The sequence below is a fragment of the Pseudomonas sp. zjy_15 genome (assembly GCF_043101865.1).
Classification (GTDB): domain Bacteria; phylum Pseudomonadota; class Gammaproteobacteria; order Pseudomonadales; family Pseudomonadaceae; genus Aquipseudomonas; species Aquipseudomonas putida_Y.
In genome coordinates this window covers 1-115,343 of the sequence record NZ_JBICII010000095.1, presented here as the reverse complement: position 1 = coordinate 115,343, position 115,343 = coordinate 1, and the positions used below count along the sequence as shown (strand labels likewise).

General features: G+C 58.2%; 97 protein-coding genes, 2 tRNA genes, 1 other RNA gene and 4 pseudogenes (1 of these 104 running past the window's edge). 43 read left to right on the top strand and 61 right to left on the bottom strand.

Going from position 1 to position 115,343, the window contains the following annotated elements:
- From rimP to rlmE, 9 genes are all read right to left on the bottom strand, one after another.
- Positions 1–185, bottom strand: the 5' portion of a protein-coding gene (gene rimP, locus ACF8EF_RS17370; RefSeq protein WP_003249960.1) for a ribosome maturation factor RimP. It extends 274 nt beyond the left edge of the window; the window shows 185 of its 459 coding nt (coding positions 1–185); its start codon is at positions 183–185; the stop codon falls past the left edge of the window.
- Positions 186–314: 129 nt separating this feature from the next.
- A tRNA-Met gene (locus ACF8EF_RS17365) sits at positions 315–391 on the bottom strand.
- Between the two features lie 100 nt (positions 392–491).
- Positions 492–577, bottom strand: a tRNA-Leu gene (locus tag ACF8EF_RS17360).
- 21 nt (positions 578–598) lie between these two features.
- Positions 599–997 (bottom strand): preprotein translocase subunit SecG, encoded by a 399-nt coding sequence (secG, locus tag ACF8EF_RS17355; RefSeq protein ID WP_176685376.1) that lies wholly within the window; start codon positions 995–997, stop codon positions 599–601.
- Positions 998–1,001: 4 nt separating this feature from the next.
- Positions 1,002–1,757 carry a triose-phosphate isomerase gene (gene tpiA, locus ACF8EF_RS17350; RefSeq protein ID WP_176685377.1) on the bottom strand — a complete coding sequence of 252 codons (756 nt, stop codon included), beginning with the start codon at positions 1,755–1,757 and terminating at the stop codon, positions 1,002–1,004.
- Between the two features lie 65 nt (positions 1,758–1,822).
- Positions 1,823–3,163 carry a phosphoglucosamine mutase gene (gene glmM, locus ACF8EF_RS17345; protein WP_176685378.1) on the bottom strand — a complete coding sequence of 447 codons (1,341 nt, stop codon included), beginning with the start codon at positions 3,161–3,163 and terminating at the stop codon, positions 1,823–1,825.
- 16 nt (positions 3,164–3,179) lie between these two features.
- Positions 3,180–4,031, bottom strand: coding sequence for a dihydropteroate synthase (folP, locus tag ACF8EF_RS17340; protein WP_003249952.1), 852 nt, complete (start codon positions 4,029–4,031; stop codon positions 3,180–3,182).
- An 8-nt stretch (positions 4,032–4,039) separates the two neighbouring features.
- Positions 4,040–5,944 carry an ATP-dependent zinc metalloprotease FtsH gene (gene ftsH, locus ACF8EF_RS17335; protein WP_021784330.1) on the bottom strand — a complete coding sequence of 635 codons (1,905 nt, stop codon included), beginning with the start codon at positions 5,942–5,944 and terminating at the stop codon, positions 4,040–4,042.
- Positions 5,945–6,150: 206 nt separating this feature from the next.
- The gene (rlmE, locus tag ACF8EF_RS17330) at positions 6,151–6,774 is read right to left on the bottom strand and encodes a 23S rRNA (uridine(2552)-2'-O)-methyltransferase RlmE (RefSeq protein ID WP_176685379.1); all 624 of its coding nucleotides are present in this window, start codon (positions 6,772–6,774) and stop codon (positions 6,151–6,153) included.
- Positions 6,775–6,876: 102 nt separating this feature from the next.
- Between rlmE and yhbY the strand changes: the two genes are divergently transcribed.
- Positions 6,877–7,185 (top strand): ribosome assembly RNA-binding protein YhbY, encoded by a 309-nt coding sequence (gene yhbY / locus ACF8EF_RS17325; RefSeq protein WP_003249945.1) that lies wholly within the window; start codon positions 6,877–6,879, stop codon positions 7,183–7,185.
- Between the two features lie 12 nt (positions 7,186–7,197).
- Here yhbY and ACF8EF_RS17320 read toward each other — a convergent pair whose 3' ends face one another.
- From ACF8EF_RS17320 to grpE, 8 genes are all read right to left on the bottom strand, one after another.
- On the bottom strand, positions 7,198–7,647 hold the full coding sequence (locus ACF8EF_RS17320) for an MFS transporter (RefSeq protein WP_176685380.1): 450 nt from the start codon (positions 7,645–7,647) through the stop codon (positions 7,198–7,200).
- Positions 7,625–8,107 carry a transcription elongation factor GreA gene (greA, locus tag ACF8EF_RS17315; RefSeq protein ID WP_082056730.1) on the bottom strand — a complete coding sequence of 161 codons (483 nt, stop codon included), beginning with the start codon at positions 8,105–8,107 and terminating at the stop codon, positions 7,625–7,627. Before greA ends, ACF8EF_RS17320 begins: the two co-directional genes overlap by 23 nt.
- Positions 8,104–11,325: a carbamoyl-phosphate synthase large subunit gene (gene carB, locus ACF8EF_RS17310; RefSeq protein ID WP_392461265.1), complete on the bottom strand. Its 3,222-nt coding sequence runs from the start codon at positions 11,323–11,325 to the stop codon at positions 8,104–8,106. The genes greA and carB overlap by 4 nt, the downstream gene beginning before the upstream one ends.
- Positions 11,326–11,430: 105 nt before the next feature.
- Positions 11,431–12,567 carry a glutamine-hydrolyzing carbamoyl-phosphate synthase small subunit gene (gene carA, locus ACF8EF_RS17305; protein WP_016391781.1) on the bottom strand — a complete coding sequence of 379 codons (1,137 nt, stop codon included), beginning with the start codon at positions 12,565–12,567 and terminating at the stop codon, positions 11,431–11,433.
- 327 nt (positions 12,568–12,894) lie between these two features.
- On the bottom strand, positions 12,895–13,698 hold the full coding sequence (gene dapB, locus ACF8EF_RS17300) for a 4-hydroxy-tetrahydrodipicolinate reductase (protein ID WP_392461266.1): 804 nt from the start codon (positions 13,696–13,698) through the stop codon (positions 12,895–12,897).
- A gap of 13 nt (positions 13,699–13,711) precedes the next feature.
- On the bottom strand, positions 13,712–14,839 hold the full coding sequence (gene dnaJ, locus ACF8EF_RS17295; protein WP_176685382.1) for a molecular chaperone DnaJ: 1,128 nt from the start codon (positions 14,837–14,839) through the stop codon (positions 13,712–13,714).
- Positions 14,840–15,036: 197 nt separating this feature from the next.
- The gene (dnaK, locus tag ACF8EF_RS17290) at positions 15,037–16,962 is read right to left on the bottom strand and encodes a molecular chaperone DnaK (protein ID WP_010955366.1); all 1,926 of its coding nucleotides are present in this window, start codon (positions 16,960–16,962) and stop codon (positions 15,037–15,039) included.
- Between the two features lie 101 nt (positions 16,963–17,063).
- Positions 17,064–17,621, bottom strand: a complete 558-nt coding sequence (gene grpE / locus ACF8EF_RS17285; protein ID WP_012053755.1) for a nucleotide exchange factor GrpE — start codon at positions 17,619–17,621, stop codon at positions 17,064–17,066.
- A gap of 192 nt (positions 17,622–17,813) precedes the next feature.
- On the opposite strand from grpE, the gene recN reads away from it, so the two are divergent.
- The gene (gene recN / locus ACF8EF_RS17280; protein WP_339443694.1) at positions 17,814–19,487 is read left to right on the top strand and encodes a DNA repair protein RecN; all 1,674 of its coding nucleotides are present in this window, start codon (positions 17,814–17,816) and stop codon (positions 19,485–19,487) included.
- Positions 19,488–19,676: 189 nt separating this feature from the next.
- Here the strand turns inward: recN and fur are convergent, their stop codons facing one another.
- Positions 19,677–20,081: a ferric iron uptake transcriptional regulator gene (gene fur, locus ACF8EF_RS17275; RefSeq protein ID WP_003249922.1), complete on the bottom strand. Its 405-nt coding sequence runs from the start codon at positions 20,079–20,081 to the stop codon at positions 19,677–19,679.
- Positions 20,082–20,178: 97 nt separating this feature from the next.
- On the opposite strand from fur, the gene ACF8EF_RS17270 reads away from it, so the two are divergent.
- Positions 20,179–20,715, top strand: coding sequence for an outer membrane protein assembly factor BamE (locus ACF8EF_RS17270; protein WP_176685384.1), 537 nt, complete (start codon positions 20,179–20,181; stop codon positions 20,713–20,715).
- A gap of 61 nt (positions 20,716–20,776) precedes the next feature.
- On the opposite strand, the gene ACF8EF_RS17265 is transcribed toward ACF8EF_RS17270, so the two are convergent.
- Positions 20,777–21,211: a type II toxin-antitoxin system RatA family toxin gene (locus ACF8EF_RS17265; RefSeq protein ID WP_003249916.1), complete on the bottom strand. Its 435-nt coding sequence runs from the start codon at positions 21,209–21,211 to the stop codon at positions 20,777–20,779.
- Between the two features lie 163 nt (positions 21,212–21,374).
- Here ACF8EF_RS17265 and smpB point away from each other — a divergent pair, with 163 nt between their 5' ends.
- Complete coding sequence (smpB, locus tag ACF8EF_RS17260) at positions 21,375–21,857, top strand: SsrA-binding protein SmpB (protein ID WP_014592415.1); 483 nt, start codon at positions 21,375–21,377, stop codon at positions 21,855–21,857.
- Positions 21,858–22,349: 492 nt separating this feature from the next.
- Here smpB and ACF8EF_RS17255 read toward each other — a convergent pair whose 3' ends face one another.
- Positions 22,350–23,117: an FCD domain-containing protein gene (locus tag ACF8EF_RS17255; RefSeq protein ID WP_021784338.1), complete on the bottom strand. Its 768-nt coding sequence runs from the start codon at positions 23,115–23,117 to the stop codon at positions 22,350–22,352.
- Between the two features lie 256 nt (positions 23,118–23,373).
- On the opposite strand from ACF8EF_RS17255, the gene ACF8EF_RS17250 reads away from it, so the two are divergent.
- The 14 genes from ACF8EF_RS17250 to ACF8EF_RS17185 all read left to right on the top strand — a co-directional run bounded on the left by ACF8EF_RS17250 (position 23,374) and on the right by ACF8EF_RS17185 (position 43,382).
- The gene (locus ACF8EF_RS17250) at positions 23,374–25,044 is read left to right on the top strand and encodes a lactate permease LctP family transporter (RefSeq protein WP_084850164.1); all 1,671 of its coding nucleotides are present in this window, start codon (positions 23,374–23,376) and stop codon (positions 25,042–25,044) included.
- Between the two features lie 62 nt (positions 25,045–25,106).
- Entirely contained in the window at positions 25,107–26,252 is a 1,146-nt protein-coding gene (lldD, locus tag ACF8EF_RS17245; protein WP_339534277.1) for an FMN-dependent L-lactate dehydrogenase LldD, read from the top strand.
- Positions 26,253–26,327: 75 nt separating this feature from the next.
- Positions 26,328–29,138 carry an FAD-binding and (Fe-S)-binding domain-containing protein gene (locus ACF8EF_RS17240; RefSeq protein WP_209963384.1) on the top strand — a complete coding sequence of 937 codons (2,811 nt, stop codon included), beginning with the start codon at positions 26,328–26,330 and terminating at the stop codon, positions 29,136–29,138.
- A 305-nt stretch (positions 29,139–29,443) separates the two neighbouring features.
- Positions 29,444–29,734, top strand: a complete 291-nt coding sequence (locus ACF8EF_RS17235; protein WP_103469000.1) for a hypothetical protein — start codon at positions 29,444–29,446, stop codon at positions 29,732–29,734.
- Between the two features lie 99 nt (positions 29,735–29,833).
- Positions 29,834–30,232: a transfer-messenger RNA gene (gene ssrA, locus ACF8EF_RS17230) on the top strand.
- A 187-nt stretch (positions 30,233–30,419) separates the two neighbouring features.
- Positions 30,420–31,676 carry an integrase domain-containing protein gene (locus tag ACF8EF_RS17225; RefSeq protein WP_392529271.1) on the top strand — a complete coding sequence of 419 codons (1,257 nt, stop codon included), beginning with the start codon at positions 30,420–30,422 and terminating at the stop codon, positions 31,674–31,676.
- A gap of 945 nt (positions 31,677–32,621) precedes the next feature.
- The gene (locus ACF8EF_RS17220) at positions 32,622–33,602 is read left to right on the top strand and encodes an integrase domain-containing protein (protein WP_392529270.1); all 981 of its coding nucleotides are present in this window, start codon (positions 32,622–32,624) and stop codon (positions 33,600–33,602) included.
- Complete coding sequence (locus tag ACF8EF_RS17215; protein WP_392529268.1) at positions 33,599–34,459, top strand: hypothetical protein; 861 nt, start codon at positions 33,599–33,601, stop codon at positions 34,457–34,459. Before ACF8EF_RS17220 ends, ACF8EF_RS17215 begins: the two co-directional genes overlap by 4 nt.
- A 146-nt stretch (positions 34,460–34,605) precedes the next feature.
- Entirely contained in the window at positions 34,606–38,082 is a 3,477-nt protein-coding gene (hsdR, locus tag ACF8EF_RS17210; protein WP_392529266.1) for a type I restriction-modification system endonuclease, read from the top strand.
- A 340-nt stretch (positions 38,083–38,422) separates the two neighbouring features.
- Positions 38,423–39,967, top strand: a complete 1,545-nt coding sequence (locus tag ACF8EF_RS17205) for an N-6 DNA methylase (protein WP_392529264.1) — start codon at positions 38,423–38,425, stop codon at positions 39,965–39,967.
- On the top strand, positions 39,960–41,321 hold the full coding sequence (locus tag ACF8EF_RS17200) for a restriction endonuclease subunit S (protein ID WP_392529262.1): 1,362 nt from the start codon (positions 39,960–39,962) through the stop codon (positions 41,319–41,321). The genes ACF8EF_RS17205 and ACF8EF_RS17200 overlap by 8 nt, the downstream gene beginning before the upstream one ends.
- A 25-nt stretch (positions 41,322–41,346) precedes the next feature.
- Positions 41,347–42,282 carry a restriction endonuclease gene (locus ACF8EF_RS17195; RefSeq protein ID WP_392529261.1) on the top strand — a complete coding sequence of 312 codons (936 nt, stop codon included), beginning with the start codon at positions 41,347–41,349 and terminating at the stop codon, positions 42,280–42,282.
- 521 nt (positions 42,283–42,803) lie between these two features.
- On the top strand, positions 42,804–43,046 hold the full coding sequence (locus tag ACF8EF_RS17190) for a hypothetical protein (RefSeq protein WP_003249899.1): 243 nt from the start codon (positions 42,804–42,806) through the stop codon (positions 43,044–43,046).
- Between the two features lie 72 nt (positions 43,047–43,118).
- Positions 43,119–43,382: a DUF3077 domain-containing protein gene (locus ACF8EF_RS17185; protein WP_003249898.1), complete on the top strand. Its 264-nt coding sequence runs from the start codon at positions 43,119–43,121 to the stop codon at positions 43,380–43,382.
- Positions 43,383–43,421: 39 nt separating this feature from the next.
- On the opposite strand, the pseudogene ACF8EF_RS17180 reads toward ACF8EF_RS17185, so the two are convergent.
- Positions 43,422–43,928, bottom strand: a pseudogene (locus ACF8EF_RS17180) (nuclease); the annotation flags it as partial.
- A 5-nt stretch (positions 43,929–43,933) separates the two neighbouring features.
- Between ACF8EF_RS17180 and ACF8EF_RS17175 the strand changes: the two are divergent.
- Positions 43,934–44,566: pseudogene (locus ACF8EF_RS17175) on the top strand (WYL domain-containing protein); the annotation flags it as partial.
- 353 nt (positions 44,567–44,919) lie between these two features.
- Here ACF8EF_RS17175 and ACF8EF_RS17170 read toward each other — a convergent pair.
- From ACF8EF_RS17170 to ACF8EF_RS17150, 5 genes are all read right to left on the bottom strand, one after another.
- Entirely contained in the window at positions 44,920–47,313 is a 2,394-nt protein-coding gene (locus ACF8EF_RS17170) for a TonB-dependent siderophore receptor (protein WP_392529259.1), read from the bottom strand.
- Between the two features lie 1,114 nt (positions 47,314–48,427).
- Entirely contained in the window at positions 48,428–48,880 is a 453-nt protein-coding gene (locus tag ACF8EF_RS17165) for a hypothetical protein (RefSeq protein WP_392518794.1), read from the bottom strand.
- Between the two features lie 361 nt (positions 48,881–49,241).
- Positions 49,242–50,633, bottom strand: coding sequence for a GABA permease (gene gabP, locus ACF8EF_RS17160; protein WP_209963304.1), 1,392 nt, complete (start codon positions 50,631–50,633; stop codon positions 49,242–49,244).
- 748 nt (positions 50,634–51,381) lie between these two features.
- Positions 51,382–52,728, bottom strand: coding sequence for a glucarate dehydratase (gudD, locus tag ACF8EF_RS17155; RefSeq protein WP_209963300.1), 1,347 nt, complete (start codon positions 52,726–52,728; stop codon positions 51,382–51,384).
- Between the two features lie 19 nt (positions 52,729–52,747).
- Positions 52,748–54,100, bottom strand: a complete 1,353-nt coding sequence (locus ACF8EF_RS17150; protein WP_392461690.1) for an MFS transporter — start codon at positions 54,098–54,100, stop codon at positions 52,748–52,750.
- A 258-nt stretch (positions 54,101–54,358) separates the two neighbouring features.
- Between ACF8EF_RS17150 and ACF8EF_RS17145 the strand changes: the two genes are divergently transcribed.
- Entirely contained in the window at positions 54,359–55,060 is a 702-nt protein-coding gene (locus ACF8EF_RS17145; protein ID WP_392461692.1) for a FadR/GntR family transcriptional regulator, read from the top strand.
- Between the two features lie 71 nt (positions 55,061–55,131).
- On the opposite strand, the gene ACF8EF_RS17140 is transcribed toward ACF8EF_RS17145, so the two are convergent.
- From ACF8EF_RS17140 to ACF8EF_RS17125, 4 genes are all read right to left on the bottom strand, one after another.
- On the bottom strand, positions 55,132–56,142 hold the full coding sequence (locus ACF8EF_RS17140) for an NAD(P)-dependent alcohol dehydrogenase (protein ID WP_392461694.1): 1,011 nt from the start codon (positions 56,140–56,142) through the stop codon (positions 55,132–55,134).
- A 164-nt stretch (positions 56,143–56,306) separates the two neighbouring features.
- Complete coding sequence (locus ACF8EF_RS17135) at positions 56,307–56,897, bottom strand: HAD family hydrolase (RefSeq protein WP_021784364.1); 591 nt, start codon at positions 56,895–56,897, stop codon at positions 56,307–56,309.
- Complete coding sequence (tesB, locus tag ACF8EF_RS17130; RefSeq protein WP_003249851.1) at positions 56,894–57,763, bottom strand: acyl-CoA thioesterase II; 870 nt, start codon at positions 57,761–57,763, stop codon at positions 56,894–56,896. Before tesB ends, ACF8EF_RS17135 begins: the two co-directional genes overlap by 4 nt.
- 149 nt (positions 57,764–57,912) lie before the next feature.
- On the bottom strand, positions 57,913–58,482 hold the full coding sequence (locus ACF8EF_RS17125; protein ID WP_084851515.1) for a GNAT family N-acetyltransferase: 570 nt from the start codon (positions 58,480–58,482) through the stop codon (positions 57,913–57,915).
- Positions 58,483–58,661: 179 nt separating this feature from the next.
- On the opposite strand from ACF8EF_RS17125, the gene ACF8EF_RS17120 reads away from it, so the two are divergent.
- From ACF8EF_RS17120 to ACF8EF_RS17110, 3 genes are all read left to right on the top strand, one after another.
- Positions 58,662–59,348, top strand: a complete 687-nt coding sequence (locus tag ACF8EF_RS17120) for a histidine phosphatase family protein (protein ID WP_392461696.1) — start codon at positions 58,662–58,664, stop codon at positions 59,346–59,348.
- Between the two features lie 217 nt (positions 59,349–59,565).
- The gene (locus ACF8EF_RS17115) at positions 59,566–60,480 is read left to right on the top strand and encodes a histone deacetylase (protein WP_021784367.1); all 915 of its coding nucleotides are present in this window, start codon (positions 59,566–59,568) and stop codon (positions 60,478–60,480) included.
- Between the two features lie 148 nt (positions 60,481–60,628).
- Positions 60,629–61,867, top strand: a complete 1,239-nt coding sequence (locus ACF8EF_RS17110) for a TIGR03862 family flavoprotein (protein ID WP_392461697.1) — start codon at positions 60,629–60,631, stop codon at positions 61,865–61,867.
- Between the two features lie 151 nt (positions 61,868–62,018).
- Here ACF8EF_RS17110 and ACF8EF_RS17105 read toward each other — a convergent pair whose 3' ends face one another.
- The 5 genes from ACF8EF_RS17105 to ACF8EF_RS17085 all read right to left on the bottom strand — a co-directional run bounded on the left by ACF8EF_RS17105 (position 62,019) and on the right by ACF8EF_RS17085 (position 66,482).
- Complete coding sequence (locus ACF8EF_RS17105) at positions 62,019–63,350, bottom strand: DEAD/DEAH box helicase (RefSeq protein WP_392461699.1); 1,332 nt, start codon at positions 63,348–63,350, stop codon at positions 62,019–62,021.
- A gap of 55 nt (positions 63,351–63,405) precedes the next feature.
- Entirely contained in the window at positions 63,406–64,326 is a 921-nt protein-coding gene (gene yedA / locus ACF8EF_RS17100; RefSeq protein WP_176683232.1) for a drug/metabolite exporter YedA, read from the bottom strand.
- A 136-nt stretch (positions 64,327–64,462) separates the two neighbouring features.
- Positions 64,463–65,074, bottom strand: coding sequence for a PolC-type DNA polymerase III (locus tag ACF8EF_RS17095; protein ID WP_176683231.1), 612 nt, complete (start codon positions 65,072–65,074; stop codon positions 64,463–64,465).
- A gap of 9 nt (positions 65,075–65,083) precedes the next feature.
- Positions 65,084–65,563 carry an NYN domain-containing protein gene (locus ACF8EF_RS17090; RefSeq protein WP_004576858.1) on the bottom strand — a complete coding sequence of 160 codons (480 nt, stop codon included), beginning with the start codon at positions 65,561–65,563 and terminating at the stop codon, positions 65,084–65,086.
- A 160-nt stretch (positions 65,564–65,723) separates the two neighbouring features.
- Positions 65,724–66,482: a DUF2076 domain-containing protein gene (locus ACF8EF_RS17085; RefSeq protein ID WP_176683230.1), complete on the bottom strand. Its 759-nt coding sequence runs from the start codon at positions 66,480–66,482 to the stop codon at positions 65,724–65,726.
- Positions 66,483–66,649: 167 nt separating this feature from the next.
- Here ACF8EF_RS17085 and ACF8EF_RS17080 point away from each other — a divergent pair, with 167 nt between their 5' ends.
- The gene (locus ACF8EF_RS17080; RefSeq protein WP_010955396.1) at positions 66,650–67,306 is read left to right on the top strand and encodes a YciC family protein; all 657 of its coding nucleotides are present in this window, start codon (positions 66,650–66,652) and stop codon (positions 67,304–67,306) included.
- Between the two features lie 85 nt (positions 67,307–67,391).
- The gene (locus ACF8EF_RS17075) at positions 67,392–67,910 is read left to right on the top strand and encodes a hypothetical protein (protein WP_176683228.1); all 519 of its coding nucleotides are present in this window, start codon (positions 67,392–67,394) and stop codon (positions 67,908–67,910) included.
- A gap of 70 nt (positions 67,911–67,980) precedes the next feature.
- On the opposite strand, the pseudogene hrpB (ACF8EF_RS17070) reads toward ACF8EF_RS17075, so the two are convergent.
- Positions 67,981–70,140 (bottom strand): annotated as a pseudogene (gene hrpB, locus ACF8EF_RS17070) (ATP-dependent helicase HrpB); the annotation flags it as partial.
- Positions 70,141–70,208: 68 nt separating this feature from the next.
- On the opposite strand from hrpB (ACF8EF_RS17070), the gene ACF8EF_RS17065 reads away from it, so the two are divergent.
- The 5 genes from ACF8EF_RS17065 to ACF8EF_RS17045 all read left to right on the top strand — a co-directional run bounded on the left by ACF8EF_RS17065 (position 70,209) and on the right by ACF8EF_RS17045 (position 77,806).
- On the top strand, positions 70,209–72,569 hold the full coding sequence (locus ACF8EF_RS17065; protein WP_392529257.1) for a hypothetical protein: 2,361 nt from the start codon (positions 70,209–70,211) through the stop codon (positions 72,567–72,569).
- The gene (locus ACF8EF_RS17060; RefSeq protein WP_392529255.1) at positions 72,553–74,655 is read left to right on the top strand and encodes an integrase; all 2,103 of its coding nucleotides are present in this window, start codon (positions 72,553–72,555) and stop codon (positions 74,653–74,655) included. Before ACF8EF_RS17065 ends, ACF8EF_RS17060 begins: the two co-directional genes overlap by 17 nt.
- Positions 74,652–75,278 carry a hypothetical protein gene (locus tag ACF8EF_RS17055; RefSeq protein WP_392529253.1) on the top strand — a complete coding sequence of 209 codons (627 nt, stop codon included), beginning with the start codon at positions 74,652–74,654 and terminating at the stop codon, positions 75,276–75,278. Before ACF8EF_RS17060 ends, ACF8EF_RS17055 begins: the two co-directional genes overlap by 4 nt.
- Entirely contained in the window at positions 75,256–76,719 is a 1,464-nt protein-coding gene (locus tag ACF8EF_RS17050; protein ID WP_392529251.1) for a tyrosine-type recombinase/integrase, read from the top strand. The genes ACF8EF_RS17055 and ACF8EF_RS17050 overlap by 23 nt, the downstream gene beginning before the upstream one ends.
- 259 nt (positions 76,720–76,978) lie before the next feature.
- The gene (locus ACF8EF_RS17045) at positions 76,979–77,806 is read left to right on the top strand and encodes a hypothetical protein (protein WP_392529249.1); all 828 of its coding nucleotides are present in this window, start codon (positions 76,979–76,981) and stop codon (positions 77,804–77,806) included.
- 178 nt (positions 77,807–77,984) lie between these two features.
- On the opposite strand, the gene ACF8EF_RS17040 is transcribed toward ACF8EF_RS17045, so the two are convergent.
- Complete coding sequence (locus tag ACF8EF_RS17040) at positions 77,985–78,839, bottom strand: hypothetical protein (RefSeq protein WP_392529248.1); 855 nt, start codon at positions 78,837–78,839, stop codon at positions 77,985–77,987.
- Positions 78,840–79,107: 268 nt separating this feature from the next.
- Positions 79,108–79,470: a hypothetical protein gene (locus ACF8EF_RS17035; RefSeq protein WP_392529246.1), complete on the bottom strand. Its 363-nt coding sequence runs from the start codon at positions 79,468–79,470 to the stop codon at positions 79,108–79,110.
- 329 nt (positions 79,471–79,799) lie between these two features.
- Here ACF8EF_RS17035 and ACF8EF_RS17030 point away from each other — a divergent pair, with 329 nt between their 5' ends.
- A complete protein-coding gene (locus tag ACF8EF_RS17030; RefSeq protein ID WP_392529245.1) occupies positions 79,800–80,615 on the top strand; it encodes a hypothetical protein in 816 nt (271 codons plus the stop codon).
- A 67-nt stretch (positions 80,616–80,682) separates the two neighbouring features.
- Positions 80,683–81,726, top strand: a complete 1,044-nt coding sequence (locus tag ACF8EF_RS17025) for a hypothetical protein (RefSeq protein WP_392529243.1) — start codon at positions 80,683–80,685, stop codon at positions 81,724–81,726.
- Between the two features lie 185 nt (positions 81,727–81,911).
- On the opposite strand, the gene ACF8EF_RS17020 is transcribed toward ACF8EF_RS17025, so the two are convergent.
- The 9 genes from ACF8EF_RS17020 to ACF8EF_RS16980 form a co-directional block, all read right to left on the bottom strand.
- Positions 81,912–82,538 carry a hypothetical protein gene (locus ACF8EF_RS17020; protein ID WP_340623404.1) on the bottom strand — a complete coding sequence of 209 codons (627 nt, stop codon included), beginning with the start codon at positions 82,536–82,538 and terminating at the stop codon, positions 81,912–81,914.
- 768 nt (positions 82,539–83,306) lie between these two features.
- Positions 83,307–83,507, bottom strand: coding sequence for a hypothetical protein (locus tag ACF8EF_RS17015; protein ID WP_392529241.1), 201 nt, complete (start codon positions 83,505–83,507; stop codon positions 83,307–83,309).
- 214 nt (positions 83,508–83,721) lie between these two features.
- Positions 83,722–83,973 carry a hypothetical protein gene (locus tag ACF8EF_RS17010; protein WP_340623406.1) on the bottom strand — a complete coding sequence of 84 codons (252 nt, stop codon included), beginning with the start codon at positions 83,971–83,973 and terminating at the stop codon, positions 83,722–83,724.
- A gap of 27 nt (positions 83,974–84,000) precedes the next feature.
- On the bottom strand, positions 84,001–85,218 hold the full coding sequence (locus tag ACF8EF_RS17005) for a radical SAM protein (protein WP_392529239.1): 1,218 nt from the start codon (positions 85,216–85,218) through the stop codon (positions 84,001–84,003).
- Positions 85,219–85,666: 448 nt separating this feature from the next.
- Positions 85,667–86,350, bottom strand: a complete 684-nt coding sequence (locus tag ACF8EF_RS17000; protein ID WP_340623408.1) for a metallophosphoesterase — start codon at positions 86,348–86,350, stop codon at positions 85,667–85,669.
- Positions 86,351–86,567: 217 nt separating this feature from the next.
- Complete coding sequence (locus ACF8EF_RS16995; RefSeq protein ID WP_340623409.1) at positions 86,568–87,209, bottom strand: GIY-YIG nuclease family protein; 642 nt, start codon at positions 87,207–87,209, stop codon at positions 86,568–86,570.
- A gap of 206 nt (positions 87,210–87,415) precedes the next feature.
- Entirely contained in the window at positions 87,416–87,622 is a 207-nt protein-coding gene (locus ACF8EF_RS16990) for a hypothetical protein (RefSeq protein WP_392529236.1), read from the bottom strand.
- Positions 87,623–87,716: 94 nt separating this feature from the next.
- Positions 87,717–87,986 carry an antirestriction protein ArdR gene (locus ACF8EF_RS16985; RefSeq protein WP_392529235.1) on the bottom strand — a complete coding sequence of 90 codons (270 nt, stop codon included), beginning with the start codon at positions 87,984–87,986 and terminating at the stop codon, positions 87,717–87,719.
- A gap of 91 nt (positions 87,987–88,077) precedes the next feature.
- Positions 88,078–88,134 (bottom strand): hypothetical protein, encoded by a 57-nt coding sequence (locus ACF8EF_RS16980; RefSeq protein WP_392529275.1) that lies wholly within the window; start codon positions 88,132–88,134, stop codon positions 88,078–88,080.
- Positions 88,135–88,522: 388 nt separating this feature from the next.
- Here ACF8EF_RS16980 and ACF8EF_RS16975 point away from each other — a divergent pair, with 388 nt between their 5' ends.
- The 3 genes from ACF8EF_RS16975 (at position 88,523) to ACF8EF_RS16965 (ending at position 90,217) form a co-directional block, all read left to right on the top strand.
- Positions 88,523–89,047, top strand: coding sequence for a hypothetical protein (locus ACF8EF_RS16975; RefSeq protein WP_340623412.1), 525 nt, complete (start codon positions 88,523–88,525; stop codon positions 89,045–89,047).
- Positions 89,048–89,358: 311 nt separating this feature from the next.
- Entirely contained in the window at positions 89,359–89,508 is a 150-nt protein-coding gene (locus tag ACF8EF_RS16970) for a hypothetical protein (protein WP_340623413.1), read from the top strand.
- Positions 89,509–89,524: 16 nt separating this feature from the next.
- The gene (locus ACF8EF_RS16965; RefSeq protein ID WP_340623414.1) at positions 89,525–90,217 is read left to right on the top strand and encodes a hypothetical protein; all 693 of its coding nucleotides are present in this window, start codon (positions 89,525–89,527) and stop codon (positions 90,215–90,217) included.
- A 137-nt stretch (positions 90,218–90,354) separates the two neighbouring features.
- On the opposite strand, the gene ACF8EF_RS16960 is transcribed toward ACF8EF_RS16965, so the two are convergent.
- The 3 genes from ACF8EF_RS16960 to ACF8EF_RS16950 are packed head-to-tail and all read right to left on the bottom strand — an operon-like array spanning position 90,355 to position 93,972.
- Positions 90,355–92,349, bottom strand: a complete 1,995-nt coding sequence (locus ACF8EF_RS16960; RefSeq protein WP_340623415.1) for a DUF3732 domain-containing protein — start codon at positions 92,347–92,349, stop codon at positions 90,355–90,357.
- Positions 92,346–92,807: a three component ABC system middle component gene (locus ACF8EF_RS16955; protein ID WP_340623416.1), complete on the bottom strand. Its 462-nt coding sequence runs from the start codon at positions 92,805–92,807 to the stop codon at positions 92,346–92,348. The genes ACF8EF_RS16960 and ACF8EF_RS16955 overlap by 4 nt, the downstream gene beginning before the upstream one ends.
- Complete coding sequence (locus ACF8EF_RS16950; RefSeq protein WP_392529232.1) at positions 92,800–93,972, bottom strand: hypothetical protein; 1,173 nt, start codon at positions 93,970–93,972, stop codon at positions 92,800–92,802. The genes ACF8EF_RS16955 and ACF8EF_RS16950 overlap by 8 nt, the downstream gene beginning before the upstream one ends.
- Positions 93,973–94,654: 682 nt before the next feature.
- Between ACF8EF_RS16950 and ACF8EF_RS16945 the strand changes: the two genes are divergently transcribed.
- Positions 94,655–96,205, top strand: a complete 1,551-nt coding sequence (locus ACF8EF_RS16945) for an SH3 domain-containing protein (protein ID WP_392529231.1) — start codon at positions 94,655–94,657, stop codon at positions 96,203–96,205.
- A gap of 3 nt (positions 96,206–96,208) precedes the next feature.
- Here ACF8EF_RS16945 and ACF8EF_RS16940 read toward each other — a convergent pair whose 3' ends face one another.
- Positions 96,209–96,760, bottom strand: a complete 552-nt coding sequence (locus ACF8EF_RS16940; RefSeq protein WP_392529229.1) for an ATP-binding cassette domain-containing protein — start codon at positions 96,758–96,760, stop codon at positions 96,209–96,211.
- A gap of 546 nt (positions 96,761–97,306) precedes the next feature.
- Here ACF8EF_RS16940 and ACF8EF_RS16935 point away from each other — a divergent pair.
- Positions 97,307–97,666: a putative quinol monooxygenase gene (locus ACF8EF_RS16935; protein ID WP_392529227.1), complete on the top strand. Its 360-nt coding sequence runs from the start codon at positions 97,307–97,309 to the stop codon at positions 97,664–97,666.
- Between the two features lie 313 nt (positions 97,667–97,979).
- Positions 97,980–98,978: an NAD(P)H-dependent flavin oxidoreductase gene (locus ACF8EF_RS16930; protein ID WP_392529226.1), complete on the top strand. Its 999-nt coding sequence runs from the start codon at positions 97,980–97,982 to the stop codon at positions 98,976–98,978.
- A 601-nt stretch (positions 98,979–99,579) separates the two neighbouring features.
- On the opposite strand, the gene ACF8EF_RS16925 is transcribed toward ACF8EF_RS16930, so the two are convergent.
- The 4 genes from ACF8EF_RS16925 to ACF8EF_RS16910 all read right to left on the bottom strand — a co-directional run bounded on the left by ACF8EF_RS16925 (position 99,580) and on the right by ACF8EF_RS16910 (position 102,379).
- Positions 99,580–99,900 (bottom strand): hypothetical protein, encoded by a 321-nt coding sequence (locus ACF8EF_RS16925; RefSeq protein WP_392529224.1) that lies wholly within the window; start codon positions 99,898–99,900, stop codon positions 99,580–99,582.
- Between the two features lie 935 nt (positions 99,901–100,835).
- Positions 100,836–101,564 carry a metallophosphoesterase family protein gene (locus ACF8EF_RS16920; RefSeq protein WP_392529223.1) on the bottom strand — a complete coding sequence of 243 codons (729 nt, stop codon included), beginning with the start codon at positions 101,562–101,564 and terminating at the stop codon, positions 100,836–100,838.
- A 74-nt stretch (positions 101,565–101,638) separates the two neighbouring features.
- Complete coding sequence (locus ACF8EF_RS16915) at positions 101,639–102,034, bottom strand: DUF6957 family protein (RefSeq protein ID WP_392529221.1); 396 nt, start codon at positions 102,032–102,034, stop codon at positions 101,639–101,641.
- 3 nt (positions 102,035–102,037) lie between these two features.
- Positions 102,038–102,379 (bottom strand): hypothetical protein, encoded by a 342-nt coding sequence (locus ACF8EF_RS16910; RefSeq protein ID WP_392529219.1) that lies wholly within the window; start codon positions 102,377–102,379, stop codon positions 102,038–102,040.
- A 400-nt stretch (positions 102,380–102,779) separates the two neighbouring features.
- Between ACF8EF_RS16910 and ACF8EF_RS16905 the strand changes: the two genes are divergently transcribed.
- Complete coding sequence (locus tag ACF8EF_RS16905; RefSeq protein WP_392529273.1) at positions 102,780–103,124, top strand: sigma-70 family RNA polymerase sigma factor; 345 nt, start codon at positions 102,780–102,782, stop codon at positions 103,122–103,124.
- Between the two features lie 133 nt (positions 103,125–103,257).
- On the opposite strand, the gene ACF8EF_RS16900 is transcribed toward ACF8EF_RS16905, so the two are convergent.
- From ACF8EF_RS16900 to ACF8EF_RS16885, 4 genes are all read right to left on the bottom strand, one after another.
- Positions 103,258–104,412, bottom strand: a complete 1,155-nt coding sequence (locus ACF8EF_RS16900; protein ID WP_392529218.1) for a YiiX/YebB-like N1pC/P60 family cysteine hydrolase — start codon at positions 104,410–104,412, stop codon at positions 103,258–103,260.
- A gap of 207 nt (positions 104,413–104,619) precedes the next feature.
- Positions 104,620–107,154 (bottom strand): ATP-dependent helicase HrpB, encoded by a 2,535-nt coding sequence (gene hrpB, locus ACF8EF_RS16895; protein ID WP_392529216.1) that lies wholly within the window; start codon positions 107,152–107,154, stop codon positions 104,620–104,622.
- Between the two features lie 599 nt (positions 107,155–107,753).
- Positions 107,754–108,782, bottom strand: a complete 1,029-nt coding sequence (locus tag ACF8EF_RS16890; RefSeq protein ID WP_392529214.1) for a serine/threonine-protein kinase — start codon at positions 108,780–108,782, stop codon at positions 107,754–107,756.
- Complete coding sequence (locus ACF8EF_RS16885) at positions 108,779–109,252, bottom strand: hypothetical protein (protein WP_028697841.1); 474 nt, start codon at positions 109,250–109,252, stop codon at positions 108,779–108,781. The genes ACF8EF_RS16890 and ACF8EF_RS16885 overlap by 4 nt, the downstream gene beginning before the upstream one ends.
- 343 nt (positions 109,253–109,595) lie before the next feature.
- Here ACF8EF_RS16885 and ACF8EF_RS16880 point away from each other — a divergent pair, with 343 nt between their 5' ends.
- Positions 109,596–110,789 carry a hypothetical protein gene (locus tag ACF8EF_RS16880; protein WP_392529213.1) on the top strand — a complete coding sequence of 398 codons (1,194 nt, stop codon included), beginning with the start codon at positions 109,596–109,598 and terminating at the stop codon, positions 110,787–110,789.
- A gap of 1 nt (position 110,790) precedes the next feature.
- A complete protein-coding gene (locus tag ACF8EF_RS16875; protein ID WP_028697843.1) occupies positions 110,791–111,006 on the top strand; it encodes a hypothetical protein in 216 nt (71 codons plus the stop codon).
- Positions 111,007–111,318: 312 nt separating this feature from the next.
- On the opposite strand, the gene ACF8EF_RS16870 is transcribed toward ACF8EF_RS16875, so the two are convergent.
- Together ACF8EF_RS16870 and ACF8EF_RS16865 are read right to left on the bottom strand one after the other, a co-directional pair.
- Positions 111,319–113,007, bottom strand: coding sequence for a hypothetical protein (locus ACF8EF_RS16870; RefSeq protein ID WP_392529211.1), 1,689 nt, complete (start codon positions 113,005–113,007; stop codon positions 111,319–111,321).
- 312 nt (positions 113,008–113,319) lie between these two features.
- A pseudogene (locus tag ACF8EF_RS16865) lies at positions 113,320–113,712 on the bottom strand (DEAD/DEAH box helicase); the annotation flags it as partial.
- Positions 113,713–113,828: 116 nt separating this feature from the next.
- Between ACF8EF_RS16865 and ACF8EF_RS16860 the strand changes: the two are divergent.
- Both ACF8EF_RS16860 and ACF8EF_RS16855 read left to right on the top strand, forming a co-directional pair.
- A complete protein-coding gene (locus ACF8EF_RS16860) occupies positions 113,829–114,248 on the top strand; it encodes a hypothetical protein (RefSeq protein ID WP_014592516.1) in 420 nt (139 codons plus the stop codon).
- 22 nt (positions 114,249–114,270) lie between these two features.
- Entirely contained in the window at positions 114,271–115,143 is an 873-nt protein-coding gene (locus tag ACF8EF_RS16855; protein WP_392461703.1) for a cation diffusion facilitator family transporter, read from the top strand.
- The last annotated feature ends 200 nt before the right edge of the window (positions 115,144–115,343 follow it).

Below are 115,343 nucleotides of genomic sequence, written 5' to 3'. Positions count from 1 at the left end.
ATTGCGCTGGCCTGACGGCTGACCGCTTCGCAGTCGTCCACCAGAATACCGCCTTCCTTGTCGATGTAGATGCGCAGTACCGAATGCTTACCCTGGGAAACGTATTCGATCCCCCAGCACTGATAGCCCAGACCCTCGACAACCGGGGCCAACAAGGCCTGCAACTGTTCTAGCTTGCTCGACACCTGAACCCCCTCGTGCATGCTGTGCAAATAAAAAATGGGCGAAGCGCCCATCCCTGAAAGCGCCGTAGGACAACGACGCCGAAACTGTTCGGTTAGCAAAAAGCCCCTGAAAAGGGGCTCCGCTGAAGCTGGTTGCGGGGGCTGGATTTGAACCAACGACCTTCGGGTTATGAGCCCGACGAGCTACCAAGCTGCTCCACCCCGCGACAAAGCTGGGGCAAAAGTATAAGACCGAACCCTGTTGAGGGTCAAATCCAAACATTCACCTACAAGAAAGCCCGCTAAAGCGGGCTCTCAAGCTTTAATTGGTACCGAGAAGGGGACTCGAACCCCTACACCCTATGGGCACAACCACCTCAAGGTTGCGTGTCTACCAATTCCACCACCTCGGCAATACTACTACTTGAAACCCGTTACTTCTGCTCTTGAGCCGGAGGAGGTACATCACCGGTATTATGGGTGGTTTCGCTCTTCTGCTGCTGGAGCACCGGTACATCATCATTAACTGCCGGTTTCTGCGGCTCTTTCACTTCTAGCACTGCTGGATCTGGAAGACCTGCTTGGCTAAGCTGGTGAGCTTGTTGCTTCGCGAAGTATCCTAACCCAAGTGCTGTCAAAAAGAAAGTGGCAGCGAGTATAGCAGTTAATTTACTTAGGAACGTTGCAGAGCCTTGGCTCCCGAACACGGTGTTTGAGGCACCCGCGCCGAAAGATGCACCTGCTTCAGCACCTTTACCCTGTTGCAACAGAACCAGCACTACAAGCGACAGCGCTGCCAACAGATGAAAAACAACGATGACTGTTTCCAGCATTTGTTCAGTTTCCTGCGGCGCGACAAATTGCACCGAATTCGTCTGCGTTCAGGGAAGCCCCACCAATGAGCCCCCCATCGATATCCGGCATGCCGAACAGTTCGGCCGCATTGGCCGCCTTCACGCTGCCGCCGTATAGCAACTGCACCTTCGCAGCCACTTCAGCATCTTCTGCCGCCAGCTGGCCGCGGATGGCGGCGTGCACATCCTGGGCCTGCTGTGGCGTGGCCGTAAGGCCTGTACCGATGGCCCATACAGGCTCATAGGCAATTACTGCATCGGCAAAAGCCTTAACACCGAATGCTTCGATGATACTGCTTAGTTGACGCCCGACAACTTCGAGCGTTTTGCCAGCCTCGCGCTCTTCAAGGGTTTCCCCTATGCAAAGCACTGGCTTCAAGCCTTTGGCCTGAGCTGCTGCAAACTTGCGATTGAGTACTTCGTCGGTTTCACCAATAATCTGGCGACGCTCCGAATGACCAATCAACACCAACTTGCAACCTGCTTCAACCAGCTGCTCGGGAGCAACTTCCCCAGTCAGCGCACCCTGTTCGGGTTGTACAGCAGAATTCTGTGCGCCGATAGTAATTTCTTTACCTGCCAGGCCATCGATCACTTGATTGATGAACAAGGCCGGTGGAAATACGGCGACTTCCACTCCGCTCGGCAAGGCGAGATTACTCAAGCCTTTGGTCAGCTCAGCGACGCTAGCGCGGGTACCGTGCATTTTCCAGTTACCAGCTACCATAGGGCGACGCATGCTTTACCTCGTCGGTCAAAGTGGGCGCAGATCTTACCCAACCAGATCTGCGCTGGCAAGCGCCTTCAGACACAAACTTCGCCGACCAGTTTGGCCAGTGCTTCAGCATGGGCCCGCACCTGGGTTTCGTCTTCGCCCTCAACCATGACCCGGACCAACGGTTCGGTACCGGACTTGCGCAACAGCACACGACCACGCCCCGCCAGCGCTTCGGTAACCTTGGCACTGGCTTCCTTGACGGCCGGGTGCTCCAGCGGGTCGACCTTGCTGGCACCAAAGCGCACATTGATCAGCACCTGCGGACACTTGCGCAGGGCCTGGCGGGCCTGGGCCAGGGTTTCGCCACGGCGTTTGAGCGCCATCAGCACCTGCAGCGCGGCAATGATCGCATCGCCGGTGGTAGTGTGGTTGCAGCACACGACGTGACCGGAGTTTTCACCGCCGACCAGCCATTGACGCTCCAACAGCTCGGCCATGACGTAACGGTCGCCGACCTTGGCCCGCACGAACGGGATGTCCAGGTCCTTGAGCGCCAGCTCCAGGCCCAGGTTACTCATCAGCGTGCCGACCACCCCGCCTTGCAGCTTGCCATGCTCCTGCAGGTCGCGCGCAATGATGAACAGCAGTTCGTCACCGTCGACGATGGCACCCGTGTGGTCGACCATCAGCACGCGATCGCCGTCACCGTCAAAGGCAATGCCGAGATCGGCATGCCCGACCAGTACAGCGGCCTGTAGCGATTCGATGTGTGTCGAGCCGCAACCTTCGTTGATGTTCAGGCCATCCGGTTGTGCATGCAGCACGGTCACGTCGGCACCCAGCTCACGGAATACGCTGGGCGCAACCTTGTAGGTAGCACCATGGGCGCAGTCGACCACCAGCTTGAGGCCCTCGAAGCTGGTGCTGCTCGGCACGCTGCTTTTGCAGAATTCGATGTAGCGGCCGGCGGCATCATTGATACGCGAAACCTTGCCCAGCTTGCCCGACTCGACAACGGTCATCGGTTGGTCGAGCAGCTCTTCGATCATCAGCTCGACCTCGTCCGGCAGCTTGGTGCCCTGGCCCGAGAAGAACTTGATGCCGTTGTCGTCGTGCGGGTTGTGCGAGGCACTGATGACGATGCCGGCTTCGGCGTGGAAGGTACGCGTGAGGTAAGCGATGGCCGGGGTCGGCATCGGCCCGAGCAGCATCACATCGGCACCTGCTGCGGACAGGCCGGCTTCAAGTGCGGACTCGAACATGTACCCGGAGATACGGGTGTCCTTGCCCACCAGCACGCGGCAATGGCCTTGCTTGCGGAAGGCCATGCCGGCCGCCCAGCCGAGCTTCAGCATGAAGTCAGGCGTGATCGGGTATTCGCCGACGCGGCCACGAATGCCGTCGGTACCAAAGTATTTTCTGCTCATAGGGACTCCAATGTTCTTATTCGGCGTTTTGCACCGCAGCGATCATGCGCACCACATCAACGGTTTCGGCCACGTCATGTACACGAAGGATGCTCGCCCCTTTGGTCATGGCCAACGCCGCCAGCGCAAGGCTGCCGTACAAGCGCTCGCCGACCGGACGTTCCAGCGTCAGGCCGATCATGCTCTTTCGTGAAACGCCCACCAGCAGTGGGCGCCCAAGGCGATAGAGCGCTTCCATGTGCTTGAACAGGCTCAGATTGTGCGCCAGTGTCTTGGCGAAACCGAAGCCCGGGTCAAGGATGATTCTGTCAGCGTCGATGCCCGCAGCTGCGCAGGCGGCCATCCGCTGTTCAAGATAACGCGTGACGTCGGCAGTCACGTCCTGGTAATGCGGATCGTCCTGCATGTTGCCTGGCTCGCCACGCATGTGCATGAGGCACACCGGCAGACCGGTATCCGCCGCAGCGTCCAGGGCGCCATCGCGCTCCAGGGCCCGCACGTCGTTGATCAGCCCGGCACCAAGGCGTGCAGCTTCGCGCATGACGGCAGGTGTGGAGGTATCGACCGAAATGACCACGTCGAGGCGGCTGTTGATGGCCTCGACCATTGGCGCCACACGTTCCAGCTCCTCGGTCACCGACACTGCACGCGCACCCGGGCGCGTGGACTCGCCACCAATATCGATCAGCGTTGCGCCAGCGGCAACCATCGCTTCGGCATGGCGCAGGGCTTCGTCGCGCTGACTGAAGCGACCGCCATCGGAGAAGGAATCGGGGGTGATATTGAGAATACCCATCACATGGGTATGCGACAAATCAAGAACCCGGCTGCCGCAAGGCAACCGGGTCGGGTACTGCACTGAGCTCATAGATGCCCTTAGTGTTCAGCCGCTGGGCCGCCGATTGGCGATTCCGGACGATCATCCTGGGCCGCAGGCGTGCCCGAGTGCTTGTCGTCGTCCCAATCACGCGGTTCACGTGGTGTGCGCCCAGCCATGATGTCGTCAATCTGATCGGCATCGATGGTCTCGTACTTCATCAGCGCTTCAGTCATCGCCTCGAGCTTGTCACGGTTGTCGATCAGCAACTGCTTGGCAGTGGCATAGCACTGATCGATGATGCTGCGCACCTCGGAGTCGATCAGTTTGGCAGTCTCGCCGGACACACTGGCATGCTGGCTGCCGGCACTACGGCCGAGGAACACTTCGCCCTCTTCCTCTGCATACATCAGCGGGCCGAGCTTCTCGGACAGGCCCCATTTGGTGACCATGTTACGAGCGAGCTGGCTGGCCCGCATGATGTCGTTGGACGCGCCGGTGGTCACGCCATCGAAGCCCAAGGTCATCTCCTCGGCGATACGGCCGCCATACAGCGAGCAGATCTGGCTGATCAGCGCACGCTTGGACAGGCTGTAGCGGTCTTCTTCCGGCAGGAACATGGTCACACCCAAGGCACGACCACGCGGGATGATCGAAACCTTGTAGACCGGGTCGTGCTCAGGCACCAGGCGACCGACAATGGCGTGGCCGGCCTCGTGATAGGCGGTGTTTCTCTTTTCTTTTTCGGACATGACCATGGTCTTGCGCTCGGCGCCCATCATGATCTTGTCCTTGGCCAGCTCGAACTCTTTCATTTCGACCAGGCGCTTGTTGGAACGCGCGGCAAACAGCGAAGCCTCGTTGACCAGGTTGGCCAGGTCGGCGCCGGAGAAGCCTGGGGTACCACGCGCGATGACCGCCGGATTGACGTTCTCGCCGATCGGTACCTTGCGCATGTGCACCTTGAGGATCTGCTCGCGGCCACGAATGTCCGGCAGGCCAACCACCACCTGGCGGTCGAAGCGGCCCGGGCGCAGCAGCGCCGGGTCGAGCACATCCGGACGGTTGGTGGCGGCGATGACGATGATGCCATCGTTCATCTCGAAGCCGTCCATCTCCACCAGCAACTGGTTGAGGGTTTGTTCACGCTCGTCGTGACCGCCACCCATGCCGGCGCCACGGTGGCGACCAACGGCGTCGATCTCGTCGATGAAGATGATGCACGGGGCGTGCTTCTTGGCCTGCTCGAACATGTCGCGCACACGGCTGGCACCGACACCCACGAACATTTCCACGAAGTCCGAACCGGAAATGGTGAAGAACGGTACTTTCGCTTCGCCCGCAATGGCCTTGGCCAGCAGGGTCTTACCGGTACCGGGCGGGCCAACCATCAGCACACCGCGCGGGATACGGCCACCCAGGCGCTGGAACTTGCCCGGATCGCGCAGGAACTCGACCAGCTCGCCAACCTCTTCCTTGGCCTCGTCGCAGCCGGCAACGTCAGCCAGCGTGGTCTTGACCTGGTCTTCGGACAGCAGGCGGGCCTTGCTCTTGCCGAAGCTCATCGGCCCGCCCTTGCCGCCCGCACCACCTTGCATCTGGCGCATGAAGAACATGAACACGGCAATGATCACCAGGATCGGGAAGCTCGCCACCAGCAACTGTGTCCAGATGCTCTGTTGCTCAGGCTGCTTGCCTTCGACGACCACATGGTTGTCGACCAGATCGCCGATCAGGCCATTGTCGGTGATGGCCGGGCGCACAGTCTTGAAGTTGTCGCCATCGGTGCGCTTGCCAGTAATGATGTAGCCATCGACGGTCACACGCTCGACCTTGCCATCCTTGACCTGCTGGATGAAGTCGGAGTAGTTGAGGGTCTGCGGCTCGTTAGGGCTGGAGAAGTTGTTCATCACTGTCACCAGGACAGCTGCGATGATCAACCACAGGATCAGATTCTTTGCCATGTCGTTCAATTAGCTACCCTCTGAGGCCGGCGCACGACGCAGCCGTGCCTCGCATGATATTCATCGCCCTAACTTACTACATTACCTACGCAGCCGCAGGCACCGTCTGTAACCCTTTGTGAAAGCTAGACTACACGAAGTTCGGACGATCCTGACGCAGCGGCCGATTGGAATTAACTATCGACCACCCCGCTTCACACCTTTCATTACCCTTTGAAGCCCCTGCCCAACAGGTATTGCTCCCGGGAACGGTCCCGCGACGACGACGGCTTGCGCATTTGCACCTTGTCGAACTTGCTGCGCACGTCCTTCAGGTACACGTCAAAACCTTCGCCCTGGAAAATCTTGATCAGGAAGTCGCCCCCGGGCTTGAGTACACGGGTTGCCAGATCGAGGGCCAACTCGCAGAGGAACATGGCACGCGGAATGTCTACCGCGGGCGTACCACTCATATTGGGGGCCATGTCGGAAATCACAAGGTCTACATGCGAATCGCCGACCGCTTCGAGAATGCGCTGCAGCACTTCGTCCTGGGTGAAGTCCCCCTGAATGAAGGTCACGTCGGCGATCGCGTCCATTTCCAGAATGTCCGAAGCGATCAGGCGACCTTGGCCACCAATCAGACGACTGGTCACCTGGGACCAGCCACCAGGGGCCGCGCCGAGATCGATCACGCTCATGCCTGGGCGGATAATGCGGTCCTTCTCCTGGATCTCCAGCAGCTTGTAGCTCGCACGCGAGCGATACCCATCCTTCTGCGCCTGCTTCACAAAAGGGTCGTTGAAATGCTCTCGCAGCCAGTTTGCGCTGCTTTTGGAACGTTGTACCACGGGGCACCTCGATGATATGCGTCGTGATTGACTGGGCGGAGCCGGTGGCCCTCGGGTAAAATGCCGGTCAATTTTACAGAATCAGACGGAAAGGGTCAGATTATGCCGCTCAATAACGAGCAGAAGAAGCAATACAAGTCCATTGGTCATGACCTGAAGCCGGTCCTGATCGTTGCTGGCAACGGTTTGAATGAAGGCGTCATCGCCGAACTGGAGCGCGCGCTGGTCGACCATGAGCTGATCAAGGTCGAGATTCGCTCGGAAGACCGCGAGGAGCGCGCCGAAACCATCGCCGAGCTGTGCAAGGCCGGCCGTGCCGAGCTGGTGCAGACCATCGGCAAGAAAGCCCTGATCTACCGCAAGAACCCACAGCCGAACAAGCAGCTGTCCAACATCCACCGTTACAAGTAACGGTAGCGCCGATCAGTGGCGCGGTGAACGCGCCCTGACCGGTACCGGCTGGGCCACCAGCACGATGCCGGAAAAACCCAGCACCAGGAAGCAGAACATCTGCCAGCGCTCGCCCACGGAAATACCGTAGCGCAAGGTGTAATACCCCACGCAGGCACCGAAGCCGAGCAACAGCATCTGGCCGCGGAACTGCCGCCACCAGGCCGCCAGGCCATCCACCCTCGCCAGCACTGCCAGCTGAGTCAACAAGCCAAGCAACGCCACGCCGATCAACCAGCGGTCGATCTGCCCGGCAACATCCTGCACCAGCAGCGGCGCCAGGCCACTGACCTTGAGCGCAGGCACCAGCCCAACATGGAACACCCACAGGCCACCGACCCAGAAAACCTGGGCCAGTTGCCAGAGGATCCCCTCGAGGGACGGCGCCCGCAGGCGCCGGTCAGATGTGCTTGACTTCGACAATCTCGTACTCGACCGTGCCGCTAGGCGTCTTGACGACGACAATATCACCTTCTTCCTTGCCGATGATGGCACGGGCGATTGGCGCACTGGCCGAGAGCTTGCCCTTCTTGATGTCGGCTTCGTCCTCGCCAACGATCTGGTAGGTCACCTGATCACCGGTCTCGGTGTTTTCCAGGTCTACAGTGGTACCGAAAATGACCTTGCCGGTGTGGGCAATGGTAGTCACGTCGATCACCACCGAGTTCTGCAGGCGGCCTTCGATATCGCGGATACGCGCTTCGACCATGCCCTGCTCCTCGCGGGCTGCATGGTATTCAGCGTTTTCCTTGAGGTCGCCCAGCTCACGTGCCTCACCAATGGCCTGACTCAGGCGCGGGCGCTCGGTCTTGCTCAGGAACAGGTGTTCCTCTTCCAGGGCGCGAGCGCCCTGGACGGTCATCGGGTATTTGGTAATGCTCATGCTTTCAGTCCTGCATGCAGATCTTGCAAGCGACGAACGGTCTTTTCCGGACCGAATTTCAGCGCTTCGCAGATGGCTTCACCAGCCGCAATGGTAGTGGTGCAGTAAATCTTGTGCTGCAACGCATTGCGACGAATCGAATAGGAGTCGGCGATCGACTGGCGACCTTCGGTGGTGTTGATGATCAGCGACACTTCGTCGTTCTTGATCATGTCGACCACGTGTGGGCGACCTTCGGTCACTTTGTTCACACGGCGCACTTTCAGACCGGCCGCCTCGATAACCTTGGCGGTGCCTGCAGTGGCAACCACTTCAAAGCCCAGGGCGATCAGGTCGCGGGCAACGCCAGCCACTTGTGGCTTGTCGTCGTCACGCACGCTGATGAACGCAGTACCACCGGTCGGCAGCACTTCGCTTGCACCCATCTGAGCCTTGGCGAAGGCTTCACCGAAGCTGTCACCGACACCCATGACTTCACCGGTCGATTTCATCTCAGGGCCGAGGATCGGGTCAACCCCTGGGAACTTGGCGAACGGGAAGACGGCTTCCTTGACGCTGTAGAAATTCGGGATGATTTCCTGGGTGAAGCCCAGCTCTTTCAGGGTTTTACCCGCCATGACACGGGCTGCGATCATCGCCAGGGACGTGCCGATGCACTTGGAAACGAATGGCACGGTCCGCGAAGCGCGCGGGTTGACTTCGATCACGTAGATCTTGTCGCCCTGCAGGGCCAGCTGCACGTTCATCAGGCCGACCACGCCCAGCTCCAGGGCCATTTTCTTGACCTGAACGCGGACTTCGTCCTGCACTTCCTTGCTCAGCGAGTAAGGTGGCAGCGAGCACGCCGAGTCACCGGAGTGAACACCGGCCTGTTCGATGTGCTGCATGATTGCGCCGATGACCACGTCGGTGCCGTCGCACACCGCATCCACGTCCATCTCGATGGCGCAGTTGAGGAAGTGGTCGAGCAGTACCGGGCTGTCGTTCGACACTTGTACCGCTTCACGCAGGTAGCGCTTGAGCTCGTCCAGCTCGTAGACGATCTCCATGGCACGGCCGCCCAGTACGTAGGACGGACGCACGACCAGCGGGTAGCCGATGCTGCCCGCAGCACGGATGGCTTCTTCCTCGCTGCGCACGGTAGCGTTTGGCGGCTGCAGCAGGCTCAGGCGCTGAACCATCTGCTGGAAGCGCTCACGGTCTTCGGCGCGGTCGATGGCGTCAGGGCTGGTACCGATGATCGGCACGCCAGCTTCTTCCAGAGCGCGGGCCAGCTTCAGCGGGGTCTGGCCGCCGTAGTGAACGATCACGCCCTTCGGCTTCTCGACGCGGCAGACTTCCAGCACGTCTTCCAGGGTCAGCGGCTCGAAGTACAGGCGGTCGGACGTGTCGTAGTCGGTGGAGACGGTTTCCGGGTTGCAGTTGACCATGATGGTCTCGTAACCGTCTTCACGCAGCGCCAGGGCTGCGTGCACGCAGCAGTAGTCGAACTCGATACCCTGGCCGATACGGTTAGGGCCGCCACCCAGGATCATGATCTTGTCGCGGGTCGACGGGTTGGCCTCGCACTCTTCCTCGTAGGTGGAGTACAGGTAGGCGGTATCGGTGGCGAACTCGGCGGCGCAGGTGTCGACGCGCTTGTAAACCGGGAACACTTCCAGCTTGTGACGGTGGCGGCGCAGGTTCTTGTCGGTGATACCCAACAGCACTGCCAGGCGCTGGTCCGAGAAGCCCTTGCGCTTGAGGCGCAGCATGTAGTCCTTGTCGATCGACGACAAAGCCAGGGTCTTGACCTTCTCTTCTTCCTTGATCAGGTCTTCCATCTGCACCAGGAACCACATGTCGATGCCGGTCAGATTGAAGATTTCTTCGCAGGTCATGCCCGAACGCATGGCGTCAGCCACGTACCAGATACGCTCGGCACCCGGCACGGTCAGCTCGCGCTTGAGGATGCTGGTGGCTTCCGGGCTGGCCAGGTCGACTTTCGGGTCGAGGCCGCAGGCGCCGACTTCCAGGCCGCGCAGGGCTTTCTGCAGGGATTCCTGGAAAGTACGGCCGATGGCCATGACTTCACCCACGGATTTCATCTGGGTGGTCAGACGGGCGTCGGCTTTCGGGAATTTCTCGAAAGCGAAGCGTGGCAGCTTGGTGACGACGTAGTCGATCGACGGCTCGAAGGACGCCGGGGTGCGACCGCCAGTGATGTCGTTCTGCAGCTCGTCGAGGGTGTAACCAATGGCCAGCTTGGCGGCGATCTTGGCGATCGGAAAGCCGGTGGCCTTGGAAGCCAGGGCGGACGAACGCGATACGCGCGGGTTCATCTCGATGACGACCATGCGGCCGGTGTTCGGGCAAATGCCGAACTGGACGTTGGAACCACCGGTTTCCACACCGATTTCACGCAGCACCGCCAGCGAGGCGTTGCGCATGATCTGGTATTCCTTGTCGGTCAGGGTCTGTGCCGGGGCAACAGTGATCGAGTCTCCGGTGTGCACACCCATCGGGTCGAAGTTCTCGATCGAGCAGACGATGATGCAGTTGTCCTTTTTGTCGCGGACCACTTCCATCTCGTACTCTTTCCAGCCGATCAGCGATTCGTCGATCAGCAGCTCTTTGGTCGGCGACAGGTCCAGACCGCGGGTGCAGATTTCCTCGAACTCTTCACGGTTGTAAGCGATACCACCACCGGTGCCGCCCATGGTGAACGATGGGCGAATGATGCACGGGAAGCCAAGCTTCTCGAGGACCGCATTGGCCTCTTCCATGCTGTGGGCGATACCGGAGCGCGGGCACTCCAGGCCGATGTCCTTCATCGCCTTGTCGAAGCGCGAACGGTCTTCAGCCTTGTCGATGGTGTCAGCGTTGGCACCGATCATCTCTACGCCGAACTTCTCCAGAACGCCGTGGCGCTCCAGGTCCAGGGCGCAGTTCAGTGCGGTCTGGCCACCCATGGTCGGCAAAACGGCGTCCGGGCGCTCTTTTTCGATGATCTTGGCGACCGATTGCCACTTGATCGGCTCGATGTAGGTGGCGTCGGCCATGGCCGGGTCGGTCATGATGGTGGCTGGGTTGGAGTTCACCAGGATGACGCGGAAACCTTCCTCGCGCAGGGCTTTACAGGCCTGGGCGCCGGAGTAGTCGAATTCGCAGGCCTGGCCGATCACGATCGGGCCAGCGCCGAGAATCAGGATGCTTTTGATGTCTGTACGTTTTGGCATGGTGGTCACTCAAATCCGGGGTCAGTCGGCAAGCCGCTTTGAACAATCTGGGTCAGGCGCTTCCGGGCACGGCAGGTGCCGGCCCGGGGCCTTGAAGCAGGATGCTCAGCGGCGCTTGGCCATGGCATCGGTGAAACGATCGAACAGAGGCGCGACGTCGGTCGGGCCTGGGCTCGCTTCAGGGTGGCCCTGGAAGCTGAACGCGCTCTTGTCGGTACGCTCGATACCCTGCAGGGTGCCGTCGAACAGCGACTTGTGAATGGCGCGAACGTTACCCGGCAGGGTCGCTTCGTCAACGGCAAAGCCGTGGTTCTGGCTGGTGATCATGACCACGCCGGTATCCAGGTCCTGGACCGGGTGGTTGGCACCGTGGTGGCCGTGGCCCATTTTCACGGTCTTGGCACCGGAGGCCAGGGCCAGCAGCTGGTGGCCGAGGCAGATGCCGAATACCGGAATCTCGGTTTCGAGGATTTCCTTGATCGCCTGGATCGCGTAGTCGCACGGCTCGGGGTCACCAGGGCCGTTGGACAGGAACACGCCGTCCGGGTTGAGTGCCAGCACTTCGCTGGCCGGGGTCTGGGCTGGCACCACGGTCACGCGGCAGCCACGGGCTACCAGCATGCGCAGAATGTTCAGTTTGACGCCGTAGTCGAAGGCAACCACGTGGTACGGCAGGTCGGCAGCCTCGATGGTCGGGTGGCTGTCGGTTTTCAGCTCCCACACACTGGAGCGCCACTCGTAACGTTCCTTGGTGGAGACGACCTTGGCCAGGTCCATGCCCTTCAGGCCCGGGAAGCCGCGGGCAGCAGCGATGGCGGCTTCTTCGCTGATGTTGTCACCCGCCAGAATGCAGCCGTTCTGGGCGCCCTTTTCACGCAGGATACGGGTCAGGCGACGAGTGTCGATGCCGGCGATGGCAACGACGTTGTTGGCCTTGAGGTACTCAGGCAGCGACTGGGTGTTGCGCCAGTTGCTGGCCAGCAGCGGCAGGTCACGGATGACCAGGCCAGCGGACCAGACGCGGTTCGACTCGGCGTCTTCCGGGGTAGTACCGGTGTTGCCGATGTGCGGGTAGGTCAGGGTAACGATTTGCTGCGCGTAGGAAGGGTCTGTAAGGATTTCCTGGTAGCCGGTCATAGCGGTGTTGAATACCACCTCACCAACGGTCTGACCGTCGGCACCGATGGCTTCACCGCGGAAAATACTGCCGTCGGCAAGGGCGAGTATGGCTGGCTTTGTCAAGAAGACCTCCCGTAAATCAAGCATGAAAGGGCGATCGCAGGTTGCAAAAAAGCGGAGTGACGTATGGACACGTCACCCCGCTTTCATGTGCTGAATTCAATTCGCTGCGCGCTTTTAGTGGACACACTAAAGCTGTAGCTTACAGAAAAGTGTGTTTTCGGTCTACCGCGGATGTGCCTCTAAAACACATCAATGCGACAGACTGACATCTGTGTTGGCTTCTTCGCGGGCTCGCCCGCTCCCACAGGCCCACCACAAGCCACAAGACCCGCGCAATACCTGTGGGAGCGGGCAAGCCCGCGAAGCAGCCAGCACCGCCAGAACGGCTTAACGCAGCTCGAGCACATCCTGCATGTCGTACAGCCCCGGCTCACGCCCATCCAGCCACAGCGCCGCACGTACGGCACCCTTGGCGAAGGTCATGCGACTGGAGGCCTTGTGGGTGATTTCCAGGCGCTCGCCTTCGGCAGCGAACAACACAGTGTGATCGCCCACCACATCGCCGGCACGCACGGTGGCGAAACCGATGGTTTTGCGATCCCGCGCGCCAGTCTGCCCTTCACGGCCATACACGGCCACTTCCTGCAGGTCACGGCCCAGCGCATTGGCAACCACTTCACCCATGCGCAGTGCAGTACCCGACGGGGCATCGACCTTGTGCCGGTGGTGCGCCTCAATGATTTCGATATCGACATCATCGCCCAGCACCCGCGCAGCCATATCCAGCAGCTTCAGGCTAAGGTTGACACCCACGCTGAAGTTGGCGGCGAACACGACAGGAATGTCCTTGCCAGCCTCAGCCAACAACTGCTTCTCTTCGACTGTAAAACCGGTCGTGCCGATGATCATCGCCTTGCCGTGCTTGCGGCAGAACGCCAGGTTTTTCAGGGTCACCGAGGGGTGAGTGAAATCGATCAGCACATCGAACTCGTCGGCAACCTTGGCCAGGTCGTCGGACAACAGCACGCCAATTCGGCCAAGTGCCGCCAGCTCTCCGGCATCAGCCCCGACCAACGAGCTGTCAGGGCGATCAATTGCCGCAGTCAGCCCTGCACCTGAGGTTTGTTGCACGGCTTCGATGAGGGTTTTACCCATCCGCCCCGCCGCGCCCATCACTGCAATACGTCGCATAACCTGTTCCTTGTCAGAGATCGCCGAAGAAGCGCTTCACACCATCGAACCAGCCGCTGGCCTTGGGCGAGTGGGAACTGTCGCCTTCCAGCGAATCACGCAGCTCTTCGAGCAACTCGCGCTGGCGACGGCTGAGGTTGACCGGGGTTTCTACGGCCACACGGCACAGCAGGTCGCCCGCGCCACCGCCACGCACCGGGGCAACACCCTTGCCACGCAGACGGAACTGCTTACCGGTCTGGGTACCTTCCGGAATCCTCAGCTTCACACGACCATCCAGGGTCGGCACTTCCAGCTCGCCGCCCAGGGCAGCATCGGTGTAGCTGATCGGTACTTCACAGTACAGGTGCTTGCCATCACGCTGGAAGATTTCGTGCTCACGCACGCTGATCACCACGTACAGGTCGCCAGTCGGGCCACCATGAGTACCCGCCTCGCCCTCACCCGACAGACGGATGCGGTCGCCGGTATCAACACCTGCCGGCACCTTGACCGACAGCGTCTTGTATTCCTCGACACGCCCCTCACCGTGGCACGAAGTGCACGGGTCGGTAATGATCTTGCCTTGGCCATGGCAGCGCGGGCAGGTCTGCTGCACCGAGAAGAAGCCTTGCTGCATGCGCACCTGGCCGATGCCGCCGCAGGTCGGGCAGGTCGACGGGGTCGAGCCCTTCTTGGCACCGGAACCGTCGCAAGGCTGGCAGTTGACCAGGGTGGGCACGCGGATGCTGACCGTAGTGCCACGCACCGCTTCTTCCAGGTTCAGTTCCAGGGTGTAGCGCAGGTCGCTGCCGCGCTGGGCACCGCCTCGACCACCACCGCGGCCGCCGCCACCGAAGAAGTCGCTGAACACATCACCGAAGATGTCGGAGAAGTTGGCACCACCAAAGCCGGCACCACCGCCACCCATGCTTGGGTCGACACCCGCATGGCCATACTGGTCGAAGGCCGCACGCTTGCTCGCGTCCGACAGCACTTCGTAGGCCTCGTTGGCCTCCTTGAACTTGTCTTCCGATTCTTTATCGCCCGGATTGCGGTCCGGGTGATACTTCATCGCCAAACGGCGGTAAGCCTTCTTGAGGTCCGCTTCAGTGGCGCCGCGCTCGACACCCAGGACCTCATAATAATCACGCTTGGACATAGGTCATTTGCACCTTGTTGGGCGTCTGGCATCTGCGCCACGCCATCAGCACCCGCCCGCTACCCATAAGAGCCACTGACAGATGCTGTAAAAATTCTCGAATTCCAGATACGCCAACGCGGGAGCAAGCCCCCGCGCGGCGACATCCTACCAGCTCACCGGCAAACGACGGTGAACTGGCCGACAACATGCAGGGATTACTGCTTGTTGTTGTCTTTCACTTCTTCGAACTCGGCGTCAACCACGTCATCGTGCTTGGCTTCCGGCTCGGCCTGCTGCGCGCCACCCTGAGGCTGTTCAGCCGACTGCTCGGCGTACATCTTCTGGGCAACCGGGGCAGAGACCTTGGACAGCTCTTCAACCTTGGCGTCGATGGCAGCCTTGTCGTCGCCTTTGACAGCGGCTTCCAGGGCAACAACGGCGGCCTCGATGGCGGTTTTCTCTTCAGCGGTAACCTTGTCACCTGCGTCAGCGACCATCTTGCGGGTCGAGTGCACCAGCGCGTCACCCTGGTTACGGGCAGCGGCCAGCTCTTCAAACTTGCGGTCTTCCTCGGCGTTGGCCTCGGCGTCACGCACCATGCGCTCGATCTCTTCGTCCGACAGGCCGGAGTTGGCCTTGATCACGATCGACTGAGTCTTGCCGGTAGCCTTGTCTTTCGCGCCTACGTGCAGGATGCCGTTGGCGTCGATGTCGAAGGTCACTTCGATTTGCGGCACGCCACGCGGTGCTGGCGGAATGTCAGCCAGGTCGAACTTGCCCAGCGACTTGTTCTGCGCAGCCTGCTTACGCTCACCCTGCAGCACGTGAATGGTCACGGCGCTCTGGTTGTCGTCGGCAGTCGAGAACACCTGCGACTTCTTGGTCGGGATGGTGGTGTTCTTCTCGATCAGCGCGGTCATCACGCCGCCCATGGTTTCGATACCCAGGGTCAGCGGGCTGACGTCCAGCAGCAGTACGTCTTTCACGTCACCGGCCAGTACCGCACCCTGGATGGCAGCACCCATGGCAACCGCTTCGTCCGGGTTCACGTCCTTGCGCGCTTCCTTACCGAAGAAGTCGGCCACTTCTTTCTGCACCAGCGGCATGCGGGTCTGACCGCCGACCAGGATCACGTCGTCGATCTTGCTGGCGTCGATGCCGGCGTCTTTCAGGGCGATGCGGCAAGGCTCGATGGTACGTTTGACCAGGTCTTCGACCAGCGACTCCAGCTTGGCGCGGGAGATCTTCACGTTCAGGTGCTTAGGACCGGTGGCATCTGCAGTGATGTACGGCAGGTTGACGTCGGTCGACTGAGCGGACGACAGCTCGATCTTGGCCTTTTCTGCGGCTTCTTTCAGGCGCTGCAGGGCCAGAGGATCGTTCTTCAGGTCCATGCCCGACTCTTTCTTGAACTCGTCGACAAGGTAGTCGATCAGGCGCATGTCGAAGTCTTCGCCACCCAGGAAGGTGTCGCCGTTGGTAGCCAGTACTTCGAACTGGTGCTCACCGTCGACTTCGGCGATTTCGATGACCGAAACGTCGAAGGTACCACCACCCAGGTCATAAACGATGACAGTGTGGTCGCCCTTGGCCTTGTCCATACCGTAGGCCAGCGCAGCGGCAGTCGGCTCGTTGATGATGCGTTTTACGTCCAGGCCAGCGATGCGGCCGGCGTCTTTGGTCGCCTGACGCTGGCTGTCGTTGAAGTAGGCCGGAACGGTGATGACCGCTTCGGTGACTGGCTCGCCGAGGTAGTCTTCGGCGGTCTTCTTCATTTTCTTCAGGACTTCGGCGCTGATCTGCGGCGGAGCCATTTCCTTGCCAGCAGCCTCGACCCAGGCGTCACCGTTGTTCGCCTTGACGATCTTGTACGGCACCAGCTTGATGTCTTTCTGCACGACATCTTCTTCGAAGCGGCGGCCAATCAGGCGCTTCACTGCGAACAGGGTGTTGTGCGGGTTGGTGACGGCCTGGCGCTTGGCCGACTGGCCAACCAGGATTTCGCCATCGTTGGCGTAGGCCACGATCGAAGGGGTAGTACGCGCACCTTCGGCGTTTTCGATGACTTTGACGTTACCGTTTTCCAGAATGGAGACGCACGAGTTGGTGGTCCCCAGGTCGATACCGATGATTTTGCCCATGTTAACTCTCCCGAAACTTGAATTTGGTAGCAGCGACTACTTTGGCCAACTGCGGTAATACTTGAAGGCTTGACACCTAGATGGGGATGCCCGGAAGGATTTCAAGCCTTTTCATTGATCGAGGGTTGCGCCGCGCTCGGCGCCTTGCTGACCACCACCATGGCGGGGCGCAGCAGGCGGCCGTTCAGCAGGTAACCCTTCTGGAACACGTTCAGCACGCTGTTTGGCTCGACCTCGGCGTTTTCCTGCATGGCCATGGCCTGGTGGTGCTCAGGGTTGAACGGCTGGCCGTGCGGGTCGACCGCTTCAAGGTTGTAGCGCTTGAGGGTGTCCTGGAACATCTTCAGGGTCAGCTCGACACCTTCGCGGATCTGCTTGACGTGCTCATCCTCGGCACTGGAGTGAGCCAGGGCCAGCTCCAGGCTGTCGATCACCGGCAGCAAGTCGCTGGAGAACTTCTCCAGGGCGAACTTGTGGGCTTTTTCCACGTCCTGCTCGGCACGACGGCGTACGTTCTGCAGGTCGGCAACGGCGCGCAGCGCCTGGTCCTTGGCTGCGGCCAGCTGTTCCTCGAGCTCCAGAACACGGGTATCAGCTGCATTGCCTGCACCGGTTTCTTCCACGTTAAGGTCTTTCTCGTTCAGCTGCTCATCAGCCATGGGGTCTCTCCTGCGCAATTTTGTGGACTGCGAGCCAGGCTCGCCTTGGATGACGGCTATATGGGGCCGGAAAAACCAGGTTCAAGGGGCAAGGTGGTTTTCAAGGCTGCAACAGAATCTGCGAAGGGGCATTGGCAGGCCTGAAAAAAGTACTGTATAAATAACCAGACCTGACTTTCGGGAGCCGCCCCCATGCTGGTGCACCTGTCCATTCACAACTACGCCATCGTCGAGCACCTCGACCTCGAAATCGCCCGTGGCATGTCCGTCATCACCGGCGAGACCGGTGCCGGCAAATCGATCATGCTCGACGCCCTCGGCCTGGCCCTGGGCGACCGTGCCGACAGCGGCGTGGTGCGCCCCGGCACCGACAAGGCAGACATCCTGGCCACCTTCGACCTGGTGGACATTCCCGAAGCGCATACCTGGCTGGCCGAGCGCGACCTGAACAACGAAGGCCTGTGCATCTTGCGCCGGGTGATCACCGCCGAAGGCCGCAGCCGCGGCTACATCAACGGCACGCCCTGCCCGCTCGGCGACCTCAAGGCGCTGGGCGAACTGCTGATCGATATCCACAGCCAGCACGAGCACCAGTCCCTGCTCAAGACCGACACCCATCGTCGCCTGCTTGACGAGTATGCCGGTGCCGTCGACCTGGCACGCCAGGTACAGCTTGCAGCCAAGCGCTGGAACCAGACCCGCCTGGAGCTGGAGCGCCTGTCCAACTCGGGCGACGAGCAGCGCGCCCGCCACCAGTTGCTCAGTTACCAGCTGGAAGAACTGGACAACCTCGGCCTGGGCGAGCACGAACTGGAGCAGCTGGAACAGGAACACAAGAACCTGACCAGCGCCGAAGCCCTGTTCGGCATCTGCCGCCAGGTCATCGACCAGTGCAGCGAGAGCGATTCGGGCAATGTGCTCAGCGCCCTCACCTCCAGCCTCAACCGCCTGGGTGCCGCCACCAACTCGCCCAAGGCACTGAGCGAAGCGGCCAACCTGATCGCCAGCGCACAGATCCAGGTCGAAGAAGCCGTGGGCGAGCTCAACCGCTTCCTCGACAACTTCGACGCCGACCCGATGCGCCTGCAAGCCCTGGAAGAGCGCCTGGACACCATCTATACCCTGGCGCGCAAACACCGGGTGCACCCCACCGAACTGCCCCACCTGCAACAGCAATTGATGGAAGAGCTGGAAGGCCTTAACGCCAGCGACGAGTCGATCGAGCGGCTGGGCGAAGAGCTTGCCGCCTTTGCCCAGCACTATAAAGAGAAGGCGCGCGAACTCAGCGGCCTGCGCCAGCAAGCGGCGCAGCAACTGGCAGGCGCGGTAGAGCAGGAAATCCAGCGCCTGGGCATGCCTGGCGGGCGCTTCTGCATAGAGCTGACACCCAACGAAGGCACAGACCTGTCACCCCATGGCCTGGAGCAGATCGAACTGCTGGTCAGCGCCAACCCTGGCCAGCCACTCAAGGGCCTGGCGAAGGTGGCGTCGGGCGGTGAACTGTCACGTATCAGCCTGGCGATCCAGGTGATCACGGCGCAGACCTCGCGCATTCCCACCCTGGTGTTCGACGAAGTCGACGTGGGTATTGGCGGGCCAACGGCAGAAATCGTCGGCCAATTGCTGCGGCGCCTGGGCGAGCGCGGCCAGGTACTGACGGTGACCCACCTGCCGCAGGTGGCAGCGCAGGGGCATCACCATTTGTTCGTGCACAAGGTGCGCAACAGCGACACCACCCACACCGCCGTGGCTAGCCTTGGCAAGCGTGAGCGCGTGGAAGAAGTGGCGCGGATGCTCGGCGGCATCGACCTGACCAAGGAATCTTTGGCGCATGCGCGGAAGATGGTGGTGAGCGGCAAGGCCTGACCCCTTCTTTTCCAGGACGATTCGCGGGCACGCCCGCTCCCACAGGGTGATCACAGGATCTGAAACCTGAGGTGTACCTGTGGGAGCGGGCGTGCCCGCGAAGAGGCCGGCACGGACAACAAATCTTTTAGCCCCAGAATGCACAAAGGCGACCCGAAGGTCGCCTTTGCCATCCATAACGAAAAATCGTTACTTCTTCTTACGCACATACAGGACCAGATTGTGGTCCACCAGCTCGAAGCCATGCTCGGCCACGATTTCGCGCTGGCGCTTCTCGATTTCAGCATCCATGAATTCGATGACTTCACTGGTATCCACGTTCACCATGTGGTCGTGGTGACCGCCGTCGGCCAGCTCGAACACTGCATGACCGCCGTCGAAGTTGTGGCGAACCACCAGACCCGCCGCCTCGAACTGGGTCAGCACGCGATAGACGGTGGCCAGGCCTACATCCTCGCCAGCCTCCATCAGCGCCTTGTAGACATCCTCTGCACTCATGTGACGCTGCTCGGTAGAGTCGAGCATCTGAAGGATCTTGACTCGAGGCAGGGTCACCTTGAGACCGGCTTTGCGCAATTCGCTATTTTCAACCATGGTCAGCTTTCTCGCCGATGCTGCTTCGCAGCTTCTCTTAATACGGGTATGATCGGGGTTTACGTTGTCCAGCCAAGATAGTGGAAGTCGCCCACCGATGCAAAACACCAAGCTCTTGCTAACCAGCCTCACCCTAGTGGGACTGCTCGCACTCGCCGGTTGCTCGTTTCCCGGGGTTTACAAAATCGACATCCAGCAGGGCAATGTCGTCACGCAAGACATGATAGACCAATTACGCCCGGGAATGACCCGCCGGCAAGTAAGGTTTATCATGGGCAACCCGCTGATTCAGGATACCTTCAACACCAATCGCTGGGATTACCTCTACAGCCTGCAGCCTGGTGGCGGTAAGCGCCAGCAAGAACGCATGAGTGTATTTTTCAACGAAAGCGATCAACTGGTCAGCCTGTCTGGCGACTTCATGCCAGGCGTCAGCCGCGATCAGGAAATCCTCGGTGGCAGCAGCGACACCACCATCAGCCCGGCCACCGAGCCAGGCCAGACCGAGCAGCCGGCAGCGCAGCCTGAAGAAAAACCGGCCAAGCCAGGTTCGACCGAAGAGGCCATCCAGCGCGAGATCGACACCATCGAGACCACCCCGGTCCCGACCCCCGCACCGCTGGAAACCCGGTAGCCGGGAAGCAGGTGCAAAAAAGCCCGGACGTGTTCCGGGCTTTTTATTGCCGCCCGTTCAGTCAGGCATTCAGTTGCTTGGCACGCTGGCAGAACGCATCGACCAGCGTGTTGGCCGCCTGATTGAATAGCGGGCCCAACGTGGCACGCACAATCGGCCCGGCGTAATCGAAGGACAGGTCCAGGCTGATCTTGCAGGCCTTTTCACCCAGTGGCTTGAACACCCAAACACCATGCAGCTGGGTGAATGGCCCTTCTTCGAGATTCATCTCGATGGACTGCCCCGGCACCAGCACGTTACGCGTAACGAAGTGCTGGCTCATGCCACCCTTGGCCACTTCGAGCTTGGCACGCATGTGTGTATCGCTGGTTTCGATCACCGTCGAGGCCGAGCACCACGGCAAAAACTCAGGGTAGCTGGCTACATCGTTGACCAGATCGTAAAGCGCCTGGGCGGGGTATGGCAGCAGGGCGGAGCGTTGAATATGGGTAGTCATCCAGGCGTCACTTCCAAGGCTGGGTGGCGACGCTTCGCAGCGTGCCGAAAACAGGTTCTGTGCGTATGACAGGGTTTGTATTGTCCGGTATTCATTCCAGTGGCTCAAGCACACCGAAATCCCATAGCGGACGACGCGCGGACTTGCCTATAATGCCGCCCCTATGGCTAAGCAAAAAAAACATCCGACCGGGACCATCGCGCAAAACAAGAAAGCGCGACACGATTACTTCATCGAACACAAGTTCGAGGCCGGGCTGGTCCTGTCCGGCTGGGAAGTAAAAAGCCTGCGAGCCGGCAAGGCGCACCTGACTGACAGCTACGTGCTGCTCAAGGACGGTGAGGCCTGGCTGTTCGGCAGCCACATCACCCCGCTGACCACGGCCAGCACCCACGTCATCGCCGACCCTACACGCACCCGCAAGCTGCTGCTGAACAAGCGCGAGCTAGAGCGCGTGGAAGCGGCTGTGGCGCAAAAAGGCTACACCTGCGTGGCTTTGGCGCTGTACTGGAGCAAGCACCTGATCAAGTGCGAAATCGCACTGGGCAAGGGCAAGAAGGAATTCGACAAGCGCGACACCATGCGCGAGCGCGATTCCAACCGCGAGCTGCAGCGGGCTGTGCGGAACAAGGGCAAGGAAGACTAATCGGTCTTTAGCCTGTTCCGGCCTCTTCGCGGGTAAACCCGCTCCCACAGGAAGGGCACCAGATTCAAACCCGGCGCCTATCCTGTGGAGCAGCCTCTTCGCGGGCACGCCCGCTCCCACAGGAAGAGCACCAGATTCAAGCCCGGTGCCCATCCTGTGAGAGCAGCCTCTTCGCGGGCACGCCCGTCCCCACAGGAAGGGCACCAGACTCAAGCCAGGCGCTTATCCTGTGTGCGGCCTCTTCGCGGGCACGCCCGCTCCCACAGGAAGGGCACCAGATTCAAGCCCGGCGCCTATCCTGTGGGAGCGGCCTCTTCGCGGGCACGCCCGTCCCCACAGGAAGGGCACCAGACTCAAGCCAGGCGCTTATCCTGTGTGCAGCCTCTTCGCGGGCACGCCCGCTCCCACAGGAAGGGCACCAGATTCAAGCCCGGCACCTATCCTGTGGGAGCGGGCTTGCCCGCGAAGAGGCAGGTACTGCCCATAAAAGTCTCAGCGCCCGCTGCGCCGCTCCGCCCGCGCCACCCGCTGAGCTTCCTCGTGCGCCTCTTCCAGCACCTCCTGCACATACAAAATGTGCCGGCTGGACACCTCCCGCGCATCCTCCGCCCTGCCCTCGACAATCGCCAGGTACAGTTCCCGGTGCTGACTGATCAGCATGTCCCGGGTTTCGGTGCGCTGCTGGTACATGCCGCCGATGTTGGTCACCACGTTGCGCTTGAGCAGGTCGAACAACCCCCGGATGGTGTGCAGCAACACCGCGTTATGGCTGGCCTCGGCGATCGCCAGATGGAAGCGCGCATCAGCCGCGCCCTCCTCCGCACGGGTTACCTCGTCGAACCTGGCATAGCAGTCCTGCAACGTATCGAAGGCCGCCTTCAAGCGCGCCCGGTCCGGCTCGGTGGCACGCTGGGCAGCGTAATAGGCGCAGGACGCCTCCAGGGTATGGCGGAACTCGAGCAGGTCACGCTGCGCTTCGGCACTGTGCTCGAGCAACTGCAGCAACGGGTCGCTGAAGGTGGACCCCAACGACTCCGCCACAAAATTGCCCCCGCCCTGACGGCTGACCAACAGCCCCTTGGCCACCAGCTTCTGGATCGCCTCACGCAGTGACGGGCGGGACACACCAAACTGCTCGGCCAGGACGCGCTCGGCCGGCAGCCGCTGCCCCGAGGTCAGCGTGCCTTCCAGAATCATCCCCTCCAGCCGATCGACAATGTCGTCGGACAGGCGCCGCTGGCGTACCTGATCAAAAACCATCACATGCTCTCCACAAACCCCCGGCAAATTTCAGGGGGTGTCTATTCTCGCCGATCCAGGCCACGCAAACACCCATCAAGCCGCGATTTTCCCACCACATCAGATGCCCGCTCATCGGTACGCGACCAAAGTTTTGCACAGGACAAATTGACACACCCACGACAGCGCTTTTAACCTAGCGTCCAGCCATTGTAAATTGGTCTTACCAATTATCCAATGCCAGTGCCTGACCAACAACAATTAGGGGCCACCCCATATGCAAACCTGGCAACAACTCTATACCCCGCTTGGTAGTCTCGGCCTGTCCGCACTGGCGGCGGTCATCCCTATCGTGTTCTTCTTCCTGGCCCTCGCCGTGTTCCGCCTCAAGGGCCACGTAGCGGGCAGCATCACCCTCGCGCTGTCGATCCTGGTGGCGATCTTCGCCTTCCAGATGCCTGTCGACATGGCCCTCGCCGCCGCGGGTTACGGCTTCCTCTACGGCCTCTGGCCAATTGCCTGGATCATCGTTGCCGCGGTGTTCCTGTACAAACTCACGGTCAAGAGCGGCCAGTTCGAAGTGATCCGCAGCTCGGTGCTGTCGATTACCGACGACCAGCGCCTGCAAGTGCTGTTGATCGGCTTCTGCTTCGGCGCCTTCCTCGAAGGTGCGGCGGGCTTTGGCGCACCGGTGGCCATCACTGCCGCACTGCTGGTGGGCCTGGGCTTCAACCCGCTGTACGCTGCCGGCCTGTGCCTGATCGCCAACACCGCGCCAGTGGCCTTCGGCGCCCTGGGCATCCCGATCATCGTGGCCGGCCAGGTCACCGGTATCGACGCCTTCCACATCGGCGCCATGACCGGCCGCCAGTTGCCGCTGCTGTCGCTGTTCGTGCCGTTCTGGCTGGTGTTCATGATGGACGGCCTGCGTGGCGTGAAGGAAACCTGGCCTGCCGCCCTGGTCGCCGGCCTGAGCTTTGCCGTCACCCAGTACTTCACCTCGAACTTCATCGGCCCGGAACTGCCAGACATCACCTCGGCCCTGGCCAGCCTGATCTGCCTTACCCTGTTCCTGAAAGTCTGGCAGCCCAAGCGTGCGTTCAGCGAGGCCAAAGGCAGTGTCGGCGCAGCCGTTGTGCAGCCAAGCGGCAGCCAGCCTAGCCCGTACAGCTTTGGCGAGATCTTCAAGGCCTGGTCGCCGTTCCTGATCCTCACCGTGCTGGTCACCATCTGGACCCTGAAGCCGTTCAAGGCGGCTTTCGCGCCGGGCGGTGCGATGTACAACTTCGTCTTCAACTTCGCCATCCCGCACCTCGACCAGCTGGTGATCAAGACCGCACCGATCGTTGCCGCGCCGACCGCCATGCCAGCGGTGTTCAAGCTCGACCCGATCTCCGCCACCGGCACCGCGATCTTCCTCTCGGCGCTGATCTCGATGGCAGTGCTGAAGATCAACTTCAAAACTGGTCTTACCACTTTCAAAGAAACCTTCTGGGAACTGCGCTGGCCGATTCTGTCGATCGGCATGGTGTTGGCCTTCGCCTTCGTCACCAACTACTCGGGCATGTCCTCGACCATGGCCCTGGTGCTGGCCGGTACCGGCGCCGCGTTCCCGTTCTTCTCGCCGTTCCTCGGCTGGCTGGGCGTGTTCCTGACCGGCTCGGACACCTCGTCCAACGCCCTGTTCAGCTCGCTGCAGGCCACCACCGCGCACCAGATCGGGGTCAACGACACCCTGCTGGTGGCGGCCAACACCAGCGGTGGCGTAACCGGCAAGATGATCTCGCCGCAATCGATCGCCGTGGCCTGCGCCGCTACCGGCCTGGTCGGCAAGGAATCCGACCTGTTCCGCTTCACCGTCAAGCACAGCCTGTTCTTCGCCACCATCGTCGGCCTGATCACCCTGGTCCAGGCTTACTGGCTGACCGGCATGCTGGTTCATCACTAAAGTGAAAGGGGCCGGGCGCCGTCGTGCGCCCGGCACACCCACAAGCAACGCTGCGAGAATCCATGATCATTTCTGCCTCTACCGACTATCGCGCCGCGGCCCAACGCAAGCTGCCCCCCTTCCTGTTCCACTACGCTGACGGCGGCGCCTACGCCGAACACACCCTGCGCCACAACGTGTCGGACCTGGCCGGCATCGCCCTGCGCCAGCGCGTGTTGAACAACATGTCCGAGCTCAGCCTGGAAACCAAGCTGTTCGACGAAACCCTGAGCATGCCGGTGGCCCTGGCCCCGGTCGGCCTCACCGGCATGTACGCCCGCCGCGGCGAAGTGCAGGCGGCGCGCGCGGCAGCCGCCCATGGCATCCCGTTCACCATGTCTACCGTGTCGGTGTGCCCGATCGAAGAAGTGGCGCCCGCCATCGACCGGCCGATGTGGTTCCAGCTGTATGTACTCAAGGACCGCGGCTTCATGCGCAATGCCCTGGAGCGCGCCAAGGCCGCTGGCGTCAAGACGCTGGTATTCACCGTCGACATGCCCGTACCCGGTGCCCGCTACCGCGACGCCCACTCTGGCATGAGCGGCAGGAACGGCCCGCTGCGCCGCGTGCTGCAAGCCATGACCCACCCCGAGTGGGCATGGGATGTGGGCGTGATGGGCCGCCCGCATGACCTGGGCAACATCTCCAAATACCGTGGCAACCCCACCGGCCTTGCCGACTACATCGGCTGGCTGGGCAACAACTTCGACCCGTCCATTTCCTGGAAGGACCTGGAGTGGATCCGCGAGTTTTGGGACGGCCCGATGATCATCAAGGGCATCCTCGATGCCGATGACGCCCGCGATGCGGTCAAGTTCGGTGCCGACGGTATCGTGGTGTCCAACCACGGCGGCCGCCAGCTCGACGGCGTGCTGTCCAGCGCCCGTGCCCTGCCGGCAATTGCCGACGCGGTCAAAGGCGACCTGAAGATCCTGGCCGACTCGGGCATTCGCAGTGGCCTGGATGTGGTGCGCATGATCGCCCTGGGTGCCGACACCGTACTGATCGGCCGCGCCTTCCTCTACGCCCTTGCCGTGCATGGCCAGGCCGGCGTGAAAAACCTGCTCGAGCTGTTCGAAAAGGAAATGCGCGTGGCCATGGTGCTGACCGGTGCCAAGTCGATCAGCGAGATCACCCGCGACTCGCTGGTACGCGAACTGGGCGCCTGAACGCCTGCAAGAACCACCGCCTGAATGACCCGGGGCATGTAGCGCACAGACGCCACAGCCCCGCGAGGAGACTGCATGAGCCTGCCCGCCGCGTTCCTGCGTGATGCCGAGCGCCTGATCCCCGCCGAACGCCGCTTCGACGACCCCACCTCCACCCTGGCCTTCGGCACCGACGCCAGCTTCTACCGCCTGATCCCCAAGCTGGTGGTGCGCGTCGAGTCCGAGGACGAAGTGGTCGGCCTGATCAAACTGGCCCAGCGCGAGCGGGTGCCGGTCACCTTCCGCGCTGCCGGCACCAGCCTGTCTGGCCAGGCCATCAGCGATTCGGTGCTGATCGTGCTCGGCGATAACTGGAACGGCCGCGAAATCCGACGCCAGGGCGAGCAGATTCGCCTGCAACCCGGCGTGATCGGCGCCCAGGCCAACGCCTGGCTGGCCCCCTTCGGGCGCAAGATCGGCCCCGACCCGGCCTCGATCAACGCCTGCAAGATCGGCGGCATCGTCGCCAACAACGCCAGTGGCATGTGCTGCGGCACCGCGCAGAACACCTACCACACCCTGGCGGGCCTGCGCCTGGTGCTGGCCGACGGCACCCGCCTGGACAGCGAAGACCCGGCCAGCGTCGCCGCCTTCGAGAGCAGCCACGCCGAGCTGCTGGAAGCACTGGCCCGCCTGGGCCGCGAAACCCGCGCCAACACCGCGCTGGCCGAACGCATCCGGCACAAATACCGGCTGAAGAACACCACCGGCCTGTCACTGAACGCACTGGTGGACTACGACCAGCCGCTGGACATCCTGCAGCACCTGCTGGTCGGCTCGGAAGGCACCCTGGGCTTCATCAGCGCCGTCACCTACGACACCGTGCCCGACCACCCGCACAAGGCCAGCGCCCTGCTGGTGTTCCCCAGCGTCGAAAGCTGCTGCCGCGCGGTACCCGTGCTCAAGCAGCAGCCGGTCTCGGCCGTGGAACTGCTCGACCGCCGCAGCCTGCGCTCGGTGCAGAACATGCCCGGCATGCCGCTGTGGGTAAAAGGCCTGTCGGACAATGCCTGCGCCCTGCTGATCGAATCCCGCGCCGCCAGCCAGAGCCTGCTGCACGAGCAACTGCAGCAGATCATGGCCTCGATCGCCGACTTCCCGCTGGAACAGCAAGTGGACTTCAGCGAAGACCCGGCCGTGTACAACCAGCTGTGGAAAATCCGCAAGGACACCTTCCCCGCCGTAGGTGCCGTGCGCCAGACCGGCACCACGGTCATCATCGAAGACGTGACCTTCCCCGTCGAGCAACTGGCCGAAGGCGTCAACCGCCTGATCCAGCTGTTCGACAAGCATCACTATGACGAAGCGATCATTTTCGGCCACGCGCTGGAAGGCAACCTGCACTTCGTCTTTACCCAGGGGTTCAACAGCGCCGAAGAAGTCGCCCGATACCAGGCGTTCATGGACGACGTGGCGCAGCTGGTGGCGGTGGAGTTTGGCGGCTCGCTCAAGGCCGAGCACGGCACCGGGCGCAACATGGCGCCTTTCGTGGAGCTGGAGTGGGGGCACGACGCCTACCAGCTGATGTGGAAGCTCAAGCGCCTGCTCGACCCCAACGGCATCCTCAACCCCGACGTGGTGTTGAGCGACGACCCGGATATCCACCTGAAAAACCTCAAGCCGCTGCCTGCCGCCGACGAAATCGTCGACAAGTGCATCGAGTGCGGCTTCTGCGAACCGGTGTGCCCGTCCAAGGGCCTGACCCTCAGCCCGCGCCAGCGCATCGTCATGTGGCGTGACATCCAGGCCAAGCAGCGCGCCGGCATCGATACCCGTGAACTGATGCAAAGCTACCAGTACCAGGGCATCGACACCTGCGCCGCTACCGGCCTGTGCGCCCAGCGCTGCCCGGTCGGCATCAACACCGGCGAGCTGGTGAAGAAACTGCGCAGCCAGGCCGCCGACCACGCTAAAACCGCCGACTGGCTGGCCGAGCATTTCCACACCGCCCTAAGCGGTGCACGCCTGACCCTGACCGCCGCCAACACCGCACGCAAGCTGCTAGGCGCCCCACGCCTGGGCCGCCTGAGCGCCTCGCTGAGCAAAGCCAGCAAAGGCCGCCTGCCCCAATGGACCCCGGCCATGCCGCAACCGCTGCGCCCCCTGGCCTTCGGCGCGCCCAGCAATGACGCCCGCCCCCGCGTGGTGTACCTGGCCGCCTGCGTCTCCCGGGTAATGGGCCCGGCCTATGCCGACCGCGAGCAAAGCTCGCTGCTGGACAAAACCCGCGCCCTGCTGGAAAAAGCCGGTTACCAGGTGGTGTTCCCCGACAACGCCGACAGCCTGTGCTGCGGCCAGCCGTTCGCCTCCAAGGGCTACCCCGAGCAGGCCGAACACAAGCGCCAGGAGCTGATCACCGCCCTGCTGCACGCCAGCCGCGGTGGCCTCGACCCGATCTATTGCGACACCAGCCCCTGCACCCTGCGCCTGGTGCAGGACCTGGGCGAAACCCGGCTGGACCTGTACGACCCCGTGCGCTTCATCCGCACCCACCTGCTCGACCGACTGGAGTTTACCCCCCAGGACGAACCGGTAGCCGTGCACGTGACCTGCAGCACCCAGCACCTGGGCGAAAGCCAGGCCTTGATCGACCTGGCGCGGCGCTGCAGCAAACAGGTGGTGATCCCGGAAGGCATCCATTGCTGCGGGTTTGCCGGTGACAAAGGCTTTACCACCCCCGAGTTGAACGCCCACTCGCTGCGCAGCCTGAAGGACGCCGTGCAATATTGCAGCGAAGGCATTTCCACCAGCCGCACCTGCGAGATAGGCCTGTCGAGCCACAGCGGCATCGACTACCACGGCCTGGTCTACCTGGTAGACCGAGTCACCCGGCCACGCAGCCTCTAACGCGTTGATATAGGTGGGGAACGCTGTAGGATCTGTGTAGGAGCGGGTTCACCCGCGAAAGGGCCGGCCCTGCTGGCCAATCCCCACCCGCCGTCCACCGTCGCAGCCGCCTACACAGATCGGTGGTGGACACACATCGGGCGCCAGACACAGCCCCCCGTAGGAGCGGGTTCACCCGCGAACACCGGCAACGCCGGTGCCATCCCCACCTCAATATCGCCCGCCACCATCCCGATTGAACCCCCGCCAATCCCCCACAGTCCACCTTACAGGCCCACCTTCCAGAGGCCCCAGAGGAGACACCCATGAAAGGTACCGCACTTTCGGCCCTGTTCGCGGCCGCCACCCTGCTGGCTTCGCCGGTGTTCGCCGCCGATGACCTCTGCACCACCAATCTGCAAAAAATCGACAACAGCATGGCCACCGCCGGCGCCACCTCCGAGGGCCTGGACAAGGCCATCACCGAGCACGTCGACAAAGCCAAGGCCGCCCAGGCCTCGGGCGACACCAAGGAGTGCATCGCCATTACCAGCAAAGTGCTGGAGCGCCTGGAAAAAACCGAGAAAGGCAGCAGTAGCGGCAACGGCGGCGCATAAGCCCCAAAGCGGGCGACTGGACCGGCTGTCGACGTCGCCCGCGCAATGGCGTATACTACGTCTCACGTACCGTAAGGTGCGGTAGCGTAACGCTAGCGTGGGGCCGATTAGGATTCGACGCCGGTAGCGAAACTCTAGGTGCATGCCGAGTTGGTAACAGAACTCGTAAATCCACTGTTGCAACTTTTATAGTTGCCAATGACGAAAACTACGGCGCGGAGTACAAGCTGGCTGCGTAAGCAGTCCTCTTGACCCGTTGCTTCTGGTAGCTTCGGCTCCAGCAATCACTAGGGGATGCCTGTAAACCCGAACTGATTGTCATACAGAACAGGATCGTCGCGTAGCACGTTGTGGGCGAAGTGACTAAAACTTACACAACTCATCCAAAGCACCCTGCCCGTCGGGCGGCTGCGGATTAAATCAGTAGACACGGCTAAGCATGTAGTACCGACAGCGGAGTACTGGCGGACGGGGGTTCAAATCCCCCCGGCTCCACCAAATGATCAATCAAAGACGTCCACGGACGTCTTTTTTTGTGCCTGCGATCCAGTAAATACGCGGCCTCCAGCGCTTTTGCGGTCTTTCAAGAGTTTTTGAGTTCCAGCCATTCGGGTATTCCAGGCGGTATTCCAGCTCACCCGGTGCTAATCTTTGGAATACCGAATCAGTGCCTGAGGACAATCTCATGCCTGCTCAAAACCTCCGCCTCTCCGATCGACAGCTTAAGGGAGTCAAACCCGCGTCCAAGGATTATGTCCTCACGGACGGTGACGGTTTGCAGCTCCGAGTACGCAGCAACGGCTCGTTGCTGTGGAATTTCAACTACCGCGAACCGGTGACCAAGAAGCGCATCAACATCGGCTTCGGGACCTATCCCGAACTGTCGCTGGCGAATGCACGAAAGATGGCAGTCGATGCACGCGAGCTGCTCGCACAGGGCATTGATCCGAAGGTGCAGCGCAACACGCTGAATGAGGCCAAGCGCGCAGAAACTGAACACACCTTCGAGAACGTGGCCACCGCCTGGTTCGAGCTCAAGAAAGACTCGGTGACCCCGGCCTACGCCGAGGACATTTGGCGGTCGCTCACGCTGCACGTGTTCCCCGATTTGAAGACGACACCACTCACCAAAATCACCGCGCCGATGGTGATCGGATTGCTTCGTCCAATTGAAGCGAAGGGCAGCTTGGAGACGGTCAAGCGTCTAAGCCAGCGGCTAAACGAGATCATGACCTACGGCGTAAACTCCGGGCTGATCTTCGCCAATCCGCTCACCGGCATCAGGGCAGTATTCAAGAAGCCCAAGAAAGAGAACATGGCTGCGCTTCCGCCCGAAGAACTCCCCGAGCTCATGCTGGAGATCGCGAACGCCAGCATCAAACGCACGACCCGTTGCCTGATCGAATGGCAGTTGCACACGATGACTCGCCCCGCCGAGGCGGCAACTACTCGCTGGGCAGACATCGACTTTGAAAGGCGCGTTTGGACTATCCCTGCGGAGCGGATGAAGAAGCGCCGCCCACACAGCATTCCTTTGAGTGATCACGCTGTCGCGTTGCTGGAGTCACTGAAGACTCACAGCGGCCATCGCGAATACGTCTTCCCGGCTGACAGAAACCCGCGCACTCACGCCAATAGCCAGACCGCCAACATGGCGTTGAAACGCATGGGGTTCCAAGATCGGTTGGTGAGCCACGGCATGCGCTCAATGGCCAGCACCATCTTGAATGAGCATGGGTGGGACCCGGAGCTCATTGAGGTCGCACTGGCGCATGTCGACAAGGATGAGGTGCGCAGCGCCTACAACCGAGCCGATTACATCGAGCGCCGGCGCCCGATGATGGCCTGGTGGAGTGAGTACATCCAGAAGGCCGCCACCGGCAGCCTGCTCGCCTCTGCTTACGGCCAAATCAGAGACAAGAATGTGGTGCCGATCCGCTAGGGCTATACGGGCGCAATAACGGCGGCGACAGCAACTGAGCGCTTAAGATTCAGGGAAAACAGCCTCGTTTATCCGCTTGTCAGCGCGGGTCCATCCAAACAGGGCTGCAAAGCCGCCCTGTTTGGATGGACCTCACTTTGAAGAGCTAAAAGCCACGACGTTGTCCGGGATTTACCACGGAATTCCACAGATGGATAACCGCTTTTCACGTCCTCAAGGGCGCTTAATTTCGGCCCTTGACCGGGTTTATCCACAGGCGTAGAACTGGCCGTGCAAAGGCTGTCGATGACAGCACCCCAGGTGACCCGAACCTTAAAGGTCACGCCGCTCCCGCGGCGGTTCTCCCCAAGTACGATTCGCATCCGGCAGCTCGTACGGTCACTACCCATGTGATGGATGCTCTTACACATATGGTGCTCGTGCGCCAGACACACCGTACCTCACTGCCCTGCAGCAACCTATCCGCTTGGCCGACTACTGCGCCAACCTGTGCCCGTCTCTTTCTTCTGGAAAGAGACGGGCACTTCTACCACTGCTGCAGCCCTGATCGCACAAGGCTTTGCGGCATTCCCCCTCGTGACAATCGGCGTGACAAACGCCGATGTCACCAGCAACAGCGCTGTAGATGATGGTGCCGCAGACCAAGGAATGGACTGCACCTGACTGACAGTCAGGCATGCCCCGGTCATCGCATTGCTGCTTGCACATGGCTCAGGATCTTCAGGCGCAGGTCTCGTCAGCCAGCGCTGCCTCCACCCGCCCACCGGTAACGGTGCTCAGGAGGCCAGATCATGAGATGCCCTTGCTCCCGGACGTAAGGAGCCGCCAGTCCCGCGCTAGAGGACATTCCCACAGGTCGCAGGGGCCTTGATCCCTGATAACACTCAACATTCTTGGCGGGATGACGTGGGGCGAGGATCAGACCAGGCGATGAGGTGATTCGACATGGCATTGGTGGGTAGACGCGATGGCCGTAATTTCGGCTACGGCAGGCAACTGAGCTACGCAGGGCCGCAGGCGTTGAAAGACATGTTCGGCGGCGGCCACTACGGCACGGTGAAGGCACACTGTGATCGGTGGCAGGCATTCGTCAGATGGTGCCGCTCCGAACAAGGGCCCGGTATCAATGATGCGCGGCACATTGATCGAAAGGTGTTGGCCGACTATGCGGCCTATCTGCGTGACCTGGTTGAGCGCGGTGATCTCGCCGTCAGCACCGCACAAAACCGGCTGTCCAGCGTCAACAGAACCATGGCGGCGCTTCGCGGTGATCAGCATGTGAAATTGCCAAGTCCGAGCAAGGCGTTGAGTATGCAGCGCAGCGGGGTTCGACAGTCAGTGCCTCAGGGCCAAGACCGCCAACAGATTAAGCAGATCGTCGATGCGCTTTGCCGCCATCATCAGCTACGAACTGCTGCGATCGTTCTGTTGGCGAGAGCCACCGGCATGCGCTTGCGTGAGGCTATCTTGGCTGACCTGCCACGGCTAAGCCGTGAGGCTAACGACCTAGGCAGGATCAACATCCAGGACGGCACCAAAGGTGGCCGCGCCGGCGCCTCGGCGCCACGTTGGATTACGGTGGACGACCATGTTCAAGGTGCACTTGGGTTTGCACGGCAGGTGTCGCCTGCGGGTAGCCGCAACCTCATTGCGCCTCACGAGAGCTATCTGAACCTTCTGCAAAAAATCATCCGCCCTGCGCGGGAAATTCTGCATGCACACAACCTCAAAGGCTTTCATGAGCTGCGAGCGGCATACGCATGTGAGCGCTATGAACAAATCACCCAACACCGCGCCCCTATCAACAGTGGTCAGTGTTGCCAGGTAGGCAAGAACCTTGATCGTGAGGCCCGAAGGCAAATCAGCTATGAGCTGGGGCACGGTCGGTTAGATGTAGCCGCTGCCTACGTAGGAGTACGCAGATGAATAAGGTATTCGATATGGAGCTGTTCTTGGCTGGGGTGCTGACGGGCTGGGAAGCAAGGAGAGTGATTGCTGAAATAAAAAAGCACTGGCCGGACTACATGAATGCTCCTCACGGGATATACCCGTTTCCGGACCCTGATACCATTTTCGTGCCAGATCAGGCTGAACTTAGCGAGCATTTCCAACCCTTTTTCGGTATCGATCTCAACTTGGTAAACCCGGATTGGCATGGATATTTGACCATGCTAGGGCCACTGGAGCCGACAGAGCATGAGAGGGTTGGCGAAGCGACCGAGGATACTGATTACCACTCCATTCTTTTGCACACCAACTGGATTGGCTTCAAGGTAGAGGACGGGCGATACCGCCTGATGGGTGACCCACGCTATTTTTTCCTTCATAGGGACAATGAGCATCTGGAAGACCCATATGTAGAGGCTCGCGAGCGCCTAGAATCGCTATATGCGGATCAAAAAGCTGCTTACGCGGCAGCCAAAAAAATGTATCAAGAGACGGGGCGGCTTTTCTCACCATCAGAAGTGGCAGAGAATTACCCCCAGTACGACCTTGAGCGAATCGCGTTTGTCGAGCAGATCGGTGGCGTGGCGGATTTCTCGAAATTCCCCATTTCCAGCCTTATGCTTGGCTATGCGCCGATCGAAAACGGCGGTATCACTGCCGGATACCCTATCAGCCCCGCTGGCCGTCCGTTTCATCATGTAGCCAGTGTACCTGCACACCATTACCAGTACTGGGGCGCAGATCTGATCATGATGTTTTACGAGCCGGAGGAACAGCTCGTGTTGTTTACGTTTTACAGCGAGCGCCGTGAGGGCGATGGAGACGACTTCTATTAGCGGGAGTGGCGGTACGCAGGTTGCGGGCTCAACGAGTGGCCTTCTGCCATGGTCAAAACCGCCTCACCTTGGTTAAGCTACCGCCACCGACGCATCCGCAGAGCGAGATGTGCGCACAGAGTGGCCACGCAAACGAAGGAACGATCATGGCAGCCCGCAGCAACTTCGCCTTTCTTCAGGAACACGACCCTGTTTTCCTTCAGCTTGCGCTCACGGCCGAGCAAGCATTCGCGAGCGACCCAAACACCACTCTGATCAAGTTGCGCCAATTCGGCGAAGCGCTGGCCCAGGATCTAGCCAGCCGCGCGGGTGTCGAATTTGATGCCCGCACCTCCCAGTCCGACTTGCTGTACAAGCTGAGCCGTGAGATTGAGCTGGATCAAAATATTCGCAGCCTATTCCATACCCTGCGAGTGGAAGGAAACAAAGCTACTCACGAGTTTCATACGCAGCATCGTGAGGCCATGGATGGACTGAAAGTGGGACGTGCCCTAGCCATCTGGTACCACCAATCGTTTGGAACAGACAGCCTTACCTTCAAACCGGGCCCTTTCGTCACACCCAGTGACCCAAGCACTTCGCTTCGCGACCTGCAAGGCCAGATTGAACAGTTAAAGGCACAACTCAGCGAGTCTAGCCAGCAACTGGAAACCAATCAGCAACTGGCCACATTGCTCAAACGCGAAGCAGAGGAATACGCAGTCCTCGCCGAGCAGATGGATGCCGAGTCGCGAAACCACAAGCAGTTGGCGGCAGAGCACGAAGCAGCTTTGATCAAACTCCGCGCAGAACATGAGCAAAGTCTTAAGACACTGCAGCAGCAACTCGTCGCGCAGCCACAGGCCAGCAAAGAGGTTACCCAGAAAACCAAGAGGGCCAGCAGCAAGTTCCAACTGTCGGAAGACCTGACGCGGATTCTCATTGACCAACTGTTGAACGATGCAGGATGGGAAGCAGACTCCTTGGAGCTTACCTACAGCAAAGGTGCGCGCCCTGAAAAGGGAAAAAACAAGGCTATCTCTGAATGGCCTACGAGTAGCCCGAAAGCCTGCGCCGACTACATTTTGTTCGCCGGCCTAGTACCCGTCGCGATCGTCGAAGCAAAACGGGAAAGCATAGATGTTGCCGACCGAATAACCCAAGCAGAGCGGTACGCCCGTGACTTCCGGCTTGACGTCGAACATCTGCAACCCTGGCCGCTGGATGGCCAAAACCAGCCATGGAATGATGGAAACGGCAGCCACTTCCAGGTGCCCTTTGCCTTCGCCTGCAATAGCCGCCCTTATATCAAGCAACTAGAAGAAAAGTCCGGCACTTGGTTCCGCGATTTGCGCAGCCCTGCCAACACCCGCCGGGCGCTGCACAACATCCACGCACCAGGCGATCTCCTCGACCTGCTCAAACGCAGCAAGGCAGAAGCCGAGGAAAAGCTGGCAAAGGAAGGTTTTGGCTACCTGAAATTGCGCGGCTACCAAGAGCAAGCCATCATGGCCGTTGAGCAGGCGCTGGCTCGCAATCAACGCAGCTGTCTGCTGGCAATGGCGACAGGCACAGGTAAAACCCGCACCATTATTGGCCTGATGTACCGCTTTCTCAAGGCCGAGCGTTTTAAACGGATTCTCTTTCTGGTCGACCGCAGCGCCTTGGGCCAGCAGGCGATTGACTCATTCAACGACGCTAAGCTGGAGCAGAATCACACACTGGCGCAGATCTACGATATCAACGGGTTGGCCGATATGGCTGCCGCAGCGGAAACCCGCATCCAGGTAGCAACCGTCCAGGCCATGGTTAGCCGGATCTTCCGCTCGGATAACCCACCACCCGTAGGGGAGTTTGACTGCATCATCGTCGACGAGGCCCACCGAGGGTATACGCTCGACCAAGAGATGACCGAGGGAGAATTGGCCATACGTGATGCTAGCCAATATCTTTCGCAGTACCGTCGCGTACTTGACTATTTCGACGCGTGCCGCATCGGCCTTACTGCCACACCGGCAAAACAGACCAGCGAAATTTTTGGCAAACCGGTATTCACTTACAGCTACCGGGAGGCCGTGGCCGACGACTGGCTGATAGACCACGAGCCACCGATTCGCTACGAAACCCAGCTTACTGAAAATGGCATTCATTTTGAAAAAGGTGATTCGGTCAGTGTCATCAACACCCAGACGGGGGAAGTCGATACTGCGGAACTGGAAGATGAGCTCAACTTCAGGACCGAATCCTTCAACCGCAGCGTCATTACACCGGCCTTCGACAAGGTCATCTGCGATGAGCTGGTCAAAGAGCTATATCCCTTCGGCGAAGAAAAGACCATGATCTTTTGCGTCAACCAAGCTCACGCCGTGCGGGTGAAGAATCTGCTGGATGATGCTTTCAAGGACGCATACGGACAGCAATATAATGAAACGTCAGTGCGTATCATTACCGGCCAGAGCGACAACGTTGAACAATTGATTAGCCGTTACAAGAACGAAAAATACCCCAACATCGCTATTACCGTTGACCTGCTGACAACCGGCATCGACGTACCTACTATCTGCAATCTGGTATTCATGCGTCGTGTACGCTCGCGGATCCTCTATGAGCAGATGAAGGGCCGAGCCACCCGGCGCTGTGACGAGATAGGTAAAACAGTATTCCGCATCTATGACCCCGTCGACCTCTATGCCAGCCTTGAAGAGGTCGACACCATGAAGCCATTGGTGAAGAACCCGAATATCTCCCTGGAGCAACTGGTAGGTGAGCTAACCGACGATGCCAGCCACAGCGCCCCGGGCAACCAGGAAGACACCAGCCACGCACATGATGTGCTTGACCAATTGAGCCAAAAGGTCATGCGCATTCTTCGCAAAGCCGAGCACAAAGCCGAGAGCAATCCGGCTATCAGGCAGAAACTCGAGGAGTTGCAGGATGCCTGGGGAGTCGAACCTGGCAAGCTGCATACCCATTTACACGGGCTCGGGCCACAACAGGCTGCTGGCTTCGTTCGTCAACACAGTCAACTGATCGACCAACTGGCGGCTGTCAGCGCCCTACTCGGATCGGAGAGATTCCCGATCATTTCTACGCACGATGACAAACTCACCTTGCGCGAGCAAAGCTATGGCAAGAACCAGAAACCTGCCGACTTTCTGGAAAGCTTCAACGAGTTCATTCACAAGCAACTGAACCAGTCAGTTGCGCTGAGCGTCGTGGTCAACCGCCCCAAGGATTTGACTCGCGAACACTTACGCGAAGTGCGGTTGCTGCTCGATCAGAACGGTTTCAGCGAAGCCAACCTGAAAAGTGCCTGGCGCAACCAGACCAACTACGAAATAGCAGCCAGCATCCTTGGGTACATTCGGCAAGCCGCGATCGGTGAGGCATTACTGCCGTTCGATCAACGCGTGGGAGATGCCATGAGACGAATTTACGCTATGCAGGCCTGGACACATGCGCAACGGAGCTGGCTGGACCGCCTTGCCAGGCAATTGGTGCATGAGGTTGTGCTCGACGCACAGCAAGTCAATGACGCCTTCCGCGAGGACGGCGGTATGAAAGGTCTGGACCGTAACCTTGGTGGCAACCTGGATGTAGTGCTGGAAGCTTTGAACGATAATCTTTGGTCGGCGGCTGGATGATATGATCACTCTGGGCTCGTTCTACGAGCCCTGGCCCCAATCCTCGAGCGTGATAAAAATCCGGGCAGTTCGCTTTCTGCGCCCGCTCCCGATTCGGCCCGCGCAATCGCCTCCCGGCACCTCCATGCAACGCGAGGAAACTTGCTAATCGGTTCAGCCGTGCATATCCTCCCAAGCAATACACCCGCCATGCCTATGGTTGCTTCGGCAGCTACAGGCATATTGAGCGGTTTTTTTTTGCCCGGTAGTTTTTGAGCCCTAAGGTGTCAGTACGCCTGCTCTCAACTTTCCTTCGCATCTGGCGCTCCTCAACGCCCCCCAAAATTTTTTGAGAGTTACCATGACCAATTCCGACATCGTCCAGAAACTCTGGAACCTGTGCGACGTACTGCGCGACGACGGTATCAACTACAGCGATTACGTTACCGAACTGGTGTTGCTGCTGTTCATCAAGATGGAATACGAGCAGGTTCAGAACAACGACAACTTCAGCCACAAGCTACCTGAAGGCGCTCGCTGGCCGGACCTTGCAGGTAAATCCGGGCTAACTCTGCTCAACCATTACCGGCAAATGCTGCTGGACCTGGGCAAGAACAGTGATCCACTGATCGCCGCCATCTATGCCGATGCCCAGACCCGGCTCAAGGAGCCGCGCCATCTGGAGCAACTCATCAGAAGCCTGGATGGCATCGACTGGTTCAGCGCCCGCAAGGACGGCCTTGGCGACCTTTACGAGGGTCTGCTGGAAAAGAATGCCAGTGAAACAAAATCCGGGGCTGGCCAGTACTTCACGCCACGCCCGTTGATCGATAGCATCATTCGCTGCATCCAACCGCAGCCTGGTGAGACCATACAGGACCCGGCCGCCGGGACTGCGGGCTTTTTGATTGCTGCTGACGCCTACATAAAAAGCAAGACTGATCAGCACTACAACCTCGACGCCAAGGCCAGGGCCTTCCAGCGTAACCGTGCCTTTGTTGGTGTAGAACTCGTCCCAGGCACCCGTCGTCTGGCGCTCATGAATACGCTACTGCATGGCATGGAAGGCGACGAAGAGGGTGTGGTGCACCTGGGTAATGCCCTAGGTCAGACAGGTGCTAGCCTGCCCAAGGTTGACGTCATCCTCTCCAACCCGCCGTTCGGCACTGCCAAGGGCGGCGGCGGGCCCACCCGCGACGACCTTACCTACCGAACCAGTAACAAGCAGTTGGCTTTCCTGCAACACATCTACCGTGGCCTCAAGCCTGGTGGTCGCGCCGCCGTGGTGCTGCCGGACAACGTGCTGTTCGAGGCCGGCGTCGGCACCGACGTGCGCCGCGACCTGATGGATAAGTGCAACCTGCATACCATCCTGCGCTTGCCTACTGGCATCTTCTACGCCCAAGGTGTGAAGACCAACGTGCTGTTTTTTCAGAAGGGCACCGTAGAGAACCCGCGCCAGGAAGAAGGCTGCACGAAACGCGTGTGGATCTATGACCTGCGCAGCAATATGCCCAGCTTCGGTAAGCGCACCCCCTTCGGCCCTACCCACCTCAGGCCGTTTGAGGATGCCTATGGCATCGATCCTAACGGCGATAGCCCGCGCGCTGAGAACGTCGAGGGCATTAGCGAGGCCAGCCGCTTCCGCTGCTTTACGCGCGATTACATCCGCAACGAACGTGGTGACTCACTGGACCTCAGTTGGCTAAAGGACAACAGCAGCCTGGATGCCGCCGACATGCCCGCTCCGGAAGTGCTGGCGGGTGAGGCCATGGCTGAACTGACCGAGGCGCTGCATGAGTTGGAAGAACTGATGAAGGCGCTGGGTGCGGGAGATGAGGTGGTGGCGCAGAAGCAGTTGATGGCGCAAGTGATGGGGTTGGAAATAGGTACTGATAATGAGTGAACTGCCAAACAATTGGACAACAGCGCGGCTCGGCGACTTAGCCGAAGATATTAGCTACGGATACACGGCCCCGTCCACAAGAGAGAGGATCGGCCCGCATCTGCTGCGAATCACAGATATTCAAGACAACGAGGTAGTATGGAGCTCCGTTCCATATTGCGAGATAGATTCCGAGCAGGCGAAGAAATATTTACTCAAAGAAAACGACCTTGTGTTTGCGAGAACAGGAGCAACTGTCGGGAAGAGTTTTCTGATTACTGGAGAAATTCCAGATGCAGTTTTTGCTTCTTACTTAATCCGTGTGCGCTGCATTCGACCAGAGGCTGCTTGCTATCTTTCACTTTACTTCCGATCCCAAGATTACTGGCGGCAAATTACGGGGTTCAGCGCAGGAATCGGTCAGCCAAACGTAAACGGTTCAAAGCTCAAAGAGCTAGTCATTCCTCTGCCTCCACTCGCCGAACAAACCCGCATTGCCGCCAAGCTCGACGAACTACTGGCCCAGGTCGATACCCTGAAGGCCCGTATCGACGGCATCCCCGCGCTGCTAAACCGTTTCCGCCAGTCCGTTCTCACCGCCGCTGTTTCTGGGCAACTGACCGAAGAGTGGCGTCAACATGCTGAGAATAAGAGTACGTCTAGCACTGCTCAACTTGGAGCGCTAATTACCGAAATGCGGAATGGAATGTCAGCTAAACCAAACGAAGATGGAAAAGGCCTTCCTATTCTTCGAATCAGCTCAGTTCGGGCCGGCTCAATAGATCAAACAGAAATTCGCTTTCTAGAATGCGACAACAATGAGAGAGAGCGTTACACACTAAAAGTTGGCGACCTTCTCTTCACTCGCTACAACGGGAGTCTCGAACTGGTCGGCGTTTGCGGCCTTGTTCGACAGCTATCTCATAGAGCCCTAATATACCCAGACAAACTTATTCGCGTCCGATGCGACACCAATCTTATTCTGCCCGAGTATTTGGAATTATTTTTTTCGGAAACCTCCACACGTCACCGGGTTATGGACCTTGTTAAGTCAACGTCGGGACAAAAAGGAATATCTGGACAAGATCTCAAGGCAATGGTTGTCACTTACCCTAGCCTGCTTGAGCAAACCGAAATAGCCAGCCGCGTCGAGCAACTGTTCACCATTGCCGATCAGCTAGAAGCCAAGGTCGTCTCGGCAAAAAGCCGCATTGACCACCTAACGCAGGGGATCTTGGCCAAAGCTTTCCGCGGCGAACTGGTGCCGCAAAATCCCAACGACGAGCCGGCCAGCGTTTTACTAGAGCGTATCAAAGCCCAACGCGCCGCCACTCCCAAGGCAAAGCGCGGTCACCGATCCGCTACGTTGAGCTAAGCCTTCATCAGGAATTGAAAGAGCCATGTCCGTCCCCACTTACGACCAGTTCATCGAGCCCATCCTGCGTTTTCTCGCTGACTACCCAGAAGGGGTCACTGCGGGGGAGGCCCACGAAGCAGCCGCCGTGACGCTTGGCCTAAGCGAGGCGCAGCGACAGGAGACCATCGCCAGCGGCCAAGCCACCTACAAGAACCGCTCCGGCTGGGCGCATGATCGGCTGAAACGCGCCGGCTATTCCAGCAGCGCCAAGCGTGGCTATTGGCAACTGACTGACACTGGCCGGGCCTTCGTCCAAGCCAACCCGGCTCCGTTAAGTCCAGAACAGGTCGAGCATTTAGCTGTGAACTTCATGAGCGTGAAATTGAAGACAGCACCGGATGCCGCCTCGCTGGATGAAAGCAACGACACATTAGCGCCTATTACCAAGACAGACCTCGCCACTAGCAGCCCGCAGGAGCGCCTGAACCAAGCCATCTTCGAGCTGCGTACCAGCGTCGCAGGCGACCTGCTGGACAGCCTGCTGCAAGCGAGCCCGACGCGCTTTGAGCGCATCGTACTCGACGTCCTGCACAGCCTCGGCTACGGAGCAAACCGTCAGGCGCTGCAGCAAGTCGGCGGTAGTGGCGACGGCGGCATCGACGGCGTGATCTCGCTGGACGCACTGGGGCTTGAAAAGGTCTATGTGCAAGCCAAGCGCTGGCAGAACACTGTAGGCCGCCCCGATTTGCAGGCGTTCTATGGCGCCTTGGCAGGGCAGAAAGCCAAACGCGGTGTATTCATCACCACCTCCGGCTTCACTGCCCAAGCAGTCGAGTTCGCGCTATCGGTCGAAGGGCTGGTACTGGTCGACGGTAAACGCTTGGTCAATCTGATGTTGGATCACGAGGTTGGTGTCAGCTCGCAGCTTTACAAGGTGGCGAGGCTCGACAGTGATTACTTTGATGAGTCGCTTGGCTGAGCTCAACAGCCACCGCCCATCGGAATCCAGCTCACGCAGCATTCCAGCTGGTATTCCACGCAATTTATATGACCATTAATTAGCCATTATAAACAAGTGCCTATAGAGTTATTTCAGCTCCCCCCGGCTCCACCAAATCCAAAGAAGAAGACGCCCTCGGGCGTCTTTTTTTGTGCCTGGTATTTGGGCGCTGCGGGTCGAAAAAATCGGATTTAACCCCTTTCTTGTAGGGCGTTTCCCAAAGATACTGCCTGCGCCTGTTTTCCGTTGCACACGTTAAATACGGTCTCTAGTCTCGACGTGTCGTTGGCATTCAACGACCGGGTTTAGCCGCCCGCTATCGTCAGACAACACAGCCGTGCAATTCCGAGCAATCGGCATTGGCGCTTTATGGCGGCTGTGCGTGGGGCACCTTCGGGTGCGCCGGGTGCCTGACGTCCCGGTCGGCTAACCCGCGTACAGTTGCCACCTTACTGTTTAGCCGCGGTGGGTGGTTGCTTCACTACGACAGGAGCCACGCCATGCTGAAGATAGTCCCCGACCCACCCCATCACCTCCACTCCCTGGAAGACACGATCATGATGGCCTCGGACTACGCGCTCTGTGCAGAAGCCGTAGCCCAGCAGGCAATACTGATGCAGCCCAAGTCACCCGCATCGGTTTTGATCATGGCCTCGATGCACGAGCTTGAAACCCTGCGGCGGCTACTCGAATCCGCGCTGACGCAAATACAGCAGACAGCCAACCCGCAACCGATGCATTGATTCGCATACCGAGCGGAAAAACTGTGGAAGCCCAGCTTACCGGCGCATCAGCAGAACCAGGGAGATTGAACAATGACAACCGAAGACACCCAATGCACAGTTGGTAAAACCATCTTCTTTCAAGGCGAAAACCAGACCCACCCACTGTTCCGCATCGAAGCCGGCATTCCTTGCCAGAACGCCCGCGAACAGGCCTCGGAACTGATGGGCTACGCGCGGGACCTGACCATCGACGGGCTGATGGAAGACAAGCCCAAGCTGATCTGGGCGGCGCACTACCTCTGTGCTTTGGGCAAAGCGCTACTGGATGATGCAGAACTCGGCATGATGCGTTAAGGCCTGCGTCATCCATTTACGTGGCCGCGATCACACGACCTAGGTGGCGGCCATATCATCGAAATGTGGGAAGCGCTCCTTCAAACGCTCAATCGTAGATCTCCATTTCGGTGTTTTTGGCCGACACACCGTATTCTGATTGCCGAACATCCCAATTTCTCGGACTGCCTGACTGATCGGCACGGTTTGCAACCATTGCACCGGAACGAAGTACTCGCACTGCTCTGGGTCGTCGATGAATGCTGCGTGGTAGCTAGCACGGGATGCCACCTCCAGAACTGGACGCTCCTGGCCATCTTTCATCACTGTAAATTCATTTGCAGGTGCTGCCCCTCCGAGAACCCGGCCAACCCCCACATAACCCTGCTGCGGAATATTTATCCACACACGGTCCCCAGCAGATAGCTGCTGGAGAGTCTTACTGTACCAGGAGCCCCCGCCACCGGAGATAAAGCCGAACTCCACAGCATCCGCCCATGAGCGCGAAACGGAGTCACCGAATGAGCAGTAAAACTCACCATTCCAAGGCTCGCTTTGACCGTAGCTCGCGGTTCATCGACAACAGCGCCAGCGCCTATCTGCACCTGCTGTACCAGAACAATGAGCGCGCCCCGCACATCGACGGGCTGGCACTGGCTTATGCACACACCCGGGTGCTGGAAGTACCCGATCGCCCAATTCGGCCAGAGGTGCTGCGCCCCTTGCTCAAGGCCTGCCGTGAGGGCCTGCGCCTGGAAACCGAATACGTGTCCTTCAACACCCCCAACGTCGAGGTACGCCTGATCGCCCCGCACACGCTGGTGTACACCGGCATGCGCTGGCACGTGCGGGCGTACTGCGAAAAGAACGGCCAGTATCGCGACTTCGTGCTGAGCCGCTTGCGCGGGCAGCCGGACTTGCTCGACGCATCGCCGAACACGCGTGAGCAGGATGAAGACTGGAATGTGGAAGTGCCCGTCATCTTCGAGCCTGATGGGCGGTTGAACGCGGCGCAGAAGGCAATCATCGAAACCGACTTCGGCATGACGGATGGGCAATTGGTGGTACCCAGCCGCAGGGCGTTAGTGAAGTATGTGTTGCAGCGGTATCAGATCGACCACCGCAACATGGCGATACTGCCCGAGGCCCAGCAACTGGTGGTAAGCAACCTCCAGGAACTGCAGCCGTGGTTGATGAAGTACTGACACTTAGCTCTTCGCAGTGTCAACCGAGATAAGCAGCGGGGCTGCGCCAACCTGCTCGGCAAGCTGGCTCCGATCATTATTCTGCTGATGCTGGATGATCCGGAACCAGGCATTACACGCTAGCCCCTGAAAGCCTTGCCCGGGACGAACCTTGGGAGCTGGCCTTCCCGCAAAGAACGCGACCCGGTGTTTGGCACCGGCTGTGCCGGTGTTCGCGGGCACGCCCGCTCCCACAGTGATCGCGCAAACTTTCAGACTTTGAGCAAGGCAAGTTGTCCCTCAGATTTGGCACAACTGTGGGGGCTAACTTACTCGCGAACACCGCCGAAGCCCGTGCCCCCCCCCTACCCGCCTTACCAGCTATAACTCAACTTCGCCGTCACCTCACGCCCCGGGTTGTAGTAATTCGCCGTCCCCGACCCCACCACATGCTGCTCATCGAACAGGTTGCTCACATTCAGCGCCAGGTCGGTCCCTTTGGCGATCTTGTAGTTCAGCGCCGCATCGAACAACGTGGTCCCATCGCTCTTCTTGGTATTGGCAGCATCCATGTAGTACGCCCCCACATACCGCGCGCCCAGGCCGACGCTCACGTCAGTGCCCGGTATGTCGTAGTAGCTCCACAACGATGCGGTGTGTTTGGGCGCAGTGGTGAATTCATTGCCCTTCAAGGAAGAGCCGTCATACAGCGACCCGCGCAGCACTTCGGACTCCATGTAGGAGTAAGCACCAATCACGCTGATGTCTTGCGTGACTTGTGCCTTGGCCTCCAGGTCAAGGCCACGCACGCGTGACTCGCCCACCGTCTGCTGCTCGATGATGCCGCTTGGCAACACCACGGCAATGGTGACGTTCTCCTGGGTCAGGTCATAAACAGCGGCGGAGAAGAGTGCGTCCATGCCCATGGGCGAGTACTTGATGCCCACTTCGTATTGCTTGCCGGTCTGCGGGGTAACGCCCACTTGCGGGGGCGAGACGGACTCCACCATGCTCACGTAGGTAGACACTTCATCGTTGACGATATAGGTCAGTGCCGCGCGGTAGGAGGTTTCGGAGAAGTTGTCCTTTTCCGTCTGCTCGCCACCGATGTATTCCTTGCTCGACAGGTCCATCGAGTCGTTACGCAAGCCTGCGGTCGCAATGACGCGGTCAAAGAACGACAGGTTCTGCTGCAGGAAAACCGCCTTGGTGGTGGCGTCATTCTTTTTGCGGGTATAGGGCGTGATGCCGCCAGGCACGCCGGTGAATACCGGGTTGGCGATGTCGATGGAGGGCGCCAGGCCGTAGACCGAGCTCTGTTTGGTCGTCGAGTCGAGGTACTCGACGCCCACCAGCGTGCTGCTGTCGATGTGCTCGAACTGGGCATCGTACTGCAGCATCAAGTTGCCATTGAGCTGATCGGCATCGCTGTCGGTGCCGAAGACGTAGCGTGGAATGGTGGTGCCAACACGCGAGGCATTGTCGCTCAGGTAAGCGTAGCCAAAGTCATCGGTCAGCTCGCTGTAGCGCAGGTTGCTGCGCAGCACGAAGCCGTTGTCGAAGTCGTGGGTGATGTTGCCGCTGAGGCTGGTGCGCTCGACATCGTGGAAGTTGTAGCTGGGCTCGCCGTAGAAGTCGCTGCGGTCGTATTCCTTGTCCAGCGGGTAGCCACCGCTGTTCGGCGAGCTGTTAGTCTTCAGGTAATCCAGCACCACCGTGGCCGAGGTGAAGTCGGTCGGCGCCCAGGTCAGGCCGCCCATCACGAAGCGGTTGTCGTCCTGGGAGTGGTCGTACTCGCGGTCGCTGTTCTGCATCTTGGCCGTGAAGCGGCCGGCCAGGGTTTGTTCGTCGTTCAGCGCATCGCCTACATCGATCCCGGTTTCGGCATGGTCATAGGAGCCGTAGGTCACGTAGCCTTGGCCAAACTTCTCGAAGCGCGGTTGCTTGGTCACAAAGTTGACCGAGCCACCCGGGTCTGCCGGGCCGAACAGGGTGGAGTTGGCACCCCGCAGAATTTCGATACGCTCGTAGGCGTAAGGGTCTTCGCGCACACCGCGCATCGAGCTGAGGGTCAGGCCGTCTCGGTAGGTGGTGGCCTGGAAGCCTCGGATCAGGAAGTAGTCGTTGCGGTCGTCCGAACCGTAGTAGTCGCTGACCACGCCGGGGGTGTACTGCAGCGCCTCTTCGGTGGTGCTGACGCTGCGCTGCTGCATTTCCTTGTTGGTCACCACAGACACGGACGCGGGCGTGTTGAGGATGCTGGTCGCCACCTTGCCACCTACCCACAGCTCCTTGGCAACCACCGAGTTGGCGTCATCGTCGGCGCTGGCCTTGACCTTGGCATTGATGATGACAGGCGCCAGGCGGTAGTCCTCGGTCGCGCCCAGCTCCAGCGGGCCGGCAGGCTTTGGTTGTGGTATTACCAGGTACGCATTGGGGCCCTGCGGCTCAAACTGCAACTCGGTTCCGCGCAGCAGCGACGACAGTGCCGAGCGTGTATCCAGCGCGCCCTGCACCCCGTTGGTATTGCGGTTGGCCACGTTCTGCGCATCGAACGAAAGGCTGATGCCCGCCTCGCGTGCAAAGCGGTCCAGTGCCGGCGCCAGCGGGCCCGCAGGAATGCTCCATTGCTTGAGCGGGTTGTTGTGATCAGCGCTCAAAGGCTGTGCAAGCGACGGCAGTGCGTAGGTGCTGACTGCCAGCCCCAACAGTGCAGCATGCAGGGCACGACTCAAGGGGTGGCGCTGTGGAACCGGGGTAAAACTCATTCTCTCGCTCCGTGTCGGTGGTCGGCGGGCTGGCCTGTAATCCGGCCTTCTCTACATGCCGAACGAGAATGAGAAAACACCTCATTTATTTTTACACTGGGCATCTTGCGCGAACCACCCGCCTACCCCGATACAAAACCGCGCGGTGGATGGCCTTGCGTTGACCCAATCGTTGCCGGGAATGGACGGCACACGCGCGGCGAAGCGAGCTTGCCCCGATCGACCCGCTTGACCTCAGGGCGCATGGCGTTCTTGGCCATTTCGCCAAATCGTCCCGCAACGCCCAGCGCTACGAGAGGCAGCAATACCCCGCCCAGGTGTGCGCGGCCTTGGTCTGTATGCCTGTCGAGGCCCTGGCTGCTGGCGCCACGAGTCCCCCAACCGCCTCCGACAGCCCCGCCAGCGGAACAGCCAGCACCCTGGCCCCTGAGGCTGATCAATTACATCTGGCGCAATCCCTGTAGCGGCCTTGTGTCGCGCATGTCATTCATGGCGCCGGGGCAGATTCGTCGACATCCTGTTCGGGTGCAGCCGACTGCGCCCGACATGCAGGTTGGAGATTGCATGATCGAGCGACCCGGTATATCCACCATCCAGGCCGCCGCCCGCTCTACCCGTACTCCAGTTATTGTCCATTTCGCCATCTCCCTGGTTCGACGCGTCCCTAAAAAATGCGCCGCTAGATTCTGGTCAATGCCAAACCCGATACTGTCGACCGGGTTCAACGCATGATCTTTACCTCGCTCCCAGCTGCTTGCTGGGCCTCGGCCTGAGGCAAGGCACAATTGCCCAGCCGAGTGCCACGCAGTAACGCCACGCAAACCTGTATGCGCTGAAAGGCGTCACGCCATGAGCTTCAGGACACTGGCTGCAAGTTTCTGAAAACGGTCAAGGACGCCCTGGGTATCCCTGCCCGTTTACGCCAGGTCATCGCCGCCGCCCCCAAGCTACGCATGCAGGTGCATAACACCGCCCGTCATCGCCTCATCACGCATGGTGCGCTGGCAGGTGTGGTCGCAGCGTATCGGTTTCGACCAGGGCAGCGAGCGCAACGGTGAGGTCAGGGGCGGGCGTGGTAGTGACGGCCACTACGAGGGTGAACATCGGCAGATCATCAGCCCTGATTCAACTTCAGAATATGCGTCTTTATGGCCTGCCCGGCGGCATCGACAAGGCTCATATAGAACCCCTTGCCCAGGCCGAGCAACGGTGATCCCTTCAATGATTCAGCCGTTGCCTTCAGCGTGATGACGCCGAACTGCTCTGCGATGGTCTCAATACTGCGCTGGCGCTTCCCAGGCTGGTCGTACGGCTTTTGATACCACGTGGCAATCTGGTACTGGGCGTCCTCTCTTTCGAATGCCGCGTACAAGTGCTGGGCCAGCGCAGTAACCGTTTCACGAATCAGCCCAGGGTCGGTATCGTGATTATTCAGCAATGCCTCGAAAGGGGCATTGGCTACCGCCAGAAGATCTCCGATGGTGTAGCCCGCCATCGGTGGAAACACACCAGGCGGCAACTCGACGGCTGCGCCATTCGCTAAAGTTGAACTGCCTTCGTCGTGCATAAAAAGCTCCTTTCTCTTAGCGCGAAGCGCTCTTGTATCCGTGCAAAGCATCCCTGCACGAGAGTGACGAAACGGTGAAGCGCACCACATACTGCATAAAGTCACCAGGCGCAATATTGGCCGGGTACGCGCCTCTGTCGACAGCCGAACTGTGGGTAAGTACGGCATCACAACTCTCCACGGCTGCCAGGACGGGCAGGATGAGTTTACACGTGGACATGCCAGTTTCCTTACTTGAAAAGTCTGCTGGAGCACACCAGAAGAACTGCCCCATGTCTTGCTGCTGAACCTTCGTCTGGCCCAGAAAAACAAAGGGCACCCATCCTCGGGTGCCCTTTGCCTTACAGCCAGGTGAACTGAATCACCCCATCGATCGCGCGCCCACCGGTTGCGCATGGCCCCTCGCCGTCACGATCCCCAGGAAGGAAATCACGATCGCCAGGCCCAATGTCGAGCTCACTTCCGCCCGATGCTCAGGCGTGTACATCATCACCGCCAGCGCCCCGGCAATGAAGATGATCACCGCCCAGGTCAGGTACGGGAACAGCCACATGCGGAACTTCAGTTCGGTGTTCTCGCGCTCCAGACGGCGGCGCATGCGCAGCTGGGAGATGGCGATAACCATGTACACCAACAGGGCGATGGCGCCGGAGCTGGCCAGCAGGAACTCGAACACGCCCTTGGGTGCGAAGTAGTTGAGGACCGCGATGGCCGCACCGATCAAGGTGCTGCCGAACACTGCAGCACGCGGTACGCCGACCTTGGAGGTCTTGTTGAGGAAGGCCGGGGCGTCACCGCGCTTGGCCAGCGAGAACATCATCCGCGAAGCGATGTAGATCGACGAGTTCATGCAGCTGGTAACGGCTACCAGAACCACCAGGTCGACCATGAATGCCGCGTTGGGGATGTTCATGATTTCCAGCGCACGCTGGTACGAACCCACCACTGCCAGTTGCGGGTCGTTCCACGGCACCACCGAAATGATCACGAAGATCGACAGGATGTAGAAGGTGCTGATACGCCAGATCACCGAGCGAGTGGCCTTGGCAATGTTGCGCGACGGGTCGCTGGACTCGGACGCGGCGATGGTCACCGCCTCGGTGCCGATGAAGCTGAACATCACGGTGATGAACGCCCCCACCACTGCCGACCAGCCATTCGGTGCAAAGCCGCCGTATTCGGCAACCAAGCTGCTCAGGCCACTGACCTCGCGGTTGGGCAGCCAGCCCATCAGCGCGGCAAAGCCCAGGCCGATGAAGCCCAGAATGGCGGTGACTTTGAGGATGGCGAACCAGAACTCGAACTCGCCGTACTTGGCCACGCTGAACAGGTTGGTACCGGCCAGCAGCAACACCGAAGCCAGGGCGAAGATCCAGCTGTCCACCTGCGGGAACCAGGCGTTCAGCACATGCCCGGCGGCCAATGCTTCGATAGGAATGACCAGTACCCAGAACCACCAGTACAACCAGCCGATGGTATAGCCGGCCCAGCGGCCAATGGCCTGGTCGGCATAGGTGGAAAACGATCCGGTGTCGGGGTGTGCCACGGCCATTTCGCCGAGCATGCGCATGACCAGTACCACCAAGGTTCCGGCCACGAAATAGGAAATTATGGTTGCTGGCCCGGCTGCCGCGATGGCATGGCCAGAACCTACGAAAAGTCCGGCGCCGATGATGCCGGCGATGGACAGCATCGTTACGTGACGTGGCTTGAAACCTTGTGCAAGGTTGCCATCAGATCCCACGGTGTTCATTGATGTTGTTCTCTTTTTGCTGACACAAGGAAGGACGGGCAGGCGTAGGCGAAAAATATCTCCTTTGAAATCAATAAGTCGACACGTTACTCGCGCTCTGTTGTTGATCTTTGGAGCGCTTCACAGAGCAACGTGTCAGTGCAGGGCGGGCTTCATTTAATCCCCGCATGGCTGTGGGGAATTACACGAGAACGCCCCGGAACTGTTCGATCACGACAGGGCATTTCCATCAACGCCAAATGTCGCGAATGGCATGTCCGATCGCGCCATAGGCCCAAATGGAGCTTTTGTTTTTCATATGAATGTGTGTTGTCTGTGCCGGCCCTTTCGCGGGTGAACCCGCTCCTACGATGGTACGTGGCGACGGTACCGATTGGTGAATGCGGTGGCGGGTGCGGTGGTGAATGAATGGGGGGATTGGCCGGCAGGTCCGGCCCTTTCGCGGGTGAACCCGCTCCTACGATGGTACGTGGCGACGGTACCGATTGATGAATGCGGTGGCGGCTGCGGTGGTGAATGACTGGGGGGATTGGCCGGCAGGTCCGGCCTATTCGCGGGTGAACCCGCTCCTACGACGGGAGGTGGCGACGGTACCGATTGATGAATGCGGTGGCGGCTGCGGTGGTGAATGACTGGGGGGATTGGCCGGCAGGTCCGGCCCTTTCGCGGGTGAACCCGCTCCTACGACGGCGTGGCGACACCACCGGTTGATGTAGGAGCGGGCTTGCCCGCGAAGAGGCCAGCAGCCTCAACGCACCAGGCAAGGCCGTTTGTTATCGAAGCGCCAACCCGGAATCAGGAACTGCATCGCCACGCTGTCATCCCGCGCCCCCAGCCCCATGTTGCGGTAACACTCATGGGCCTTGGCCAGCTGGTCTTCATCCAGTTCCACGCCCAGGCCCGGCCGCGCCGGCACCCGCACATGCCCGTCGACAATGCGCAGGGGCTCACGGGTCAGGCGCTGGCCATCCTGCCAGATCCAGTGCGTATCGATCGCCGTGATTTCGCCCGGCGCCGCAGCCGCCACCTGGGTGAACATCGCCAGCGAAATGTCGAAGTGGTTGTTCGAGTGCGATCCCCACGTCAGGCCCCAGTCATTGCACATCTGCGCCACTCTTACCGAACCCTGCAAGGTCCAGAAGTGCGGATCGGCCAGCGGAATGTCCACCGACTGCAACTGAATGGCATGGCCCATCTGTCGCCAGTCGGTGGCAATCATGTTGGTCGCGGTAGGCAGGCCGGTGGCGCGGCGGAACTCGGCCATCACCTCGCGGCCCGAGTAACCGTTCTCGGCACCGCACGGGTCTTCGGCGTAGGCCAGTACATCGTGCTTGTCGCGGCACAGGGCGATGGCCTCCTTCAGCGACCACGCGCCATTGGGGTCGAGCGTGATGCGCGCTTCGGGGAAGCGTTCGGCCAGCGCTGTCACAGCCTCCATCTCTTCTTCACCGCGCAGCACACCGCCCTTGAGCTTGAAGTCGCTGAAGCCATAGCGCGCCTTGGCGGCCTCGGCCAGCCGCACCACTGCTTCCGGGGTCAGGGCCTTTTCGTGGCGCAGGCGGAACCAGTCGTCATCGCTGTCGGCTTCGTTGCGATAAGCCAGGTCGGTCTGCTGGCGGTCGCCGATGTAGAACAGGTAGCCGAGCATCTTCACCGCATCCCGTTGCTGCCCCTCGCCCAGCAGTGCCGCCATCGGCACGTTCAGGTGCTGGCCAAGCAGGTCGAGCAACGCCGACTCGATGGCCGTCACCGCATGCACGGTGATGCGCAGGTCGAAGGTCTGCAGGCCACGGCCTGCCGAGTCGCGGTTGGCGAAGGTCTGGCGCATGGCATTGAGCACACGCTGGTAGTGGCCGATCGGCTGGCCGACCACCAGGCTGCGGGCGTCCTCCAGGGTCTGGCGAATGTTCTCGCCGCCGGGCACTTCGCCCAGGCCGGTATTGCCGGCGCTGTCGCGCAGCACCACCACGTTGCGGGTGAAGTACGGGCCATGGGCGCCACTGAGGTTGAGCAGCATGCTGTCATGGCCGGCCACGGGGACCACGCGCAGGTCGGTGACCACCGGGGTGCTGGTGTGAAGGGTCTGCATATTCATGAGGGTTGTCTCGCAGTCATCAGTGGGTCTGGCCCAGGGCCGAAGGGGCCTTGAGGTCATCGGAAGGGACGCCCTTGGGGCGAATGCGTACGAAGAAGATGGCAATCGCCGCCAGCACCGAGGTCACTGCCAGGCCGTACAGCCCGCCTTGGATCGAGCCAGCCTGCTGCTCCAGCAAGCCGAAGGTGGTGGGGGCAACGAAACCGCCGAGGTTGCCGACCGAGTTGATCAGGGCAATCACCGCCGCAGCGATGCGGGCATCCAGGTAGCCCTGGGGGATTGGCCAGAACAGTGACGACGCTGACTTGAAGCCGATCGCGGCGAAGCACACAGCGACGAAGGCGAACACTGGCCCACCCGTAGTGGACATGAACATGCCCGTGGCAGCGACCAGCAGCGCGCCCGCCACCCAGGCCTGCTGGAACTTCCAGCGAGCGGAACCGGCGGCGAAGGCGTACATGGCCAGGATCGAGATCAGCCAAGGGATCGAGTTGAAGAAACCGACCTGCATGTCACTGAGGTCGCCCATACGCTTGATGATGCTAGGCAGCCAGAAGGTCGCAGCGTAGATGGTCAGCTGGATACAGAAGTAGATCAGGCAGAACAGCACGATCTGGCGGTCCTTGAGCAGGCGCCAGGCCGACGGCCTGACCGCGCCGATGGCCTCACGCGCTTGCTGCTCGCGGTCGATGGTGGCGACCAGCGCGTCCTGCTCGGCCTTGCTCAGCCATTTGGCGTCCTGCGGCTTCGAGTCCAGCCAGAAGAACACAAAGAAGCACAGCGCCACCGAGGCCATGCCTTCGATGAACAGCATCCACTGCCAGCCATGCAGGCCCAGGCCCTGGATCTGCATCAACGCCCCGGCCAGCGGCCCGGAAATCAGCGATGCCAGTGCAGAACCGCTGAGGAAGATAGCAATGGCCTTGCCGCGCTCGGCCGCAGGCAGCCAACGGGTGAAGTAGTAGATCACGCCAGGAAAGAAGCCGGCTTCGGCGACCCCGAGCAGAAAACGCAACACGTAGAACTGGGTTTCGTTCTGCACGAAGGCCATGGCCGTGGCCACCAGCCCCCAGGTAAACATGATACGGGTCAGCCACAGCCGGGCACCGACCTTTTGCAGCAGCATGTTCGAAGGTACTTCGAACAGCGCGTAACCGATGAAGAACAGCCCGGCACCAAAGCCAAAGGCCGCAGCGCTGATGCCCAGGTCGCTTTCCAGGTGCGGGCGGACGAAGCCAATGTTGACGCGGTCGAGGTAGTTGACGATGAACATGATGACGAACAGCGGCAGGACGTGGCGCTTGACCTTGGCCACGGCACTGGCCAACGCGTCGCCTTCATTCCGGGCAGACGGAGCGAGGGTGTCGTTCACTTGCGGATCTCCCACTAATTGTTTTTGTGCGGGTCGGGTTGTCTGACATGGCAGTGGGGAGGAGCTTATGCGCAGCGAAGTTGTACGACAAGATCATTAACGTCGGCAAAATAGCAATATACAAGCTGTCACAATGCTAATTTGATCCGAACGTGCAGAAACAGATCAATTACATGCTGAATTGGATGCGCGAAAAATCGGCAAAAAATTTTTCTATCGATTAACTTGTCGTACAAGTAATCAAGAAGCGAATCACTCATGGAACCCGAACACGCGCGCAAACGCGGCCATAGCCGTGCCCATGACCTGGTTTCCAGCCTGACCCAGCAAATTCTGCTGGGCACCTTCAAACCAGGCGACAAACTGCCTTCGGAAAACACCCTGGTGCGCGAGCACGGGGTCAGTCGCACGGTGGTTCGCGAAGCCTTGTCGAAGCTGCAGGCCTCTGGGCTGGTGGAGCCGCGCCACGGGATCGGTACGTTCGTGATGGAACGCCAGGCCCAGGCCGGCCTGCGCGTTGCGGCGGAGAGCGCGGCGAATGTGCGCGATCTGCTGGAGCTGCGTATTGGCCTTGAGGGCCAGGCTGCCGCGCTGGCCGCACTGCGTCGTGACGAGGGGCATCTGGCGCGCATGCGCCAGGCACTGGATGACTATCAGGACCTGGCCGCTGCCGGCGACAGCTGTATCGAAGCCGACCGGCGCTTTCACCTGCTGATTGCCGAGGCCACCGGCAATCTGTATTTCACCGAGATGCTGCTGCAACTGGGCAATGGTCTGATCCCGCGCAACCGCATGGCCAAGGCCGAGCGCGCGGGGGCCAAGCTGGCGCGGCAAGCGTACCTGGCCAACCTGGAGCATGAGGCGATCCTCAATGCCATCCGCCGACAAGACCCGGATGCGGCGCGGGCGGCGGTGTGCCTGCACCTGTCCAACAGCCGCGACCGGCTATTGCCGGACTGACTGTCAGGCAGTGCAAGACGAGGATAATGGCATGCAGGGTGGCCGTTACATCCAGCTACCCTGCCCTCACTTCACCAGGTCAGGCAGATCTTGCCGAAGTGCCGGTTGCTTTCCTGGTAACGGAACGCCTCGACGATCTGCTCCAGTTCGAAATGCTTGTCCACCACCGGCCGCAGGCCGTTGGCGTCGATCGCCCGCACCATCGCCTGCTGCTGCGCTCGGCTGCCAACCAGCACCCCTTGCAGCCGAATCTGCCGCACCAGCGCCTGCACCAGCGGCAACTGCCCGGCCACCCCGGTAAGGATGCCGATCAGCGAAACATGCCCGCCAATGCGCGCGGCAATCATCGACTGCTCCAGCGTCGCCGGGCCGCCCACTTCAATCACATGATCGACACCGCGGTTGCCAGTCAGCTCACGCACCTTCTCACCCCAGGCCGGGGTGCTCCTGTAGTTGATCAGGTGGTCGGCACCCAGAGCCTTCAGGCGCTCCAGCTTGGCATCGCTGGACGAGGTGGCGATCACGGTCGCACCCGCCAGCTTGGCGAACTGCAGGGCGAAAATCGACACACCGCCGGTCCCCTGCACCAGCACCGTGTCGCCGGGTTTGAGGTGATCATCGCTCATCAGCGCGCGCCAGGCGGTAAGGCCGGCGGTGGTCAGGGTGGCAGCCTCGGCATGGCTGAAACCCTGGGGTGCCAGGGTGAAGGCGCTGGCGCGGGCAGTCACCTGCTCACGGGCGTAGCCGTCGATGCCGTCGCCGGGCACCCGGGCAAAGCCCTCGACATTGGCCTGGCCATCGAGCCAGTCGGGGAAGAAGGTGCTGACCACATTGTCGCCGACCTGGAACTCAGTGACGCCAGCCCCCACCGCAACCACCTCGCCGGCGCCATCGGCCATGGGGATGCGTCGCTCGCTCGGGCCCCACATGCCGCTGACCACGGCGAAATCGTGGTAGTTGAGGGAACTGGCGTGCAGGCGCACGGTAATCTCGCCGGCCTGGGGGGCCTGGGCCTCGCAGGTGCCGACCTCGACTTTGTCGTAGCCGCCGCCGGGTTTTACGTAGATGGCCTTGCTGCTCATGGGTGGGTCTCCGTATCAGAGCAAAGAATGGGGTTCAGCATAGACAGATCCGGCCCTTTCGCGGGCACGCCCGCCCTGACAGGGGCACCACAGGCCCCGAGACGTGCGCAATACCTGTGGGAGCGGGCGTGCCCGCGAAGAGGCCCGCATGGCCAACACACGCATCAGCCCAGCATCACCTTCAACGCCCGGCAATCCGCCGCATGCCAATCCACCAGCTCTGGCCAGGGGTTGTCCGGCAGGTTCACCAGCACCGTGCGTGCTCCTGCAGCCCGCCCACAGTCCAGGTCAAAGCGGTAATCCCCCACCATCACCAGTTCGCTCGGTGTCACGCCCCAGGCGCTGGCAATCTTCAGCAGCCCATCCGGGCTCGGCTTGGGCGCAGCCTCGTCACGCCCAAGAATATGTTCCACCGGGAAGCAGTCCGCCAGGCCGATGGCCTCCAGCGTTACATGCGCAAGCTCACGCGCATTGCGGGTCAGAATACCCAGCCGGCACCCGCGCTCGGCCAACTCGCGCACCAGTTCCACCGCCCCGGTGGCCGCCGTGGAGGCCGTTGCCAGGTCCCTTTCGTGTTCCAGCAACCAGGCATGCTTGGCCGCCGCTTCCGCCGCCGGCAAGGCCGCCAGGTGGGTGAGGATGTCGTGTTCGGCCGGGATGTCCAGCGCCACCCGAATGGCGGCGAAGTCGTGCACGGCCACGGTCAGGGTGCCGTCCATGTCGAACACCCAGTTGCGCACCTCGCCCAGGCTCATGCCCAGTCCTTGCGATGGCGAATCAGGCCTTCCTGGCTCGACGATGCCACCAGCTGCCCGGCCTGGTTGAAAATGCTGCCGCGGCAGAAACCACGGGAATTGCCGGCCCAGGGGCTATCGGTGGCGTACAGTAGCCACTCGTCGGCGCGCAGGTTGCCGTGAAACCACAGCGAATGGTCGAGGCTGGCGATCTGCATGTCGCGCTGCCACACCGATTTGCCATGGGGCAGCAACGCCGTGGTCAGCAGGCCGAAGTCCGAGGCGTAGGCCAGCATGTACTTGTGCAGGGCAGGCACGTCAGGCAGGTTGCCGTCGGCGCGGAACCAGGCGTATTTCACCGGGTCGCCCGGCTTGGGGTTGAACGGGTCGCGCTCGGTGACCGGGCGGATCTCGATCGGCTTGGCGCACAGCACCTTGTCGCGGATGCGCTCAGGCAACTGGTCAGCCATGGCACGGGCCAGTTCCACCTCGGTAGGCAGGTTTTCCGGGCCGACCACGTCAGGCATCTGCGCCTGGTGCTCGAAGCCTTCCTCGTCGTACTGGAACGACGCGCTGCAGGTGAAGATGGTCTGGCCCTTCTGGATCGCCGTCACCCGCCGTGTACTGAAGCTGCCGCCATCGCGCACCCGGTCCACCGAGTACACCACTGGAAGGCTGGCATCGCCCGGGCGCAGGAAGTAGCCGTGCAACGAATGCACATGGCGCGCGTCCTCGACGGTCTGACTGGCAGCCGACAACGACTGGCCCAGCACCTGCCCACCGTAAAGCTGGCGGAAGCCCAGGTCCTGGCTACGTCCACGGAACAGGTTCTCCTCGATGGATTCGAGGCTCAACAGGTCGACCAGGTCGTCCAACACATGACTCATCGGGGGATCTCCGTAGGAGCGAGCCTAGCTCGCGATGCGCCGCCCGAGCGGCGCTCGATTTCACAGGCGCTGAACGTGTTACGGGCAAGCGCCTTCCAAGTAGGCAAATGATACAGCGTTTGTCATTCGTGCCGGGCATGGCCGTGCATTCAGGCGCGCAGGGTGCGCTCCCAGTGCGCGCGGTCAATGCGGTACAGCACATGCGGGCGCAGTGGGTGGCCAATGGGCAGGCGGGGGTGCTCGAAACTGCCGTGTGGGTCCTGCTGCATGCCGATGGCCTGCATGACCTTCTGCGACGGCAGGTTGCATTCGCTAGTGAACGACACGACCTCCTCCAGGCGCAATTGGGCAAAAGCACAACGCAGGCAGGTCCACGCCGCTTCGCTGGCAAAGCCAAGGCCCCAGTGGCGGCGGGCCAGGCGCCAGCCAATCTCTACGGCGGGGGTGAAATCGGCGTCAAAGCCCACGTGCAGCAAGCCAGTCATGCCGATGAACGCGCCGCTGTCCTTGCGCTCCAGGGCCCACAAACCAAAACCGTATTCATTGAAGTGCCCACGCACCCGGCCGATCAACGCAGCGGCCTCAAGACGCGTCAACGGCGCCGGAAAGTAACGCATTACCTGCGGGTCGGCGCACAGCGCGGCGAACTCGCGCAGGTCGTCGTCATGCCATTGGCGCAGCACCAGCCTTGCGCTTTCCAGTTCAAGAATAGGGGTCATCGGGCCTGCTCCGGTTTTGCCGTGTTGCAGTTTACAGCGTAGGCGCGGGCGCGGGTTTCACCCAGCCGGTAGTAGCCGAATGCAATTTTCACACGCCCTTCACCGGCCCCCGACAGGCCACTTGGCAGGATGCCGCCATCCCTGCCGTGCCAAGCACGGCCATGCCAACGGAGCCACGCATGCAATCGAGCAATACCCTGGGGCACTCCGCCATTCACGCCCGGCGCAAGCGACGCCTGACCCGCAAAGCCCTCGGAGCCGCCCTGGGCCTGTGCATGGTCGTGGCGGCGTTGACCACCTGGCTGGCGACGAGGACGCATATCGTGGACCTTGGCAACGAGCAACAACTGAGTGACAGCGGCCTGCTGCAGGACTGGGCCGAAGGTGCGGTGATCGTGATGATCCGCCACGCCGAACGCTGCGACAGCGCCCCCGGCCCTTGCCTGGACGACCCTACGGGTATCACCCTGAGCGGTAGCCAGGCTGCCGCCCGCGTTGGCCTGGGGCTGCACCGGCTGGGCCTGAACAACGCCGACTTGCTCACCAGCCCGAAACGGCGCACCCGGCAAACCGCGCACTTCATCCTCGGCCAGGCGGTGGCCAGCGAAGACTGGCTGGAAAGCTGCGACAGCCAGTTCGCCAACGAAGCGCTTGCACACAAACGCGCGGGCCACAACCTGGTGCTGGTGACTCACAACGGCTGCATCGACCACTTTGCCCGCCAGCAGCACGTTGCCGGCGGCGAACGTCAAAGCAACTATGCCAGCGCCCTGTTCGTATCGGTGGATGGCAATGGCAAGGCACGCATCCTGGGGCGCCTGAACGAACCGGACTGGCAACGGGTATTGGCCAGCACAGGAAAATAGCGGCCATCTCTGTGGGAGCGGCCTTGTGTCGCGATTGGGCTGCGCAGCAGCCCCAGCAATGTGTGCATCTGCGCTGAAATTTTGGGGCTGCTGCGCAGCCCAATCGCGACACAAGGCCGCTCCCACAAAGGGCCGGTACCGGCGCAAGAAACAGGTACTCCCATTACAGTCACCCGTCATGGCAAGATCAGCACTGGCCCTGATTACGACCTCAACCATGCCGTTGCCGCTGATCTACCACGAAGATTACAGCCCGGAGTTCCCCGCCGAACACCGCTTCCCAATGGACAAGTTCCGACTGCTGCACGACCACCTGGTCGGCAGCGGGCTGACCACCGACCAGGCCCTGCTGCGCCCGGACATCTGCCCCAACGACATCCTCGCCCTGGCCCATGACCGCAGCTACATCGAGCGCTACATGAACGGCGAGCTGTCGCGCGAGGACCAGCGCCGCCTCGGCCTGCCCTGGAGCGAGGCCCTGGCCCGGCGTACCGTGCGCGCCGTCGGCGGCTCACTGCTGACTGCCGAGATGGCGCTGCAGCACGGCATCGCCTGCCACCTCGCCGGTGGCACCCACCACGCTCATTACGACCACCCCGCCGGCTTCTGCATTTTCAACGACCTGGCGGTCATCAGCCGCTACCTGCTGGAAGCAGGCCGGGTACACCGGGTGCTGATCTTCGATTGCGACGTGCACCAGGGTGACGGCACCGCGCGCATCCTGCACGACACGCCTGAGGCCATCACCGTGTCGCTGCACTGCGAACAGAACTTCCCCGCCCGCAAGGCACAAAGCGACTGGGACATCCCTCTGCCCCGAGGCATGGGCGACGCGGCCTACCTGAAGGTGGTGGACGACGCCCTCAACTACCTGCTGCCGCTTTATCAACCCGACCTGGTGTTGTATGACGCCGGTGTCGATGTGCACAAGGACGACGCCCTGGGCTACCTGCAACTGACCGACGCAGGCGTTGCCGCCCGTGACGAAGCCGTGCTGCGCCATTGCCTGGGCCGCGATATCCCGGTGGTGGGCGTGATCGGCGGAGGCTACAGCAAGGACCGCACAGCCCTGGCCAAACGCCACGGCATCCTTCACCACAGCGCCGCACGTGTCATGGGTTGTTCACAATGACTGTGGAACCGCTTGTGGATAACCTGCGCGAAAGCCGCTGTAGCCCTTTACTGGCAAGGCCTGCGTGACGCTGGCTATTTTTTGACCAGTGCTTCCGTGGGCAGCGCTGCGGTAGAATGCGCCTCTTTTCCACAGCCTGCTGCCCACCATGCCCGATCTGAACCCCGCATCCCCTCCTCCCGCTGTCGTCATCGGTGGCGGCCCCGCCGGCCTGATGGCTGCCGAAGCACTGGCCAACGCAGGCCTGGCGGTCGAGGTGTTCGATGCCATGCCTTCGGTTGGGCGCAAGTTCCTGCTGGCGGGTGTCGGCGGCATGAACATCACCCATTCCGAGCCCTACCCGGCGTTCGTGGCCCGCTATGCCGAACGCCAGGGCGAAATCGAGGCCCTGCTACGCGACTTCGATGCTGACGCGTTGCGCCAGTGGATTCATGCTTTGGGCATCGAAACCTTCGTCGGCACCTCGGGCCGGGTGTTCCCCACCGACATGAAAGCCGCACCGTTGCTGCGTGCCTGGCTCAAGCGCCTGCGCGACAGCGGGGTAGTTATCCACACCCGCCATCGCTGGCTGGGCTGGAACACCGATGGCAGCTTGCGAATTGCTTATCCACAGGGCGAACGGCAGGTGAAAGCCTCGGTCGTGGTGCTGGCGCTGGGTGGCGCCAGCTGGGCACGCTTGGGTTCTGACGGCAGCTGGCAACCGCTGCTGGCAGAACGGGCTGTGGATATCTCGCCTTTGCAGCCGAGCAACTGCGGTTTTGAAGTAGAGGGCTGGAGCGCGCTGCTCAAGGACAAGTTCGCGGGCGCACCGCTGAAGAACATCGCCCTCAGTGTCCCGGGCAGCACACCGCGCAAGGGCGAGTTCATCCTCACCGCTCAAGGTGTGGAAGGCAGCCTGGTGTATGCCTGGTCGGCACCGGTACGCGAGGCCATCCACCGTGAAGGCCGCGGGGTACTGTTGCTCGACCTGCTGCCGGACAAGCCTGTGGACAAGATTGCCCAGGCGTTGGCCAAACCACGCGGTTCACGCTCCATGGCCAAGCACCTGCACAGCCAGCTGGGGATTGATGGGGTCAAGGCCGCACTGCTGCGCGAACTGACCGATCAGGCGACCTTTGCCGACGTTGATGCTTTGGCCCGGGCCATCAAGGCATTGCCCATCACCCTGGTACGCACGCGGCCGCTGGATGAAGCGATCAGCAGTGCCGGCGGGGTCCGCTTCGAGGGGCTGGATGAGGGATTGATGGTAAAGGGCATGCCGGGGGTATTCTGTGCCGGCGAGATGCTGGACTGGGAGGCGCCAACCGGGGGGTATCTGCTCACGGCGTGCTTTGCCAGCGGCTTGCGCGCCGGGCGGGCAGCGGCGGATTGGGTGCGGGCTTCCTGACAGCTTGCCGGGGCTGCTTCCACAAGTACTGCATCAATCCAGATTGCGCAGCCCATGTGGGAGCAACTGTCTTGCTCAATTTCTGAAAGCTGGCGCGATTGTGTGGGAGCGGCCTGGCGTCGCGAAAGGGCCGCAAAGCGGCCCCAAAACCTCAAGGCTTACGCTTGCGCGGCCCACCATTGAAGCTCGGCACCTTGCGTACAGCCTTCACCGCCGGTTCCGCACTGCCGGCTTCAGTGCTGTCCATCCAACGCCCCAGCCCGCGCTTGGCGCTGTTTTCTTTCGGCTTCTTGGGCTTCTTCGGTTTCTTGATAACCTGCCCGCTGGCATCGGTCATCGGCACCCGGTGCTCGGGGATGAAATCCGGCTCTTCGTGACGCGGCAGGGTCTGCCGGGTCAACACCTCGATAGACGCCAGCAGTTGCACTTCATCCGCACACACCAGCGAAATCGCCTCGCCCTTGTTGCCCGCCCGCCCGGTACGCCCGATGCGGTGCACGTAGTCTTCGGCAACGATCGGCAGGTCGAGGTTGACGACCAGCGGCAAGTCATCGATATCCAGGCCACGGGCCGCCACATCGGTCGCCACCAGCACTTGCACCTCACGGGCCTTGAAGCTGTCCAGCGCACGCTGCCGGGTCGCCTGTGGGCGATCACCGTGGATGCCATCGGCATTCACGCCTTCGGCCAGCAAGCGCTCCACCAGTTGATCGACGCCATTACGGGTCTTGGCGAACACCAGCACCTGCTTCCAGCGCTGTTTGCGCAGCAGGTGGCAGAACAGGTCGGCCTTGCGCTTCTTGTCCACAGGCACCAGCCACTGCTTGACGCTGGTGGCCGCGGCGTTGCGCGGGCTCACTTCGATACTGAGCGGGTCATTCAGCGCAAGCCCCGCCAGCATGCGAATCTGATCAGAGAAAGTGGCGGAAAACAGCAGCGTCTGGCGCTTGCGCGGCAGTGCCGCATACACCGACTGCAGCTCTTCGGCAAAGCCCAGGTCAAGCATGCGGTCGGCTTCATCCAGCACCAGGGTCTGCACCTGGTTGAACTTCACGGCGTTCTGCCGGAACAGGTCGAGCAAGCGGCCAGGTGTAGCCACCAGCAGGTCGACACCACGACGCAGGCGCATCATCTGCGGGTTGATACTGACCCCGCCATACACCGCGTAAGTACTCAGCGGCAGGTTCTCGGCGTATTCGCGCACGTTGTTGTGCACCTGCTCGGCCAGCTCGCGGGTGGGTACCAGCACCAAGGCGCGGATCGAATTACTGGCCACCTTCTCGCCCTCCAGCGCCAGGCGCTGCAGCACAGGCAGGGCGAAGCCTGCGGTCTTGCCGGTACCGGTCTGGGCTGCGGCCATCAGGTCGCGGCCGGCCAGCACGGCGGGGATGGCTTTGGCCTGCACTGGGGTCGGGGTGGTGTAGTCCAGTTGCTGCAGCGTGCGCAGCAGCGGTTCGATCAGGCCGAGTTTGGCGAAATTCATGGCAATACCGTCAGGGGGTTCAGCGAAGGCGGCAAGTTTACCGCATCGCCCCTGCCTACTTGCAGATTTCACCTTTCAACGGTGGCACAGTTACGGGCGCCTTGCGCCACTGTGGCAGGCCGATCAGCACCACCGCGCCGATGATCACTGCCATCGCCACGCACTCTTCAGCGCCAATCTGCTCACCGGCAAAGACGATACCCAGCAGCACCGCCACCGCCGGGTTGACGTAGGCGTAGCTGGTGGCCGCTGCCGGGCGCACGTGCTTGAGCAGGTACATGTAGGCACTGAACGCCAGGATCGAACCGAAGAACACCAGGTAGGCCAACGCCCCCCAGCCAGCAGCGGTCGGCAGCTGTGTCATGCGTTCGCCCGACAGCACACTGCCCAGCAACAGCACCGCACCCCCGACCAGCATTTCCGCTGCGCTGGCCATCGGCCCCTGGGGCAGCGGCAAGGTCTTGCTCCACACCGAGCCGAATGCCCAGGACGCCGCCGCGAAGATGATCAGCGCCGCACCTATCGGGCTTGCCTGCAGGTTGGAACCCAGGTTCAGCAGGCCGATGCCCACCAGCCCAAGGGCGATCCCCGCCCATTCCAGCTTGGAATTGCGGTGCCCGAACAACAGGCCGAACAGCAAGGTGAACAGCGGCACCGTCGCCACTGCCAAAGCCGCCACGCCCGAAGCCACACCCGCATGCTCGGCCACGGTCACCCCGCCGTTGCCACAACTGAGCAGCAAGAAACCGATCGCCCCTGCCGCCCGCCATTGCGGCCAGGTAGGTGCCGGCACGCCGCGCCAACGCAGGAAGCCGTATAGCAGCCCCCCGGCGATCAGGAAGCGCACCCCGGCCATGAGCATTGGAGGCCAGCTCTCGACGCCGATGCGAATGAACAGGTAAGTGGAACCCCAGACCAGATAAAGGGCCAGGAAGGCGCCAATCAGCAACAGCGGGAAACGACGGGAGGCAGGCATGGGGAAAACTCGAAATCCATTTACGGGTGGCTCAGTTTAACGGCCTGCCTGAGTGAAGGTACGTTACAGAACGGGTGCAAATGAGCGGCACAATTCTGGTGCGTGCGGCGCAGGCGACACCCCAGACGATCACCTGCTAGCCCTGACGATACTTGGCCAGCGCTTCGCGCACCTTCGCAGCCGGGGTTTTCTGCAGCCGGCAAAGCAGCTCGTGCGACAGTTGCTGAACCCCGTGGTCCTGGTGCAACACACCCGCCAGATGCTGCAGCAGGTTGGCGGCCATTTCGGCATCGGCCATGGCCCGGTGCGCGGTGCCCGTGTCAGGCAACCCAGCCCAGCGTGTCAAAGTGCCCAGCTTGTGGTTGGGCGCGGTGGGCAGCAGGCGCCGTGACAGCAACAGGGAACACGCGAAGGACTGGCTGCGGCTGCGGCCAATACGGCCCAGCTCATAGTCCCAGAACTTCTGGTCGAAAGCAGCGTTGTGCGCCAACAATGGGGTGCTACCGACGAACTCGGCCACCTCGTTCATCACTTTGTCCACCGGCGGCGCACCACGCAGCATGGCGGTGGTGATGCCGGTCAGCCCTGCGACGAAGGCCGGCACCGGCACACCGGCGTTCATCAGGCTCTGGTAGCGCTCGACAATGCGCCCACCCTCGAGCATTACCACCGCCACCTCGGTGGCACGGCAGCCGGTACCGGGGGAAATGCCGGTGGTTTCAAAGTCGATGACAGCGATACGTTCCATGAAAAGACCTTAGTGTTTGAGCAACAGCGCGCCTTCGATGGGCACGTAGCGGGTGGCAGCACGGATCAGTGACAACGCCGTCAGCCCCGGCACGCCATACACCACCGCTTCGGTGCCATGGCGCTGGATTACCCGCTCCAGCAGCAGGTCGAAGTCACCGTCGCCGGAGGCCAGCACCACCTGGTCGACCCGGCTGGCCGCGTCGATCACATCCAGGGTAATGCCCACATCCCAGTCGCCTTTGGCCGAGCCATCGCTGCGCTGGATGAACGGTTTGAGGCGCACATCGAAACCGAGGTTGCGCAAGATCTGCTGGAACTGCTGCTGTTTGCTGTCGCCACGGTCGATGGCATAGGCCACGGCCTCGACGATCTGGCCTTCGCGGCTGACGTCAGCCCACAGGGCGGTGTAGTTGAAGTGGCAGCCGTGGGCCTGGCGTACGGTGTAGTAGAGGTTCTGCACATCGGCGAACAGCGCGATCTTTTTCACCTGGGAACCTCATTTGGCCTGGAGTGCTGGGGGGGGCTGCTGCGCAGCCCTTCGCGGGCACGCCCGCTCCCACAGGTATCGCGCGTACATCTGTGGGAGCGGGCGTGCCCGCGAAGGGGCGCAAAGCGCCCCCGGAAATGCCAGCAGTATGCCAGACCTGTCAGACGAACGAGTCGTCGTCCGAGAAGAACCCGCCATCATCGCTGCCGTAATCACTGTCGGCGTAACCGCCCTGGTCACTGCCCCAGCCACCGTTGTCAGCCACCTGCTGCTGCCCGCCCTGATCGTTCCAGCCGCCACTGTCACTGGCTGGTACCGGCTCTTCCTTGATGACCTCGACCACTTCCTCCGGTTGCGAGTTGTGGTTGAACAGGCTGCTGATACCCTGCGCCAGCAACACACCACCTGCCACGCCGGCGGCAGTCTGCATGGCCCCGCCAAGGAAGCTGCTGGCCCCACTGCGCGCAGGCGCGGCGCCATAGCCAGGCTGCGGCGCCTGAGGCCGGGCGAAACCAGGTGCCGACGGCTCGCGCCAGCCACCACCGGACGCTACTGGGGGCGCCGAAGGACGCTGTGGCTGCACCGCCGGGGCCGCGTTGCGCCCACCCGAACCAAAGATGCCGGACAAGAAGCCACCCCCGCCATTGCTCGGCGCACTGCTGGCGGCTTGTGCCACCTGAGCCTGGGCACGTGCCTGTTGCAGCTCGGCTTGCAGCTGCTTGTTCTGTTCGTCGAGGCGCTTGATCGCGGCCTCCTGCACCAGAATCGCCTGGGTCATGTAGTAAGGCGCCGCCGGTTGCTGACGCACGTGCTGCTCGATACACGCCTGGGCTTGCGCGTCACGCGGCTGGCTCGGGTCTTCGGCTTGCTTGAGACGGCCGAACAGGCCGTCGATCAGGGTTTGTTCTTCAGTGTTCATGGGGCGACCTCGTGGGGTAGCGGGACAACGGACAGCGTCAAAGATGGGGCGTACAGGCGCGGGATTCAATCACTGCTGCGGTGAAACTTTTTTCAGCAAGTGACAGCCCCAGGCCTGCTTTGGGCTAAAGTTAGGCCCCTGTTTTTACTGCCATGCGATGTTGACTGATGAATCCGCTGAGCGTTCTGCGCGACTCCCTGTACTTCTTCCGCCGTCACCTGCCAAACATCCTCCAGCTGTGCCTGCCGCTGGTGGTCGTGGAAGCCCTGCTCACCCAGTTGCTGGACCGACAGCTGGGCGACCAGGCATCACCGGCCTACGGCATGCTGGTCAGCCTGTTGTTCTACCCGTTGTACAGCGCAGCCCTGATCCTGTACCTGGACACGCGCAGCAACGGCCAGGAAATCGCCAAGCGCGACCTGTTCGCCCGCGCCCTGCAGTTGTGGCCACAACTGGCCCTGCTGATCCTGATCAGCTCGCTGCTGATCATGGCCGGCCTTGCGCTGTTCATCTTCCCGGGGGTGTGGATCATGATCAACCTGGTGTTCGCCGAGTACCTGCTGGTACTGCGCGGCCGGCCGGTGGTGCAGGCGATGCGCGAAAGCGCGAGCATGACCACCGGGCACTTCATGCGCATCATGATCTGCGTTTTAGGCGTGCTGGCGCCGATCTGGCTGATCGACGGGCTGCTGTTGATGGCCTTCCCCGAGCCATCACCAGGGATGGAACTGGCCATGGACAGCCTCAGCGGCTTCCTGCAGTTGTTCAGCACCGTGGTGCTGTATCGCCTGTTCATGTTGCTGGAAGGTGAAGCCAGCACCTGAGGCCACCGGGGAATGTTTTCGATCTGCCGGCTGCCCAGCCTTGGCGCCAGAGTGCACACCCTCAACGCCATTCAAGGAGTGCACCATGAACGAAACCATCAAGGCAGGGTACGCCCGGTCATTTCGCGGCCAACTGTACATGCGCGCCGTCGACCGAGACATCCCGCTGCGCCTCAGCCGCAGTACAGACAAATTCGGCTGGGGCATTACCCCCGAGGATGACTGGTTGCAGGCGGGAGGTAGGCAGGACTCGCCGGTGATGGACTTTCATTACCACTCGCGGACCAACGATCGCCTGCACTACCGCATCAGCATGCCAGGGCGCCCGGAGACCAAGAAGCTAGGATTCAGCCGCAATGGCTATCTGGGCTTCTACTGGCATGCAGAGGTTGGCGAATACTGGAAAATCGAGCCGCTGGCGCTGACAGATGAAGGCCTTGTCTGCCATCTGCGCGACCAGCGGGGCTACAGGGTCGGCGCCCTCACGGATACGCCGCACAGGAGTGGGGAGTGGGTAGCCTGGCTCAACGTCGAGGAAGGCGAAGTGATCACGTTCCTGTTGAGGCAGGCAGATCGAGCTTCACTGACGGGGGCAATACGATAAATGGCACGACCACTGACACGTCGTGGCCAGAGCATGATTTTTCGGCCTGCCCCGCACTCGGTGGTGTGCATCAGCTCCCTCTCGGCTTGGCCCTGGCGGTAGCCTCGGCCACCAGAGGGTCGTCCGGCCAGTAGTGCTTCGGATATCGCCCTTTCAGGTCTTTCTTCACCTCGGCATAGGTCGTGCGCCAGAAACTGGCCAGGTCCTGGGTCACCTGCACCGGCCGACGCGCCGGTGACAGCAGGTGCAGCTTGACCTGCTGCCGGCCATTGGCGATGCGCGGGGTGTCGGCAAGGCCGAACAGTTCTTGCAGACGCACGGCGAGAATCGGCGGGGTTTCGCTGTAATCCAGGCGGATGTTCGAGCCGGACGGCACGGCCAAATGCGCCGGGGCCTGTTCTTCCAGGCGTTGCGGCAGCGGCCAGGGCAGCAGGTTACGCAGCATCGACGGCAAGTCCAGCGCGGCAAAGTGGCTGAGACGCGATACTTTGCTCAGGTAAGGCTGTAGCCAGTCTTCCAGGCTGGCCAGCAGGGCCTCGTCCCCCAGGTCAGGCCATTCACTGTGGCCATCCTTCTCCAGGTCGAGCTGACGCAGCAGTGCCACACGTGCCTGCCATTGCCGCAGCTCGGGCGTCCAGGTCAGCAGGTTCAAACCTTTGCGCCGGACCAGGCCAAGCAGCGCTCGGGCCCTGGCTTCGTCATCCAGCCCGGGCAGCGGCTCGCGGCTGAGGACCAGTTCGCCAACCTTCACCTGGCGCTCGGCGCGCAACACCTGCTCGCGCTCGTCCCAATCGAGGATATCGAACCGCTCGACCTGCTCGGCCAGTACACCCTCGAGCAACGCCGGATCGAATTCGGCTGCCAGATAGATCCGCTCCTCACGCTGCCCCTGGCGGCTACCCAGGTCGGCGATCACCAGCCATGGGCACTTCATCAAGGCATCGACTTCGCCAAACAGGGCCGCACGGCCGTTGGCGAGCCGATACTCAGCCCCACCCGCCCGGCGCTGCTGGGCGACCCGGTCAGGGTAGGCCAGCGCCAGCAGGGCGCCCAACCAGCGAGGGTGGTCCGGGTCGGCGACCGGCGCACCAACCTTGCCACGCAACAGGCCACGGTATTGCCGGGCCAGCTGGCGAGCACGCTGCACCCCACCCTGGCCGCCACGCGCAGCCTTGCTCTCACCGCTGACCAGCGCAAGGCGGCTGTGCAAGTCGGCACCACCGCCGCGCTGAATGTCCCGCTCCCCCAGCAGTGCAGCCACATCGCATGCCATCTGTGCCAGGCCCAGGTCCTGACCGCGCAGCAACAAGTGCGCGATGCGTGGGTGAGCCGGCAGTTCGGCCATGGCCTGGCCATGTTCGCTGAGGTTGTCGCGGCTGCCCGGCTTGAAGGCGCTGAGTCGCGCCAACAGGTCCTGCGCCTGAGCGAACGCTGCAGCCGGTGGCTGGTCGAGCCAACGCAACTGCTCGGGGGTTACACCCCAGCGGGTCAGTTGCAGGGCCAGCCCGGCCAGGTCGGCCTGGAGGATCTCGGCACTGCCATGGGCGGCCAACTGGTCATGCTGGGCCTCGGACCAAAGGCGGTAGCACACGCCGGGCTCCAGACGGCCGGCACGCCCGGCGCGTTGGGTGGCACTGGCGCGGGAAATGCGCTGGGTGTCCAGGCGGGTCATGCCGCTGCCGGGGTCGAAGCGCGGCACCCGGGCCAGCCCTGCGTCGATCACCACGCGCACGCCATCGATGGTCAGGCTGGTTTCGGCGATGTTGGTGGCCAGCACCACCTTGCGCAGGCCCTTGGCCGGCGGGTCGATAGCGGCGCGCTGGGCATTGAGGTCGAGCTCGCCATGCAACGGGCACAGCAGAATCTCGGGGCGTGCCCCCAGGGCGTCCTGAAGGCTTTGGTGAACCCGGCGGATCTCGGCTTGCCCAGGCAGGAACACCAGCACGCTGCCGGTCTGGTCGGCCAGCGCATGCAGCACGCTGTCCACCACCCGTGGTTCGATGAACTCGCCTGGCTGGAACGGCCGCCCCCAGCGGATATCCACCGGATGCATGCGCCCTTCACTGCTGACCACCGGGGCATCGTTCAACAGCCGCGACAGGCGCTCGCCTTCCAGCGTCGCCGACATCAGCAGAATCTTCAGGGGCGGGTCGTCACGAAGCAACTCGCGGCCGTTAAGGCTCAGCGCCAGGGCCAGATCGGCATCCAGGCTACGCTCGACGATTTTGTCATTTACACAGCCTTGTCAGATTTGTCAGACTATAGATATCACGGGCTTTACAGACGATCAATGGCTTTATGGAAAATCTGACAATTATCAAAGGATCGCTGGCTCTGGCGAACTATCCGTTCACCACTCTGCCCCTGGATGTCCAGGCGCTCATGCACCGCTCCTACGAGCCAATCGCACGCGACGGCATGGGCCAGCTGACCAAGATTTTCGACGCCTACTGCAACATCACTGGCAGCACCGTCACCTACCTCGGCCTCTCCTCCCCAGCCTTCGAACGCACCGTCCGAGGATTCCTAGGAGCGCTGTACGACCCTACCTTCATCGACCTTACGCGACCGCTGCGAAACAGCTATGCACGAGAGTTCGTGCGCATGCTGCAAGAGATGGCTAAAGAGATCCCATTGCTCCCGACCTTTGAAGAGAATGGCGGTCGGGACGGCTGGCCGAAGTTCAACGCCAAGTACTGGACAGCGATCAAAGACAATCTTGACCCACAGGCTGTACGCTTTTGGAATGGCTGGGCAGTCGAGTATATGAACGACAAGGTCGCCTATATATCGCTAGCTAACGTATGGATTTCGCACGGGTCTGAGTTCGCAGAAGAAATCTACAAATGCATGCGTCAGCACTTCCTCAAGATGCGACGCCCAAGAAGTTCAGACTTCAACGCCTTTTTGGACTTCATTTCCGAACGAGCGGAAACCTGGCCAGTAGAGACTTTCCAGGATCCAATTCAAATCAAACGCGTCTTTATAGCGTACATGCTTCATTACTTCACGGATCAGCACGAACGAGGAAATGATATCCCGACGGCTACTAAGTCCTACGCGGCAATGATCCAGTTGGTGAACTCAACGATGCTTGCATCCGGCATATGGGTGAAGCCCTATGCAGGCTCAATTCCGAAACCGGCCGTCCAACATGTAGCAGGCGCGAACACTAACAATAAAAAAAATGCAAAGGGCGAGGTGATCAAAGTCAAACTGATCACCGAAATCCCTTATCACCTCACTGACACCCAGGCAATCGAGCTCATTTTCAAAAGCATCAAATCCGACAATGACGCGCTGTACCGCTGGGCTAACAAAAAAGCCTGGAGTACTGCAAACGCTCAGAAGTCACGTGATAGACTAGCAAAATCTGGCAACCCCGAAAAAATTATTTATGCCACACACGCGGAGTTTGAAGACGTTAAACCTGAAGACGTATGCGCCGCCTTCAAAGAGCACGGATTTGGATACGTCCACGATGGCTTCTCCAAACGATTCGGCAAAATCATAAACCGAGAATACCTTAACAGTTTCTTACAGGTGCCATCCGCTAACGACCTGTACCCGTTCAAGATCCTTCTGGTACATGAGTATCCGTGCATCACACAATCGTTTCTGGATAACTTTGAGCTCTACGACAAAAAGGGCGATCTGACCGGCTTCATCAAACTCGATGGATATTATCAGCTCACCGGCTACAAAGATCGGAAAGGCGGAGCCAACGCCGAGATCAAGATTAAGCTGAGACCTCGCGACGCCGTTCGCGTGCGTCAGATCATTCGCAGCACTCAACCGCTGCGCGACTACCTGCGTGCAGAAGGTGACGATGCGTGGCGACAACTATTCATCCAGTGCTCCAGGGGCATCACGTACCCCACTAAGATGAAGCCCACGAACTGGAACAGTGGAACGCTAGAAACTCGCTACCAGCACTTAGCTGGAGAGTTTGCTGAATTCATCGATTTGCCAAAAAAAGAGATCGAAGAGTTCATCTGCAGAATCTCGATCACGTCCCTGAGAGCTACTCGAGCAGTACTGCTCTACATTGCGAACAACAGCCTGACCGAAACCGCTGCCGCACTGGGTCACACTAACGTCTCGCCAGATCTTCTGAGCAGCTATCTGCCCGAGCCGATTCTGGCGTTTTTCCAAACCAGGTGGATTCGAGCATTCCAACGCGGGATCATCTGCCATGCAATGAAAGACAGCAAACACTTATTAAAAGTGTCAAACTTTCAGTCCATGGAAGAGTTGCACAAGTTCTTGGAAAATAATGCCCTCAAGGATATTCCTGAAGCGATGCGCGATCCAGAGGGCTATCGTGCGGCCCGCGACCGCACAGGGGAGGAAGTCCCGACTAAGAAAAACAAGAAAAACGCGAAGCAAGCAGCAAACGACGACAGCGCTGACCGGGTAATGATTTCTGTCGACGTCGGTATTCTGACCGCCCTCCTCTCTCTTGAGGAAGCAGTCCGGAAGTCCAATCGTCAAGACGAGATTTGCGCTAAGGCCATGTATTGGGCGCAATTGACAAAGCTGCTCGTCAACGAGATCACCGAAGGTTACGAGTTCGAGCTTCAAGAATACCTGGCTACAGCTAAAACTCAGATTGACGCTAGCCAAATGGAGAGTTTGATTTATGCTACTGCCGCCTGAACTGAAATTCCTTGCCCCTCTGCTCAACTCTCCGCGTGAGGAATACAAGACAGCACCCTGGCTGCTTAGCGACTTCGATGCCCCGAAGTGGCAGTACTCGTTTGGCTACAAAAAGAATCCCAAGGAGCTCGATTGGGAAATCACGCTTTCGGATGGTAGTTCGCTGCTCGCCGCGAAGAACGAAGAGCTCCTGCTGGGGTTCAAGTACTATCTTACTTCAAGCACCCGTCGCGACTTTGACCTGGGCACTACAAATGAGCTGGAAGGCCAACAGGCAAAGCAGTTTGGCAGAGCATGCCAGATCATCGATTTTTTGTTGATCAACGATAAGCGCTACAAGCTTTCCACGTATGGCCTCGCGGGTCTCACAGGGGGCAACCTCATTGAGATGCTTGAGACCTTCTCCAAAACGCCTTCGAGCGCAGAATCGGTTTACAACTGGACGCCGACGCTTCGAGAGTTCTGCCATAGCATCTTGGCAGACACCAGCGAGATGGAAACTCTCAGTGCGCTCAGAGAGCGTCCACAGCTTCTCGTCATCACCAACGAGCAGAAGGATGACGACGAGCTAGGGATCCCCTACGAGTTGATTCCGCCGATTCGTGCTGCGCTGTACATCCGAGGGTTGTATGGCACACCGCAGGTCGAATATGGCCATCAACCAAACACAATCAGGCTTTCGGGCATCCTATACCCGAATGTGCTGTGGGGTAAAAACCAGTTCAAGCCAGTTCACTCTATCCTCGGGTTCAATGACGATACGTCACTCTTCACCCGAGAATTCCCAGGAGTTCGAACAAACACGGGTGCGCTTGAGCTAATGCGTGACCAGACGTTCTTCACCTACAGAAGCGCTGTTTATAACCTCGGTACGCTCCACGAAATCGGCCTGCCGGCGCCTACGTTCAAAGCACTGAAAGAAGCAGATTGCTTCACCCCTGAGCTTGGCACCAAAGGACGATTCCGTACCGTGCCGTCGGATCTGGTGTTTACGTCCCTGCGCAACGCCATTGACCTGCACATTGAGCATGGATCCGAGATCATCAAAGGCTTTTGTCGTATCGCTATCGAGTGCCAAAAGCGCGGTGTGAACCCTTCTACGCTTTCCGAGGCAGAGGTCAGACACATCGTTGGCCCTTACCTGGTTACCCTTGGCGTTTCGCGCCTCTCTTTGAGCGCCCGGATCATCGACACCAAGACCCTGCGCGAGTCTATCAAGGGCGACAAGGAAGAGTTCTATACGAACCTAAGGTCAAACGTAGGTCTGTACGACCTGCTGGCCGTGTACGCCGGGGGCATCCAGCTCACTATCGGCATACTCATGGCAAGGCGCGTCAGCGAGCTGTATTCGTTGAAAGCTGACAAATGTTTAGACGAGACTGAAGAATGGCTACTGTTCGGTAACGGCAAGAGCACCAGGCACTTGTTTGGCCTGCGTCGGACAGAAGCTCGCCCGATCGAGCCCATTGCTGTCGACATGATCAAAAACCTGATCAAGATGCAGAAAGTCTTGTTGAAAATCGGCTATATCAAGTCGTATAAAACGTTATTTGCACTGCCACAAATGCGTGGGACGCGAGAATTCATTGATTCGAGTAACACTGCTTACAATCGCAACCTTGACATGTTCTGCGATTATTTTGAAACACCGGTGAATGATGACGGTCAGCGCTGGTATCTCCGTCAGCACCAAATGCGCCGTTTCTTTGCAATGTTGTTCTTCTACTGTGGGAGCTTCTCGAGCCTCGACACGCTGCGCTGGATGCTTGGTCACGCGAACCTCCAGCACGTCTACAATTATATTACCGAAAGCACAGACGGCGCCCTGCTTAACTCTGTTGGGGCTCAGTTTGCAGCAGAAAACATACACGTCGGCAATATCGAGAACTTCACAGTATTAGCTGAGATGCTCAAAGAACGATATGGTACTGACGATTTTGGGTTGATTCCGAGCTCTGAACTGGAAGACTATATCAATGACAAAATTAAGGAAGGCATGGTCGAGATCGCGCCTGAATTTTTCACTGATGCTAATGGTGAACACATGAAGGTCGTAGCTCGCCTCAAGTCTGGAGCAGCAGCATGACAGATCGCCCTTCACGCGGCGACGCAGCCAAGGCGGGAGTCTTGGCTCTTGAGCGCCTGCTTGCTCAGGTGATCACAAAGCCGAGCGATTTTGTTGAGGACGCCCAGCTGCGGAGCGCCCTCAATAGCCAGGCAGGCCTGGCTTCGCTGGATCGCGTTGTGAGTGCAGGCGGGGAACAAGCCACCAACACCTTTCCAACCAGTCTCAATACGCTGAAAAAATACAGCGATGAGTGCCTGATCGGTGGCTTCAACAGCCTCAATGCCTTGCGAATGAAGGCTATTGAGGCGTTTGAGCGTGAGGAGCGCAAGAAGGCAAAGAGTAACAAGCGCACCAAGTCAGGACTCAGCCTCAAGGTTCAAGATGTTGAATCAGAGCTGGAAATGCTGCGCCAGACGAACTACCTGCTGCTCCGAGGCCTTCAGGAGGCGATCGGACAGTTCCGAGACCTCCGTGATGCCAAGGATTTCAAGATCATAGAAAAATGGTCGTCTGACGCGATTGCTAGCCTGTTATCCATCACCAGTCTGTGCATTCCTCCTTTCAATCTCACCGAGACACCGCTGCCTAGGGTCTCATCCAATACAGTGGCTGACATCAATGACTACCGCAAAAAAGAATAAGGAGCGGTCGACGCACAAGCTCTATAGCTTGCTGGGCGAATTTGATACCTTCAGTCACTATTCTGACGGCCGCACAAGTTTACGGGATGCAACTAACATCCCTTTTATGAATTGGCCGAATGGATCTCCGTGCATCATCGGAAACCTCTATATGCTCAGCCTCTTCAACAGGAAGGGCCGCGGATCAAAGCGCGGTCTATCTCGTTCAGGGCAGGACGGCGGCACGATGGGGGTTTATGCTGCAAGTTTGAGCCAACTATTACGTCGGTGCTACCACGACAAAATAGATCCGATAATGCTTACAGATGGCGATTTCACAGACTACATTACTGAGTTACGGGAAGAACGGTCGCCAATAAGCCCGAGCGAACCAAAGCGAATCGAGGATACCATTTCCGAGATAGGTCGCGTATGGCTTGATTTTCTGGGAGTTGTGGGCCGACTGCATGGTTATCCAAATTTTGTGGCACCCGAAGGCAGGATTCGCGCTACAGAGAAAACATACAAATATAAGGACAAACTAGGCCAAATAAGAACCGAGACATATTTATCACATCACTCCTTTGGCCCTCCCTCACGGAAAAAGAAGATAAACCCAATTACAGCTGAGCAGATAGCGCTTCTTAGAGATACTGCTCGAAAAGAAAAATCGTCTCTGTTCGTCAAAGTAAGACGATCGCTGCTTATTGATTTACTAACTGACACTGGGGCACGACGCTCAGAAATTGAACAGCTTACAATAGATGATATTAAAGCCGCAAAAAAACTAAAAAACCCCACACTGAGACTAACCACCTTGAAGCAGCACGGCGTACTTAGCTTTAGGGAGGTGCCCGTTCTACCCACGCTTCTGCACCACTTGAACAACTATGTGGAAAGGCAGCGTAACGATATCATGAAGAAAAAATACAAAGATGGCACAGACCATCGACGCTTCTTCGTCTCCGAGAGAAATGGCCGACCGCTATCAAGTAAATACTTATACAACGAAATCGAGAAACTAAAAGTAGCATCCGGAATTGAGACACCTATTTTCCCCCACATGTTTAGACACCGCTTTATTACAAAGCTTTTCATAGATCTTATCCGTACGCATCAGATTACGAACGAAGATGAGTTCCGGCGCAACCTGCTAGATACCGAGATTTTTAAAGTTCAGGTGACACAGTGGACTGGGCATCTGGACACAAAGTCGATTAACACTTATTTGCACTTAGCCCTAGCTGCATCAGCGGACTATGCAGAGACTGTAAATACTGTACACATGCAGCGCGCGATGGATGCCTACTTCGAACGCGAAGGCGAGCTAACTCGACGCTTGGAAGAAGGTTTGTCGTTGGAGGAATACAAAAAGGAGTTGAAGCTCCTGAAAGAGTTGGTACAGAAAGACTTTGAGGTTGCGCGGGTACGAGAGGCAACGACCAAGACCAAACATCTCTAAGCAAAGGGTTGGCGTGGGCTAGCCTCCTTCACCACCTTGTTCGCAAGGACTCCTCAGATACCCAGCTTCTCGCCCCCTGCGCAGAAAGCGTAGGCGGCCCTTCGAGCCCGTAGCGGCGACATACACACGGCATGGGATACAGAGCTGACAGCCCTGCCGAGGTGCGGTAAGGTGCCGTGGACAGTCATTCATCAGGGCTGTCACTCAGTGCTTTGATTTAGAATTACGACTGCAATAATGGATTTAACACAAGAGAAAAATGGAAATTCTAACGTTAGAAAAAATTGAAACAGTTGCAATGAAGTACAACCTTGCCTTCGGCCCATCCACGATTGCGTCGGGCCCCAAGACAAAGACCTATAAGCTTGCCATCGGTTTCATCCTGTTGACCGTTATCTTCATGGTCGGGTCTTTTGCTGCTCAGGTCGCAGACTCCAAGCTCACCCTGCCACTTTGTCTCGTTGCCGCTACGTTCGAGCTAATCACTCTATACTTGCTGGCACGCCGATACGAGCCGGAATACCGGCAGTTTATGCTCAAGAAGCACGGCATCCTAGATAACGAGACAACCTACTCCCGCAGCAGGCTAGAGGACTATAAGAGTGCTTGGCTGAAGCGGCACATTAATGCCTCCGAGGCTTCCTACCTGGAAATTGTAGAGAACCTTGATAAGGTCATTACCCTTAGCAAAAGCTTTAAAGAAAATGCGCTGACTCTTGGAGAAAGCATCATTAATCACATTTTCAGCATAAAGCTGTTTCGCGGTTTTTTCACCCTCGGCTTCGTCGGGATCGCAATGAACGCAACGTTCAGGATATTGGACAACAATGAAAGCTTGAAAGCGCAAGCAGCTCCATACCTTCACAATCTCACAGCTTATACCGTTACCAGCATCATCCTTGCGATCTACTGCGCCGCAGTCTTCGGCATGGTTGCCCTGGCATGGAGAGCTTCGCGAGACTTTTACCTCGAGCGTCGAAGGGGAAAATGTTCCAAGAACTCGTTGAATTTCTTTGTCCAAGCCTTGTTAAAACGAGCCACCCTGCCCATCTATGATGCAAGGTTGACAATCAGGGCGGCGGCTTAAGCTCTTCCTTTAGCCGCTCTGTGACATTCGTCGGCAACGACGATTCGGCAATAGGATACGCACCTACTCTGCTGGGTAGGTGCTAACTCCCTCCAGCGGCCATGCAGAGAAAGTACATCACATGCGTCTCGCTAGGCCGCCCCCTTGCCTTACCACTAGCGTCCGTACGTTAGCGACCCTAGCCTTTTGCCTTGACAACCGATTCAACGACTTTCCCTAGTAGCTCAAGTTCGCCCTTCTCCAGCTTTCTGGCTTCAAGGATCTCTGTAGACTGATCTTTCTCAAGTGCGGAAACCTTTGAGAAATAGCAGTCGCTTTTCAGAAGCTCCATCAAATTGATCTTCGGCTCGGATTCAGCTGAGAGTATGAGCAGCGCGCTGACTTCCTCCCGCCTTCTTGCGATCGACTCGTAATACCTAAACTCATCCATAGCCGATCGATACTGTCTCAGGAAAAAGAACGCAACAAACTCAATGAAGAACAATATTCCGAACTTCGGTGCCAAAAGCACCAGCTTGTCGATGAGCTGACCCGGCTCATTTAGGACGGGCGTTTGGATATAGAAAAAAGCAAGGCCGGAAAATGCCACAAATGTACCAAGAAGTAGATATACTCCGGCACGCCCATAAATGCTTCTGGCCAAATTGCGGGAATTTTCAGCCTGATCAAATAAAAGATCCGTTCCGCTCGAAAACCGAGAGCGATTTGCATGGCTGCCGTCTGAACCATCCCCAGCCCTAGGTGGGGCAGTAAATTCTAGGCCGGTGGAAGCCTGCTGGAAAGCCTTACCTTTCAGCAAAAACTCTAAAGGAAAGCTTGAGAAGATTTGCTTAAAAAATATTGGAAAAAGAACAAACAGCGTCGCTATGATCACTTGCCCAAAGCTTTCTCGAACGAAAAAGTCAATAGCGTTATTCCCGTACACGTAAGTCTGACGAAACAACATCAACACTGGAACAACCATCCAGATAAGTATCTCAACAGACCACAGGGGCGACCAACGTATTCTTGGGAATTTAATCGGTTTGTTCATTTACAGCGACCCAGGCAATGAAAGTACTTAACGCCCTTAAAGGGACGCCCTAGCGCATTTGATAAGTAATTTCATGATCATAGCTCAATGCCATCAGCGCAGACAATCTGTTCCGACATCATCCCGCTTGATTGCGATGGCCCTCCCTACCCCCTCCAAGAGGGGCGTCCACTTGACCTGGTTACAGCCAGGCAGCCACTCCGTGCCCGAAGAAGCGACATGCACGCGCCATGGGCGACACCTCCGTCGACAACCAAGGGCTTGCCCGTCACTCCCTGTCGAAGCTCAACGACCTGTCTCCTCGCCTAGATGTGCTCTTGGCCTTTGCGCCGGTATCGGCCTTGGCTGTGACCTTCACACTGCTCTTAGCTGCCTTCTCATCAGAGCTCCGCTGCTCGAGTATCACGGTGAACCTCTTCACTCCCCTGTCCTTCAGGAAGGTGGCCACGGTAGTGAGATTCTTGAACACCCTGGGGCTACCGCGCTGGGTGGTCAGGGTGTGCGCTAGGTCGGAGTGCTCAATCTGCAAAGTGAAGCCATCCTCATAGGCCACGGCTCGGACTTTGCGCTTGGCAACCTTGAGGTGGAAGTCCAGCTGCCCATCGACAATCGGCAATTTGGCTTCAGCCATATCAAACCCTCACTTCTGATTGCAAAATTACTAGAACGATAATCAAAACTCATATTTTGATGAAAAACAAGATTCTGCAAAATACTAATGAGCTCCGTAGAATTCCCTCTGAAAGGCACGCAGTCTGTGGCATTGAGGTGTTCAGCGTAAAACGCCTATATCTAGATACCCGCAGCGAGGTTCGAGTAATTTTGGCGTCATCGAGGAACGGAGCCTATTCCCATGACTGACCTGATTACTTTTGCCGAGAAAGCTTTCTCGACCGATCCACTAATTCTCCCGCTTTGCATTTCTTTGGTACTTAGCTTGGCTTTGTTGAGGAACGGTAAATGAGCAAGTGGGAGATTCCTGAGCTTCGCTGGGCCAAGATGCCCAAGGGCTGGGTTACCTCTGGTGGCCTTAAAAAATTCAGTGAGCTGAATGCTGAGAAGCACGTCGACCTGGTAGCGATGAACACCTCACTGGCAGCTTTGAAGGTGTACCTAGCTATCTGCACTCGGGCGAACTACCACACCGGCATAGCCAAGACGACCTACGAGGAGCTTGGCAAGCTGGTGGGCCATGCACGGAATGTGGTTGGACGCTCGCTCCAGGTGCTCGAGAACGGCGGGTACATTCGCCGTGATACTGGTAAGCCCAGGGGCGGATCGCTGATCTACGTCGAAAATTGGCTCGAGGAAAAGAGCTTCTCCAAGATCCCTAAAAGCTGGCTCTACCATGGCCGTGGGCCCAAAAAAGACCAGTCGACAGAGAACCCAGAGACGACGCTGGTGAAGCTGAAGGCTTTTGGACTCAACAAGCGCCTCTCGCTGCAGGCACTCAAGATCTACGTCTTGTTGCTCGCGATGCGTCACCGTGATTACCCGGACGACGATGGCTTGACCGTGATCAGCTACGACAAGATCGCCGAGTACACCGATGTAGGCCGTCATGCTGTGAGCCCGGCGATCACGCTGTTGATGGAGATGAACCTGATTACGTTCCGCTCTGGCGACCCAGGCGGCAACGATGCCATGGACTTTGACCGGACTAACCGCTACCTGATCAAGGGCCTCAATGTGCGTTACCAAGGGCTGTCCGTTGCTACGTCCACCCACGTGCCAGCAGCTCGCACTCCTGCCCAACCTCTGCAGTCTGGCCAGTAGCTACGGAGGCCGCTGAGTTATGGCATATTTGCACCCCTCGACCTCACCGCTTGCACCAAGGAAATGCATGGACACGATCGTCATCAGGTATCTAGAGCAGGTCAAAGACCTGGCGACGGATGCAATCAGTGTGTCTCTCTTGGGCAAAGAGACATATAGCTCGATCTCCGAGGCGCTCATGCCTGGGAGCGGTGACTTCAAAGTCTTCTGCATCAAGAAATTCACCGGTGTTGCCAACTACCGCTGGTTTGTAGAAAGCGTCGAGAAGCTCACGGCTCCTGGCGTTGTTCCTGCCGAGTTCACAGTGACTCTGAGCAAGATTTTCAGTGCGGTGGGCGAAGAGTACCTTCAGCAGACGCTGAAAAAGACCGGTAGCTCACTGACCAGGGTGGTTCAGCCTGGCACAGTGGTTGAGGTCGACTACGGGTTCATCCAGACCATCGGCCGCGAAGACGGCGTGCTTCGTACGAACAAGCGCTACTGCGACACACTGCAAAAGGGTGAGATGCACAAACGCCGCCTGGCGATCGTGGTTAAGGCTGGCAGGGGCGTTTGCCAAGTCGTCCCGGTTACCTCAAATGACCCAGGCAGCGCTGACAAAACGTCCTTCCAGCTTTCGCGCGCAACCTTGGATCAGCTGCCGGCATGGGGGAGTAGCGGCAAGGACAGCTGGGCAGTCTGCCAAATGGTGGAGTCGGTATCCGTAAACCGTATCCTGCCGCCAGTGACTGAGTACCGGGTACGTGGCCAGACACGTCGAGGCCGTAATACACACTACACGTTGCGCCTTGCTGAGGCGGAAAAGGCCCTGATGAAGAATTCGCTGCTTCATACTATCGGGGTCACGGACTACCAGCAGACCAAAACGAGGCTGGTGGAGACGCGCGATCAGCTCCAAGCGCTCACCACCGTAGCAACCGACTTGGAAACGGCGAATGCCCGTATCGCAGCCCTTGAGGCCGAACGGCAGGAGCTGCTGCTGTACCAGGAGGTCGCCAAAGATTGGGGAAAAGGGTTTGGCGAAGGCCAGCTTGAAGCAGCTGTTGCTGACCTGAGAGAGCTTTACAAGGCCATAGCTGATGAAGATTCACCACAGAAACTGATCGCCTAATCGGAAGCCGAACAGCCAATCTGTTTGACATAGTGATTCGCGGGCGATAACATTTTCATCACTGGCGAGGAATACTGGAGCAGTACCGGATCTTCGCGACGGCCTTAGGGCATATACTGCAGAAGAAAATTGCTTCACAGAAAACCGCCTTTTTGGCGGTTTTTTGCTTTCTGGGCTCCCGACGTTTACCCACGTTTCTTGATCAGATCCAGCAGTAACTGACCTTCCGGCATCGGAGACATCGTCCGGAGGAGTACGACGTTCTTCTGAACCGTCTTTTTGATCTCCGCAGCCGAGATCGGTTTTTCAAGGCGCTCAAACCCTTCAAGCTCTTGGTAGTGGCATTCGTCGATCTGGCCGTCGTGCATGCGTTTTTTAGTAACGCCTGTGCCCTTTCCGTAAGCAACGATGCCCTTGCCGTTCTCGTACAGGAAGACGACGTCACCCTGGTTGATCCGATCAATGTTGAGCTTCCAGGGGGCATAAAACGCAGCCGCACAGCCCTCGCTTAGCATGCGCTCATGATCCTCGACGCTATGACGCTTGTTCGTGTTCAGGATGTGAAAGCTTGAAGCCGGCAGGGACTCGATTTCTGCTGCAGCTTCCACTTCGTCATCGAGCTTCAGCGCGACCTTGGCTAGCTCAACACCTTTCTCAAGCAGCTTGAGCATAGTCTCCTGACGGCTCATATCGAGATGGTCAGCCAGCCCTTCAATGAAGGAATAGAGCTCTTTTGGCATCCGAATAGACGCGGAAGCTAGGTCACTCTTGGTCTTAGCAACATTCTCGATCAAGGAAATGATGTCGCTCATGGAAGGCTCCTTTTCAGATGGCTAAAAGCATCCCATGGAATACATCAAGAAGCAACATATGCTTTTTAAAAAAAGCATCTAGAGAATCACGAGTTCAGCTGCAGCATCTTGGATGAGCCCTCTAGGGCGAGAAGGATTGGACGAAATCGGCGATCTGCCGGCCATAGCGGTACATTAGGTAGGCCGTAGCTACAACCGCCGTAGGGAAGATCCCGTAGACGACCAATGGGTTTACCAAGCTGTCGTCTCCAATGAGCACCGTCAGGGCGAATAGGCTTACTACCAACAGAGGAATGAAGGTCGCGGCTAAGACCGTAAGCGTAACGAAGGCCCAAAATATCAATCCAAAAATCATCCTAATCACGCTTCCGCTCCATCGAAGCAGTGGTACTTGTTCTCCGAACGAGGCGTCCCAAGAACGGCATTCTCTTGCAGCCTGCAGCCCCTTCGGGCAACGCGACGGTTCTAGGCTAGACATCGCCCAGGGCGCATTCGACCGACCAAAGCGAGAATTTTCGCCGCCCTCAAAGCACATGCCATGGAGCACCAAAAGAAGCCTTACACCAGGATTCTTAAGATTCGATCCTCTGCAGGACTCATCAGGAAGCTTATCTTCGAAGCACCCAATGTATCCCGAGCGGAGCCTATCATGAGCAAGAACGTCGTCTTCACACCAGGTCGTCAGATGTACCATTTCACACAGCTTCGCCAGGAGGTAGGCGACCTGCAGGTCATCGGCCTAATGGCTCAACGACTGATCAATACCACTCAGCTATCCATACCAATGGCTGGAGCTCTAAGCTGATAGTCCGTGGTCGCATGGAAGCGATGCTCGGCTAGCATATGCAGCCGCTCAAGCTCAGCACCAGTGACACCGTTCGCCTGCGCCTGGTGATACGCCTTCATCGCCTCGACGGCTTCCGCATACATAGGATGATCAGGAGGAAGGATTCTGCTGAGGTATTTCATGACTGCTGCTCCGATAAGCAATGGTTTCGGATGACATGTGCTCAGCCTTCCTGTAGCTACTTCCTTAGTAAGCCACCTTCGGTCTCTCTTTAATACATATTTTTGCAGAAACCTTAAGGTGAGCCTCAATGCAATCCTCCAAAGCTTAAGCATTATAAATTTTCAGGCGACCTTAAGTGGCTACTAACATTTTTCAGCCACTAAAGCTTCCTACTTAGACAGGCAACTGATAGTAAACATCTCGACAAGCGCAGGAAACTTGATTTTTCCAATGAGCTTCAAGCTTCACCTTATCCATCTTTTTTTGAACCTGCTTCAGCACGAGCGACTGCTCAGCGGCGATTAAAACAAACTTATTTATGACAAGCATTGGATTCTCCTTGAACTCCAAATACAAGTCATGATTCAGACATAAGCGATCGCAGATTGCCAAGGCCATGGTATCTACAGAACTATTTGACGTCATGATATCACCTCCATTGCGCTCAAATTCTTAATTAACTCTGACCACTCTGTATGCTGTTGGATCAATGAGCCTTAACAACACCCCCGGATCTTCATCGGACAGCTTTAGGTACCAATAACGCAACCTCTCCCATAACACCAAAAGTTTCGATTCGTATCCATGACAGCTGTCACGAGTCCCATGCACGGTCGACTCTACCTTACAACCCTGATCACACATTTTTGAGCTACCACAGTTAGTGCAGCCGGAGTGAGTTCGCGAAGTTTCAGCAAGGAATTTTTGAACCGCAGCCTTATCAATACCGGTATCAACCGAGCCAAGGGCCCATTGATGTGTGTTCCTAACTATAACTGCTTGCTCGCATGGATAGATGGAACCATCAGGTGTAATACTAATAATCCTAGTCGCTGCGCCGCAGTCATATCTTGGCCATACTTCACCCTTCCCTAATTCACCATAAATCAAGGAAAGATATGTACTGTACGGATGAACCTGAACAGGCTTACCCTCTTTCGTAAAAGCGACCATCCTCTCTAGAAACTCGTCAATTAATACTTTATAGTTTTCTTTTGTCAAGTCAGCTGGCAGCGCATCATCTATGTAGCCCAAACTTATCTGATAAATCCCAGATTTAGTCAACTCATCAAAATATTCTAGCTCAGAAGCCCCTGGCGCCATGGTAGCCCGCGCCCAAATCCGCTCACTTTTTACATGCCGCTTTAGAACTTTCAAACCGCGCATGACCTTCTGATAGGTAGGGCGACCACGGTGATCAATCCTGTGGGAGTCATGTAGCTCTTGCCCCCCATCAACACTGACCATAATTGTTGCTTCAGCTTTACCGAGAAGATCTGCGACCTTATCAGTCATTAACATTGCATTCGTTATCAACTGAAGCCTTATATCCACCCCCCGACTCCGAAGATCTATTACTCTTTCACAAGCAGCAATTACGCCTTTAATATTTAATAGCGGCTCACCGCCGAACATGACCACCGCAGCAGGCTCACTTTTACTGTTCCGACCCTGTGCAAACCACGCTATTGACTTAGTAATAGTTTCAACGCTCATTAGCTTGGGCCCAGGCAAGGCGTGACCTTCATCAACGAAGCAGTAATCACAAGCTATATTGCATGTACTGGCCATATCGAGCTTCATCGTCTGCAACTCATCTTCCGGAGGAGTGAAGATCTTATGCTCATTGTGATAAAGCTGAATTGCTGGTATGAGTTTCGCCTCATTCATATTAACAACTCCGCTCGCGGTCATAACGATTAACGAAAGCGTAGTCCAACCTAGCGAAAGCCAAGAACAATTTTCCACTAGGGCTGCAAATGTGTTTCAAAAGCGAAACAGTCTTGCGGCGATGCCAAGTAGGTGTACTCTTTAAAAACAAAAACTTGGCGTAATTCGATAACGGAAGACCGATGTTTTTCAAAAACGGATGCTATCGCTCGGCTAGGTGCTACCTCAGCGATAGGGGCAAACGCCTTCACCTTATTTTCACACTGGGTAGCGCATTCTTTGTGTTATCCCTACGTGTGATAGACCTTGCCCGCCTAGCAGCGGGCTTTCTTTTGCCCGCAAAGCCCGCTAGCACCAACACCACGCCTTTCACAGAGTAGCCGGCCCTACGAGCCCGGAGCCACGACCTCTGCTAGATAAGCAGCTTCGCAGCCCCGGCACCGAATCATCAATTAATGACCGAGCCGTCGATGCCCATGATTGACCTGAAAGCAACGCCATAGGCCTCAAAGCCCAACCGGGGCCAGTCGGCTCTGTAATCCAAGGAATCGTGATGATGGCCGTGCACCACCAGCTTTGCGCCTATGGCTAGCGCGAGCTCATCGATTTCGAAGAAGCCATAGGGATGGCAGCTCGGTGCTTCGTGGCAAACCAGGATGTCGGCTTTTTCGAGCGCGAGCGAGAAATAGTCGTCAGGGAATATCGCGGACAGCGCGTGCCGTTTTTTCGTCGCAATGAAGTCTTCGTGCTGCGGCCGAGCAGCCAAGCGCTCAAGAAAATCCGAGTAGTTTTGAATGCCTGTATCAGGACTCCCTGGACGCCAAACTGGAGCCTCAAAAGTACCTCCCAATCCACCTACGCGGTAGCCAGCGATTTCTACTACTCGTCCATGCAAGCTGCGCTCGGACAGGCCGCTGCCATACAGATTCTGCCAATAAGAGACTTGGTCGACGTCGTGGTTACCATGGATGAACCATACCTCCGTGAGCCCTAGGATCGGCCGCAGGATGACGTCTAGGGGTAGGCTACATTCAAGATCACCCAGGAAGACCACTGCCTCGGGCCGATGTTTTTTCACAAGTCGGATCACATGATCAAAATGGCCATGAACGTCCCCGAGGAACCAAATCATTTTTAATGACCCTGCTGCAAAGTCGCGATTCGTCAACGCCTAGATGAAGCGCCCGTTAGGCACGTCCTCCTCGCCGGCATTGCTCCACTATCTTAGCTGCATCACCGGTCACTTCGACTCGAACTCGCGTTCAGGCAACGAGCGACCCGCGAATTAGAAAGCTACGTTGGTCTGATTCCGGCCGATGCTATGAACGCCTCAAACCGAAACCCGCTTCTCACGCCTCCTCAATCTTGCGATGGATCGCGATTAGCTCTGGCATGAACTGTAGACAGTCCGATGTAAAGAACTCACGCGATTTGTTGATCCGATACTTGTCGAACAAACAGTGCAAGGCCTGCTCTAGCTTGGAGTAGTTAGTGGTTTCAAGTTGACTCAAAATCGTGAAGCGGAATGGCACTCCAGTCGTGTATAGCTGGGTGATTCGCTTGTCGACCGAACCAGTAGTAATTCCGATTTTGACGATCTCGACCTGTTCGGCGGTATAGAGACCGGTGGAAAGCACGTACAGGGTACCGACATCAGCCTCGAGCTTCGCCAGGTCTTCCCCCTCAATGAATTCATCAGCCTTGATCTCGACGGCATTTGCGTCTGCCAGGAGCGTCATCAGGTGAGGCTTCCTGCTCTTGTCTGCAGTGATATCCGAAGCGCTTCTGCACGCTAGGTAGATTCGTGCCAGCACCGCATGATCCAGATCCTTGTAGTTGCCAGCCGCGACGTTTTTCAAATGGCTGGGTGTGCCAACGTGCTGGGGGTACTCCACCTTCACAATTTCTCGGATCTGTTGGGGTGTCAGCCCCTCAGGGTTCTGGCGAAGTATCTGTCGGATTACATCTGTGAAGCTGAGTTCGTTCTGCATCATTAACCTTAGCGATTTCGCGAAGTGCTTAGCTCGCTGCAGATCCCCCGCACCCTCTCCGGTGATCTACTGCGGGCTTTTTTGCATTCCTATTGGTTTTACCGTCTTCCCTGATTACACCAGATGACGCTGATGAAGCAGGGCAGAGGATCAACTGAAGCAACTCCGAACTCAACCCTCGTTCATCCTACGCATAGAGCTTCCGGCTAATGACTGGTCTCTGCCGGGCCACCCACAATCTGAAGCTGGTAGTCAGTAGTCGCCTGGAAGCGATGCTCGGACATCAGGCGCAGCCGCTCAAGCTCAGCACCAGTGATACCGTCCGCCTGCGCCTGGTGATACGCCTTCATTGCCTCGACGGCTGCCGTGTACATCGGGTGATCAGGAAGAAGCATTCTGCTGAGGTCTTTCATGCCTGTTGCTCCCTATGGGCAGGGCCGCTCTAGCTCCTCTACCGCGCATGGCTTGCTTGGGTGACAATTCAAAGAGAAGGCCCTGAATATTTGATCAGTTTGAACCTGAACAATCCTCCACCGCTGGCTGTTTCACTATCCAGCGTTCTGCTCCGTTGTAGTCATCACCGCCTACTGCGATATAGATTTGTCCCTTCTCATCAACTGCGTACACGCCTGGTCGTTCGCATTGAGGATCTCGAACCTCATTTTTCCAAGCGTATACCTCCCCTTCCCAGATCATCACAATGCCGCCCCGGTACTCCTCATTCTTTGCCCGCCACCGGGCAGCAGTTACGCGCAATGCATTCCAAAACGCCTTCATAGATCGATGTCCCCTTTGTTAGCTCTAAGTATCAGGCACTCAGCAGCGGAAATGAAACGCTCACCAACAAACCTACCGTTGTCCCAGCCTTTCACTTGGAGTAGACAGCCCATGGCTCATCAATTCGAGTGGTGAAGCTTTGGCTCATCATCTCCCGGCGCATACCCCAGCAGGCGACGGAAAACCTGCCGGGACATGGAAGGAAGAGAGCGGAAGCTTCACTCCACTTGGCTCGAGTGGGCCGGAGATGGTGACCATGACGGAACGCCTGAACTGTATATATGTACAGTTAAGCGTTCTGGCATCATTCGGTCAATCCATGAGAGTGCTGATTGGATGACCGGGGCTCTTGATCTCAACGCGAATGAGCGCCAATGGCAGCCCGTGCAGCAACCTGATCATGAGCCTCACTGCGCTAGCGGCTCCGGGGCATCGCCATGATTTGAGCGCATCCGCTTGCAAAGCCGTACAAAGGTGCTTAAATGTCACGAGCAGCATGACAAATTGTCACTTGATTAACGACATTTTGGTGCCTTATGAACGATGCAGATGATTTCCCAAGCGAAACCGAGAACGTTGCCGTGCATGTCGAGAATCTGCGCGAAGACCTTGAGGAACTGGGCTGGACACCAGCAGCACTGATGGATCGGATGCGCTCGTTAGGCGACTACCGAAAACCCCAGACGATTCTGAGAGGAATCAATCGTGCCCTGGAGGGAGAGGTACGGCCTTCTGGCGAGTTATTGGCCTTGGTTCGGCAGATGGTGCGCTTCAAGCGCCGGTTGCTCCGCACATATGGCAACACGCAATGGACGGAGCTGGGGAATGGCTCCCACACAACGCGGATTGAGGATTTCACCATCACCCTTATCCCGCAGAGCAAAGGCCGGTGGCTCGTAGTGGTTGCACATACGGGTGGCTACGTTGCCCCTTACCCGCGCTGGCAGGACAGCTTAGACGCCGCGAAACACACCGCATTCATGGTCTTGGACAGCGCTCAGAACTGGATTCTGGAGTGCGAAGAAGAACGAGCGCGTGAAGCCGGAGCGCTCGAACAGTAGATTCAGCCTGACCGGCGTATACGACCCAGGAAATGCCTTCGGCATGAGAGTCAACCAAGGCGATGCCTACGGCTTCCTAGGTACCATCAGCCAACCGATTGGAACGTTGAAATCGTGTAGAACGCTCCGCTGTTAGAAATCACCATCCTTTTGCCGCTAAAGGTCGTGCAGAGGCAGCGTTTAAGGCGTTTTTTGCGTAATTTGGAGCACGAGAATCCTTGAAATTCTTTTACCGTTGATCAAAAATGATCAACGGAAGGCTCTAGATAGCCTTCACGAGTCAAGTACTCATTCTGGATCAGGAGGTCTGGATGCCTACCGTATCGATTGCGCTCATCAAGCAGAGCAACAAAATGCTCGCTTCAGGTGCTCGGAAAACCGTAACCGCCCGCTCTTCCAAGCTTTCCTCCGACGCGATCAACAGCCTTATGAAGAAGGCGTACGAGCGCCTAGCGCGCTGAACTGGACTGGAAAATCTTGTCAGCACCGTCCACCGGCCGAATCACCGATATCGCGCAAGCCGCATCAAAACAAGATACCGACTTCGATACCTCGCCGCCTTCCCTGGCGAGCCAGGCGGAGTCGGTTTCTTCGTTGAGCGGCGAATCCTTTGACGTGTTTAGTCAGCTGGTGAACGCACCTGATGACTTCTTGGGTCTGCTTGCTTACTCCCTATACAAGCGACACAAGATCGAGTGGCTGCAGACTCACCCGCAAGACGATCACCAGGCGTTCAAGAAGGTAGCGTGCACCCCGCAGCAGATTGGGATGTATCGCAACCAGGCTGAACAGATGGCGAAGAACTTCATCGACATCACGCTTGAAGAGCACGGCGAGGAGATGCGAACCAGCTTGATGACGAGCGAGTTCATGGCACGCATCGATGTGATGGAGCCAGCCCTGATAAGCAAGATCGACGGACTGAAGCCTCCATTTTCGAAGGTCATCGGCAATCACCTGCTTGGCGGCATCTGCTCCGCAGTGGTTGCAATCAGCCTGTTCGGTTTCTTCACGCTGTATTCGAAGTTCCAGAACGATGGCGGGCTAGAGGGCATGCTCAAGGGTGACAAACAGGCGAGCATTTCCGCCGAAGCGGCCCAACAACGCCCTGCCCCATCGTTGCCCGCAAAAACTGACTCCGCCGTCCTTGGGAGCGCTCCAACACCCTAGCGCCCTATGCGCATAGATGCGGGTTTCGCTGCAGGCACACGATCACCACGCATACCCTGCTCAATGCACTGAGGCCAACGTAATCCGCAGCCGTGATTACGCGAGCCTCAGGCGAGATAGCTGACTGTATCTGGTGATCAGTCTGCTATGAGCCCACGCTGACGCCACCGGGCGCGAACGAAGTCGTTGTAGCGATAGCCCTCTCCCAACTCGAGGTGATCCGCGTGATCGCAGACGATGATCTGCGGCATCACACCTGTCTCGTGCTTGGTCTGATCGCAGAATCGGGCAAGCTGGGTGAACATGTTGGCCACTGCATCCAGGTCATCATGCCAATCCACCCCCTTGTTCTCATCCGAGCGGAGGTTCGCCGGGTCGAACTCATCCCCATGGTCAGCTGAAGGGAAGTAGACCTGGGTCGGCTGATCGAGAAAAAGGATCGGTGGAATCTTGCAGTCCTTTGCTCGCGCTGCAAATTGGTAATGGAGTGCCATGAACAGCGTGAGATGGGAGTACAGCCAGTTGGCACCGCTACCCATGGATCGCAGGAACACTTTTTTGAACGCGTCCTTTTCGTGCCACAAATCGAACGTGTTCAGGTCGAATTTGAGTGAGCCCGTCCTGTAATGCTTCTCGAAGGGGAAGCCCTTACCCAGTTCCTTCATCATCTTGTTGATGTCGCGGGTCAGGCGGTCGAGTTCGACCTCGACATCATAAGAGCCAAGAAGGGCCTTCAGCTGGGCGACTTTATGCTCCCAGAACTCCACCATGCTTTTCGACTCGGAAGGTAGATCTTCAAGGAATTTCTCGATCTCGATCTCAAGCCGCATCTTCGTCTTCTTGGGAGCATCCTCCAGAGCGTTCGCCTCTGCGCGCCGCGCCTCCTGCTCTTCGAACGGTCTGAGTGCAGCCTGCACTTCCCTGATCTGGAGGCGTATGCCCTTGATCTCATCCTTCAGGTCGCGGCTTTCCTGGCCCAAGCTTTCTCTCGCATAAGACGAAAGCTTCAGTTGGCCGTTCAGCCATTCGATGGCCTCGGTCAGCTTGTTGGCCTGGTCTTCCGGAATGTCGGAATGAGATTCGCACACCGGGCAGAAGGTGTGTTCAAGGTTGGTCGAGCGCGGTACCGGCAGCGATGCAAAGTTGGCACCGATCCCTTTTGCCTGCTTGGCAGAGCGCTCAAGAAGGTCGCTCCTACCCAGTGCCGAGCGCAATTCCAGAACATACTTGGCCTTTTTCTCACGCAGCGTGTTCAGGGTGGTCTGGTAATCATCAGCTAGGCCATCGACCAAGACCGGGGCGTCCTGCAGCAAGCGCAACGCTGCCTGAGGCTTGATGTATATCTCCTCGGCAGTCTTGTCGAAGAGAGGCTTACCTGCGAGCGCTTTGTACTCTGAAAGCAGATCATCGAACTTCCTGATGGTGATCTCTTTCTGCTTGTCATCCTTGGTGATCTTGAGCCTGGCCCGACGCAGCTCGTAGTTGGCTTCGGTCAGCTCCTTGGCGATATCGAAGTACTCCTCGCCGACGATCCCCATCAGGATCTTGAAGTGATCGATCGCCTGATCACGTTTAACTTTCTCGTCGAATCGGTAGAAAATCGCGTGCTTGTTCGCCACCAGGTTCTGGTGCTGGAGCATCAGCGACGGGAAGCTGCGTACCGACGGCGTTGCACCCTTCGCGCCGGTGACCTGCTGGTACATAGGGTCGACGTCAATGTTCTCCAGTGTTACGCCGAAAAACCTCCCAAGGCTTTTGAGATATTGGTCTCGGTGGATGAAGTACCGATCCTCGAAGAAGTAGTCGACATGCTTCATGGTCTCGATGATCTCTTCAGCGCCTGGCCCGATCGCCTCACGCAGGAAGCAACGCTTCGACGCCGCCACTCGCCCCACCACGAGGGTCAGCTCGGGGAACTGTAGGACGGTGAAAAAAATTTCGCCACGGTCGGTCAGCTTGCCGTCCGGAATGGTGTCCTCACTGCTACCCAAGCAGTAATCGAAGATTTCCAGGATCGCGCTTTTACCGGTCGACGACCTGCCAGTGATGATGTTCAGGCCTGGGGTCAGCGGGACGTAGTGCAGCTCCTTGTCCTTGTCCACGACACCGATGTAGCTAACGTAGCAATTCATAGCGATTTGAGCCCCAGCGACCTGTAAATGGAAACGACACTTTCCCCGTTGAAAACCACCGCCAGCTTTCTTGCGTACTTCATGAGCTTCTCGTCGGCGTTTTCTTCCCGGATTTTCCCCTGCGACGCGACCGACATGTCGTCGGCGATCTGAATACCCCGTTCTGACGTCAGGATCAGCAGCGCTGCATTGGTGATTGGCTTGAATTCTTCGATACGCAGCTCAAGGCCTAGAACGCGGCTTGGCTCCTGCAGCAGCGTACGCATCGAGCTATTCCTGTTGGCGTTATGCAGGAATTTGTGAAGCGGCTTGTACGTCACCAGCGGGAGGATCAGGTAGCTGAGCAAGACGTCCTTCTCGGTGCCATCCCAGTGGTCATAGAAGGAATGGATCACCGGCGCGAGAGCAAAGGGGGTTCGGCGCAGAGTGTAGATGTGATCCGCAGCGTTTTTACTCATCCCAGAGCCTCCAGTAGAACTCATCTTCCACCTTGTCGGCCTTCACATCGGCGAGCATGTGGTAGATGCCATTCCGAAATTCCGTGGTGGTGTCTTCAAAGGTTTTCAGCCTCTCGACCTGAGCAGAATGCTGGGCGAAGAAAAACTTCAAGGAATGGCGCTTGAGCTGAATCGGGCACGTCTCACCCATGCAGTCGATCATCGCCTCCTGCCGCCCATCCTGGTGACGATCCAAGTGGTTTTTCTGGTAGCGCTTGATGTCGAGTGGCGAAGCCAGGCTGTCCGTGTACAGCTGGTCAATGACCTCGCCGGCGATCAGCAGCTCCAAGGCAGCCTTCTTGAGCCGCTTCTCGCCTTCGATCTCAAAGATTTTCTTCACGAAAGGTCGGTCAGCGATCTCTGCGAGGTCGATACTCTGCTCCAAAGCATCGACATCAACCTCCGGGAAGATGCTGGAGTGCGACATATAGCGCTTCGTCAGCTCAGCGACCTTGGCGGTGAACTCTTCACAGGTGATCTCCCAGCCTGCCTCTATGTACTTGGTACTGCCGATGAAGCCGAGAATGTCATCGATGAAGCTTTGATGCTTGGACTCCCGGATCGCCTTGAGGTGACGAACCTTGAAGTCGTGAATGCGTTGCTGGAGCGAAGGCGATCCGGTGAGGAATACGACCTTGTCCAAAATCTCCAAGAGGTCATCCTTCAGCGCGAGATCCATGACGGAACGCTGCAGCACCAGGCCCTCGGACGGCTCTTTGCCGCTGGAAGCAGCGAACTTCTTCTCGGCGGGCTCGTAGATGGCAGCGAGCAAAGCATGCTTCTCAGCGGCGGTGCTGATATTCCAATCCTTCAGGGTCGACCTCGCTGAAAACTGCTGGTTTGTCACCAGCATCAGGCTCTCATAGGCTCGATGGTCAAACGCTGGATGCAGCCAGTTATTGATCGTGTTCCAGATATTTTGATGCCCGTCCCGCAGGGTGCCGGTGTAAAGCTTGACCTCTACCTGAACTACGTCTTCCAGCGTCACGTCGCCGTAGACCTCGATCCATAGGCGCTTGCCCTTTTCGAGCTGGTAGCAATATTCAAGCGCAACGACGAGCTGATACTGGAGCGCCTCGAATAACTTTGTCGCGTCAAAAGGTAATTTGTCAGGAGATTTGTCCATAAAGATTCCGCGAGCGCCCTAATAGGCACGTAAGTTATCCAGGGTCGCTTCAGTACTGCTGCCCTTCGATATTCGAATACGTAGTCGCCACTGTACAAAAGCACAGCCATCAGATGCTGACACTGTACAAAAATACAGCTCTAAATATTTGGTCGGCCAGATAGTAACACTGCGAAATCGACAATCGCAAAGAATGTTTAACGGTATGTAATCCGCATACTCTGACAGAGTATAAAAACGGTATGCTAAGAGCATCCTCTTAATGTGATTTGTTTGACGTCAATTTCCTAATCCCAATGAGGATTGTTGTGTAAGGCCTCAACTTTGAACCCGGCCAGAATTTGATGGAATTCTTTCGCCTCAATGCAAGTCCCTGTCCCATGCAGAAGATGCACGCGCCCTCTCATCGACCCGATGCCCGCCCCCTCCACCACCTCGCATCTCCGATCCCCTGAGCCGCACGTCCAACGAAAGGCGTCCACAAGTAGCCGGACTCTTCGAGCCGGACAAACGACGGTTGGGTGCCATCTCATGAGGGGTGCAGAGTGTCCGAAACGGCGGACTGGCCGAATGAGAATGCCGCTGTTTCATTGTTTTACGGTCAGCCAGCAATGGATGAAAATGGCTTAGAATCGCCTCCATCCAGGCCCCATGCCAGAGGCCGCAGAAGGATGGTGATCGAGTGAAAGACAAGAGCCAGGCTCCGAGCAGCAGTGCAGGCAAACCGAAAAAGAGCTCCGAAAGCTCAGAGAACGAACTCGATCAAGCTATCCTTGGATCCGGCATTGCTGCACACGAAGCAGTTGACAATCAGGGGGCGGGGGCAGCCGCTGCTAAGCCCAAGCCCGAGGCCTTCGTCCTTGATCTGGATAATGCGACTGGCGAAGCTGAGCCAGCACCGCAGAGCCCAAAAGAAGCCGCCCGGACTTTAGCGCATGCTCGGGACATACTGGATTCTCCGACCCTGAAGCAAGCGAGAGCCACACTCGATGCAATTGGAAACGCGCCGTGGAGAAAGACGATCTCTGCTCTGAACCTGATGAAAGACCCGTCTTGGAAGCAAGCCCTGGCGTCAGTTCAGTCGATGAATACCTCGTCTCTGCAGCAGGCCAGGGCAGTGGTTGAATCCATGAACAACTCGCCGCTGAGGCAGACATTGGCGGCAGCTGAGTCGATGAACAGCTCCTCCCTGTTACAGGCAAGAGCTGCGGTTGAATCGCTCAACAGCTCGTCTCTGAGGCCGACCTTGGCAGCAGTTGAGTCAATGAACAGCTCGTCCTTGCAGCAGGCGATGGCGGCGGTAAAGTCGATGAACATTCCGTCCATGAAGCTGGCAATGGCGACGGTCGATTCGTTCAATAGCTCGTCCTTGAGACAGGCCGTAGCAGCTATCGAGTCGATAAAAAACCCGCCTTGGAAGCAGGCAATGGCTGCCGTCGACGCCATGGACAACGCTTCATGGAGAGCGACTGCGGCTGCACTCAACTCCCTCAATAATTCCAGCTTGCGATCAGCCAGAGCAGCACTGGATTCGCTGAACCTCGCTTCCTGGAGAAGTGCTTTTGCCAGGCTAGATTCGTTAACAAACCGGTCGGCCCTGCGTATGGCTGCAGCAGCTGTCACCTCGTGGGGACAGCTGAATTCACCGTTGCTGAGCTATCTCGCCTCTGACGAAGCACCTGACCTTGCTCTGCTGCTGCGTGAAGCTGCATTCGATGCCCCGCTGGATTTGATTGAAAGCGGTGAGCTTGAAGAGTTCGAAGCCACCGCAGTGGACGGTCAGATAGTCGAACGGTTAGACCGTGGGGATACAGTTGAGCATCTACCCGCAGTCTCCAGAGCCCGTCTGATTGCTTGCATCGTGTTCCTGATCAGCATGGCCAGTGCGATCGTGAATATCATAGATCTTTGGCAGGCATACGACTTCGTACAAGAGAAATTGTCCGGAGTGAAAAGCTCGACAGAAATCACCGAAACTCTAGCCACGATTCCCGTGGACAAACTCAGCTTGCTCGAAGGGCACAGGGTGCTCACTGGCGACAAGGTAAACTTGAGAACCGAGCCATCAGAACAATCTGAAATCAAGGCTTTGCCCCAGAAGGGCGCCCTACTTGAGGTTCTGGAGGATGGCGAGGTCTGGATTCGAGTGTCTGTAGATGTCGCTGGTGAGTCCCTGGAAGGCTGGATAGCCCGCAGATATACCATTCCGATCCGACTGCCAGCCAAAAAGTAGAGCTCAAACAGCCTTGAAGACCCGAATGATCTCGCTATCGGCCAGCGTTGCGGTTGGCTCATCAAGAATGAGCACCTTCGCACCGTGCAACACACAGCGGGCGATCTCGATGAGCTGCTGTTCAGCAAGAGACGTGTCGCTCGCACGGGTATAGAGATCAAGATGCTCCAGGCCGAGAGCGTCAAGCTGCTGACGAACCTCAGAGGCATGCTTTTTACGCAGGTACAGCTGTTTTACCCGAGCATGGCCCATGAGCACGTTATCAAGAACGGACAGGGCGGGAATGATCGAGAGCTCCTGGTGAACGATGGAGATTAGAGAAGGATCTGTACGCTTTCCGGATCGAAGCAGTTGACCATCTACGATGATCTCGCCTGACGTGGAAGGAATGATCCCACCCAATATTTTTACGAGGGTACTTTTCCCCGCCCCATTCTCGCCGCACAACCCATGTATTTCACTTGAACGCAATTCGAAATCAATCGATTTCAGCGCTTCAAAAGAACCATAGGTTTTCCGGAGACTTGCAACGCGCAAGACTGTTTCACTTTGCATGGCAACCTCTTCTTTTTATTTTTAATAGCGGTATTGCTTGCAAAAAACTCTTGAACAGAGCTCAAGGATGCATGGAAGTAAAATCTATTGAGGCTTCTCCCCCTGCACAGCGCACCACAAGCGGCTCAACATCAACGCTACCCAAGTGCAGCTGCATTCAGACCAGGCACGGGAACGAAACTAGCCTCTCAAAACAATGGAATGAATAGCCAAGTATGAAAAACATTATTTCATAGATGAAATAAATAACTCCGCTCATTGTGCTAGCGTGAAGATGGCGTCTGTCTCAGGTCACCGTCTAGGTGCTGGCCTCGTTGCCCATACGTACCAGAACTGGATGCGGAATGACCGAAGACCTTATGGAGAAGCGGGCCAAGCGGTACGCTCCAGAGATCGCTTCGCTGCGCCTAAGCACACGCCGCCTGCCTCAGCATCGAAGCATTGCGCTCCGTGGCTCTTTTCAAATCAAGGGGCTTATTGTGAGCCGGGCCTATCACGCTTGCACACAGACCTCCCTTCAATATCACGTTCGAGAACCTGTCACGAATGAGCAAACAAGTAATCTTCACCCTATCCCTGAAAGTCTCACCATCGAATATTGCGGCGCTTCTAAAAATCGTGCAGCAGCTCGTTGCCGATACTGAACAGGAGGAAGGCTCGCTTACCTACGAATACTTCGTATCCGACGATGAAAGCACTATTTTTATACATGAAAGATATGTAGATTCGGCGGCAGCAGCTTTCCATCTAACCCACACATTCCCTCCATACGCTGAGAGCTTCGCTAAATTTACGGAAACCGAAAGCTTCTTTATCCACGGTGAGGCATCCTCAAAACTCAAAGAAACACTTAAAGGGGCCCAGGTAGTTTACCTTAAGCCATTTGCCGGATTTAACAAACACTAGAAAATATCGTTTGTCGCGGGCATTCTGATGTCTACCCGCGACTTGCCCTCCTCATGCCAATCACCTGCTGTGCTTGCTTGATATGAGAAGAGCGGGAATCTCACTCATCTCACGAGATTTTACGGGGCGCTCAGCTCATTTTCCTGCGTGACACACGGCATGTTCATCCGTGTTGCCGCCCGGGGGCAAGGATCGTCTCGAATGCGCTTTACCGCTGAAGCATTGTTCAGTTAAACAGTTGGATTCCTGTGATCCAACCTTTTCGCCCGGCCCGGGTATTCACCCACCGCCGTGGAAGACCTGGAGTGCTCTGATGCGAAGCCCATTGTTCAAGACTCGTATCACCGAAATGCTCGGCATCCGCCATCCAATCCTTTGCGGCGGGATGGGGCCTGGCGTTTCAGACGCGACCTACGTAGCGGCTGTGGTCAATGCTGGGGGAATGGGCTTCATCGTTGCTTCTGCCTACCCTGATCCGGAGCAGTTTCGCGAGGAACTTCGTAAGTGCCGGCAGCTGGCACCTGGAAAAAGGTTCGGTGTGAATCTCTACATATCTGGTCAGCCCAATGCAGCCAACCGCATTCAGGAGCAGGTGAAAATCCTGGCTGAAGAGGATGTCATTTGCGTCGAGACCTCCGGTGGTAGCCCCGAGGCAATCCTTCCTGCTCTCCGGGAGTCCGGCATCAAAGTGCTGCACAAGGTTTCAGCCGTCCGACACGCCCGGTCAGCCGAACGCCTGGGCGTTGATGCCGTGATTGTTGTTGGCAATGATTCCGGAGGCCATCCAGGAACCTACGGTATCAGCAGCATGGTGCAGGCCCCTCAAGCCTCACGGGAGCTATCCATACCCCTTGTGATTGGCGGTGGGATGGGAACAGGGAGCCAACTCGCCGCCACCTTGGTGATGGGTGCTGACGCGATCTTGATGGGCACCAGGATGTTGGTATCGGAAGAGCTGTGGATTCACCGCCAGTACAAGGATCTACTGGTGAACAGCGATGGCACGGACAGCGTCATCGTCAAGACCGGCCTACGCCAACATCACCGGGTTTTGAACAACGAAAGCGCGAAAGCCGTGGCTGCCATTGATGCGACTGGTACTAGCGATTTTGAACACTACCGCCCGCACGTCATGGGCAAATTAACTACCCAGGCTTACCTTACGGGTGATAGCAGCATCGGTATGCTCGACTACGGGCCATCGGCAGTTTTTGCGAATGCAGTGCAGCCAGTGGAACAGATATTCGATGACATTCTTGACGATGCAAAGCGTGCCATGCAGCGCCTGAATGCACTCGACTGCGAAGCATAGTGTTATCGTGGGTTGAACACGACGCCTTGATAGCTCGTGTTCGACCATTCAGGCATTTGTTCCATAAAGTCGAATTTTCCGCGAAGCGGGCTACCAAGCAGAGCGCGTAGGGCCGAGGCCAACGAAGCTGGACTTAGTTCACGACAGCCGTACCGTAAGGCCACGCACCATGCTTCGTGCTTCTCTCACCCCACCTCCTCACGTCTTGGGCGCTTCAATGTCCAGCGATTGAGGTTTCAGAAACTCGGCCGCCCCTCCAGTCGCAAACCACGTAAAGGCTGCTTAACGTCCTAACCACCAGGAACCCCTCGACAGTCCTGCTATCGAGGATGATAGAGGTGCGAATTATGTCACCATCGTCAAAGCGACATTCTCGATCAGCGAACACCAAGCCCTCCAGAAAAATGTCCCCTGACCCATAGGCTGCAGCTGAAATGTAAGCTGTGACCGGCACTCCAAAATCGATCTTCATGGCTTTCGCTACAGTCTTTGGTACAGACGCCGGCGCATCTTGATCTACATGCCGCGTCGACAGTGGAGCTCGTTTCTCAGCCATCTACCACCTCGATAATCTATGGGTCATATCAACACCAGAGGGAGCTCACCGACTTTCGCTACCACCGTTTCCAGGCTTGCCATTTGCAATCCGCCCAAACGAATCATTAAAGAGGATGGTGTCCCCCTCTTCGTCGAACATCTGGCCAAGCCACCTTGCCCGCTTGATCGCTGATATCTGCGCGAAGAAGCAGCTCTCGCATAAATGAAGCTCGTACTCCTCGCCACTGTGCCCTGAGCCTTCTCCCCAAGAAGCGTGCATCGCTCCGAACTGGAGCTCGCCGTTGCTACCTCGCGCGCACATCCCGCAGGCGTCGCATATCACATCAACGACCTGGTCGTTTTCACTTGGCTGCGTAACCTTCATTGCGGCCCTCCGATAACGCGGCATTTAGCATCGCTGACCTAGATCGCGCGCTTCATCCGCATCTCAGCCACGCGCGCCAAGGCGGCCAATTAACAGGCGAATGAATAGGCGCATGATAGCCTTGCCGTAGCCCTCTCCATCGGAGCACCCTCTTTGAGCACCCCCTCGGTTCCTAGCTATTACACGTCTCTGCTGCGCGCACCGTGCTTCTCGACCGACCCCATCGGAAAGCGTCAAGCAGATCGCTGGAAGCGCCTCGTCGACAACATTCACAGGAGCACTACACCAGAAGATCTCCGCGAAGCTCGGGGCGTGGCCGAAGGCTTCATCCTGGGGTTAGTTGAATGCGGCCATTTACGACCAGACAGCGAACGCGACTACGTGATACTGAGCAGCATCCATCGTCGGCAGGATTTCCTGCGCGCTCTCCTTTCGACGCTCAATTGATTTATCGGTCGCCCATCCAAGCGCCCGCTGAGGCGCTTGGCTAGGATGCCGAAGGCGCATCGTTGCTATCGGCTGTCACGATCAAAGCACGCAGACTGGCTCGACCCATTTCGCGATTGAACGACGTCAACACGTAGTGCCCTTCCTTGGTAGAAACCATCCAGAACCGACCCGTTTTCGACAAGTTGTAAATCGGCTCGGTCTGCAGTGTGCATCCCCCGGCGTAATGACCATGACTAGGCACGGCCTGACTAACCACAACTCCGACAGCGCAATCTGAAGAGATAACCACGTCACCGAGGTACGCCCTGATGGGCACTGAGTGGTTCCGAGCCATGGCACGAATCATTCTCTTCAACTGAAAAGCAGAGAGCTCCTTACCGCACTGCTCATTTCTTCTGTCCGACATCCCTACTTCCTGTGTCATACCGCTGATCTCAACCATCCCAGTGATCCTAGAGCTGAGCGCATCAGCGATGTCTGTTGTGTTAGATCTCAATAGTAAAATCAGGTATAAAGCCCGATTTTTCGCCCGGATAACCTCTCGGGTTCGACACCAAGCGACACCCTGAAATGACCGTATCTATGGCGTGATGGGTGTGACCGAAAATCCAAGCGTCCGCTAGCTGAATGAGGTCGTGCCACTGGTTGTAGTAGGCAGCGGCGAGATGTCCTTCATGACCATCGCCGGCCACCTCGGGAATAGGGCAATGGTGCGTGATCACAACCGTCTTCCCCGCAAAATCCTTGCCGAGCTCAGTAGCCAAGAAGTCTCGGCTTGAGATGTTTTTGCCTATCACATCAGCAGGTCGAAGCTTGCGGAAACCTTCTCCAATACGGATTCGGGAGAAGTCGTTCATCCATTCCGCGCAGACTCTCATGGCTGCCTTGTAGTCGCCTGTCGACGTGAAATCTGTCCACGCTGTTGTCACCAGAAACCGAACATCGCCGACGACCAGCACCTGATTTTCAAGGACGTGCACATGCGCCGCCGCCGCTTCCTGCATCTTGTTCAGAGTGCTCGTGAGATGCCCTTTATAGAATTCGTGGTTACCAGCGACGTAGACGACTGGACAAGTGAATGACTGGTTAGCCCACTCGACACCGCGGCAGCGAACAGAGATGTCACCGGCCAGTACAACAAGATCTGCATCTACCTGAGGGGGCTCAAAGCTCGCAAACTCGAGATGGAGATCGGAGAAAATCCTAACTCTCATCGGTCACTCCTACTCCACGCGACATTGATAACGTCGCCTTTTCAAGGCTTGTCCGAAGGACAGCCGGGCTAGCTCTACGGGTGGAGCGAGAAGACAACATCAAGGCTCGCCTCTTTCCGATACCCATCCCCCAGAAGCAAATAGGCCGTACTCCTGGTTTCAAAAATGCACTGACCCGGATGAGAGACTGCGTAGGTCGTACGCACCCAGTGACCGGGATCGAACCGGCGCCGGCTATCCTGAACAACCTCATGAGCAAAGATCACCATTGGCGGGACTTCTGCCGGCGCTAGCTCACCTTCACTGGTAACAACGTCGATCCAGACCCACTGCCTGACCAAGCAAAAAGGTTTGCCAGGGAAGCGCTGCTGCGCTGCCTGAACTAGATCTGCAGGGTCACCATCCCACCCCTCAACTAGATCACCGGCACCGTAGAGGAAAGACATGATCTCTTTCAAAGAGGCAGCCATCGCTCAGCCCCTCGCGCTCGAGTAAACCTTTCCATCACGTGTGACAAACTCGTAGATAGGTTTCGGCTGACTGCCTTCCTGAATGCGAATTTCCGAGAGCACCTGCATGGAAAACTCATCCTGCTTTGTCATCGATGGTGGTGCCATCAGTTGAACCTTGTTCACGCTCAAGAATTCAACGGCGTCCCCTTTACACAGCGAATCGACAGCTTCGACGCTTGAGACGATACGCATAGAAGGCCCAAGACACCCGTCCACAAAGCCGCTTCCTTCCACCACAAAGTAGTAATTATCCGGGTTCAGGCTCGCTGAATCCCAGAGCAAACGCAGGTGATCCGGTGCCAAAAATTGCCCCTGCAGATCAGTCCGCTTAGTTACTAACACAGGCTATACCCCGCTTATTTCTCGGGCTCTAAGCTAGTGTTAAGCCCGACAACAATTCATATAAATTGACAACTTTCTACCGGACTGTGATTGTCCCTTCACCACTCTTCCGTCCTCTTGGAACGGCAAAGCAACCATACCATCAATCCCCATACACTTACTATATTTCGTAGATGTGGATTTTTCGATATGGCCTTATCCTTCCCTTTGGGAAGCGCAAATGCCATCGCGATACACATTGGCCGCAGTTCTCCGCTCGACGCGCTCTGCACGCGGCCTATCCCAAGAGCAGTTCAGAACCACCGTGGAGGCCCGGCACCTGCATAACCTCGAGCACGGGAAATCGAACCCCACAGTGGAAATGCTCGAGGGGATCAGCGAACGGTTGGACGTTGACATGGTGGCACTGCTGGCAGCTGCCTCGAGCTACGAACGCCAGGAATCTCTTGAGCAGTACATGTCGTACTTGTGGTCTGAGCTCACGAAGCTGCGCGATATGGGCGTGATGGAAAACATTTCTGCCCAGTTCACAGGTGGCGAGTTGATCACAGCCAAAACAGGCAAGCCGCCTATTCCGGCCGATAGAATCAGGTCAGTACTGGCTTGCAAAGCCGAAGGGCTGAGTCAGAAAGAGACGTCGGTAAAGCTAGACATACCCAAGTCCACGGTGCACAAGATCTGGCACATGCCTGCTCAAAATCCATAGGATCTGGATCGGCGACCAGGTGCACTGATGGCATGGCAAGGATTTGGAGATGAGCTCAGCCTCGAGCATCAAGGCTGGATCAGAGATCGGTACCCGAAGCTCAGGTACCGATTGAAGATAATCGGGGTTCCGCTCAATCCACTATTTCAGCCATCTGCATCCTCACCAACTGCGCAAGCTGAGGGTTTTTGATGACCCGCATCCCACGCTCGATCGGCCCATCAATCTCCGACATCAATACACGAGCACGATGCGCAACATCGGTCAGCCCTACAGCCTCAGAGGCGATGGCGATATGGTTGAGGCGCACCCAAACACCCTGAATGAGGTTTTGGTAGAGCTTGAGGTGCTCCATCATGAAGCCCAGGCCAGTCGAGAGATAATTCTGGATGGTGTTATCAATGTTCTGCGAATGGCGCCGAGCCAAGCTGTACTCTTTCTTCAGCTCAGTCTCCATAACGGCGGCTGGGTCAGTTGCTTTGCGCACCTCCATCGTCAGCCACTCATGGTTGTACCGGTAGGGATTCACCTTCACGTCATGGTTGTAATAGGTGAGGTACTCATTCTCGTGCAGGTAGCCGACCACGATCTCATCGAGCTCAGGCCGCTCAATCAACAGAGCTCCGACATCATTCACAGTCTGGATGTCGAATTGGGCGTTAAGCTCTGGCTTGGATTTGACCAAGGCCCTGACCTTCGCCAGCCACTCAAAGGTCTGCTCGGCATTCTGCTTGATCGGGTCGTGAGTCTTCGCGAACTCAATCTCACCAGGCAGGGCCTCTCGGATCATCCCTGGAACCACCTCAAATGCCTTGGTTCTGGCGAGCTTGCCCGGCGTGCAGTAGTGGGGTGAGCCAAGGTTGATGAAGTCGTAGTCGATCTGTGCATAAGCCAGAGCAACCAGCCGTGAACAGAACTGCTTCTTGGTGGATTCGAGCTTCATCAACCGACGTGGAAGAGCGAGGGTCGCCTCATCCAAGGCGTACAGGGAACCGATTTGGGAGTGGGCGTACTGACAGATCTGCTCGATCTCTTCGTCGCTCAGAGGCTTCTTGCTCCGAAGTACCACACAGTGGCTCGGCTTATCCAAAATGATCCGCTGAGGGTTCTTCGAGAAGACCCCTGCCTGTACCGCCTCGATCAGCGTACCTTCCACCCAGATCGACGCATGCGAGTAGCGTGATGCGGTACCCAGTCGCACTCCCTTGCTGATCAAGGTGTTCTCAGCAGTCAGGACGATATCGCCCCGCTTGAGCAGTGAACGCTCAATTGTGTATTTCTTTTCCATCGATGTACGCCTCATAAGATTGGAGGCGCAGCTCAGGGACGTAATCGATGTAGGTGACGTCGCCCATTTCGGATGAGGTACACCACATGCTTCAGTACGAAATCAAGGCCGCGCACAACAGCGAAATGAGGGCAAAACGCCATCGTTCAAGCTGACCGCAGCCGGTTAATAGATGACAAATTGTTTCCACGACACAATGAAGGTAGATCAGGTGCCTCTTGGCTTTGCCCGCGCTGTGGCTTGAGCAACAAGTGGATCATCAGGCCAAAAATGCTTTGGGTACCTACCTTTCAAATCCTTCTTCACCTCAATGTAGGTTGACGCCCAGAAGTTCGCCAAATCTTGTGTCACCTGTACTGGGCGGCGCGCTGGGGATAGCAAATGCAGCTTGAGAACTTGGCGACCATTAGCAATCCGTGGCGTATCTGCTTGGCCAAACAGCTCCTGCAATCTCACTGCAAGAACCGGCGGACGCTCACTGTAGTCAATTCGAATATTCGACCCGGACGGTACCGAAACCGTCTGGGGCGCCTGCGCTTCCAACTGCTGCGGAAGAGGCCACGGTAGCAGGTTGCGTATGATAGAAGACAGATCGAGCTGACCAAAATGACTGAGCCGTGTGACCTTACCGACATAGGGGCCGAGCCAATCCTCGAGCGACGCTAGCAAAGCATCATCACGAAGATCGGGCCATTCGCTCTGCTTACCCGACTCTTCATCCAACAGGCGCAGCAGCTCAACCCTGGCTTGCCACTGACGAAGTTCGGGCGTCCACGGAAGAAGCTCCAGTCCCTTCCGGTGAACGTAGTTGAGCAAGGCCTTAACGCGCGCTTCATCGCCTAGGTCGGCCAGAGGCGCACGCGACAAAATCAACTCCCCGACTTTCACCTGCCGCTCGGCGCGAAGCACACCCTCACGCTCATCCCAATCAAGTTCATCCACCCGGGAGACCTGCTCTTGAAGGACAGTGTCGAACAACGCTTCATCCAGATCGGCAGCTAGGTAGATCCGCTCCTCACGCTGGCCCTGCCGGCTTCCCAAGTCGGCGATCACCAGCCAAGAATGCTTCATCAGTGCATCAGCTTCGGTGAACATCGCAGCTCGACCATTGGCTAAGCGATATTCAGCCCCACCGGCACGACGCTGCTGTGCGACACGGTCTGGATACGCCAAGGCAAGCAAGCAGCCCACCCACCTTGGGTGGTCGGGATCAGCGACTGGTTGCGATGCTGGGCCGCGCAAGTACGACCGGTATTGCCTCGCTAGTTGCTTCGCTCTTTGAGCACCGCCTTGCTCTCCTCGTTGAGCTCGTTGCTCACCAGAGAGAATGGCCAAGCGACTATGAAGGTCTGCACCACCACCTCGCTGAATATCGCGCTCGCCGAGCAACGCGGCGATGTTGCACGCTGTCTCAGTCAGACCCAGCTCATGTCCCCGCAGTAGCAATTGTGCGATCCGAGGATGACTCGGCAGCTCAGCCATAGCTTGGCCGTGCCTAGTCAATTGCCCATCTGGTTGCACGGCGCCAAGCCGTCGAAGCAAATCGTTCGCTTGCGAGTAAGCAGCTGTAGGCGGAGCATCAAGCCACTTCAAGTCACTTGGCTGGACGCCCCATTTAGCAAGCTGCAGGGCCAAACCTGTGAGATCCGCTTGTTGAATTTCGGGCGAACTGAAACCCGCCATTTGGTCGTGCTGGGTTTCAGACCAAAGTCGGTAGCACACACCTGACTCGACCCGCCCTGCTCGACCAGCACGTTGAATAGCACTGGCTTTCGATATGCGCTGGGTGTCCAACCGTGTCATACCGCTGCGAGGATCGAAACGTGGTACACGTTCAAGACCTGCATCGATAACGACACGCACGCCGTCGATGGTGACACTGGTCTCAGCGATGTTCGTGGCCAGTACAACCTTCCGCTTTCCTGCCGGTGCTCGATCTATTGCAGCGCGCTGCTGACTCAAGTCGAGCTCGCCGTGAAGAGGGCAAAGAAGTACATCACGCTGAAGTGATGGAGACTGGGTCAAAGCATCTTCCAGGCCTGTTACGACTCGACGGATCTCGGCTTGACCAGGAAGGAAAACCAGCAAGCTGCCAGGCTGATCAGCAAGTGCTTCAAGGCACGCACTGATGACTCGCGGCTCGATGTATTCTCCAGGTTGCTGAGGTTTTCCCCAGACTGTCGAGACCGGGAACATGCGTCCCTCGCTCGTCACGATCGGAGCGTCATTCAGCAGGCGCGATAACCTTTCACCTTCGAGCGTTGCCGACATCAGCAGCACCTTCAGCGGGGCATCGTCCCGGAAAAGCTCGCGCCCATTGAGCGTCAGCGCCAAGGCGAGATCGGCATCTAGGTTTCGCAAATGGAATTCGTCGAAGATTACGAGCCCCACACCTTCAAGTGCAGGATCGCTCTGCAGACGACGCGTCAGTATTCCTTCAGTCACCACCTCGATCCGCGTCTTTGGCCCGACTTTGCTGTCCAGGCGAATCCGATAGCCAACGGTCTCACCGACCTTCTCACCTAGCTCGCTGGCCATTCGCTCCGCAGCAGCTCGCGCAGCAAGACGGCGAGGTTCCAACATGATGATCGTCTGCCCTTGGAGCCATGGTTCATTGAGCAAGGCAAGCGGAACGCGAGTCGTTTTACCGGCGCCAGGCGGTGCTTGAAGCACCACCTCATTTCGATTTTGAAGGGCTTCAAGAAGGGCCGGCAACGCGGCGTTGATTGGCAACGAACTCATGTGTACTCCTGCGGCAGGAGCGCAGTATACAAAGGTTCACCATGGGTAGATGCGATGGATGAGGACTCACGAACCCCGTGCCCTCTCATGTGCAGCCTCAACCGTGCTGCGATTGGGTTTATCTGCTAAACCTCTTGGGAAACGCCTCTCGAAATTCGACATGAGAGTGCGTTTTCAAATTTTGTAATGGCCCCTAGCCACAAAACCTGTTCATGTATACAGTATTAGTAAGCAGCATCCGTGCAGAATGACCTTTCGGCGAATACGTAGGCCAAATGGATTGATCTCGTATAAGCTTTGCCGCCGAAAAAATGCACGCCCACAATGCCCACGTTCGTCGCTGAGGCGACAGGAAGGATTCGAATGAGCAAGCGGCTTCCCAACCTGAGGCTTACGTCGCCTAGATGTGCGTTCTGTGGTGCCACCTGGCAACCAGCGGAAGGCATCGACGCGCTCAAATCGTACTGCCCTTGTTGTGCTGATGCTCGTCGCGCCCTTGCTGAGGCTCACTTCCAGCTTAAGCCGCTGAGCGCTGCCGACTTCAGCGGCGGGTACCTACTACCTCGCCGCCTGCGAAGCGCTGCCGGCTAAAGCACCGCTTACCGAAAGTACGCTTCCAGTTCGCGATCAACCTGATTGCGGCCTATGACCTTCGTGGATGCGCCCAGGCTCCGATTGTTACCTTTGCCCAACGGTTGGCTCCAGGCCCGCCACTCATGCTGGCGTTGACCATGAATGTTCCACTCAACGACGTTTAGCCGCTTGGGCGACTGCAGTTCCCACCTCACCAGATCCTCAGTCACGATAGGCACTGTCCACTCAGGCTCAGTCGGCAAAGCCGAAATGGCATTGAGTACCTCTTGGGTAGTCGCATAACGATCGTTGGTGTTATCGGCCATCATCTTTCGAATGACCTTACGCCACGGCTTGGGAACATGTGGCAGCCAGCGCAGACGTTCAATGAAGCCGCCTTGGGCGATGACATCTGCAGGACACTCGTTCTGGAACACGTACCAGACCTGTCCGTGCAACAACCGGAACAGCGTCATACCCAAGGCCCAGATATCGCTCTTGATACTGGTACCACTGCCCTGCCACACCTCCACAGCAATATGGTCTGCGTACCCCGCAGCTGAGCCGTAGCCAAGGAGCAACCTGTCGGTGACCAGACCGAAGTCACCGAGCTTTGCCATGCCGAGATGGTCGAGCAGGATGTTGCCTGGCTTGATGTCCCTGTGAAGCATCTCGCGCCCGTGCAATGCGTGCAGCCCGATCAGCACATCGATCGCGACCTTCCGCACGGCAGCGAGAGTCATCGGCCCCCGTTCAAAATGAGCTTGCAGGGAGCCACCAGGGCAGTACGCCATCGTGAAGCGGATGGCATCCTCCACCTCGTCTATACCGTAAACCTGAACGACATTGCGGTGAGTGGCGGTCTTCAGGTGCTGAGCCTCGGCGAGGAATTCCCTCCTGATATCCACCCACTCTTCATCGTCGTTTTCCGCCTTACGGGAAACCACTTTTACTGCCACTTGCCCATGAACGGCGTCTTGACCAAGGAACACTTCACCGAAGTGCCCGTTCCCCAATTTGTCCAGGATTTGGAGTTTCGGAACGACACTGGTCATGGTCGAGCCCTGTGTGCAATCACAAGCATTGCGGCCTCACGACTCCCCTTGCGCAGCTTCGCTCCCTCTAGCTTCTCTGCCCAAAACGCATCGTCGTTCACGCAATCATCGACCTTCCGACCGTAGGTTCGGCTGATCACTTCTTTCTTGAGAACACGGGTCTCACAGGCAGACGCAGCAGCGCACATGATCACACCACGAAGCTCTGCGCTATCGAGAAGCCCCCCGTTGGCCTTGCCTTGAGGTACTGAGCTCGCCTTGACCACCACCTGGTCAATTCCATTCACTTCTAGGTAATCCTTGCACCGATGGAAGAGCGTTTCGTATCCCTTCTGCCGATCCCCTGTGGGCAGCTTCCAGGTCACATCGGTAACCAGTGAGATAGGGGCATCACAGTCATCCGGAATCTGCGTATCAACGACAGTCACTTCCCCGGAACCTACCATCAGACCAACGCAGCGTGTTGCCATGTACTTTTCCTTGTGAAGGCAATTAAATATCACGCCATGGTATTACAGCCGCTTACACCGTCAATTGCCTGGTTGTGTGTGTGAACGTTGCCAGCCCACCGATTTCGGGGCCAACGCTGTCTGGCCTGCTGGTTTCAGAGAAACGAGAGATCCGACGGTTGGTTCAAACCTGACTGTATGAAGGGACGAATGGTGGCGGCCAAGATCCTACCAGCTATTGGGTGGCCAAGCGGGCGTCTTTAGCTGGGTTTGTGAGTGGAGTTCGATAGACGCTGGAAGCTGAACGCGAGAAAGGGACATGGCCCGATTGGCCATTCGTAACGGCACTACGTGGGACTGAATAGTGGATGACTGGCAGGTAACAAAGCGAAAAATCTGGGCCATCGCGAAGGCTTGCTCGTTCTGGACTGGACGTCAGATCAAGAAAGTCTTCATGGGCATGTGCATGCTGGTGGGCACCACCTGGGGCTCCATGATCATCGCCCTACTCACCATCGGCAGCGCCGCGATGATTTCTGTGATGAGCGGCGACATCAAAAACGAGTACACCGCCGTACACTCCTGGCCCGAGTTCTTCGCAACAGACTACCTGTGGCCGTCCATTCAGCTCTCCATCGCCGCAGTCATCTTGGTGTTCTTACGTGAGGTAGGGGTCGTCACCTCAACCCGGAAGAAGGAAAAAGAGCTACAGGATCGCCTGACCACCATGCCGCCCAAGCAGTTTCTCGCCGCCTATAGTGACGCGATGATCGACATTCGGCAGCTTTACGAGGGCCTACTGGAAGAAGGTGCGCCGCCGTTGACCCGTAAAGGTCTCGCAGGCGACATCCGCATGATGCTCACGAAGATCCTGGTCTTGGCACAGAACTGGGACAGTGCGCCCTCCGAAACGTACAGGGCCAACATCATGATGATTGAGGAAGACAAAGATCTCATCCGCAGGGAGTACTCGGAGCAGGTAAACGACAGCCCCTTCTTCCTGTTCAACTCCAACATCGATGCTCGCTTGGATAACGCAGACGGCATCCTACACATCACAGACCTTGAGCTCTCAACCTTGGTCGGCGCCCAGGTTTTGGCAAAGCCGGACACCGATATCGTGCCGATTTGCTTCCCGTTCAAAATGGATGCGTCGGATCACGCCAAATCGCACCCGAACCTACCCGGCGGGCCTGTAGCGGTCTCGACCATGGCATCTCAATATATCGAAGACTCTCGGACACACTTCAAGCAGTGGCTAGATGATGAGGCGCTGCAAAATCCGCATATAACTGAACACTATAAAACCACCATCTCCCGTTATTACAACTCTCATCGCTACGCTACGTCCATTCTTTCCATTCCATTAGTTTCTCGTAATAATGGTGAAGGGATGCCACACCCAATTGGATGCTTAAATATCTACAACAACAAAGCGAACATCCTTATGGGTGATAGCCGTAACGCACAATTTGTACAGTTATTGCAACCAATTTGCGCGTATTTGCATGATATGATATTCTTATATCGTGAAACTAACGACATGGAGGCTAGTTAAAATGACCGAACTTGCCAGAACTGAAGACGTTACTGTGACTACAGGTGACGTAGCAGTTGAGGTCTCCAATGCTCGGAAGAACAAAGCTTTCGCGAAGATTTACAATAGCCGTATGTCTCGTGAAGAGCTTAGGGCTTCTATGCTGGAGAAGGCGAAGAACGTTGTCGAGAAAGGCATCGGCTCGCTCGACCTGGTAACTGTAGTCGAGCACCGCTAGCCGCTCAGTACCCCATCACTGCGACGCGCTAGCAGCTTGCTTGAAGGCCACCGAAAGGTGGCTTTCTTGTTTCTGTCATCCATGCACTCATCCGCCCCGTAAGGCGACGCGCCCCGCTCACTTACAGCAGCAATCGTGTCCTTCCCACTTACACGCGATTGGCTTCAGGATCAGCCCCCAGGTTGAGCAGAGGGGATCAAACTCTGAGCGCTTTGGTGGCAAAAACTCTCTTGTCGCCGCCGTCACGCTGTGTCGGGCCACGTCATATTTTGCAGTCGCTCATCCGGCAACGCCGGCTTGGCTCTTGTGCCCTTAGCTCTGCGGCTCCTGCTGCTCTAGACTAGCTGGAGTAATGTCCACCTCCTGGCAAACGCTCCAAACATCACTATCTTCTAAGAAAGTCGAGAGCGTGGTATCCGATGTAGCGTGGACTTCAACTTTTGAATTTCGCTCGCCATCAATCTCAGTATAAAACACATATTCAACTTTCGAATACAACCTCACAACCCGCGGCACCTGAATTATGCTACCGAAAACCTCAAACTTCTGACCTTCTCCTTCGGCAATCCGAATTATCTTCCCGCCAGGATTATTATCAATCTCTTCGAAAGAGGCACCTTCATGATACGCGAATGGCCCGACACATATCCTCGTAGGCTGTAGGGTACGTTCAATCGAACCACTTCCTAGTCGAGCATAATTTCTTAGGAGCTTATATGTAGCCGGGTTCAGCATGGTATTCTTAATTATCAGAGGCTCAGCGCACCTTTGTGCTATTGCCCTGGCAAAACCGATGTAGTCAATTAAAAACTGTACCTGCGCGTGTATAACCTCATTGTGCGAGTTGGCTTGCGAACTGAATGTGCTCGCATTCTCGGCAATTTCGATTTCAATTACGAACCGCCCTGTATCTAAAAGCTTGGAAGCATTGGCGAGTTTTTGAAACCGGGGAAGATTAAGAATATTTTTCCCGACCCACGCCTCGAGATTGAACAACAAGTCGAACTTGGCATCTTGCCCTTCGTGAGAGCAGTACGCTTTGACCTTAAAGAAACCATCGAAAGCACTACCTTCAAACACTGTCCGAAGTGAGCCAGAATAGTAGTAACAAGGGAACACATCCAATACGGTTTCATGGCCCTCAGGGGTTCTGACAAAAAGCGTCGCGCGAGCTTCCTTTCTAGGAGCCGACATAGTCAGCACTGCTTGTTCAATCCCCTTGATGCCGCTATGGAATGCTTCGAACAGCTTGGAACCTTCAATTTTAAAATGCGCACCAGAAATGGTCAGTTCCCGACCCTCTTCTAGGAAGGCCTTTTCGGCTGCCAAATACCCTTCAATTTTATCTACGTCTTCGATGACGAGGTTGACGTTAACGTCTTCATCAACTGCCCTGATCAAATGCGTGAAAGCACTTCCAATTTTATTCACTTCGACGGTGAATCGCGGATCGAGGTTGGCCAGGTTAGATTCGTAGCCCTTCATTATTTCCGCAACCGGTGTTTGGAGCGGATCATCGGATCTGTTAATAAATCGATGGAGCAGATCGGCTGATTCTTTACCCGCAGCTGCTTTAACTTCTTTCTCAGTGAAGCTCTTTTGGTTCAGGAGGGAGTTGGATCTAGCCTCGGCATCGCGCTTCCACTGGAGCAGCGTTTTAACACTGTAGGGGGACTCGTCAGCATCAATGAGCTTCGAATGTGTTTGGCACATCCAGATGCCATTGTCGAAGTGCTTGCGATCTTCTGGGGACTGGTGCTCATCGTATCGTGGGCCGCCTGGTGCAGCGGCTTTAATGTGGCATGCGACACCAATGCCTACAGTGCCCTCTCCGTTCGATTTCGCGCCATGGGTATGTACGTAGCAGCCCGGAAAGGAACACACGTTTCCAGCGCTATCACGAAGCTTCTGTGTTGTCGTTCCTAGGAAGTTGTCGCGCTTTGGAGCGGCTTTGGCTTTCTTCTTTGCGCTGTTTTTTGGCTTGGATTTCGGCCCGCTCATGCACTGTCCTGGTGATGAATTTTGGATGTGCTGATGATGCTTGGAAATCGAGCGGATTGCGATGGTTGGAGGGGTGATGATGTTGATGCATGGGATGGGTCTGGGGGGCTTCCGGGTGTTGCTCTGATCGACGTGATCAGGTGGGTTGGGTTTGAGATCGTGGCACCTACCGGGGGTGGGATTTGGAATCGCACCGAGGTTGCTTAAGGAAGGAAAAAGAGGATGGGGGCCCTAGGGAGATGTCCTAGATAGAGCTCAGTGAAGGGAGGGGAATGCCCTGCTTTTTGACAAGATATTGGGGTTTTTCAGTGAAAGTGACAAAACATGAAATTCATCGAAGATCAGCAAGCCCACACCTTCCAGCGCCGGGTCGGCTTGCAGACGGCGTGTGAGGATGCCTTCGGTCACCACTTCAATACGGGTTTTCGGCCCGACCTTGCTGTCCAGGCGGATGCGGTAACCCACGGTTTCCCCAACCTGCTCGCCCAGTTCACTGGCCAGCCGTTCGGCCGCAGCACGCGCAGCCAGGCGCCGAGGCTCGAGCATGAGGATGGTCTGCCCAGCCAGCCACGGTTCGTGCAGCAGCGCCAGTGGCACGCGGGTGGTCTTGCCAGCGCCGGGCGGGGCTTCAAGCACCACTTCGTCACGGTTTTCCAGCGCCTGGCGCAGGGCGGGCAAGGCAGCATCAATGGGTAATGAAATCATGGTGGTCCTCGAACAGTGTCGCGAGTATAACGGCGAACCCAGCCTGCTCTATCATGGTCTTAACATCAGGTGCAGGCGCATCGCTTGTCCTGCTGAACACCTTCTCGGAGATTTACATGCGCATCTCGACCCGCGTCATCGGTGGCGCCCTCATCGCCACCCTGCTGACTCAACTGACGGCCTGCGGCACCATTTTCTACCCGGACCGGCGCGGCCAGATCGGCGGCAAGATCGACCCTGTGGTTGCTGCAATGGATGCCATCGGTATTCTTTTCTACGTGATCCCGGGGCTCATTGCCTTCGGCATCGACTTTGCCACCGGCGCCATCTACTACCCGGGTGGCCGTACTGCCCAGGTCGACCCCGCCAAACTGCAAGAAGCCGTCAGCCCCGATGGCAAGGTCGACAACCTGAAGTTGCAGGCCATTCTGGAAAGCGAACTGGGCCAGCGCCTGCCGCTGAACGACCCACGGCTGATCCAGCACCGCGGCAGCATCGAACAACTGGCCAGCCTCGGCCTGGTCCCGGCAGCCTGAGCCACACGGACGCTGACCACGGATGACCACGACCCCAGCTGAACACCAGCGCCTGCTGCGCCTGGCCACACGCGCGTCACTGGCAGTGGCCAGCATCCTGGTGCTGAGCAAGGCGCTGGCCTGGTGGCTGAGTGGGTCGGTGAGCCTGCTGGCTGGGCTGACCGATTCGGCACTGGACGCAGTGGCCTCGTTCCTCAACCTGCTGGCGGTGCACTATGCCCTGCGCCCGGCCGACGACGATCACCGGTTTGGCCATGGCAAGGCCGAGGCCTTGGCCGGCATGGCCCAGGCGCTGTTCATCGGGGGCAGTGCGGTGCTGATCGGGGTGCAAGCGATCGAGCGCTTGTACACCCCGCAACCGCTGGGTGATACCGCCATTGGCATTGTGGTGATGCTGCTGTCGCTGGTGCTGACAGTCGCCCTGCTGGCACTGCAGTACAAGGTTATCCGGCTCACCGGCTCTACTGCGGTGCGGGCAGATTCCCTGCACTACCGCTCGGACTTGCTGCTCAACGGCAGCATTCTGCTGGCCTTGTTGCTGGCGCGTTTTGGCTGGCCTCAGTTGGATGCGCTGTTCGGCCTGGGCATCGCCTTTTACATCCTCTGGAGTGCGCTGCAAATTGCCCGCGAAAGTACGGCGATCCTGATGGACAAGGCGTTACCCGGCGATGTTGGCGAGGAGATGACCGCGCTGGTGCTGGCCGTTGCAGGCGTGAAAGGCGTGCATGACCTGCGCACGCGCGTGTCGGGCAACCAGTGGTTTGTGCAACTGCACCTGGAACTGCCGGGGCAACTGCCGCTGCATGAGGCGCATAGCTTGTGCGTGGAGGCCTCGCGGGTGATCCGCCAGCGTTACCCACAGGCAGACGTGATGGTGCACGCCGACCCGGTATGAGGTAACCACCCATGCCCCACCCCTTGTAGGCGCGGGTTCATCGCGAAAGGGCCGGGGCTGCTGGCCAATTTCCACCCGCCGATCACCATTGCCGCCGCTACCGTATTCGCGGGTAAACCCGCTCCTACACACGCACAGGCCTTTGTAGGAGCGGGTTCACCCGCGAAAGGGCCGGGCCTGCTGGCCAATTTCCACCCGCC

Coding starts and splice junctions, on each gene's coding strand:
- secG (WP_176685376.1), bottom strand. CDS start 997: ATGCTGGAAACAGTCATCGTTGTTTTTCATCTGTTGGCAGCGCTGTCG.
- smpB (WP_014592415.1), top strand. CDS start 21,375: ATGGCTAAGCAAAAAAAACATCCGACCGGGACCATCGCGCAAAACAAG.
- ACF8EF_RS16875 (WP_028697843.1), top strand. CDS start 110,791: ATGACCGAACTTGCCAGAACTGAAGACGTTACTGTGACTACAGGTGAC.
- ACF8EF_RS17010 (WP_340623406.1), bottom strand. CDS start 83,973: ATGACGTCAAATAGTTCTGTAGATACCATGGCCTTGGCAATCTGCGAT.
- ACF8EF_RS17250 (WP_084850164.1), top strand. CDS start 23,374: ATGCAAACCTGGCAACAACTCTATACCCCGCTTGGTAGTCTCGGCCTG.
- ACF8EF_RS17190 (WP_003249899.1), top strand. CDS start 42,804: ATGCTGAAGATAGTCCCCGACCCACCCCATCACCTCCACTCCCTGGAA.
- tesB (WP_003249851.1), bottom strand. CDS start 57,763: ATGAGTCATGTGTTGGACGACCTGGTCGACCTGTTGAGCCTCGAATCC.
- ACF8EF_RS17015 (WP_392529241.1), bottom strand. CDS start 83,507: ATGAAATACCTCAGCAGAATCCTTCCTCCTGATCATCCTATGTATGCG.
- tpiA (WP_176685377.1), bottom strand. CDS start 1,757: ATGCGTCGCCCTATGGTAGCTGGTAACTGGAAAATGCACGGTACCCGC.
- ACF8EF_RS17025 (WP_392529243.1), top strand. CDS start 80,683: ATGGACACGATCGTCATCAGGTATCTAGAGCAGGTCAAAGACCTGGCG.
- ACF8EF_RS17110 (WP_392461697.1), top strand. CDS start 60,629: ATGCCCGATCTGAACCCCGCATCCCCTCCTCCCGCTGTCGTCATCGGT.
- dnaK (WP_010955366.1), bottom strand. CDS start 16,962: ATGGGCAAAATCATCGGTATCGACCTGGGGACCACCAACTCGTGCGTC.
- ACF8EF_RS17120 (WP_392461696.1), top strand. CDS start 58,662: ATGCAATCGAGCAATACCCTGGGGCACTCCGCCATTCACGCCCGGCGC.
- yhbY (WP_003249945.1), top strand. CDS start 6,877: ATGCCGCTCAATAACGAGCAGAAGAAGCAATACAAGTCCATTGGTCAT.
- ACF8EF_RS17270 (WP_176685384.1), top strand. CDS start 20,179: ATGCAAAACACCAAGCTCTTGCTAACCAGCCTCACCCTAGTGGGACTG.
- ACF8EF_RS16985 (WP_392529235.1), bottom strand. CDS start 87,986: ATGAAGGCGTTTTGGAATGCATTGCGCGTAACTGCTGCCCGGTGGCGG.
- hrpB (WP_392529216.1), bottom strand. CDS start 107,154: ATGAGTTCGTTGCCAATCAACGCCGCGTTGCCGGCCCTTCTTGAAGCC.
- ACF8EF_RS17055 (WP_392529253.1), top strand. CDS start 74,652: ATGACAGATCGCCCTTCACGCGGCGACGCAGCCAAGGCGGGAGTCTTG.
- ACF8EF_RS16930 (WP_392529226.1), top strand. CDS start 97,980: ATGCGAAGCCCATTGTTCAAGACTCGTATCACCGAAATGCTCGGCATC.
- ACF8EF_RS17125 (WP_084851515.1), bottom strand. CDS start 58,482: ATGACCCCTATTCTTGAACTGGAAAGCGCAAGGCTGGTGCTGCGCCAA.
- ACF8EF_RS17255 (WP_021784338.1), bottom strand. CDS start 23,117: ATGGTTTTTGATCAGGTACGCCAGCGGCGCCTGTCCGACGACATTGTC.
- ACF8EF_RS17200 (WP_392529262.1), top strand. CDS start 39,960: ATGAGTGAACTGCCAAACAATTGGACAACAGCGCGGCTCGGCGACTTA.
- ACF8EF_RS17060 (WP_392529255.1), top strand. CDS start 72,553: ATGCTACTGCCGCCTGAACTGAAATTCCTTGCCCCTCTGCTCAACTCT.
- ACF8EF_RS17075 (WP_176683228.1), top strand. CDS start 67,392: ATGAACGAAACCATCAAGGCAGGGTACGCCCGGTCATTTCGCGGCCAA.
- gudD (WP_209963300.1), bottom strand. CDS start 52,728: ATGAATATGCAGACCCTTCACACCAGCACCCCGGTGGTCACCGACCTG.
- lldD (WP_339534277.1), top strand. CDS start 25,107: ATGATCATTTCTGCCTCTACCGACTATCGCGCCGCGGCCCAACGCAAG.
- ACF8EF_RS17220 (WP_392529270.1), top strand. CDS start 32,622: ATGGCATTGGTGGGTAGACGCGATGGCCGTAATTTCGGCTACGGCAGG.
- ACF8EF_RS17035 (WP_392529246.1), bottom strand. CDS start 79,470: ATGGCTGAAGCCAAATTGCCGATTGTCGATGGGCAGCTGGACTTCCAC.
- ACF8EF_RS17080 (WP_010955396.1), top strand. CDS start 66,650: ATGAATCCGCTGAGCGTTCTGCGCGACTCCCTGTACTTCTTCCGCCGT.
- dnaJ (WP_176685382.1), bottom strand. CDS start 14,839: ATGTCCAAGCGTGATTATTATGAGGTCCTGGGTGTCGAGCGCGGCGCC.
- ACF8EF_RS16940 (WP_392529229.1), bottom strand. CDS start 96,760: ATGCAAAGTGAAACAGTCTTGCGCGTTGCAAGTCTCCGGAAAACCTAT.
- carB (WP_392461265.1), bottom strand. CDS start 11,325: ATGCCAAAACGTACAGACATCAAAAGCATCCTGATTCTCGGCGCTGGC.
- ACF8EF_RS17005 (WP_392529239.1), bottom strand. CDS start 85,218: ATGAATGAGGCGAAACTCATACCAGCAATTCAGCTTTATCACAATGAG.
- ACF8EF_RS16935 (WP_392529227.1), top strand. CDS start 97,307: ATGAGCAAACAAGTAATCTTCACCCTATCCCTGAAAGTCTCACCATCG.
- ACF8EF_RS17140 (WP_392461694.1), bottom strand. CDS start 56,142: ATGAGCAGCAAGGCCATCTACGTAAAACCCGGCGGCGGCTACGACAAA.
- glmM (WP_176685378.1), bottom strand. CDS start 3,163: ATGAGCAGAAAATACTTTGGTACCGACGGCATTCGTGGCCGCGTCGGC.
- ACF8EF_RS16990 (WP_392529236.1), bottom strand. CDS start 87,622: ATGAAAGACCTCAGCAGAATGCTTCTTCCTGATCACCCGATGTACACG.
- ACF8EF_RS16970 (WP_340623413.1), top strand. CDS start 89,359: ATGCCTACCGTATCGATTGCGCTCATCAAGCAGAGCAACAAAATGCTC.
- dapB (WP_392461266.1), bottom strand. CDS start 13,698: ATGCGACGTATTGCAGTGATGGGCGCGGCGGGGCGGATGGGTAAAACC.
- ACF8EF_RS16905 (WP_392529273.1), top strand. CDS start 102,780: ATGCTCGAGGGGATCAGCGAACGGTTGGACGTTGACATGGTGGCACTG.
- ACF8EF_RS17170 (WP_392529259.1), bottom strand. CDS start 47,313: ATGAGTTTTACCCCGGTTCCACAGCGCCACCCCTTGAGTCGTGCCCTG.
- ACF8EF_RS17030 (WP_392529245.1), top strand. CDS start 79,800: ATGAGCAAGTGGGAGATTCCTGAGCTTCGCTGGGCCAAGATGCCCAAG.
- ACF8EF_RS16890 (WP_392529214.1), bottom strand. CDS start 108,782: ATGACCAGTGTCGTTCCGAAACTCCAAATCCTGGACAAATTGGGGAAC.
- ACF8EF_RS16960 (WP_340623415.1), bottom strand. CDS start 92,349: ATGAATTGCTACGTTAGCTACATCGGTGTCGTGGACAAGGACAAGGAG.
- ACF8EF_RS17050 (WP_392529251.1), top strand. CDS start 75,256: ATGACTACCGCAAAAAAGAATAAGGAGCGGTCGACGCACAAGCTCTAT.
- ACF8EF_RS16915 (WP_392529221.1), bottom strand. CDS start 102,034: ATGGCTGCCTCTTTGAAAGAGATCATGTCTTTCCTCTACGGTGCCGGT.
- ACF8EF_RS17265 (WP_003249916.1), bottom strand. CDS start 21,211: ATGACTACCCATATTCAACGCTCCGCCCTGCTGCCATACCCCGCCCAG.
- fur (WP_003249922.1), bottom strand. CDS start 20,081: ATGGTTGAAAATAGCGAATTGCGCAAAGCCGGTCTCAAGGTGACCCTG.
- gabP (WP_209963304.1), bottom strand. CDS start 50,633: ATGAACACCGTGGGATCTGATGGCAACCTTGCACAAGGTTTCAAGCCA.
- yedA (WP_176683232.1), bottom strand. CDS start 64,326: ATGCCTGCCTCCCGTCGTTTCCCGCTGTTGCTGATTGGCGCCTTCCTG.
- ACF8EF_RS17165 (WP_392518794.1), bottom strand. CDS start 48,880: ATGCACGACGAAGGCAGTTCAACTTTAGCGAATGGCGCAGCCGTCGAG.
- ACF8EF_RS17045 (WP_392529249.1), top strand. CDS start 76,979: ATGGAAATTCTAACGTTAGAAAAAATTGAAACAGTTGCAATGAAGTAC.
- ACF8EF_RS17095 (WP_176683231.1), bottom strand. CDS start 65,074: ATGGAACGTATCGCTGTCATCGACTTTGAAACCACCGGCATTTCCCCC.
- ACF8EF_RS16975 (WP_340623412.1), top strand. CDS start 88,523: ATGAACGATGCAGATGATTTCCCAAGCGAAACCGAGAACGTTGCCGTG.
- ACF8EF_RS17115 (WP_021784367.1), top strand. CDS start 59,566: ATGCCGTTGCCGCTGATCTACCACGAAGATTACAGCCCGGAGTTCCCC.
- ACF8EF_RS17205 (WP_392529264.1), top strand. CDS start 38,423: ATGACCAATTCCGACATCGTCCAGAAACTCTGGAACCTGTGCGACGTA.
- ACF8EF_RS17225 (WP_392529271.1), top strand. CDS start 30,420: ATGCCTGCTCAAAACCTCCGCCTCTCCGATCGACAGCTTAAGGGAGTC.
- ACF8EF_RS16885 (WP_028697841.1), bottom strand. CDS start 109,252: ATGGCAACACGCTGCGTTGGTCTGATGGTAGGTTCCGGGGAAGTGACT.
- ACF8EF_RS16900 (WP_392529218.1), bottom strand. CDS start 104,412: ATGGAAAAGAAATACACAATTGAGCGTTCACTGCTCAAGCGGGGCGAT.
- recN (WP_339443694.1), top strand. CDS start 17,814: ATGCTGGTGCACCTGTCCATTCACAACTACGCCATCGTCGAGCACCTC.
- ACF8EF_RS16855 (WP_392461703.1), top strand. CDS start 114,271: ATGACCACGACCCCAGCTGAACACCAGCGCCTGCTGCGCCTGGCCACA.
- ACF8EF_RS16955 (WP_340623416.1), bottom strand. CDS start 92,807: ATGAGTAAAAACGCTGCGGATCACATCTACACTCTGCGCCGAACCCCC.
- ACF8EF_RS17135 (WP_021784364.1), bottom strand. CDS start 56,897: ATGAGCCTGGGCGAGGTGCGCAACTGGGTGTTCGACATGGACGGCACC.
- folP (WP_003249952.1), bottom strand. CDS start 4,031: ATGAGCTCAGTGCAGTACCCGACCCGGTTGCCTTGCGGCAGCCGGGTT.
- ACF8EF_RS16920 (WP_392529223.1), bottom strand. CDS start 101,564: ATGAGAGTTAGGATTTTCTCCGATCTCCATCTCGAGTTTGCGAGCTTT.
- ACF8EF_RS17235 (WP_103469000.1), top strand. CDS start 29,444: ATGAAAGGTACCGCACTTTCGGCCCTGTTCGCGGCCGCCACCCTGCTG.
- ACF8EF_RS16995 (WP_340623409.1), bottom strand. CDS start 87,209: ATGCAGAACGAACTCAGCTTCACAGATGTAATCCGACAGATACTTCGC.
- ACF8EF_RS17145 (WP_392461692.1), top strand. CDS start 54,359: ATGGAACCCGAACACGCGCGCAAACGCGGCCATAGCCGTGCCCATGAC.
- ACF8EF_RS17020 (WP_340623404.1), bottom strand. CDS start 82,538: ATGAGCGACATCATTTCCTTGATCGAGAATGTTGCTAAGACCAAGAGT.
- ACF8EF_RS17065 (WP_392529257.1), top strand. CDS start 70,209: ATGGAAAATCTGACAATTATCAAAGGATCGCTGGCTCTGGCGAACTAT.
- ACF8EF_RS17240 (WP_209963384.1), top strand. CDS start 26,328: ATGAGCCTGCCCGCCGCGTTCCTGCGTGATGCCGAGCGCCTGATCCCC.
- ACF8EF_RS17105 (WP_392461699.1), bottom strand. CDS start 63,350: ATGAATTTCGCCAAACTCGGCCTGATCGAACCGCTGCTGCGCACGCTG.
- ACF8EF_RS17000 (WP_340623408.1), bottom strand. CDS start 86,350: ATGATTTGGTTCCTCGGGGACGTTCATGGCCATTTTGATCATGTGATC.
- ACF8EF_RS17195 (WP_392529261.1), top strand. CDS start 41,347: ATGTCCGTCCCCACTTACGACCAGTTCATCGAGCCCATCCTGCGTTTT.
- greA (WP_082056730.1), bottom strand. CDS start 8,107: ATGAGCATTACCAAATACCCGATGACCGTCCAGGGCGCTCGCGCCCTG.
- ACF8EF_RS17215 (WP_392529268.1), top strand. CDS start 33,599: ATGAATAAGGTATTCGATATGGAGCTGTTCTTGGCTGGGGTGCTGACG.
- ACF8EF_RS17040 (WP_392529248.1), bottom strand. CDS start 78,839: ATGAACAAACCGATTAAATTCCCAAGAATACGTTGGTCGCCCCTGTGG.
- ACF8EF_RS16870 (WP_392529211.1), bottom strand. CDS start 113,007: ATGAGCGGGCCGAAATCCAAGCCAAAAAACAGCGCAAAGAAGAAAGCC.
- ACF8EF_RS17085 (WP_176683230.1), bottom strand. CDS start 66,482: ATGAACACTGAAGAACAAACCCTGATCGACGGCCTGTTCGGCCGTCTC.
- ACF8EF_RS16925 (WP_392529224.1), bottom strand. CDS start 99,900: ATGAAGGTTACGCAGCCAAGTGAAAACGACCAGGTCGTTGATGTGATA.
- ftsH (WP_021784330.1), bottom strand. CDS start 5,944: ATGGCAAAGAATCTGATCCTGTGGTTGATCATCGCAGCTGTCCTGGTG.
- hsdR (WP_392529266.1), top strand. CDS start 34,606: ATGGCAGCCCGCAGCAACTTCGCCTTTCTTCAGGAACACGACCCTGTT.
- grpE (WP_012053755.1), bottom strand. CDS start 17,621: ATGGCTGATGAGCAGCTGAACGAGAAAGACCTTAACGTGGAAGAAACC.
- ACF8EF_RS16950 (WP_392529232.1), bottom strand. CDS start 93,972: ATGGACAAATCTCCTGACAAATTACCTTTTGACGCGACAAAGTTATTC.
- ACF8EF_RS17185 (WP_003249898.1), top strand. CDS start 43,119: ATGACAACCGAAGACACCCAATGCACAGTTGGTAAAACCATCTTCTTT.
- ACF8EF_RS16860 (WP_014592516.1), top strand. CDS start 113,829: ATGCGCATCTCGACCCGCGTCATCGGTGGCGCCCTCATCGCCACCCTG.